The organism is Paenibacillus sp. FSL H8-0548 (genome assembly GCF_038630985.1).
GTDB lineage: Bacteria > Bacillota > Bacilli > Paenibacillales > Paenibacillaceae > Pristimantibacillus.
This window is the reverse complement of the sequence record NZ_CP152049.1, coordinates 6,277,501-6,392,843: the sequence shown is the minus strand read 5'-3', so window position 1 is coordinate 6,392,843 and position 115,343 is coordinate 6,277,501. Positions and strand designations below refer to the sequence as shown.

At 46.1% G+C, this 115,343-nt stretch carries 90 protein-coding genes and 1 pseudogene (2 of these 91 only partly in view); 74 read left to right on the top strand and 17 right to left on the bottom strand.

Annotated elements, in window-relative coordinates:
• The 7 genes from MHI37_RS27115 to MHI37_RS27085 all read left to right on the top strand — a co-directional run.
• Window positions 1-2,693, top strand: the 3' portion of a protein-coding gene (locus MHI37_RS27115; RefSeq protein ID WP_076337575.1) for a pullulanase-associated domain-containing protein. The gene continues 595 nt to the left of window position 1, outside the view; the window shows 2,693 of its 3,288 coding nt (coding positions 596-3,288); its start codon lies off the left edge, out of view; its stop codon occupies window positions 2,691-2,693.
• 110 nt (window positions 2,694-2,803) lie between these two features.
• Window positions 2,804-4,540 carry a histidine kinase gene (locus MHI37_RS27110; RefSeq protein ID WP_076337576.1) on the top strand — a complete coding sequence of 579 codons (1,737 nt, stop codon included), beginning with the start codon at window positions 2,804-2,806 and terminating at the stop codon, window positions 4,538-4,540.
• Window positions 4,537-5,901 (top strand): response regulator, encoded by a 1,365-nt coding sequence (locus tag MHI37_RS27105; RefSeq protein WP_076337577.1) that lies wholly within the window; start codon window positions 4,537-4,539, stop codon window positions 5,899-5,901. Before MHI37_RS27110 ends, MHI37_RS27105 begins: the two co-directional genes overlap by 4 nt.
• 188 nt (window positions 5,902-6,089) lie before the next feature.
• Window positions 6,090-7,778, top strand: coding sequence for an extracellular solute-binding protein (locus MHI37_RS27100; RefSeq protein WP_076337578.1), 1,689 nt, complete (start codon window positions 6,090-6,092; stop codon window positions 7,776-7,778).
• Between the two features lie 66 nt (window positions 7,779-7,844).
• On the top strand, window positions 7,845-8,735 hold the full coding sequence (locus tag MHI37_RS27095) for an ABC transporter permease subunit (protein WP_076337579.1): 891 nt from the start codon (window positions 7,845-7,847) through the stop codon (window positions 8,733-8,735).
• An 18-nt stretch (window positions 8,736-8,753) separates the two neighbouring features.
• Entirely contained in the window at window positions 8,754-9,638 is an 885-nt protein-coding gene (locus tag MHI37_RS27090) for a carbohydrate ABC transporter permease (protein ID WP_076337580.1), read from the top strand.
• 24 nt (window positions 9,639-9,662) lie between these two features.
• Window positions 9,663-12,113 (top strand): glycoside hydrolase family 31 protein, encoded by a 2,451-nt coding sequence (locus MHI37_RS27085; protein WP_076337581.1) that lies wholly within the window; start codon window positions 9,663-9,665, stop codon window positions 12,111-12,113.
• 164 nt (window positions 12,114-12,277) lie between these two features.
• Here MHI37_RS27085 and MHI37_RS27080 read toward each other — a convergent pair whose 3' ends face one another.
• Entirely contained in the window at window positions 12,278-12,628 is a 351-nt protein-coding gene (locus tag MHI37_RS27080; RefSeq protein WP_076337582.1) for a winged helix-turn-helix transcriptional regulator, read from the bottom strand.
• Between the two features lie 148 nt (window positions 12,629-12,776).
• The gene (locus MHI37_RS27075; RefSeq protein WP_076340185.1) at window positions 12,777-14,129 is read right to left on the bottom strand and encodes an IS5/IS1182 family transposase; all 1,353 of its coding nucleotides are present in this window, start codon (window positions 14,127-14,129) and stop codon (window positions 12,777-12,779) included.
• A gap of 177 nt (window positions 14,130-14,306) precedes the next feature.
• Between MHI37_RS27075 and MHI37_RS27070 the strand changes: the two genes are divergently transcribed.
• Window positions 14,307-14,933, top strand: a complete 627-nt coding sequence (locus tag MHI37_RS27070) for a nitroreductase family protein (RefSeq protein ID WP_076339269.1) — start codon at window positions 14,307-14,309, stop codon at window positions 14,931-14,933.
• A 17-nt stretch (window positions 14,934-14,950) separates the two neighbouring features.
• On the opposite strand, the gene MHI37_RS27065 is transcribed toward MHI37_RS27070, so the two are convergent.
• A complete protein-coding gene (locus tag MHI37_RS27065; RefSeq protein WP_144023785.1) occupies window positions 14,951-15,166 on the bottom strand; it encodes a hypothetical protein in 216 nt (71 codons plus the stop codon).
• A 190-nt stretch (window positions 15,167-15,356) separates the two neighbouring features.
• Window positions 15,357-16,529, bottom strand: coding sequence for an ROK family transcriptional regulator (locus MHI37_RS27060; protein WP_076339235.1), 1,173 nt, complete (start codon window positions 16,527-16,529; stop codon window positions 15,357-15,359).
• A gap of 378 nt (window positions 16,530-16,907) precedes the next feature.
• On the opposite strand from MHI37_RS27060, the gene MHI37_RS27055 reads away from it, so the two are divergent.
• The 8 genes from MHI37_RS27055 (at window position 16,908) to MHI37_RS27020 (ending at window position 26,889) form a co-directional block, all read left to right on the top strand.
• Entirely contained in the window at window positions 16,908-17,264 is a 357-nt protein-coding gene (locus tag MHI37_RS27055; protein ID WP_076339236.1) for a DUF805 domain-containing protein, read from the top strand.
• A 141-nt stretch (window positions 17,265-17,405) separates the two neighbouring features.
• Complete coding sequence (locus tag MHI37_RS27050) at window positions 17,406-18,962, top strand: ABC-F family ATP-binding cassette domain-containing protein (RefSeq protein WP_076339237.1); 1,557 nt, start codon at window positions 17,406-17,408, stop codon at window positions 18,960-18,962.
• A gap of 908 nt (window positions 18,963-19,870) precedes the next feature.
• Window positions 19,871-20,761, top strand: a complete 891-nt coding sequence (locus MHI37_RS27045) for an ABC transporter permease subunit (RefSeq protein WP_144023787.1) — start codon at window positions 19,871-19,873, stop codon at window positions 20,759-20,761.
• Between the two features lie 37 nt (window positions 20,762-20,798).
• Window positions 20,799-21,680, top strand: a complete 882-nt coding sequence (locus tag MHI37_RS27040; RefSeq protein ID WP_076339239.1) for a carbohydrate ABC transporter permease — start codon at window positions 20,799-20,801, stop codon at window positions 21,678-21,680.
• A 136-nt stretch (window positions 21,681-21,816) separates the two neighbouring features.
• Complete coding sequence (locus MHI37_RS27035) at window positions 21,817-23,406, top strand: extracellular solute-binding protein (protein ID WP_076339240.1); 1,590 nt, start codon at window positions 21,817-21,819, stop codon at window positions 23,404-23,406.
• Between the two features lie 327 nt (window positions 23,407-23,733).
• The gene (locus tag MHI37_RS27030) at window positions 23,734-24,708 is read left to right on the top strand and encodes a LacI family DNA-binding transcriptional regulator (protein ID WP_076339241.1); all 975 of its coding nucleotides are present in this window, start codon (window positions 23,734-23,736) and stop codon (window positions 24,706-24,708) included.
• Window positions 24,709-24,734: 26 nt separating this feature from the next.
• The gene (locus MHI37_RS27025; RefSeq protein ID WP_076339242.1) at window positions 24,735-25,859 is read left to right on the top strand and encodes a glycoside hydrolase family 88 protein; all 1,125 of its coding nucleotides are present in this window, start codon (window positions 24,735-24,737) and stop codon (window positions 25,857-25,859) included.
• 52 nt (window positions 25,860-25,911) lie between these two features.
• Entirely contained in the window at window positions 25,912-26,889 is a 978-nt protein-coding gene (locus MHI37_RS27020) for a pectinesterase family protein (RefSeq protein ID WP_076339243.1), read from the top strand.
• A gap of 68 nt (window positions 26,890-26,957) precedes the next feature.
• On the opposite strand, the gene MHI37_RS27015 is transcribed toward MHI37_RS27020, so the two are convergent.
• Both MHI37_RS27015 and MHI37_RS27010 read right to left on the bottom strand, forming a co-directional pair.
• The gene (locus MHI37_RS27015) at window positions 26,958-27,704 is read right to left on the bottom strand and encodes an ABC transporter permease (protein WP_076339244.1); all 747 of its coding nucleotides are present in this window, start codon (window positions 27,702-27,704) and stop codon (window positions 26,958-26,960) included.
• Entirely contained in the window at window positions 27,701-28,624 is a 924-nt protein-coding gene (locus MHI37_RS27010; protein ID WP_076339245.1) for an ABC transporter ATP-binding protein, read from the bottom strand. Before MHI37_RS27010 ends, MHI37_RS27015 begins: the two co-directional genes overlap by 4 nt.
• Window positions 28,625-28,878: 254 nt before the next feature.
• On the opposite strand from MHI37_RS27010, the gene MHI37_RS27005 reads away from it, so the two are divergent.
• The gene (locus MHI37_RS27005; protein WP_076339246.1) at window positions 28,879-30,423 is read left to right on the top strand and encodes an SAM-dependent methyltransferase; all 1,545 of its coding nucleotides are present in this window, start codon (window positions 28,879-28,881) and stop codon (window positions 30,421-30,423) included.
• A 98-nt stretch (window positions 30,424-30,521) separates the two neighbouring features.
• On the opposite strand, the gene MHI37_RS27000 is transcribed toward MHI37_RS27005, so the two are convergent.
• Entirely contained in the window at window positions 30,522-31,406 is an 885-nt protein-coding gene (locus MHI37_RS27000) for an alpha/beta hydrolase (RefSeq protein WP_076339247.1), read from the bottom strand.
• 155 nt (window positions 31,407-31,561) lie between these two features.
• Between MHI37_RS27000 and MHI37_RS26995 the strand changes: the two genes are divergently transcribed.
• The 4 genes from MHI37_RS26995 to MHI37_RS26980 all read left to right on the top strand — a co-directional run bounded on the left by MHI37_RS26995 (window position 31,562) and on the right by MHI37_RS26980 (window position 35,196).
• On the top strand, window positions 31,562-32,257 hold the full coding sequence (locus MHI37_RS26995) for a MerR family transcriptional regulator (RefSeq protein ID WP_076339248.1): 696 nt from the start codon (window positions 31,562-31,564) through the stop codon (window positions 32,255-32,257).
• A 57-nt stretch (window positions 32,258-32,314) separates the two neighbouring features.
• A complete protein-coding gene (locus MHI37_RS26990) occupies window positions 32,315-33,328 on the top strand; it encodes an AraC family transcriptional regulator (RefSeq protein WP_076339249.1) in 1,014 nt (337 codons plus the stop codon).
• A 129-nt stretch (window positions 33,329-33,457) separates the two neighbouring features.
• Entirely contained in the window at window positions 33,458-34,252 is a 795-nt protein-coding gene (locus MHI37_RS26985) for an SDR family oxidoreductase (protein ID WP_076339250.1), read from the top strand.
• A 146-nt stretch (window positions 34,253-34,398) separates the two neighbouring features.
• The gene (locus tag MHI37_RS26980) at window positions 34,399-35,196 is read left to right on the top strand and encodes a lipid II flippase Amj family protein (RefSeq protein WP_083676507.1); all 798 of its coding nucleotides are present in this window, start codon (window positions 34,399-34,401) and stop codon (window positions 35,194-35,196) included.
• Between the two features lie 16 nt (window positions 35,197-35,212).
• Here the strand turns inward: MHI37_RS26980 and MHI37_RS26975 are convergent, their stop codons facing one another.
• Window positions 35,213-36,076, bottom strand: coding sequence for an AraC family transcriptional regulator (locus tag MHI37_RS26975; protein ID WP_076339252.1), 864 nt, complete (start codon window positions 36,074-36,076; stop codon window positions 35,213-35,215).
• A 229-nt stretch (window positions 36,077-36,305) separates the two neighbouring features.
• Here MHI37_RS26975 and MHI37_RS26970 point away from each other — a divergent pair, with 229 nt between their 5' ends.
• The 23 genes from MHI37_RS26970 to MHI37_RS26860 all read left to right on the top strand — a co-directional run bounded on the left by MHI37_RS26970 (window position 36,306) and on the right by MHI37_RS26860 (window position 66,932).
• A complete protein-coding gene (locus MHI37_RS26970) occupies window positions 36,306-37,085 on the top strand; it encodes an SDR family oxidoreductase (RefSeq protein ID WP_256710679.1) in 780 nt (259 codons plus the stop codon).
• Window positions 37,086-37,109: 24 nt separating this feature from the next.
• The gene (locus MHI37_RS26965; RefSeq protein WP_076339254.1) at window positions 37,110-38,207 is read left to right on the top strand and encodes a mandelate racemase/muconate lactonizing enzyme family protein; all 1,098 of its coding nucleotides are present in this window, start codon (window positions 37,110-37,112) and stop codon (window positions 38,205-38,207) included.
• Window positions 38,208-38,231: 24 nt separating this feature from the next.
• Window positions 38,232-39,005 carry an SDR family NAD(P)-dependent oxidoreductase gene (locus tag MHI37_RS26960; RefSeq protein WP_076339255.1) on the top strand — a complete coding sequence of 258 codons (774 nt, stop codon included), beginning with the start codon at window positions 38,232-38,234 and terminating at the stop codon, window positions 39,003-39,005.
• 29 nt (window positions 39,006-39,034) lie between these two features.
• Window positions 39,035-39,949 (top strand): fumarylacetoacetate hydrolase family protein, encoded by a 915-nt coding sequence (locus MHI37_RS26955; protein WP_076339256.1) that lies wholly within the window; start codon window positions 39,035-39,037, stop codon window positions 39,947-39,949.
• Between the two features lie 21 nt (window positions 39,950-39,970).
• The gene (locus MHI37_RS26950) at window positions 39,971-42,301 is read left to right on the top strand and encodes a glycoside hydrolase family 95 protein (RefSeq protein WP_076339257.1); all 2,331 of its coding nucleotides are present in this window, start codon (window positions 39,971-39,973) and stop codon (window positions 42,299-42,301) included.
• A 152-nt stretch (window positions 42,302-42,453) separates the two neighbouring features.
• The gene (locus MHI37_RS26945) at window positions 42,454-44,754 is read left to right on the top strand and encodes an AraC family transcriptional regulator (RefSeq protein ID WP_076339258.1); all 2,301 of its coding nucleotides are present in this window, start codon (window positions 42,454-42,456) and stop codon (window positions 44,752-44,754) included.
• Window positions 44,755-44,789: 35 nt separating this feature from the next.
• Window positions 44,790-46,448 (top strand): extracellular solute-binding protein, encoded by a 1,659-nt coding sequence (locus tag MHI37_RS26940; RefSeq protein ID WP_076339259.1) that lies wholly within the window; start codon window positions 44,790-44,792, stop codon window positions 46,446-46,448.
• A 389-nt stretch (window positions 46,449-46,837) separates the two neighbouring features.
• Entirely contained in the window at window positions 46,838-47,728 is an 891-nt protein-coding gene (locus MHI37_RS26935; protein WP_256710680.1) for an ABC transporter permease subunit, read from the top strand.
• A 15-nt stretch (window positions 47,729-47,743) separates the two neighbouring features.
• On the top strand, window positions 47,744-48,664 hold the full coding sequence (locus tag MHI37_RS26930; protein WP_076339260.1) for a carbohydrate ABC transporter permease: 921 nt from the start codon (window positions 47,744-47,746) through the stop codon (window positions 48,662-48,664).
• A gap of 152 nt (window positions 48,665-48,816) precedes the next feature.
• Window positions 48,817-50,442, top strand: a complete 1,626-nt coding sequence (locus MHI37_RS26925; protein WP_144023789.1) for an extracellular solute-binding protein — start codon at window positions 48,817-48,819, stop codon at window positions 50,440-50,442.
• A 77-nt stretch (window positions 50,443-50,519) separates the two neighbouring features.
• Entirely contained in the window at window positions 50,520-50,759 is a 240-nt protein-coding gene (locus MHI37_RS26920; RefSeq protein ID WP_076339262.1) for a hypothetical protein, read from the top strand.
• 496 nt (window positions 50,760-51,255) lie between these two features.
• Entirely contained in the window at window positions 51,256-52,446 is a 1,191-nt protein-coding gene (locus tag MHI37_RS26915; RefSeq protein WP_076339263.1) for an SGNH/GDSL hydrolase family protein, read from the top strand.
• Between the two features lie 163 nt (window positions 52,447-52,609).
• Window positions 52,610-53,833, top strand: a complete 1,224-nt coding sequence (locus tag MHI37_RS26910; protein WP_076339264.1) for an MFS transporter — start codon at window positions 52,610-52,612, stop codon at window positions 53,831-53,833.
• Between the two features lie 93 nt (window positions 53,834-53,926).
• Window positions 53,927-54,982 carry a LacI family DNA-binding transcriptional regulator gene (locus MHI37_RS26905; RefSeq protein ID WP_076339265.1) on the top strand — a complete coding sequence of 352 codons (1,056 nt, stop codon included), beginning with the start codon at window positions 53,927-53,929 and terminating at the stop codon, window positions 54,980-54,982.
• 296 nt (window positions 54,983-55,278) lie between these two features.
• The gene (locus MHI37_RS26900; RefSeq protein WP_076339266.1) at window positions 55,279-58,089 is read left to right on the top strand and encodes a beta-galactosidase; all 2,811 of its coding nucleotides are present in this window, start codon (window positions 55,279-55,281) and stop codon (window positions 58,087-58,089) included.
• 25 nt (window positions 58,090-58,114) lie between these two features.
• Entirely contained in the window at window positions 58,115-59,083 is a 969-nt protein-coding gene (locus tag MHI37_RS26895; protein ID WP_083676508.1) for an ABC transporter permease subunit, read from the top strand.
• A 12-nt stretch (window positions 59,084-59,095) separates the two neighbouring features.
• The gene (locus tag MHI37_RS26890) at window positions 59,096-60,007 is read left to right on the top strand and encodes a carbohydrate ABC transporter permease (protein WP_076339267.1); all 912 of its coding nucleotides are present in this window, start codon (window positions 59,096-59,098) and stop codon (window positions 60,005-60,007) included.
• A gap of 76 nt (window positions 60,008-60,083) precedes the next feature.
• Window positions 60,084-61,694 (top strand): ABC transporter substrate-binding protein, encoded by a 1,611-nt coding sequence (locus MHI37_RS26885; RefSeq protein WP_076339268.1) that lies wholly within the window; start codon window positions 60,084-60,086, stop codon window positions 61,692-61,694.
• A 230-nt stretch (window positions 61,695-61,924) separates the two neighbouring features.
• On the top strand, window positions 61,925-62,686 hold the full coding sequence (locus MHI37_RS26880) for a sugar phosphate isomerase/epimerase (RefSeq protein WP_076339272.1): 762 nt from the start codon (window positions 61,925-61,927) through the stop codon (window positions 62,684-62,686).
• Window positions 62,687-62,851: 165 nt separating this feature from the next.
• Window positions 62,852-64,123 carry a transposase gene (locus tag MHI37_RS26875; RefSeq protein WP_076334764.1) on the top strand — a complete coding sequence of 424 codons (1,272 nt, stop codon included), beginning with the start codon at window positions 62,852-62,854 and terminating at the stop codon, window positions 64,121-64,123.
• Window positions 64,092-64,340 (top strand): hypothetical protein, encoded by a 249-nt coding sequence (locus MHI37_RS26870; protein WP_076334765.1) that lies wholly within the window; start codon window positions 64,092-64,094, stop codon window positions 64,338-64,340. The genes MHI37_RS26875 and MHI37_RS26870 overlap by 32 nt, the downstream gene beginning before the upstream one ends.
• An 837-nt stretch (window positions 64,341-65,177) precedes the next feature.
• Window positions 65,178-65,819, top strand: coding sequence for a ThuA domain-containing protein (locus MHI37_RS26865; protein WP_076340111.1), 642 nt, complete (start codon window positions 65,178-65,180; stop codon window positions 65,817-65,819).
• A gap of 123 nt (window positions 65,820-65,942) precedes the next feature.
• A complete protein-coding gene (locus tag MHI37_RS26860) occupies window positions 65,943-66,932 on the top strand; it encodes a Gfo/Idh/MocA family oxidoreductase (protein WP_076340110.1) in 990 nt (329 codons plus the stop codon).
• A 143-nt stretch (window positions 66,933-67,075) separates the two neighbouring features.
• Here the strand turns inward: MHI37_RS26860 and MHI37_RS26855 are convergent, their stop codons facing one another.
• A complete protein-coding gene (locus tag MHI37_RS26855) occupies window positions 67,076-67,702 on the bottom strand; it encodes an SGNH/GDSL hydrolase family protein (protein WP_076340109.1) in 627 nt (208 codons plus the stop codon).
• Window positions 67,703-67,958: 256 nt separating this feature from the next.
• Here MHI37_RS26855 and MHI37_RS26850 point away from each other — a divergent pair, with 256 nt between their 5' ends.
• The 10 genes and pseudogenes from MHI37_RS26850 (at window position 67,959) to MHI37_RS26805 (ending at window position 78,817) form a co-directional block, all read left to right on the top strand.
• Entirely contained in the window at window positions 67,959-68,153 is a 195-nt protein-coding gene (locus MHI37_RS26850) for a hypothetical protein (protein ID WP_076340108.1), read from the top strand.
• Between the two features lie 279 nt (window positions 68,154-68,432).
• The gene (locus tag MHI37_RS26845; RefSeq protein WP_076340107.1) at window positions 68,433-69,485 is read left to right on the top strand and encodes an LLM class flavin-dependent oxidoreductase; all 1,053 of its coding nucleotides are present in this window, start codon (window positions 68,433-68,435) and stop codon (window positions 69,483-69,485) included.
• A 147-nt stretch (window positions 69,486-69,632) separates the two neighbouring features.
• Window positions 69,633-69,722: pseudogene (locus MHI37_RS26840) on the top strand (DUF3934 domain-containing protein); the annotation flags it as partial.
• A gap of 364 nt (window positions 69,723-70,086) precedes the next feature.
• Window positions 70,087-71,046, top strand: coding sequence for an acetylxylan esterase (locus MHI37_RS26835; protein WP_342556518.1), 960 nt, complete (start codon window positions 70,087-70,089; stop codon window positions 71,044-71,046).
• Window positions 71,047-72,651: 1,605 nt separating this feature from the next.
• The gene (locus MHI37_RS26830; protein WP_076339348.1) at window positions 72,652-73,788 is read left to right on the top strand and encodes a GGDEF domain-containing protein; all 1,137 of its coding nucleotides are present in this window, start codon (window positions 72,652-72,654) and stop codon (window positions 73,786-73,788) included.
• A complete protein-coding gene (locus tag MHI37_RS26825) occupies window positions 73,760-74,851 on the top strand; it encodes a GGDEF domain-containing protein (protein WP_076339347.1) in 1,092 nt (363 codons plus the stop codon). Before MHI37_RS26830 ends, MHI37_RS26825 begins: the two co-directional genes overlap by 29 nt.
• A 49-nt stretch (window positions 74,852-74,900) precedes the next feature.
• Entirely contained in the window at window positions 74,901-77,270 is a 2,370-nt protein-coding gene (locus tag MHI37_RS26820) for an EAL domain-containing protein (RefSeq protein ID WP_083676514.1), read from the top strand.
• 37 nt (window positions 77,271-77,307) lie between these two features.
• Window positions 77,308-78,291 (top strand): bile acid:sodium symporter, encoded by a 984-nt coding sequence (locus MHI37_RS26815; RefSeq protein ID WP_076339346.1) that lies wholly within the window; start codon window positions 77,308-77,310, stop codon window positions 78,289-78,291.
• 99 nt (window positions 78,292-78,390) lie between these two features.
• Window positions 78,391-78,531: a hypothetical protein gene (locus tag MHI37_RS26810; protein ID WP_179090310.1), complete on the top strand. Its 141-nt coding sequence runs from the start codon at window positions 78,391-78,393 to the stop codon at window positions 78,529-78,531.
• A 76-nt stretch (window positions 78,532-78,607) separates the two neighbouring features.
• Window positions 78,608-78,817 (top strand): hypothetical protein, encoded by a 210-nt coding sequence (locus tag MHI37_RS26805; RefSeq protein ID WP_076339345.1) that lies wholly within the window; start codon window positions 78,608-78,610, stop codon window positions 78,815-78,817.
• Between the two features lie 106 nt (window positions 78,818-78,923).
• Here the strand turns inward: MHI37_RS26805 and MHI37_RS26800 are convergent, their stop codons facing one another.
• Window positions 78,924-79,916: a lipoate--protein ligase gene (locus MHI37_RS26800; protein ID WP_076339344.1), complete on the bottom strand. Its 993-nt coding sequence runs from the start codon at window positions 79,914-79,916 to the stop codon at window positions 78,924-78,926.
• Window positions 79,917-80,084: 168 nt separating this feature from the next.
• Here MHI37_RS26800 and MHI37_RS26795 point away from each other — a divergent pair, with 168 nt between their 5' ends.
• Together MHI37_RS26795 and MHI37_RS26790 are read left to right on the top strand one after the other, a co-directional pair.
• Window positions 80,085-80,624, top strand: a complete 540-nt coding sequence (locus tag MHI37_RS26795; RefSeq protein ID WP_256710684.1) for an NUDIX domain-containing protein — start codon at window positions 80,085-80,087, stop codon at window positions 80,622-80,624.
• Between the two features lie 59 nt (window positions 80,625-80,683).
• Window positions 80,684-81,418 (top strand): class I SAM-dependent methyltransferase, encoded by a 735-nt coding sequence (locus MHI37_RS26790; protein WP_076339343.1) that lies wholly within the window; start codon window positions 80,684-80,686, stop codon window positions 81,416-81,418.
• 33 nt (window positions 81,419-81,451) lie between these two features.
• Here MHI37_RS26790 and MHI37_RS26785 read toward each other — a convergent pair whose 3' ends face one another.
• The gene (locus tag MHI37_RS26785) at window positions 81,452-84,790 is read right to left on the bottom strand and encodes a DEAD/DEAH box helicase (RefSeq protein ID WP_076339342.1); all 3,339 of its coding nucleotides are present in this window, start codon (window positions 84,788-84,790) and stop codon (window positions 81,452-81,454) included.
• Between the two features lie 149 nt (window positions 84,791-84,939).
• Between MHI37_RS26785 and MHI37_RS26780 the strand changes: the two genes are divergently transcribed.
• Window positions 84,940-85,914, top strand: a complete 975-nt coding sequence (locus MHI37_RS26780) for an aldo/keto reductase (protein ID WP_076339341.1) — start codon at window positions 84,940-84,942, stop codon at window positions 85,912-85,914.
• A 21-nt stretch (window positions 85,915-85,935) separates the two neighbouring features.
• Here the strand turns inward: MHI37_RS26780 and MHI37_RS26775 are convergent, their stop codons facing one another.
• On the bottom strand, window positions 85,936-86,901 hold the full coding sequence (locus tag MHI37_RS26775; protein ID WP_076339340.1) for a Gmad2 immunoglobulin-like domain-containing protein: 966 nt from the start codon (window positions 86,899-86,901) through the stop codon (window positions 85,936-85,938).
• A gap of 358 nt (window positions 86,902-87,259) precedes the next feature.
• A complete protein-coding gene (locus MHI37_RS26770) occupies window positions 87,260-89,044 on the bottom strand; it encodes an ABC transporter substrate-binding protein (RefSeq protein ID WP_076339339.1) in 1,785 nt (594 codons plus the stop codon).
• 126 nt (window positions 89,045-89,170) lie between these two features.
• Between MHI37_RS26770 and MHI37_RS26765 the strand changes: the two genes are divergently transcribed.
• The 10 genes from MHI37_RS26765 to MHI37_RS26720 all read left to right on the top strand — a co-directional run bounded on the left by MHI37_RS26765 (window position 89,171) and on the right by MHI37_RS26720 (window position 102,362).
• The gene (locus MHI37_RS26765) at window positions 89,171-90,673 is read left to right on the top strand and encodes a DUF4173 domain-containing protein (RefSeq protein ID WP_076339338.1); all 1,503 of its coding nucleotides are present in this window, start codon (window positions 89,171-89,173) and stop codon (window positions 90,671-90,673) included.
• 40 nt (window positions 90,674-90,713) lie between these two features.
• The gene (locus MHI37_RS26760; RefSeq protein WP_076339337.1) at window positions 90,714-91,574 is read left to right on the top strand and encodes a metallophosphoesterase; all 861 of its coding nucleotides are present in this window, start codon (window positions 90,714-90,716) and stop codon (window positions 91,572-91,574) included.
• Between the two features lie 315 nt (window positions 91,575-91,889).
• Window positions 91,890-93,038, top strand: a complete 1,149-nt coding sequence (locus tag MHI37_RS26755) for a type III polyketide synthase (RefSeq protein WP_076339336.1) — start codon at window positions 91,890-91,892, stop codon at window positions 93,036-93,038.
• On the top strand, window positions 93,031-93,765 hold the full coding sequence (locus MHI37_RS26750; protein ID WP_076339352.1) for a methyltransferase domain-containing protein: 735 nt from the start codon (window positions 93,031-93,033) through the stop codon (window positions 93,763-93,765). Before MHI37_RS26755 ends, MHI37_RS26750 begins: the two co-directional genes overlap by 8 nt.
• Before the next feature lie 10 nt (window positions 93,766-93,775).
• Window positions 93,776-94,915, top strand: coding sequence for an NAD(P)/FAD-dependent oxidoreductase (locus MHI37_RS26745; RefSeq protein ID WP_076339351.1), 1,140 nt, complete (start codon window positions 93,776-93,778; stop codon window positions 94,913-94,915).
• Window positions 94,916-94,949: 34 nt separating this feature from the next.
• On the top strand, window positions 94,950-97,118 hold the full coding sequence (locus MHI37_RS26740; protein ID WP_083676512.1) for an MMPL family transporter: 2,169 nt from the start codon (window positions 94,950-94,952) through the stop codon (window positions 97,116-97,118).
• Between the two features lie 193 nt (window positions 97,119-97,311).
• Entirely contained in the window at window positions 97,312-98,001 is a 690-nt protein-coding gene (locus MHI37_RS26735; RefSeq protein WP_076339335.1) for a response regulator transcription factor, read from the top strand.
• A 1-nt stretch (window position 98,002) separates the two neighbouring features.
• Window positions 98,003-99,004, top strand: coding sequence for a HAMP domain-containing sensor histidine kinase (locus MHI37_RS26730; RefSeq protein ID WP_076339334.1), 1,002 nt, complete (start codon window positions 98,003-98,005; stop codon window positions 99,002-99,004).
• Window positions 99,005-99,096: 92 nt separating this feature from the next.
• Window positions 99,097-99,780: an ABC transporter ATP-binding protein gene (locus MHI37_RS26725; protein WP_076339333.1), complete on the top strand. Its 684-nt coding sequence runs from the start codon at window positions 99,097-99,099 to the stop codon at window positions 99,778-99,780.
• On the top strand, window positions 99,777-102,362 hold the full coding sequence (locus MHI37_RS26720) for an FtsX-like permease family protein (protein ID WP_076339332.1): 2,586 nt from the start codon (window positions 99,777-99,779) through the stop codon (window positions 102,360-102,362). The genes MHI37_RS26725 and MHI37_RS26720 overlap by 4 nt, the downstream gene beginning before the upstream one ends.
• Before the next feature lie 82 nt (window positions 102,363-102,444).
• Here the strand turns inward: MHI37_RS26720 and MHI37_RS26715 are convergent, their stop codons facing one another.
• Window positions 102,445-103,482 (bottom strand): ParB/RepB/Spo0J family partition protein, encoded by a 1,038-nt coding sequence (locus MHI37_RS26715; RefSeq protein ID WP_076339331.1) that lies wholly within the window; start codon window positions 103,480-103,482, stop codon window positions 102,445-102,447.
• A gap of 152 nt (window positions 103,483-103,634) precedes the next feature.
• On the opposite strand from MHI37_RS26715, the gene MHI37_RS26710 reads away from it, so the two are divergent.
• The 3 genes from MHI37_RS26710 (at window position 103,635) to MHI37_RS26700 (ending at window position 107,080) form a co-directional block, all read left to right on the top strand.
• Window positions 103,635-104,330, top strand: coding sequence for a hypothetical protein (locus tag MHI37_RS26710; protein ID WP_076339330.1), 696 nt, complete (start codon window positions 103,635-103,637; stop codon window positions 104,328-104,330).
• 13 nt (window positions 104,331-104,343) lie between these two features.
• Window positions 104,344-105,150, top strand: a complete 807-nt coding sequence (locus MHI37_RS26705) for an AAC(3) family N-acetyltransferase (protein WP_076339329.1) — start codon at window positions 104,344-104,346, stop codon at window positions 105,148-105,150.
• Between the two features lie 172 nt (window positions 105,151-105,322).
• A complete protein-coding gene (locus MHI37_RS26700; RefSeq protein ID WP_076339328.1) occupies window positions 105,323-107,080 on the top strand; it encodes a methyl-accepting chemotaxis protein in 1,758 nt (585 codons plus the stop codon).
• Window positions 107,081-107,183: 103 nt separating this feature from the next.
• On the opposite strand, the gene MHI37_RS26695 is transcribed toward MHI37_RS26700, so the two are convergent.
• Entirely contained in the window at window positions 107,184-107,849 is a 666-nt protein-coding gene (locus MHI37_RS26695; RefSeq protein ID WP_076339327.1) for a hypothetical protein, read from the bottom strand.
• Between the two features lie 292 nt (window positions 107,850-108,141).
• Here MHI37_RS26695 and MHI37_RS26690 point away from each other — a divergent pair, with 292 nt between their 5' ends.
• On the top strand, window positions 108,142-109,020 hold the full coding sequence (locus tag MHI37_RS26690) for a copper amine oxidase N-terminal domain-containing protein (protein ID WP_076339326.1): 879 nt from the start codon (window positions 108,142-108,144) through the stop codon (window positions 109,018-109,020).
• Window positions 109,021-109,075: 55 nt separating this feature from the next.
• Window positions 109,076-109,798: a fused MFS/spermidine synthase gene (locus MHI37_RS26685; protein WP_076339349.1), complete on the top strand. Its 723-nt coding sequence runs from the start codon at window positions 109,076-109,078 to the stop codon at window positions 109,796-109,798.
• A 41-nt stretch (window positions 109,799-109,839) separates the two neighbouring features.
• Here MHI37_RS26685 and MHI37_RS26680 read toward each other — a convergent pair whose 3' ends face one another.
• Complete coding sequence (locus MHI37_RS26680; RefSeq protein WP_076339325.1) at window positions 109,840-110,757, bottom strand: AraC family transcriptional regulator; 918 nt, start codon at window positions 110,755-110,757, stop codon at window positions 109,840-109,842.
• 147 nt (window positions 110,758-110,904) lie between these two features.
• Here MHI37_RS26680 and MHI37_RS26675 point away from each other — a divergent pair, with 147 nt between their 5' ends.
• Entirely contained in the window at window positions 110,905-113,826 is a 2,922-nt protein-coding gene (locus MHI37_RS26675; protein WP_076339324.1) for a family 78 glycoside hydrolase catalytic domain, read from the top strand.
• Window positions 113,827-114,603: 777 nt separating this feature from the next.
• On the opposite strand, the gene MHI37_RS26670 is transcribed toward MHI37_RS26675, so the two are convergent.
• Window positions 114,604-115,089, bottom strand: coding sequence for a DinB family protein (locus MHI37_RS26670; RefSeq protein WP_076339323.1), 486 nt, complete (start codon window positions 115,087-115,089; stop codon window positions 114,604-114,606).
• A 116-nt stretch (window positions 115,090-115,205) separates the two neighbouring features.
• Here MHI37_RS26670 and MHI37_RS26665 point away from each other — a divergent pair, with 116 nt between their 5' ends.
• Window positions 115,206-115,343, top strand: the 5' end (the start) of a protein-coding gene (locus tag MHI37_RS26665) for a YafY family protein (RefSeq protein ID WP_076339322.1). It continues 810 nt past the right edge of the window; 138 of the gene's 948 nt are visible here — the first part of the coding sequence; the start codon lies at window positions 115,206-115,208; the stop codon falls past the right edge of the window.

Below are 115,343 nucleotides of genomic sequence, written 5' to 3'. Positions count from 1 at the left end.
GTGCCAGTGCTTTTTCAAACAGTCAGGTAGATCGAAATGGTGCTTATGTTGATATAACATTAAAAGAAAATGCCGAGAAAATCAGCTTTCTCGTCATCAACCGTACCGATGGTACAAAGGACGGCGCAGAGAGATCCTTTGCAATGCTGGACAATTATAATCAATTGTTCATTAAAGAAGGGAGTCCCGCTGTTTACACATCGCCGTATGTCGTAGAGACAGCGGAAAGCAAAGTGAATCATCCTGAATGGTCGAAAGATTCAACCATTTACGAAGTAAACGTGAGACAATATACATCTGAGGGAACCTTTAAAGCATTTGAATCCCACCTTCCCAGGTTAAAGGAATTGGGTGTAGAGATATTGTGGTTTATGCCCATCCATCCTATATCTGAGGAGAAACGTATCGAAACTTTGGGCTCTTATTACGCCGTCGCTGATTTTAAAGCGGTAAATCCTGAATTCGGTACATTGGAGGATTTTAAGGATTTGGTTCAGAAAGCTCACAATATGGGCTTTAAGGTCGTATTGGACTGGGTAGCGAACCATACTGGCTGGGATAACGAGTGGATTAATAATCCAGGCTGGTACAATACAGACGATGAAGGGAATATTGTATCACCGAATGGCTGGTTGGATACCGCAGACTTGAACTATAAGAATGCGGATATGCGAGCTGCGATGCTAGATGCTATGAAATTCTGGGTTACGGAGGCAGATATTGATGGATATCGCGCCGATTACGCAGCTGGAGTACCACAGGATTTTTGGGATACTGCAAGAAAAGAACTTGATGCGATAAAGCCGATGTATATGCTAGCTGAAGATGATACTCAATTCAACTTATTAATGGAAGCGTTTAACTCAAACTACGGCTGGGACCTTTTTTATAACATTATGATTGGTATACCTAGCGGTGATAAAGGAGTTAAAGATATCCAAGCTTATATCGATCGAATGAAGCAATTATACCCAAAAGGCTCTTATGCGATGAATTTCATAACCAATCACGATACGAATTCGTGGGAAGGCACTACTAAAGAAATGTTCGGTGAGTCTGAAAAGGCAATGGCAGCACTTATGTTTACCTTGCCGGGAATGCCATTAATCTATTCAGGACAAGAAGCGGGACTTGATAAGAGACTTCTATTTTTTGAGAAGGATCAAATTGATTGGAATGACCAATCATTGAAGCCATTATACGAGCAATTCATTCGTATGAAGAAAGAGAATCAAGCGCTTTGGAATGGCAGCTTCGGTGGCGAGGTTAAATTTCTTAACTCAACTGATCCGCGTATCTTGGCGTTCGAGAGAGAAATGAACGGCAACAAAGTGATAAGTGTTATAAATTTATCAGCAGAAAATGTAGAAACCGTTATAAATGCGGACGGATCGGCAGGAAGCTTCCACTCCTATTTAGCAAATGCTTCATTTGAGTTTAATCAAGAACAAACCTTTAATCTCGCACCATGGGAATTTAATATTTTTTCCAATGCTGCCATTGAGAACGAAGGCCCTACACCAAGTCCTACACCAGACCCTTCACCTGGTAATACGGGCAATATTTCTGTACCAGGCTTGGGAGAAACAGAGGGTGTTCATACCTTTAATGAAGATGATCTAAAAAAACTAAGCGGCGATAATGTACTAATTGTCAAAAAGGATGCCAAGCAAATTCTGCTTCCAATTCAAGCGGTTGATCTGACAGGAGATAAACCGATTCGTATCCAGTTTAATAAGGTTTCTGTTGAACTCCCTGCTGAAATATTAAAAGCAGCACAAGCAAGTGCCTCGGGGCAGCCAGCAGACAAAACTAAAATTTCATTAAAGGTCGTTCCAGTGGAGCAATCCGAGGCGGAGAACTTGCTAAAGAGCGATAATCTGACCAACACTTCCATTAAAATGAACGGCGTTATGTACGATATTACTTTGTCCATCATGATAGATAATAAAGAAGTGAACCAATTGACCACATTTACAAAGCCCGTTACACTTACGTTTACAGTGGAGGGTCAAGTAAATCGTGATTTATCGGGTGTCTTCTTTATCGAAAATTCTAATCATATCCGATATGTAGGCGGTAATTGGAACAATAGCATGATTTCTGCAAACGTTATGCATTTCAGTAGATATGCAGTCCTTGAAATCGATCAGACCTTTAGCGACGTGAGTGCTGCCAATTGGGCATCACCGGCCATTAAATCTCTCGCTGCCAAACAAATCGTAAATGGGACAACAAAAACGCGGTTTGAGCCCGATAGATCGGTATCGCGTGCAGAGTTTACCGCGATGCTGGTGCGTTCGCTGGGCATTGCTTCGACTGGTTCCCACACATTTAAGGATGTAGGGAAAAACGATTGGTTTGCAGAGGCCGTTACGGCTGCTGCTGAAGCGGGAATCATCACCGGAAGAGGTGAAGGTTCTTTTGAACCGAATAAACCGATAACTAGACAGGAAATGGCCGTCACGCTGATGCGCGCTTATACGTTCCGAAGTGGGGATTCTCAGCAATCTCCTGCAGCAGACCACCAATTCGCAGATCAGGAAAGCATAAGCGTTTGGGCTCAGGATGCTGTGAAGCAGGGAAGTGCTGTAGGGCTTTTTAAAGGGAAAAACGCTAATAAATTCGAACCGCAATCGCTCCTGATACGATCGGAAGCAGCACAAGTCATTTACACGCTTTTGAATAATTAGTGGTTGAAACAATAATCCCATTACCGTAAGGTTAATGGGGTTATTGTTTTTCTATTATTATATATACACAATCCATGATAAAATTTCTAGTGATTAGGGGGAGGGATTGGATGAAGTTAAACTTCGTTTTAGACCGCTATAGACAGTTCACGTTTAAGAATAGAATCATTACTATTTTTACCCTCAGTATCCTCATTCCTTTTGTTTGTCTGGGATTGGTATCTCTCTTTGCGATTAATTCGATACTTGCCAATCAAGTACAAGGCTCCATCCAAAGTAGTTTAAGGCAAGAAATATTAGCGCTGGAGAATACATTAAACAACCTAAACCATGTTTCCCAGCAGCTTGTTTTTGGGAGCACGAACAGATTGCTTGAACAGCTGCAGCATGAGAGCGATCCTTTCGAGCGGCTAAGACTTCGAAACCAGCTGAAGAGTGAACTGAATGTAATCACCTTTTCGAACCCTAATATAGGGTTAACTCTATATTACTTTGAGAATACAAAGGAGTATGATTTTGAAAACTTTTTCGTAAGGGAGCAATTTAACCCGGAACAGCTGCCAGTTATGGAAATCTATCCAGAGGTTGTTTATTTCGGTCCGCATAAAAGCAATAACAGATCCGTTAATCAATTAGTTTTTAGCACAATGCGTAAGGTAGACTTGCCGGAACAAGATGTCTATGTATACATAGAGACAGGCTTTAATGCTGTAAAAAAACTATTTGATACCGAGAGTCCGGAAAATAAATCACGTCGGCTGCTCATTCTCGATAATGAAGGGAAAATAAAATTCAGCCAAGAACAGAATAATTTCCCTTTAGATAGCTTATTCCCATTGAAAGACTCAGTAGAAATGTCTGGCGTATACGGACAATATGTATGGAATAAAGAAACAAGTAATCAAGGCTGGAGCATTGTATCGATATTGCCCAAAGAGGAGTTGAATCGGGAGAAGAACCAATGGTTCTTTCGAATAACGATTTATTTCTTGTTTTTTGAATTGGCTGCAATATTCATTGCTTTATTATTATCGAGGATGGTATACAAGCCGCTCGAGAGATTCAATATGGAAATTAAATCTTTGGTGCAATCCAATTCTAAGGATAATACCGATTTAACCAATATACCCGAATTTGATTATCTGCTTTATAAAATTCGAAAAATGAAGATCAAAATTTGGGATCTGTATGGTGAAATTGAACGGAAAGAAAAGAGGAGAGCGGATTTAGAGGTTGAGAAGCTGTTGTATCAAATTAATCCTCATTTTCTTATGAATACGTTGGACACCGTTCACTGGCTGGCGATGATGAATGGGCAGGAAGAAATCGACAAGCTGGCACTCTCTTTAAATAAACTGCTGCAATATAATCTTGGCAAAATGGGCGAAGAAACGACCATTCGCGGAGAAATAGAAGCGTTAAAAGAATATTTACAGCTTCAGAAAATCAGATATGATTTCCAATTTGATGTGGATATTGATGTGGATGACGACGCGATGCTGCTGCCGATTCCGCGATTTATTCTTCAGCCTTTAGTAGAGAACGCACTTTATCATGGGGTTAGTGATGATGGCTATATTCATGTCGATATACGCTTGAATGATGAGCTTCAAATTACGATTCAAGACAATGGGTCGGGAATGCTGCCGGAGAAAATCGATCAATTGCTGAATGATGACTCCATGGATAGCCAAAAAGTAGGGATGGGAATCGGGATGAAATATGTTAAACGTATATTGGAAGCGAACTATGGGAATCAAGCAACATTTCATATTAAGAGCGAGATTGGAAATGGGACTATTATTTCCTTAAGCTTGCCTGTCTTAAGAGGTGAACAAAAATCATGATCAAAGTGTTGATTGTAGATGATGAAAAAATCGTTCGAAAGGGTTTGGTCAGCTTCATGCCCTGGCAGCAGTTTGGAATGGTTGTGGTAGGAGAGGCCAATAATGGAGAGAACGCCCTGCAATTTATGAAAACCAACAAGGTAGATTTATTGCTTACAGACCTGTCTATGCCAGTCATGTCCGGAATTGAATTAATGAGGGAAGTCAGCAAGAGATATCCGCATATCCAAATCGTTGTGCTGACTCTACATCAGGATTTCGAATATGTACAGGAGGCGCTCCGGCTTGGAGCTATTGATTATATTGCCAAGACGCAATTGGAGAAGGAGCAATTTGAAGACGTATTAAGTAGAATCTCTTCGTTATTCGATAAGAAAAAATCAAAAGAACTCGTGAACCATCGGAATGAAATCAGCCAAGTGGATGAACTGTTTGTTATGTATACCTTGAGCCAACAAAGCGACGACCCCAAATGGGATATTTCCTTGCCCAAGGGGGCCGTTGAAGTTGACATTGGAGTATGGTATTGGACATATCTGCCGCCGGAAGCCTTTACGCCCGGGCCCAACTATGCCCTCATTTGCTTTCGTGATCTTAAGGGGCTGGACCACGAAGCGGTTGTGCAGCTTATCAGGGTCTATCGAAGGAATGGTTTCTTTTATGATTATGATCCTGCGCAGCCGCTTCAGACTATTCATAAAGGAGCGATTAATAAAGTAGGAAAAGAAGACGGCTATGACTTGAATGAGATAAAGCAAAAGTGGCTTTCACCAGATTGGATTTACGAGGATCAGATATTTGACCAGATGCATCAAGAGCTGAAAGCAGTCAAGCTTCCACCGATTCGATTAACAAGACTGTTTTTTTCCTTAACGGATGAATGGAACAGGCTGTATGGAAAAATACTAGAGGATTCTATCGTAATAGAGGATTCGTTCGCCTATTATTCTCAATTTGAAGCATGGATAAGAAGTGCGAGGGATGCCATCCGGCAAGCTAATATTAAGCCGCAATATTCCATAGAAATTCAGAATAGCATTGCTAAGGCGACGAATATGGCTCAGCAAATGCTGAACCAGTCTCTGACAGCAGGGGAAATGGCAATGATGGTCAATATGAGCAGCAGCTATTTCAGCCAATGCTTCAAACAGATTGTAGGCAAAACCTATACGGATTATTTAAGGGATATACGTATGGACAGGGCCAAGGATTATTTGATAAACACTACCAAGACCATCCAATGGATTGCTGAACAAGTCGGTTATAACGATGAAAAATATTTTAGCCGTTTATTTAGGGAGCATGTAGGTATTTTACCAAGTGACTATAGACAAACGAATATTCAAGATAGGCCCAAATAATACAAGGCTGTATGCAAGGTAGGGAATCGTCCGAAAACAGGGTAGATAGTTTTCGGGCGTTTTTTTTATTTTCATCGTATTTTCCACCTCATTCCCTTTTATCCTCTAACACGGTCGAGACGAATGAGGAGCTATAATTTAGGTGTAGGCAAGTTCAGTTTTTTAAATAAGCATTAGGGGGAACGACAATGAAAAAGAATTTCAAGACCTTGGCGATCGGCCTGGTTGTTGCTTTAAGCTTAAGTGCATGTGGAAGCAACAACTCGGAGAATGCTCCGAGCAACAGCCCGAGTAATAACCCAGGCAACAACGTAGGCGCAGATGTATCCTATGATCCATTAGCGAAATTTCCAGAGCCGGTAGAAGTGACCTTAGGCAGAGGAATTGATCCCACCTATAAGTATGAAGGCAACGATTCAGCGGAGGACAACCTGTACACTCGCTGGCTGAAAGATTCCTATAATATTGTGGTCAAACACGATTGGGAAGCTTCAAACACGGATTACGGCCAAAAAGTAAGTTTAGCTATTGGAAGCAATGATCTGCCAGATGCAATGCTGGTTAATGAAACCCAGCTAAGACAAATGGTTAAAGCCGATCAGTTGGCGGATTTGACGGAAGTATACAATAAGTTCGGAGCAGATAGACTGAAGCAGATCTATGATTCGAACCCAGGGCTGCTTGAGGGTGTAACCTTTGACGGCAAATTGTATGCTCTACCTGAAACGACACTGCCTTCCGCGCCGATGACCTGGATTCGCAAGGATTGGCTTGATAAGCTCGGCCTGGAAGCTCCAAAATCGTTGCAGGATCTCGAGAACATAGCGAAAGCCTTTGTTGACAACAAAATGGGCGGAGAAAAGACATTAGGCATAGTAGGTACTCAGCAAGGCGGATCACTTTATTCTAATTTCCTTGCTTCTGGCGACCATTATCTGAACTTCTCGTCAGTGTTCTTCTCGAACAAAGCGTATCCAGGCATCTGGGTGACAGATGAAAGCGGGAACGCAGTATACGGCTCCACGACACCTGAGACCAAGAAAACATTGGCTACGCTGCGGGATTGGTACGCCAATGGTATTTTGGATAAAGAGATCGGCTTGAGGAAAAGCACTCAAGAGGTCATAACAAGCGGGCAAGCAGGTATTTTCTTCGGACCGTGGTGGACTCCGTATAATCTGACGGATTCAATCAAAAGCGATCCGAACGCCAACTGGAGACCGTATATCGCGCCATTGGACGAGTCGGGGGCATTCAATTCCAACCAAACTACAGGCAGCAATTATATCGTTGTGAAGAAGAACTACAAAAATCCAGAAGCGGTCATCAAGATGCTCAATATTCATGTCAGCGAGAAACAGGAAAGTTATAAAACAGCTGTAGGCAAAGAATTAACATCTCAGGAAATTCCGTTGTTCCTAATTATGGGCCTTGGCGATCAATTGCAATATGCCGTAAAAACAACACAAAAGGTTCTTAATGGTGAAATGAAGCTGGAGGACGTGGATAAACTCAATTACGGTTTTACCTATGAGCTTGCTTCGCATGTTAATAATGTGAAGACAGAACCTTTTGATAACTATGACATCCAGTATTGGGACCAACAAAAAGATCCGGACTTCTTCTCGCACATTTACTCCCATTTGAACGGCGGCTCAACCTTTGTGGATGCCGAAATTAATTGGGTGAAGAGTCTGGCAACCGCACAAACGAAAACAATGCAAACCAAATGGACGAATTTGAAGAAAATAGAAGATGAAACGTTCCTGAAAATCATTATGGGCAGCGCTCCATTAGATGAATTCGACACATTCGTGAAGAAGTGGCAGGAGCAAGGTGGAGATCAAATTACTAAAGAAGTAAATGAATTGAAATAAAGTAGAATGGTCAAGGCGGGTGGAGGGTTCACTCGTCTTGACTATCCTTTTTAAGGGGAAATTAAAATGCTTAACCGAAGCGCTTATAAACATTACTATTTGATGCTCCTACCCGGATTATTGTGGCTGTTTTTTTTTAATTTACTTCCTATGTATGGGATTCTGATGGCATTCAAAGATTTTAACCCGGGCTTAGGCATATTTAAGTCAGAGTGGATCGGCCTGGATAACTTTACGTATATGTTTGAGCTTGATGACAGCAAACAAGTATTTAAGAACACTGTTTTTATCGCCTTGTTAAAAATGATTGGCAATTTGATCTTCCCTCTGGTATTTGCACTCATGTTGAATGAAGTGAGGAACAGATTGTTTACAAGGTCCGTTCAAACGATTGTGTATTTGCCGCATTTTTTATCTTGGGTTATTGTTGCCGGTATTATGCTTGATATCCTGTCGTATTCAGGACCGGTCAACCAGATTTTTTCTGTATTTGGCGTTGAGCCGACTCTGTTTTTTGCTAATGCCAATCTGTTTCCTTGGCTGGTTGTGTTAAGTGATGTTTGGAAAGAGTTTGGTTTTGCGGCCATCATTTATTTTGCAGCGTTAACCTCTATTAACCCTGAAATGTACGAAGCAGCAGCCATTGACGGAGCTTCCCAATTTAAAAGATTGATAAGTATCACCCTTCCTAGTATTTTGCCGGTTGTGGTTTTACTTGGAACATTAAGTTTGGGCAATATTTTGAATGCTGGATTCGATCAAATATTCAATCTTTACAATCCATCGGTATATTCAACAGGCGATATTATTGATACCTGGGTCTACAGAGCGGGCTTGCTGGATATGCAGTACGGGCTTGCGACAGCCGTTGGGCTGCTTAAATCGGTTATTGGTTTGTTCCTGATCTCAGTCTCATACGGACTGGCCTATCGCTTTGCGAATTACAGAATTTTTTAGCAGAAAGATGTGATGATAATGGTAGAAGAACGTTCGGTTCTATCAAAGCTGTTTAATGGTTTCAATATATTCTTGCTCGTAGTGATCACGCTTCTTTGCATATTGCCCGTTTGGTATACGCTGGTTGTTTCATTAAGTGATAGATCGGCAGTTGCCGCCGGCCAGGTTTTTATTTGGCCTCAAGGCTTTACGTTTGGCTCTTATGAAACCATCATTGATGACGGTCAGTTTTTTAGGTCATTTTTCATTTCAGTGCAGCGTGTATTCTATAGTGCCATCATTACTTTTTTCATCGTGTTGTTAATGTCGTATCCGCTCTCCAAGACATCTAAAGAATTTAAGCCCAGAAACATTTTCATGTGGCTTCTCATTTTTTGTATGTTGTTCGGCGGCGGGTTGGTTCCATGGTACATGACGATGAAATCTCTCGGTTTGATCAACACCATTTGGGGACTTGTGCTTGGAGGCGGCCTGCCTGTTTTTAATGTCATACTGGTCATGAATTTCTTTCGGAATTTACCGAAGGAGATGGAAGAATCCGCACTGATCGACGGAGCAGGACCATGGCGCATTCTGTTTGGAATTTTCTTGCCATTATCTACACCGGTGCTGGCAACTATACTGGTGTTTACGATCGTAGGACATTGGAATGAATTTTTCCAGGCTCTCGTGTTAATGACGAAAAATGAAAATTATCCTTTGCAATCCTATATTCGTCAAGTGACGATTGTTATCGATCCCTCCAAAGTGGACGCGGAATCGGCTAAACGGCTTACAAGCCTGTCCAATCAGACGTTAAATGCAGCGAAAATTTTCATTTCCATGCTTCCTCTTTTAGTTATTTATCCATTTTTCCAAAAGTATTTTGTTAAAGGAATAACGCTTGGTTCTGTGAAGGGCTGATATGAATAGATTGGAGAAATTGAAATGCAAACTAGCGAAACGATCCATCCAGACAAAAGTGACTTAGTTCCTGTTATAGGAAATGATTGGCGAATAGGTTCAATTCAATCGGTTCATAGTGAAAAAGATAACGTTTATTTATTCCGTGGTGAGAACGCGACTCTCCTGCTTCAGCCGGTCAATGAGTATATCGTTCGTGTGAAGCTGCTGTTGGATCATGTACTTGATTTGAGTTCTACAGTCGCTGTTCAAGACGATGCTTTCAACCAGGTTGAAGTTCAATTGGAAGAAACTCCTCAGCAGTATAAGCTAATACTGCCGGCTCTTACGGTGGTCTTGGAAAAGTCGGATGCCCGATTGGATTTCTACAATGCCGATGGCGAACTGATCTCTAAGGAAGAAGAGCTCTTCAAGGCAGGTCGAGGTGAGTATGGTTGTAGAAAACAGATGGAACCGGACTCTCATATTTATGGATTAGGGGAAAAAACAAGCTTTTTGGATAAAAAGGGTGAAAAGTATAACATGTGGAATTCGGATGTTTATGATCCCCATGTACCCGAAATTGATTGCCTATATGTATCCATTCCGTTTCTAATTCATTTTCGCTACGATAAGCCTACGTACGGTATTTTTCTGGATAATCCGGGCCGTTCTTCGTTTGATATGCGCACGAGCGAAAATTCATACACGTTTCAAATCCACTCAGGCACGATTGATTATTATTTCGTTTACGGGCCTGATCTGAAGGATGTAGTAAAAAACTACAGCGGCTTGACGGGGCGGATGGATCTCCCGCCCGCTTGGGCAATCGGCTATCATCAATCCCGTTATAGCTATATGAATCAGGAAGAGGTCATGACACTAGCCAGAAACTTCCGCGACAAAAATATCCCTTGTGATGTTATTCACTTGGATATTCACTACATGGATGAGTATCGTGTGTTTACTTTTGATCCGGTAAGGTTCCCGAACCCTAAAGAGATGATTAATGAGCTAAAGGAAATGGGCATCAGAATTGTTCCAATCGTGGATCCTGGTGTCAAGAAAGACGCTGAATATCTTCCGTATCAAGAAGGCATAAAAAACGATTATTTCTGCCGCAAGCTCGAAGGCGAATTGTTTATCGGTAATGTTTGGCCGGGAGCGAGCGCATTTCCTGATTTTACGGAAGAGGAAGTACGCAGTTGGTGGGGGGAACAGCATAAGTACTATACAGATCTCGGAATCCATGGGATTTGGAATGACATGAATGAGCCTGCCGTGTTCAACGCTACAAAAACAATGGATCTTGATGTGGTACACGGAAACGACGGAACCCCAAAAACTCACCGCGAGATTCATAATCTTTATGGAATGCTAATGTCGATGGCAACGCAGCAAGGATTAAAGAAACAGTTGAATGGAGAGCGTCCGTTTGTATTGACACGTGCAGGTTATGCGGGCGTACAGAAGTATGCAGCCACTTGGACGGGAGATAATCGCAGCTTTTGGGAACATCTTGCCATGGCTATTCCGATGGTGCTCAATCTAGGCTTATCCGGCCAGCCATTTTCCGGTCCTGATATTGGTGGTTTTGCCCACGATGCTACTCCGGAATTACTGGCTCGTTGGACACAAGCAGGAGTGTTTTTTCCCTATTGCCGCAATCATAGTGTTCTTGAATCCGTGCGCCAAGAGCCTTGGGTATTCGGGCCGCAAGTTGAAGAGATCTGCCGTAAATATATTCGCTTGCGTTATCGTCTGCTGCCTTATTTGTATACACAGTTTTATGAAGCGAATCAAACAGGGCTGCCAATTATGCGTCCGCTCATTCTCGAATATCCGAATGATCGCAACGTCTATAATTTATGCGATCAATTCTTAGTGGGCAACGGCTTGCTTGTAGCCCCTATTCTTCGTCCAAGCACGGAGTACCGTGCGGTTTATTTGCCGGAAGGAGAATGGATCGATTATTGGACGGGCGAACGTCATATAGGAGGAGGTCAAATATTGGCGCATGCGCCTGTTGATGTGCTGCCGCTTTATGTCAAGGCAGGAACCATGCTTCCGGAGCTTTCCGATGATCACTGGAAACCAGAAATGAACGAGCAGGCAAACATCACACTTATGATTTATACTGGCGCAGCGGGCAGCGAATCATATGGTCAATGGTATGAGGATGATGCCCGGACTTATGATTACGAGAACGGTGCTTACAATCTATTAGGGACATCTGCGGCATTTAAGCAAGATTCTATGACGCTGAGGCTTAAGTATCAACTAAAAGGATTGTCAGATGAACGTAAGATGTTGGATTTAAATGTGAAATCGTTGAATTTTGTTCCAAATAATATCGAAATCGTCACATCTAATGGAAGCATTAGTCTTGAGGAATTCGGCGGTACCTGGTCATACGATGCCGAGATTCAGGAACTTAAGCTAAAGGTGCCTAATACATTCGATGATATGGAGTTAGTCGTACAAATATTAAAGTAAGATAGACACAGTAATAGCCTAATCCCTGTCATCGCGCAGAAGGGATTAGGCTATTTTCGTGTTTATTAAGCATATCTGGAAAATGTTGTTTACCTGCTAAATAAGTTATTTTTAATAACTGTCTATGAAATTATAAGAGGGGGAGCATTAGATGGAATTTAGGGTTAATTATGATCACAATAAATTTGTTGATCTTTATCTATACCTTTTATAATTCCATACTTATTACCCCAGTCACACATTGTGTTTAATACTGGTACAAATGATCTTCCTAGATCAGTTAAGCTGTATTCTACTTTTGGAGGTATCTCATTAAATACTTCTCTTTGTACAAGTCCATCTCTTTCTAACTGTTTCAATTGATCTGTCAAGACTTTTTGGGTAATTCCAGGTATTAATTCGTAAAACTCTTTTGTTCTTACTGATTTTTGACTCAAGAAGAATAGGATTAAACATTTCCATTTTCCACCTGCAATATTCATGAAAATATTGATTCCAGTATTATACTTAACCATGTTCCTGTTCCTCCTGAATAGGTACCTAAAAGTGGCTATACCACATTTTTGTGCGTTATTTTCTTATTAATTATTACTTGAATCAATTTCATAATGCATAGTTAAAGAATCGTAGACTAACCGAATGTGAGCATTTTCGTTTTTTAAATTATGCTGCTACTTCTTGTAATTGGCGACTTAGACGATCGCATGCTAACTTTGTGCAATTATAAACCAGCGTTACCAAGTTAAAATGTGCTTTCGCTTTTTGACCTGTTCGATGTCTTACATTGTTCAACTGGAAGAATTCCTTTAGGTAAGCATTCACTCTTTCGACTGCAGATCGTTTTTTAGCGATTTCTTTCCAAAGTTTCGAGCCTCGAGCCGGAGCACTATACTTTCTAAGATCAATTGTGATCTTCATCTTGTAAACCTTCTGGCAAAGTGAATCATGCGTTAATGGACAGCTCTCACATTCTTTCGGTCGTACGTATTTGAGCGTTTCATATTTCGAGTCGTAGCTGTCGTAACGATACGAATGCTCTCTCACACAGGTAGGGGCGAAGTGTTCGTCAAACCCGACAAGTTCGGGTTCTCGCCGACGGTTATAAGCGATAACGGCATGAGCCTTCGCTTCTCGCACTTGCTTATATATGGGCTCATAATCGTAACCTGCATCCATCGCTGCATAGTTGAAATGGAAATTTGGATGCTGCAAAGCAATCCCTTTTAGGAGCGGAATCGCGGCTTTACCATCATTCAAGTTCCCAGAAGAGAGCATGGCTCCAAGGATATATTGACTCTTGGTTCCGACTGCAAGATGACCTTTATAGCCATACCAAAAGACGTTTTTCCCATCACTATTTTTCTTGATTCCCCACTGCGGGTGAAGAGGCATTTCATCCCTTAGAACATGGAACGTCTCGCTGAGTTGTGCAGCGATTTCTTTCTCGAAGATTGGCTTTTGTTTCTCTTCTTCTTGTTTTTGTTCGAGCCAAGCTTCACGTTCGGCTTTTGATTTTCGACCACGCTTTTTAGGTTTGGGTTTTTCCTTTTCTTGCTTTGCAGGCGCTTGATCCCGAGCCTCGATATGAGTTGCATCTATGGCAACGGTATCGTCCGTAATGAATGATTCTGCCATGGCTTGCTTTAACAACTGGTCTTGCATTTCTTCTAGCGCATAGCTTTGGCTCATCTTGCGCACCAGCCTGGAATAGGAAGATGCAGAAGGAATGGCTTCTGAAAGCATAAAGCCACAATCCAAGCGGAATAGGATGTCATGCTGAAGACGCTTTATTAAATCTTTGATCGTAGGAATACGTTCAACGATTCTAACGATTAAGGAATAGACCATCGCCCTGTAATTCACTTCAACGGGAGCGCCATAAAGAGATGTTTTTCTGACCAAGCGCAAGATAGGCGTAATATCGATGGTAGAGAAAATCTCAAGGAAACGATCTTTTTGTTCCATTTCATAAAGCTCTTGCAGGGTAAATAAGCTCTCGTGTCGTATATATGGCATAGGGAGTTCTCCTCGTCTCTTTCGGTATGGTGTGGTTACTTTACCTATTCGAGATTTGGGGAGGTACTCCTTTTTCTATGCCTTAAGAAGCTAGTCCTAGCAAGGCTTTATTATTATGAAATTGATTCACTTACTATAATAAAAGAAGCAATAAATAATGATTTCGGAGTTGATAAAATGAGTGTGAAAAATATTTTGGAAAAAAGACGTTCAGTTAGACATTATGATTCAAGTTATAAAATAAGTTCAGAAATTCTAACTTCATTAATTGAAGGTGCAAGTAAGTCGCCCAATGGAAATAATATTCAAGCAACTCGATACTTAATTATTGATGATCCAGACTTAAGAAGTTTATTGTTACCTATAGCTTTTAATCAACAACAAGTGGTAGAAGCTTCAGCTTTAATTGTTATGCTTGGTGATTATCAAGCATTTGAAAAAGATAATATCATTAAGATACATGAAGAAGGATTTCAAGCAGGTTTTTTTGATGAAGCGCTAAGGGATTATCTAGCGAATGCTGCAGTGAAATATTATGAAAATAAATCAAATGAAGATCTAAAGCTAGAATTAATTAGAGATGTAAGTCTTGCTTCAATGTCATTAATTTTGTTAGCAAATGAAGCAGGCTTTGAAACAATTACTATGTCAGGCTATGATTCTAAGAAATTAAAAGCAATCTTAAATATTTCTGAAAGGTATTTAGATGTTATGCTTATAGCTATTGGTAAAGGTACTAAAGCCGGTCATAATACCGTAAGGCATAATGTAAATAAGGTAATGCATAGAAATATAATAATTTAGTATTCTTAAAAATGCCATTATATTAACTCGATTTGTATAAAGTACGCATAATCCTTTAATCTGATATAACGACATAAAATCAAGCTAATTTCTGCACTGCCAAAGAAGTTGACCGCAAATCCCGGCATTTCTTCGTCAGTGAATTCTTTGTTCTTCTTCATAAGAGGAGGTATGGGGCGATCCATCTTTTTCAATAGCTTTGGCAAAATAGTTCCTGCACCATAAGACTGCAAAGTCGAACACTCCGTTTCTTCAGAACGATCTGCTCGCTTCGCTAAAACTTCATTTTTTATGTTCAAGTTATATAGTTTGAAATATATGATAAAAGCGGCATCATATTTATGTGCTTGAAGTAACGATACGTACAACAGAAATAACGAAGACCGCTGCTTTGAGCGGTCTTCGTTATTTCTGTTGTACGCTTTAAACCAGCGTTCTATGATTGGGTAAAATAAGGGATTTAACATCAAGAAAATAGGTGATAGCGAGTGCGCATGCACCCATAACGCAGGAATTTCTTCCGAGTGAGGATATAGCAAGCTTGCGATAATGACTAATTTTAGAGTTGAGATTTTGTTTGATTTTGTTCAAGGCATCGGGATACATTCGCAATAGCTCGCTATCTAATACAACGACATCGGGATTGTACATATTGATCATGTTATTCAGACCGATGGAGAGGTAATAAATAGTTTTCTGCAATAGCTCCTCTACCTCTGAATCGCCTTCAGCAAGCCACTGTTCTATTTGCTGATAGGATACGTCTTTCATTCCTCTTTTTTGAGATAAATATTCAAAGACACTTGATTCGGACGCATATTTCTCAAAGCAGCCTTTATTGCCGCAATTGCAAGGATGACCTTCCGGTACAACAATCATATGGCCAATTTCTCCGGCAAATCCATCATGACCACGGAAAAATTTATCGTTCATAATCATACCTAAGCCAATGCCTTTATAGAAAGTAGCACATAGTAGATTGTCAGTTTCATGATGGATAAAAACTCTTTCGGCTAGTGCGCTTAAATTAGCATTATTTTCGATGAAAATTTTATTGCTCACAGTTTTCTCTAGATCACTCTTCAAATCAATATGGTTCCAGTGAAAACGAGGCGCATAATGGATAACCTCATCGCTTGCAACAAGACCATGCACCGCAATAACAATACCTACAATGCCGTAACGACTGCCCTGAAATTGTTCATTGTACATGGCAATATAATTAATTAACAGGGAGAGTATTTCTTTATAGTCGGTACTAGGCGTTTTAATGGAGGCAGAAGCTATTGGTCTGCCGAGTAGGTCGGAAAGGATGAACTTAATTTCATCGTAGGCGAGATCGATGCCAAGGGCATAGCCTGCTTCTGCATTCAAAGAGAGCATGATTGGCTTACGACCGACAACGTTATGCTCTAGCTGCGTCTCCACGACTAAGTCTTCTTCTAATAGATCAGCTACTTGTGATGAGATTGTTGCTCTGGTTAAAGCAGTAACCTTGGATAACTCTGCTCGTGAGATCATGCCTTCTTTTAAAATCCCTTTAAGAATTGAAGCGCGATTCATCTTTTTTATGTAGGCCGCATCACCGATAATCATGTTTTCCCCCATATCAAGCAAGCAAGTGTAGTATGTCTATTATATCAGTTTATCCGTTGCTAGAGGTCATAATACGGTTATTGTTGCAGAAGTTTGTAGATAGTAGAGGAAGAGTTGCCTTTATGGGCAGATAAAGCAGTTGCAAGCGTAATGGTTCCATGTACCATACTCTTGTTTTATTGTCAGAGGTAAATCACAGGTTCTTGCCGCAACTGATTTTTTTGTAGGAAGGCTCGTACGTGGAGGAATGTTTCTAATAAATTTTCAATAGAATGTATGGTGAGTCTAAAATTTGTCAGTCGTTTTGCCGACAAATAGTATACATAAGTAAATTGACAACTAAGGGCAAGACTAATTTAGTGGGGTGGATGATCAGAGATGGAATGGTATTTAAAGGTGTTAAAAAATTATGTAGGTTTCTCAGGGAGAGCGCGGCGCACAGAATATTGGATGTTTGTTCTCTTTAATTTCATTGCAGCAGTTGTACTTGGTATACTGCAATCAATCATCGGTATTGATCCATTTTTAACATCGATCTATTCTTTATTTGTTCTTTTACCGTCGTTAGCTGTTGCAGTTCGCAGACTGCATGATACGGGAAGAAGTGGCTTGTGGCTGTTAATTGCTCTTATTCCACTGATTGGTGCTATCATTCTGATTGTCTTTTATTGCCAAGACAGCCAAGATAACAATCAATATGGACAGAATCCAAAAGTGTTTGGCGAGAAGGTTTAAGAACAGAATAAAAACAAGGAGAGGCCTAATTTAGGCTTCTCCTTGTTTTTATTTATGTATCGGCGATAATCCTGCATTGAGTTGGAGCCCCTTTAACGTTTATAATAAAACGAGAAAATTACAAAAGAAAAGGTGTCATTCATGAGCATATTAAATGTAGAACGACTAAGTCACGGCTTTGGAGATCGCGCGATTTTCAACGACGTATCTTTTCGCTTGCTGAAAGGCGAGCATATTGGGCTGATCGGCGCTAACGGCGAAGGCAAGTCCACTTTTATGAATATCATTACAGGCAAGCTCCAGCCCGATGACGGCAAGGTTGAATGGTCGAAGCGCATGCGCGTAGGCTATCTCGATCAGCATGCCGTGCTTAGCAAAGGGTTAACCATGCGCGATGTATTGAAGGGTGCCTTTCAGTATTTGTTCGACATGGAGCAATCGATGAATGATATGTATCTGAAAATGGGAGAGGTATCCCCTGAGGAGCTCGAGCAGCTGCTTGAGGAAGTTGGAACGATTCAGGATACGCTGACCAATCAGGATTTTTATTTGATTGATGCGAAGATCGATGAAACGGCAAGGGGCCTTGGGCTAACTGATATTGGTTTGGATAAGGACGTTAATGATTTAAGCGGGGGACAGCGGACGAAGGTACTGCTTGCGAAACTATTGCTTGAGAAGCCGGATATTTTGCTCCTGGATGAGCCTACGAACTATCTCGATGAGCAGCATATTGAATGGTTGAGGCGTTACCTGCAGGAGTATGAGAATGCGTTTATTCTTATTTCGCATGACATCCCATTCCTCAACAGCGTCATTAACCTGATTTATCATATGGAAAACCAAGAGCTTAACCGCTATGTCGGCGATTATGACTATTTCCAACAGGTTCACGAAATGAAAAAGCAGCAATTGGAATCGGCCTACAAGCGCCAGCAGCAGGAAATGGCTGAGCTCAAGGATTTTGTAGCCCGCAACAAAGCGAGTGTTGCTACACGCAACATGGCGATGTCTCGCCAGAAGAAGCTCGATAAGATGGATGTCATTGAGATTGCGAAGGAGAAGCCTAAGCCGCAATTTAACTTTAAGGACGGCAGAACCTCCGGCAAGCTCATCTTTGAGACGAAGGAGCTTGTCATCGGTTATGACAGCCCATTGTCCCGTCCGCTTGATCTGCGTATGGAGCGCGGTCAGAAAATCGCACTTGTAGGCGCCAATGGCATCGGTAAAACGACGCTGCTGCGCAGTATTTTGGGAGAGATTCCAGCGATTTCAGGTACAGTGCAGCGTGGCGAGCACCAGCAAGTAGGTTATTTCCAGCAGGAAATGAAGGAAACGAATTACAATACTTGTATCGAGGATGTATGGAAAGAGTTTCCTTCCTATTCGCAATTTGAGGTGCGTGCAGCTCTGGCTAAATGCGGACTTACGACCAAACATATTGAGAGCAAGGTTGCCGTGCTTAGCGGTGGCGAGAAAGCGAAGGTCCGTCTTTGCAAGCTGATCAATAATGAAACAAATCTACTCGTGCTGGATGAGCCGACCAACCACTTGGACGTGGATGCGAAGGACGAGCTTAAGCGCGCCCTGCAGGCCTATAAAGGCAGCATTCTGCTCATTTCCCACGAACCGGAATTTTACCGCGATGTCGTTACAGAAACGTGGAACTGCGAATCCTGGACCACGAAAGTATTTTAGAGGACAAAGCAGCATAATTAGGGCTGTGGCCGATCTAATCGATTTTGATTAGATGGGCCTTTTTGCCGTAAGGGATGCAGTTGGAAGAGCATCGAAGCTGCGGGAGATGTATTTGCTCAGAGCACGAATTCCCATTTACGCCGCACGCAGGCTATCCTGCACATTAGCATTAACTTCGCTCTTTTTAGCCTCGCCGAGCTGCTTATCCTGCACATTTGCATTAAAATGGCTCAAATTCAGCCCGTGTGGCACCTGCAAGGCTGTCTATAATGCAGGGGTGCAACATAGACAAGCGGTGGCATGAAAAACCCGCTGCTATCCTGCAACAGTGCAGGATAGCAACGGGGCGGGGTTAGTTGTAACAAAGCAAATGGAGCCGATTAAAGAGAGAGCGAGTGCTCTTGTTACTTGTCGAGCTTGAATGCCTATGCGGCATCAATAGCAAGCACCTTTAGCAATTGCGCACCCGTATCCGTGAAGAGGGCGGTTTCAGCCTCTACGTAGCCTAAATAGCGAAGGGAAAATAAGGCATACTCATATTCATTTCCGAAAAAACTTCCCCAGCATATTTAAAAGCTTGATCGCATAGCATCAGTCTCTAAATTTCCTGATTGCATTCTTTTTCCAAATCTGCTAACATGTAAATTAATTAGTGGAAGCGCATACATAAATGCAAAATTTACAACGTTGTAAAAATAATAAGGAGAGTGATAGATAATAAGTGTAATCCTTAATTAATGAGGAATATCTCATTTCTGATGAGAAAAATATTTTGTATAAGAACTAAAGTATAATCAATTTTTCAAACGTTGTAAATTTGATTTTAGAACGGTTTGTTTAAAGCTTTCAGCCCAGTTTATTGGAGAAGGATGTGTGCATTCGTGAAGAGTAAATTCTCGAATTTGCTAATGCTGATCAGAAGGGATAAGTATCTGCTGATCATGTTTCTACCCATCTTTTTGTATTATTTTATTTTTATGTACCTGCCTATGCCCGGAATTCTAATTGCCTTCCAAGACTATATTCCCGGAAAAGGGATTTTCGGCAGCGATTGGGTGGGGTTCAGATGGTTTATCCAGTTCGCGGAGTCAAAATATTTTTGGAGACTGCTGCGCAATACGTTTCTGCTCGCATTTTACCCGCTGTTGTTTGGTTTTTCTATTCCGATTTTGTTCGCCATTTGCGTCGTTGAAATAAAAAATCGCACTTTCAAGCGATTCGCACAGACGATCACCTATCTCCCGCATTTTATATCTACGGTCGTCATTGCCGGTATGATCATTAACTTCCTCTCACCTACAGATGGCATTATCAACACACTAATCACAAAGCTTGGCATGGACAAAATCAATTTTATGATGGAGCCCGGATGGTTTAGGGCGATCTTTACAGGTTCAGACATCTGGCAAAGCTTCGGATTCAGCTCCATCATTTATATCGCCGCTATCATGAGCATTGACCCGGAGTTGTACGATTCAGGGAAAATAGACGGTGTTAACAAATTTCAAGAGCTTTGGCATCTTACGCTTCCGAGCATAAAGCCTACGATTGTCATTTTGCTTCTATTATCGCTTGGCGGTGTGATGAGCGTCGGATTCGAGAAGGTTTATCTGCTATATAACGGAGCTACCTATGAAACGGCAGATGTTTTGTCTACTTATGTATACCGAATGGGGATCGAAGGGCAGAACTTTGGGTTCGCCACAGCCATCGGCTTATTTAATTCCATTATTACTTTCGTGCTCGTCTTTTCTGCGAACTGGTTGTCCCGTCGGGCAACGAATATGTCGCTTTGGTAACGCCTACTTACTCCATTAAATGTTAAGGAGCCTAATCATGAGAAAATCAATGACCGATCGGACGTATTACGGACTGGTCTATTTCATCACGATCTTGGCGGTTGTCGTGACCCTATATCCGTTTGTCTATGTCATCAGTATTTCTCTTAGCTCGGTCAGCGCGATCGACAAGCAGCTGGTGACGCTGCTGCCAGTAGATTTTACTTTAGAAGGTTACAAAATGGTGCTGCAGTATCCGGAGATATGGACCTCTTACTACAATACGATCTGGTACACCGTAGTCGGAACGATACTCAACATTTTCGCTACCTGTCTAGCCGCATTTCCGCTGTCACGCGCTAAGTTTTTTCTAAGGAGAAAATTAAATTTTTTCATTGCTTTCACCATGTATTTCTCAGGGGGACTCATTCCGGTCTATATGCTTATTACAACGCTTGGACTTTACAACTCTAGATGGGTAATGGTGCTTCCTGTACTCGTTATTACATTCAATGTGATGATCTGTCGCTCGGCCTTCGAGGGTATTCCGAATGAAATATTTGAGAGTGCGAGTATCGATGGCGCGAACGATCTGACGATGCTGTTTCGCATCGCCGTGCCCATTGTGAAGCCAACGCTTGCGGTGCTTACGCTGTATTACGCCGTATTTCACTGGAACAACTTTTTCTCCGCGCTGCTCTATTTAGGCAAGCAGGATTTGCAGCCGCTGCAAATTTTTCTAAGGCGGGTTCTGATTATGGCCTCACCGGAGATCATGCAGAAGATGGGCGGAGGAACAGCTACGAGTGCGCTTGCTGTCTCGACGCTGCAGGTTAGATATGTATCTATCGTGGTCAGTATTATACCGATAATAACAATTTATCCGTTTATACAGCGTTATTTTGTCAAAGGAATCACACTTGGGGCTGTGAAGGGATAAGTCGTATTCGGGAGCTGAAGCTTGGCTATAAAGGGGGTGATTCGCAGTAAGTAACCATTCATATCGATCATTTCGCTGTTGCATCAGGGGGAAACTGCATCACGGCTATGCTCATTTCATGAGGAGGGAAAGTCTAATGTCCAATAGGTTAAAAGGGGTCAAATCATTAATCGTTGTCGGCACATTGGCAGCACTTGTCGCAGGCTGCAGCAATTCGGGAGGCAATGTAGACAAGGCAACGAACGCGGAGAACGAAACAAGCTTCACTTACACGGGAGCGGGACCGATAACGGATAAGCCTGTTACGTTGTCGATACTGGGTACGAATGCATGGTCGACGAACGTTGATCTTGCGAAAGCAGATATTGTGAATGAAATCGTTAAGCGTGCAGGGATTGAGGTCAATTGGGAGCTGATTCCGCCTCAAAACTATGCGGATGCCGTAAGTCCGAGACTAGCTGCGGGCATCGACCTTCCAGATATCGTGTATATGCCGGATCAGGACCAGCTAATGAAATATATCAAGAGCGGATTGGTCATTCCCATTAATGAGCTGTATGAAAAATACGCAGTTAATTTGAAAAGCATCTATGAGAAATCGCCGGATATAAAAGCGAGCCTTACGACACCAGACGGAAAAATGTATTACGTCCCTCAGCAGGTGCTGACTAAAAACTATATGCCGCTATTTATGGTCAATATGAGATGGCTGGATGCTTTAGGCTTGAAAGAGCCGACGACGCTGGACGAATTCACTGAAATGCTTCGGAAATTCAAAAATGATGATCCGAACCAGAACGGTGAGCAGGATGAGGTTCCTTTTACATCCGATCCGAAATTTATACCGATGGCGTTCGGCCCTGTATTTGGCATGGACTTATCGAATCAGTTTTATACCGATGACAGCAATAAGGTTCATTTCGGCTATTATGAGCCCGTGTACAAAGACTATTTGACTTATTTGAACGGATTATATAAGGAAGGTTTGCTTAGCATGGATTTTGCGAGTACAACGGGAGATCAGGTCACTGCCAGATTTTCGCAAAATACAGCAGGGGCGACCTTCAACTTTAGCTGGTACACGTCTATGGTTTACAGTCCGTTGTTTGCCGATTATGACCCAAGCACGCCGATCATTAAAGGGATTCTGCCTCTGAAGGGGCCGGGCGGCGATCAGTTCTATGTAGGTAGAACGCCGGTCAGCGGAATTTTCGGCATATCCAAAAACAGCAAAAATCCAGATGCGGCATTTAAATTTTTAGACATGGCTGTGAGCGATGAGGCTAAGGACAACTATACTTGGGGGCTCGAAGGTATAACCTATGAGGTAGTTGACGGCAAGAAGCAGTTCACAGAACAAGGGAAAAATAATGATTTTATTCAGAAGCTTGGCATAGGTCCGGTTAACCTGCCGAATATGCAGTCAACGGATTCAACGGATGTACTGGTCGCGCCTTGGCATGCGGAAATGGACAAAAAAATTGAGCCGTTTATTAAAGCTCCTTTTCCATTCGTATATGCTCTGCCAGAGGAAGCTAGCATAGAGAACCAATACATGGCCGACATTACCACCTACGTGGATGAGATGAACTTGAAGTTTATTACAGGCAAAGAAAACTTGGATAAGTTCGACGCGTACTTAAGCAGCCTGAAGGGTATGGGCATTGAAGAGGTACTTGAAGGCAAGCAAGCGCAATACGACCGGTACATCGCTGCTGTTAAATAATATAGTTAGGCTGGTACTATATAAGTTGAACTTGGAAATTGAAGTTTAAGCGAAGCGAGAAGATCGTTCTGGAGAAACGAAGTGTTCGCCTTTGCAGCCGGATTCTTACCTTTAAATGTCTTAGGAAATCAAAGAATCTGGCTGCAACAGCGATTGTAAGAATAATCTTCTCGCGCAGCGCCCAAAACGTAAATGTTTAGTTCAGCTTATATAGCATCTTAAAGTGAGTTTCGCTCTCTGATGCTAGTACGGTACTACTAAACATAGCCCTAAATCGTTTATGATGAGAGGTAAAGAGCGACAGGTTGAAAGAGGTGTCAATAAGACGTGATTACGATTAAAGACTTAGCAAAGCTGGCAGGAGTAAGCTACAGCACGGTGTCCAAAGCATTAAACGGAGATCCGCTTATTAAGCCTGCCACTAGGCAGAAGGTGCTGGCAATTGCCGAGAAGCACAACTACCGTAAAAACATTATGGCGACACAGCTATCCTCCGGGAAAAGCAATATTATCGGTTTCGTATTGGACGAGCTTAGTAATCCATTATTCTCTAATATCTCGAAGAAGCTGCATCAGGAGCTAAAGGATCGCGGGTATCAAATGATTTTGGTCGTACCGACCGATGGACTTGAAATTTTCAGTCAGCTAAGGGTAGATGGTTGTATCTTCTGGGACTATATGCCGGATCATAGAGAGCAGTTTTTGAAGGAATTTTCTAATATTCAAATTCCCTGCTTCCTGCTAGGTTCCGAGGACAGCCCGAATTCTCCATATATCAAAATAGATCGAAAAGAAGGGATCTTCAAAGCCGTCGAGCATTTGAAGTCATTTGGCCATGAACGGATCGGGTTTATCGGCGATTCGCAGGACATAAAAATTCGCGGCTTTAAAGAGGCTCTCCAGCGGACTGGACTAGCTTATTCGGCCGATTCCATACTGCCAGCCATCTCCTCCTGGGAGGATGGTTACCTAGCTATACGCAATTATACCTTCGGGGATTCCTCTCCGACCGCCTTTATCGGGCTAAATAATATGGTAACCAGAGGCGCGCTGCGCGGCTTGCTGGAGAGGGGCTTCAACGTTCCTCAGGATATTTCATTGATCGGATATGATGACACCCCCGATATGCAGTATGCAGAGGTGGCTATTACGACGATCGGTCCGCCGCTTGATGAATTAGCGTCGATGGCAGCGGAGTTAATTGTTGCACTCATTAAGAAAGAGAATGTCGAATACCCAGTAGTTATACAACCGCAGCTGTACCCGCGTCATTCTGTTATGCGCTGCAAGGGATCGAAGTAGCAGGATGAACTAAAGGAGGCTCTTATATGAAAACGGAATCAAAGCTGGCTTGGTCACAAAAAATAGCGGAGACCATTACTCAGCAGACAGACGCAAACGGTTACCACGAGTTCCCGTCGGGACGCTGGGCTTATGTAGAGGGAATGCTGCTTATGGCGATGTCTCGGGTCGGTATTCACTATGGCAATGAAAACGATATCTCGTTTATGAAGAGGCATATGGACTTATTTGTTAACGAGGATGGCTCAATTAAGAGCTATTCGTTAGAGGAATATAATCTTGACCAGATCAATCAAGGTAAAAATTTGTTCCTGCTTCTTGAGATGACTGGCGATAGCCGCTACGAGAAAGCAGCTCATCTCCTCGCTGCTCAGCTGCTAGGTCAGCCAAGAACGTCAGAAGGAGGCTTTTGGCATAAAAAGGTTTATCCTTATCAAATGTGGCTGGACGGCTTGTACATGTCCTCGCCGTTTCTTGCCCAGTATGCGAAAACCTTCAACAAGCCGGCGTTGTTCGACGAGGTTGCTCATCAACTGCTGCTGATCGAGAGCAAAACGCGAGACAAGGCAAGCGGTCTGCTCTATCATGGGTGGGATGAATCAAAGGAACAGGTATGGGCAGATGCAGTTACCGGCTGCTCGCCTCACTTTTGGAGCAGAGCGATGGGCTGGTATGCGATGGCGATTGTAGATAGTCTGGAGCACTTTCCAATTGACCATCCGAAGCGGGGAACGATTGTTGGCCTATTCGAGAGAATGTGCCGGGCACTCGGACGGGTGCAGGAAGCAGATAGCGGGCTATGGTTTCAAGTACTCGATCAGGGCTTCCGTAAAGGCAATTATTTGGAGGCATCGGGCTCATGCATGTTCGTCTATGCGATGGCAAAGGGACTGCGCTTGCGTTATCTGGAGAGGGATCTGTACGAGACCGCAGCCAAAGGCTTCAATGGCATTATTACACACTTAATAGAAGAGGATGATAACAATATCCATCTTCATTCTATTTGTCATGGAGCAGGACTTAGCTTAGATCGCGACGGCTCCTATGGTTATTATATCGGGGAGCAGGTCGTATCGGATTCCTTCATGGGTGTAGCGCCGTTTCTGCTTGCCGCGCTTGAAGCGGAGAAGCTGGGGCTAGGGGAAGGCTAATACGGAATAGGCATATAAACAATGGCAACCTGCAAATAGGAGGGATACAAACATGATTGTCGCAAAGGACGGAAGCGGGGATTTTACAACCGTTCAGGAGGCGGTTAATGCCGTACCTCCTAATTCGGCAGAACAGGTAATCATTACGATTAAGAATGGCATTTATAAAGAAAAGCTGCATATCGAGAAACCGATGATTACACTTCTTGGAGAAAGTGCAGAGCATACGATCATTACCTACGATGATTATGCCTTAAAGGCTTTTCCGGACGGAGAGCTCTACCATACGTTTCATTCCTATACACTCTTTGTCGGGGATGATGATTTCAGCGCGGAGCAAATCTCATTCGTTAATTCTGCTGGAAAAGGCGAAGAGGTCGGGCAGGCGCTTGCAGCTTATGTTGATGGCGATAGGGCAATGTTTAGAAAGTGTCGATTCATCGGCTGGCAGGATACGCTCTTTACAGGACCGCTGCCGCCATACCCGGTTGATCGCAGCACCTTCGGCGGACCGAGAGAGGGTCTGCCGAGAAAAAACGTACGCCAATATTATGAGGATTGTTATATTGAAGGCGATGTTGATTATATATTCGGCTCAGCAACGGCAGTATTTAATCGATGCGAGATTTTCACAAAAAACAGGCTCGAGGGGCAGAGCGGAGTCAATGGATGGATTACGGCGGCATCTACTCCGGTTGAATTGGCGTTTGGTTATGTGTTTCTTCATTGCCGGCTGACGAGCAATGCACCGGCACAAACTGTTTATTTGGGCAGGCCCTGGCGGGAGCATGCAAAGGCGGCTTTTATCCAGTGCTGGCTTGGAGAGCATATTATTGCTGAGGGCTGGCATAATTGGAACAAGCCGGCGAGTGAGCAAACGACGTTTTTTTCAGAGTATAGCAGCAGCGGACCGGGAGCTCATTCAAGCGGACGAGCAAGCTGGTCGCATATGCTGAACGATGAAGAAGCAGGTGTATTTAATATGGTTCATATTTTAGCAGGTGAAGATGGTTGGACTCCTGTTTCATAAACATGAAAAAGCCCGGAAGGCCAGCAACTGCTGACCTTTCGGGCTTTATTACTATAAAGTGCCTATTGTTATTTTTCCCATTTAAAAAGAAAAAACGCCAATGCCCAGCAAACGATTGCAAACCCAATCATGACCGCAAGCTCAGTGCCAAACGAGGAAATGGGTTCGCCCAGCCACACTCCACGCGCAAGATCTACGAAATAAGTCATAGGCAGCCACTGGCTCAGCTTTTGCATGAATGCTGGCAGGATGTCTAGCGGCATGGAAATGCCGGATAGAAACAGCGATGGGAAAAACACAATCATAGCAAGGCCGCTGGCTGCTGCTGGTGTCTTGGCAAGACCTGACAAGGCGAAGCCTAGGCAGAAGAAGCTCAGACAGCCAAACAATAAACAGGCAAACAGAAGCAGCATCGAGGATACGGAAAAATGAATATCCCATAAGAGACTGGCCACAATGATGATTTCAACGGCTCCAGCCAAGACGAGAAAGATGCCCTGAATGGAGTGTGAGAGCAGGACAGCTGCCGAACGAATAGGGCTGACCCGGTATCTTCTCAAAATACCACTCTCACGCTGCGTAATCATGTTAATGCTTAATGTAAAAACAGATACCGTTATGACATTCATGGCGCATAATGCTGGAATATAGGAATCAATATATCGAGTGCCTTCCAGCTCGCCAGGCTGATTGCCGAACATGGAGCCGAATATGACAAGCATCAATACAGGATAAATGAGCATCCAAAATATCGTCAGCCAATCCCGGAGATAGAGACGGAAATCAAAGGCAATAAGCCGAACTAAAGCGTTCATCCTGCAATCCCCTTCCCGTTAGCGGTCATTTCAGTAAATACGTCGTTCATGGACGCATCCTCAATTCGGAGCCCGCTAACCATCCAATCCTCTGCTGCTGCCAAATGGAATAATGCCTGCAGTGTCTCATCAATAAGGCTCGATTGCAGCCTTATCGTATCCGCTCCCCATTCCACATCAACGACATGCGGCAGCTTGGCGAAGCTGTCTTGCTCGGATTTTCCATTGTTCTTAAAGCTGATGCGCTTCGTGCCGCCGAGCATTGCAATTAGCTTCTGCGGAGTGTCCAAAGCGACGAGCTTCCCGCGGTTGATGACTGCGATCCGGTCACATAAGTGTTCGGCCTCTTCCATATAATGCGTGGTCACGACAATCGTTCGTCCATCCTGCTTCAGACGGTGAATCATTTCCCACATTTCATTACGCGCGTTCGGATCGAGTCCCATGCTGGGCTCATCGAGAAACAAAATCTCAGGATCATTAATTAGCGCAAGGGCCAGAGATACGCGCTGCTTCCAACCGCCAGAGAGCGATTTAATGTAGGCATTTTGCTTATCCTCAAGACCGAGGAAGGTAGAGATTTCTTTTGGGTCAGCCGTTTTCTTATATAAGGAGCCGAACAAGCTCAGCACCTCATGTACTTTAGCTTTTTCCGGCATGGAGGTTGCTTGGAGCAGAACGCCGATGCGCTGCTTGATCTCCTGCGCCTGCTTGCGAATGTCGAGACCTAGAACCGTTGCTTCGCCACTGTCTACCGAACGCAAGCCCTCGATAATTTCAATTAAGGTCGTTTTTCCAGCACCATTGGGTCCTACGATGCCAAATACCTCGCCCTTGTTCACCTGCATCGACATATGATCGACTGCAACGGTGCTGCCATATCGTTTGCATATTTTATCCAGCTGAATGACGGTTTGCATTGCGAGCTTCCTCCTCATATTCGTAGATCTACAGCAAGTTATGTTATTTATTGTAGGTTGAGCTTTGATCATTAGTCAATGAATTCCACGCTCTGTTTTGCTGGTTCAGTTGTATAGGCGAGTGCAATATAAGATATGCTGACTGTAGACAACAAAGCTTGCAGATGCTAGCTTTAAGATTGCGAACGAGAATTGATGCAGCCATAGGCTGCTGGTTGATAGACTTTTATACTATTAAGAAAAGCGGTGACAGAATGAGCAGCAGCGAAAATCCGATTTATCGTTTTAGTGAAGCGCCCATTTGGGAGCTGCAGCGCTCTTACTTTGAAGAGCAAGGCATTAAGGCTTGGGAGAGCGATGAGGTGCCGCAATACATTACGAGCAATCCTGTAATCGGTACTGCTTACGCAGAAATTATATTCAGCTTTCTTCAGGATCGAGCGCAGCTGGGTGAGTCAGCTGAGCCTGTCACGATTGTTGAGCTTGGAGCGGGCTCAGGGCGCTTAGCCTTTCACGCGCTGAAGGCGCTGACGGCGCTGGTGGATGAAGCAGAGCTAAAGCTGCCTCCCTTTCGTTATGTCATGAGTGATCTGCCGCTCAAAAATATAACCTATTGGCAGCAGCATGAAAGCTTACGCTCTTTTACTGAGCAAGGGCTGTTGGATTTTGCTAAGTTTGACGCTGTGCGGGATACGGAGCTGCATTTGACGCAGGCTGGAATCACTTTGCGAGCAGGTGATTTGAGACAGCCATTGCTGATCATCGCGAATTATTTTTTTGACAGCATCCCTCAAGAGTTAATTTATGTGGATGAAAGTAAAATTTATGAATGCAGAGTTTCGTATGAACCCGCTGGTGAGACTGAAGCGCTCACTGCGGCAGGCAGGCTGGAGCAGATGGTGCCCGAATATCACTATCATAGAGCGGCCGAATACGAGGAACAGTCGTATCCTTACCGCGAGGTTATTGAGCTGTATAAGCAGCGGCTTGAGGATGCTCATATTCTTTTTCCGACCATCGGTTTGTCTTGCTTGGAGAGGCTTGGGCAATTATCGCCGGAGGGCTTTTTATTGCTGACAGCTGATAAAGGCGACCATCGCTTGGAAAACTGGGAGTTCGCAGAGCCGCCGAAGCTGATTCATCATGGCAGCTTTTCCTTGACGGCAAATTATCATGCGATCCAGCATACGTTTGAGTGTAGGGGAGCTTTGTCTTATTTCACGAAGCATCATTATAAAAATTTGAATGTCGGCTGCATGCTCATGCTGAACACTCCCTCAAGTTATGCCCATACGCGGCTGGCCTATCGACGATTTGTTGACCGGTTTGGACCGGATGACTTTTTTAGCCTAAAGCTGTGGTTTGACGAGCATTTGGGTTTGCTGGACCTTACCCAAATGATTGCCTTCTGGCGTTTGAGCCGTTATGACTCGCAATTGTTTCTTCAGTGCAAGGATCGTTTGCAGGAGCTGCTTCCGGATGCGAGCGAGGAAGAAGCAGGTGATCTGTACGCTGGCATTTCTGTGATGTGGGCTAGCTATTATCCTATGAATGAGCCGCATAATTTAGCATTGGCATGCGCGAATTTGCTTTATCAGCTGGAGCTGTACGAGGCTGCGCGCGAGTTTTTTGAGCGGTCGTTGAAGGCCTATGAAGCAAGCGGTGAGCTGCTGTACAATCTAGCTATTTGCTGCTATGAGATAGAAGATGAGGCAGCGGCCTTAAGTTATGCACAGCAGGCGCTGGCTCTTGAGCCGGGGCATGAGGGGACCGCAGAGCTTATTGCATCATTCGAATAAGGATAAGGAATAGCGAATTAGAAGAATGTTCTGGTTCGTTATTTTCTCAGCGGGCTGAAAGGTTCTGCCAACGGAAACTATCCTTCAGAATTTCCGCACTACCCCTGATGATCACGTAAAAGCTTTTTCATTAGCCATGGTTTAATTAAGGGCAAAACCGTTGCTGGTTGCATGGCTTTCGTATGATCCATGTCGTTTCCCTTCAGAATTTCAACATCCCAATCGAGTTCAGTTAGCAGCTTCTCATTTCTCTCCAATATACCGACGATATCGACCGTTACATTTCCAAAGTTCTCGCCATACACAATGTTATCCTTCTCTCCAGCAAAGGCCAGCTTCGGAAGCAGCAGCCTGTCTTGTATGCTTCGATCATCAAAATTCATTAAATTTTGATACAGGCTCATAAATTGTTTCGCAACCCGGGGATCAATCTTCACGGGGATGTTGTCCCAATCAATCTCTTCCGGTTTTCCCGATGGCTGGGGGGAAGCAACGGTTTTGTGTTCCTTTTGCAGTGCTTGCTCGTAGGCTTTGTTAGTCACCGTCATCATTTCCAAATAGGGTCCTTGATATGGCGGGTACCCTCCCATAATTAAGCTCTCCAGTCGATCGGTTCGGATGGCCAGCTGCAATCCCGCCAAAGCCAGCCAGGAATAGCCATAGTAGCTGAAGGATCGAATCTTCATCTCATCAGCGATCCACAACAAATCCTGTACGATCTGCTCCGGCGTTAGGTGATCCGGGTTCGGATAAGCAAATAAATGTCCTTCATAATCGAAATAAAGAACCTGAAAGGTATCTGCAAGCCCTTCGACAAAATGGTCACCTAGTTCCGGATCTACTCCCCACATATTCAAGTTTTCGGCTTCTTCGCCATAGACAGTTTTTTTAGCAATTGGCAGCATGATTGTCTTGCTATCGGGATTTCCAGCCAATCGCACCTCAATTTCAGAACCATTCATCAGCTTCACCATTTTTATCAATCTGATCACTCCCAAATTGGATTTATATAATAATCATATAACATTCATGCAAGATTCCGGATTGGCCTAACTTTCAGCTTGATATGGCGTACAATAAGTGTATATATCTTGTTGTAGCAGTTGAAGGTTTCACTTTAAACAATGGAGTGATTATAATGGAAGTTGCCTATACGCCAAAACTTATAGCGAAGAAACTAAATGTCAGTACGACCACCTTGCGAAGGTATGAAGAACAAGGCTTGATACCGGAAGTACCAAGAACAGGCAGCAACCGCAGATGCTATACTTCTACTCATCTGCAAGCTTTTGTTACCATTCGAGCAATGTTGAAAGGACATGATATTCCTGTCGTCTACGAGGCGATGAGAAAAATAAAGCATGGGCAGATAGTAGAATCCCTCTGGCTAATCAATGCTCAACAACATAACATTCAAATGGAAAAACAGCGAGTGGAAGAAGTACTGACAATGATCAAACAAACCGACTTCTCTGGATTTAGAAATATGAAGGTAAGTGATGCAATGACGATCGGTGAGGTTTCAGCCATTGCCGGTGTCAATCCCTCCGCCATAAGACATTGGGAAAAAGAAGGGCTGATACGTTCGAGGAGAAATGAAGAAAATGGGTACAGAGTGTTCACATCGCATGAATTAAGAAAAATTATTGTGATCAGTTCCTTAAGAAAAACGGTCTACTTCATAGAGAGCATGAAACAGTTGCTTGATGACTTAGAGTCGCAAACGATGGCTTCCATAGAAAGATCCTTTCAGCTAGCTCTGAAAAAACTGAATGATCAGCTATTCCTGCAATATCAAGGAGTCGCCGAATTGATGAGCTATATAAAAAAATGAAAGCAGCATAAAACCAATACGAATGAACATATATGCAGCTAAAGGAGGACCATATGCATGAAGTCTCAAACCTCTGACTGTATTAAAATCCCGCCAGGATTTTGGGCAGGATTACATCAACTAGGGATTGACGCATACGACCTAGCTCGGAAAGCTCGTTTGCCGCTCACCATAAGTTCAGAACCAATAGTCACATCGGCCCAATACTTCGCGATCTGGCAGGCTTATTCCGATCTCATTGGCGAGACTGCTAAAGGAATCATCAAGCTTGCTACCGTCTTTGAAACCGCGAAGTACCCGCCGACCGTCTTAGCGACTTACCACGCTCGCGACTACCGTGATGCCCTCAACCGAATGGCTCGGTACAAACAGCTATGCCCCCCTGAAGTCTTGCGTATCACTGAGGCTGGTGAGCTTTGTACAATCGAACTGGAATGGCTCCATATCGAGGAACCCGGTCCGCCGATGCTGATTGGTATCACGCTGGCATGTCTTCTGGAGCTTGGGCGCCGAGGTACAGGTCAACCTTTGACGGCGCGATCGGTCGAATTTTCGCACGCAATGGGCGACGTACAGGTACTTGAAGCTTACTTCGGCTGCCCCATCCGGATTGGCGGAAAATATAATCGGTTGACGCTTGATCGAAGAGATCTGGACCGGCCCTTTGTCTCGTATAACGAAGAACTGCTGGAGATCCTAACTCCTGCACTGAACCGATCGTTGGATGACCAGCAGCGCAGCCGCTCAACTGCCGAGATGGTCAAATGGATTTTGAAACGCAGCCTATCAGGAGGGCGTCTCGACATTCATGCTGTCGCGATGGAGCTCAGTATGAGCGATCGGACCTTGCAGCGCCGGCTTACTGACGAAAACACGAGCTTCAAGCATCTGTTGACACAAGCTCGACATGAGCAGGCACGAGAGTACTTGGCAGACCCTACGATCGATATTAAAGAAGTGGCTTTCTTGATCGGATATGAAGATCAGAACTCGTTTTACCGTGCCTTCCGTCTTTGGGAAGGTGATACTCCATCAAATTGGCGTACTGAGCATGCAGGTACAAACTGCTGAGTTTTATGATTTGGCGTGTTGAACAAGAATTTTGGCGCAGTAGGCTAGTTACCGAACAATCCAGACAAGGTAATATAATCACTATCCGGAGAACATACTTGATAAGTTAATGAATAGGAGAACTATATTATGGATATGGGATTATATAATAAAACAGCTTTAGTTACTGGATCAACGAAAGGTATAGGTAAAGCAATAGCCATTGAACTTGCCAAAGAAGGTGTACATGTACTTATTAATGGACGAAATGAGGAAGAGGTAGAACGAACTGTAAATGAAATAAAGTCCAATTTTCCGGATACCTCTCCTAAAAATGCAACAGCCGATATTGTGGATATTGGGCAAAGAGAAGCTTTATTCGAAAAGTACCCCCATATTGATATTTTAGTTAACAATATGGGAATCTATGAAATTATGAAATATGAGGACGTTGACGATGAAATATGGGAAAAGTACTTCCGTACTAATGTTCTTGCTGCAAATGGGTTATCTAAATTCTATTTACCTAAAATGTTGAAAAATGACTATGGCCGTATTATCTTTATTGCGAGCGAAGAAGCAATTATGCCTTCAGGACAAATGCCCCAGTATTGTATGACAAAATCGATGCTATTATCATTGTCAAAAAGCCTCTCTAAATTAACAATAGGGACAGAAGTTACAGTCAATACGATCTTGCCAGGACCCACACTCTCTGAAAATGTACATCAAATCATTGAAGGCATATACCCTATTGAAGATATGACCTTTTCAGAAAAAGAGAAGCAGTTTATGACGACAAACCTGCCTCAATCTGAAATACAGCGATTCATCAAGCCTATTGAAATAGGCAGACTAGCTGCATTTGTATGTAGTCCTTACGCCTCCGCATTTAAAGGTTCTCCCATCCGCATGGATGGTGGAATGGTTCCGACAATATATTAAATCGTTCTACATGAACCTTGAATTTTATTTCAAGGTTTTTATTTTTGTATTCGTACATAGAACCATTGAGGTATCGAAAACTACGGAGCTTATGGTATTATCTGTAATAATAGTTGCTTTTACAAGAGCGAATGAGGTGGGAGCAGTTGCTGAACCAAGTGTTGCTTGTTGCGTTGTTTACGTTCGTTATTCATCTTTCAGAGACACTTACCTACGCGCTTCGTTCAGCGGGTGTTCGTCTGGGGAAGCTGGCGGTTGCTTTATCTTTATCCGGAATTATTCTTCTGGTTTCTAGAACGGCCAATATGGTTCAGGCTCCGCTCACAGGGAAAATTATCGATTATGCTAAGAGCCATGCCGATTATAATGTGCTAGATCAGCTGCGAATTATTATTGGCGCCTCGACGCTTGGAACTCTAGCAGCCTTGTTACTCTTCCCGTCAGCTGTTTTCCTATCTTCTAGAATCATTTCCCACTTTGAAGTGGCGGGCTCGATTCCTCAAATGGTTCGGTCTTCAGTATCCTTTCAAAAGCTGCATAATGCTCGTCATCATTTGCGTGCTCCGAAATTATCAATGCTGTCACGACTGAGAATCGGCGGTATTCCCAAAAGGCTGGTTATCCTTAACGCCGTGGTAACGGCGATTTATACGATTGGAGTATTGGCCGCACTATTGGCATCCACCCTTACTATTGAAAACCAGACTGCTGCGCTGCAATCCTCTGGTTTAATTAACGGGATTGCAACCATTTTGCTGACGATCCTGATCGATCCGCAAATCGGCTTGGTTACGGATAAGGTGCTGCGGGGAGAAAAAGAGGTCGCTGCTCTGAATAAAGTATTTGGTTTGCTGATGATTTCCAGATTAATAGGAACGTTGCTCGCCCAGCTACTGCTTGTTCCGGCGGCCTATTGGATTACATGGATGGCATCGATAATCTAGTATTGAATTTATGTGGTCAGCTTCTCAATTGCGGCTGCAGGCGGTATTGCTTGGGACTGACGCCGTAGAAGGCGCTGAAATGGCGCGTAAACGGGTGGATTGACGTATAGCCGAGTCGCTCTGCGATTGCCGTTACGCTCAATTCGCTCTCCAGCAGGAGGTTGGAGGCCCGTCTCATCACCAGCTTGTGATGGTAAGCCTTCGGAGTGAAGCCGGTCTCGCGTAAAAACAGCGCATGAAAATAGGTTCGCTTCAAGCCGCAGAAGCGCCACCATGTCTCCACGGATTCGCGCTGCTCCGGCTGCGCATTCAAATGTGCAAGCAAGCGGACGATCCGGTAATCGGTGGGCTGGTGCGTATGGATCGTGTTGTACCACTGAAGAATCCACGCATAGAGCAGGCTGTTCATCATTTCCGCCCGGTAAAACAGTGAATCGTTGTAGAGCTTGGCGAGCATAACGAAGGAGTCGTAAAGCTCGGGATAAGGCTGCAGCGAAAAAACGCTCGGCAGGCTGTTCAGCTCATCACAGTCAAGGGAAGCCGCTACTGTACCCAGCTCGAAAGGCTCGGGAGCATAAATAAACGTTCGATTGAGAGAGACGGGATGCTGTTGTTCCCATAAATCACAATACAAATTATGCGATGACAGTGGATGACCAGAAGAAATATGGAAGGCATGAGGCTCCGCTGGGCGTAGAAAAATGAGGGTGCGGTTGTCGATCGGATAATGTTTTCCGTTAATCTCCATCTCCCCCGGGCCGTCCGTAAACAGATGAAAGGCATAGACGCTGCAGACACGCAGCTTCTCGTTAGAGCTCCCGTCATACAGGTAATACATAGAGTCCCCGACATAAGGCGCAATCTCGTTTAGCTTCTTCAAGCGCAATCCCTCATTTATGTTTGATTACTTCTCATTTCTAAAATTAGCGGATGAATCGTCAACTTAATGGATGTCTAAGCAAATACGAGTTCCTATATAGATGATACAATAGCTTAACTATTAGGGAAAGCTTCTTTGCTGTTTTTTACGGATCAATTAACAACATCAATCCTTAATGCTGGCAGGCTATTAAACGAGTTAAGGGTCAGGTGAAGAAGGAGGAATGCCTTTGCGGTTTCAAGAGCAGGTAGTGGTGGTAACGGGCGGCGGCTCGGGCATCGGGGAAGTAAGCGCGAGACTGTTCGCAGCAGAAGGCGCGCGTGTGGTCATTGCCGATTGGAACGAGGCTGAAGGTCAGCGGGTTGCCCAAGCGATTAATGATCACTACCCACTTGTGAAAGGGCTTCCAACTGCTGCCGCATTTCAAACGGATGTTTCGCAGGAGAAGGCGGTCGTTTCGCTTATGGAGCAAACGCAGCGAGCCTTCGGCCGTCTCGACGTGCTGTTTAATAATGCCGCGGTGATTCATCCGAAGCCGCTGGAGGAAATAGAAGAGCAAGTCTTCGACCGCTTGCTCGCCGTTAACGTGAAGGGCGTATATCTCATGATCAAGCACGCTTTGCCGCTGCTTCGCCAAACGAGCGGTGCTATCGTGAATATGGCTTCGCTCAACGGGCTGGTCGGCCAGCGCCACAATCCGGTCTATTCCGCCTCCAAAGGAGCGGTCATTGCCATGACCAAGGCGCTGGCGCTGGACTATGCCGCGGAGGGCATACGGGTCAACTGCGTATGTCCGGCAGGCGTAAGCACGCCGCTGCTGGAGTCGTGGACGCAGCAGCAAGAGGACCCCGCAGCCACGCTGCAGGCCTTAAAAGCTATGCATCCGCTTGGGCGTCCGGCGACCTCGGAGGAAGTGGGGCAGGCGGTATTGTACTTGGCATCGAAGCAGGCTTCATTCATTACCGGCATCGCCTTGCCTGTCGAAGGCGGCGCATCGCTCGGCTACTAAACCAAATCATAGGGAGAGCTAACGATGAAAATTACAAAAGTAGAAACGTTTGTGCTGCATGTGCCAATTGATCCGCCGATAACCGATGCCATTAACGTTGCGACGCATTGGGGACTGTCGGGCGTTCGTATTTTTACGGATGAGGGGTATGTCGGCTATGGCTATACCGGAACCTGCGCGCATGGCGACGATATGATTGTCGATACGATTGACCGTTATTATGCCCCTGAGCTGATCGGCAAGGACCCATTTATGGTTAAGGAAATATGGGATACGCTGCGTTATGGAAAAATGCATTGGATTGGACGGGCCGGCATTACGCATATGGCGCTTGCCGCAGTTGATATCGCGCTGTGGGACATTATGGCGAAGGCTTCAAATAAACCGCTATGGCAGTATCTCGGCGGCCATAAATCGAAGGGCATCAAAGCTTATAACACGAACGGCGGCTGGCTTAACTGGTCGAAGGAGCGCTTGCTGAAGGATGTCACGGACATTGTTGAGCAAGGCTTTACCGGCGTGAAAATCAAGGTAGGCAAGTCCGATCCGCATGAGGATTATGACCGGGTGAAGGCGGTCCGCAAAGCCATCGGCGACAAAACGATCTTTATGATCGACGTCAACCAGCAGTGGAATATCAATACGGCGATGACCTGGGGCAAGAAGCTGGAGGAGTTTGACCTTTTTTGGCTGGAGGAGCCGCTGAACCCGGACGATATTATGGGCCATAAGAAGCTGGCCGATGCGCTGAATGTTCCGATTGCACTTGGCGAGCATGTGTATTCGAAATATGCGTTCCGAGATTATATCCATCAAGGCGCCATCGAATATTGCCAGGTTGACGTTACGCGGGTTGCGGGCATAACCGAATGGCTTCAGGTGGCGGGACTGGCTGCTTCGTATGACATTCCAATTTGTCCGCATGTCGGCGATATGGGACAAATTCATCAGCATTTGGTAGCTGCTACACAAGGCGCGATCATGCTGGAGTACATTCCGTGGATCAGGTCGATTTTCGTTGAGCCGGCAACGGTTAAGAACGGGCATTACGTGCTGCCGGAGCTGCCGGGAGCATCCACTGAAATTATTCCTCGCTATTTTGAAGAATACCGCATTCGCTAGCCATAGGCAGAGAGGAGCTTGCTGATGAGACTTCAGGGTAAAATCGCTCTTATTACCGGGGGCGGATCAGGCATTGGGAAAACAACGGGCGAGCTGTTCGCCAGAGAAGGCGCGACTGTCATTATAAACGACATTGATGCGGCCAAAGGGCGGGAGACGGAGCAAAGCATCCAAGCGGAGGGCGGAAGCGCGCTGTTCCTGCATGCAGACGTAACCGATTCGGAATCCGTTCGCTTAATGGTCGAGGCGGCAATTCAGGCGTACGGCCGTATTGATATTTTGTTCAATAATGCCGGTATTAGCGGTGTTGGGGCCATTCACGAGATTGAGCCGGAAGCGTGGGACCGGGTCATTCAGGTTAATCTGCGCGGCGTATTCCTGCCGTCGAAGCATGTAATCCCTTATATGATGGAGAGGAAAGTCGGAAACATTATCAATATGTCTTCGTGCATCGCCGAGATTGGCCTTGCGCGCAGAGCCTCCTATTCTGCTACCAAGGGCGCGGTGCTCGCCTTAACGAAATCCATGCAGGTCGACTATGCCAAATATAATATTAGAGTCAATGCGGTGCTGCCGGGAACGATCATGACGCCGTTCGTAGAACAATATTTGCACAGCTCTTACGAGGACCCGGAGCTTGCGATTGCAGCCATTAAGACAAGGCAGCTGAGTGGCGAGCTGGGCAGACCAGTGGACGTGGCGAACGCGGTACTGTTCCTTGCTTCCGATGAATCCTCTTTTATGATGGGCTCGCCGTTATATATCGATGGAGGCGTTGTGTTCGGCAAGGATGCTTAACAGAACAAATGAAGGGATGGTAGGAATAGATGAAGCTTGTAACGATAGAACAAGGCGGTCAATTCAAACTAGGAGTCAAGGTTAATGAAGGCATTATCGATATAGAATCGGCGCTGGAGCGTCTGCCTAACGCGGATGTGCCTGTAGACGTGATGGCTTTAATCGAAGGCGGAAAGAAGAGCCTCGACGACTTGGCGGCGTACGTGGATCAGGTGCTGGGATCGGCGGAGCTCTCAGAGGCTGCGCTTCTGGATGAAGCGACCGTACAGTTCGGGCCATGCGTGACGAGGCCCAACAAAATCATTTGCGTAGGCTTGAATTATAGGAAGCATGCGGTTGAGACGAACGCGCCCATCCCGCAATATCCCATCTTGTTCAATAAATTCAACAACACGCTGACAGGTCATGGGAAAGAGATTTCGCTGCCAGAGAGGGTCACCTCACAAGTGGATTACGAGGCCGAGCTTGTTATCGTAATGGGGCAAAAGGCCAAGTATGTAAGCAAGGAAGCTGCACTAAGCCATGTATTCGGCTATTGCAATGTAAATGATTTGTCGGCGCGTGATCTTCAGATGAGGACCCAGCAGTGGCTGCTTGGCAAAAGCTGCGACGATTTCAGCCCGCTTGGCCCTTATTTGGTTACGGCGGACGAGGTTGGCAACCCGAATGAGCTGGAAATTAAATGTATCGTGAACGGAGAGGTGCGCCAGCATTCGAATACCTCCGATATGATTTTTGCATGCAATGAGGTGGTCAGCTATATTTCGCAGCATATGACGCTTGAGCCAGGCGATATTATTTTGACAGGCACCCCTGAGGGCGTTGTGCTTGGTTATCCGGAAGAGAAGCAGGTTTATTTGAAAGACGGAGATATCGTCACAATCGAAATTGAGAAGCTGGGCAGCCTGACGAATCGACTTGTCAGCGAGGCATACACAATCTAATAGTTGGGGGATGGACACGGCATGAATCGTTCAAGGCTTTGGTATTCGGGTCCTGCGGAGAGCTGGAAGCAAGGGCTGCCGATCGGGAATGGCAGAATTGGCGCTGTTATTCATGGGGGAATTGAGCAAGAAACATGGAGCATGACGGAAATTACGTATTGGTCAGGGAAAACAGAGCGTATTCAGGGAATTGGCGGCGGCAAAGCGGATTTGGAACGGATGCGGGAGTCGTTTTTTCAAGGGGATTTCAACGAGGGTGACAGGCTTGCCAAGCTAGCTCTGCAGCCCAAAAAGGGCAACTTCGGTACAAATCTCTCCGTATGCGACGTCATTCTGCGCTTTGATCAGCCGGGTGAGCAGCTCGTGCGCGAGCTGAGTTTAGAGGAGGCGCTCGCCCAGGTATCCTATCAGACAGCTGGTGGACAAATGAGGCGTGAAACGTTCGCTACGCATGCGGAAGGCGTCGTTGTATCGCGTATCAGCGGCAGCGAAGCGGGCTCCGTTTCGTTTGCGCTAAGCGTGACGGGACGAACGAACTCGTTCACATCCGCAGCATTGGACGGCGATACGGTTGTTTTTCAAGGACAGGCGACGGAGGATATTCATAGTGACGGAACTTGCGGCGTATTTTGCGAGGGCAGAATTATGATCGTCGCCAAGGGCGGCAGTGTGCAAAGCACGGCTGACGGAATTGAGGTATCCCATGCGGATGAGGCAGTCATTTATTTTACCGTGAATACGGATTATGGCCAAGTCGATAGCCATTGGAGGACCGCAGGCGATAGTCAGATCAAGGCAGCAGCAGATAAAGGTTATGAGATCCTCAAGCAAGAGCATATTGCGGACTATCGTGAACTCTACGGCAGGGCATCCATACAGTTGGATGATTCGGATAGCGACACCATCCCGACGAATGAGAGAATCAAGCGGCTGCGGTCGGGACAGCAGGAGGATCCCGGCTTGATCGTTTTATTTTTCCAATATGGACGTTATTTAACGATTGCAGGCACACGCGAGGACTCGCCGCTGCCGCTGCATTTGCAAGGCTTATGGAATGATGGAGAAGCGAATCGGATGGCATGGAGCTGCGATTACCATCTAGACATTAACACGCAAATGAATTATTATCCGGTCGAGATTTCCAATTTGGCAGAATGCCATGTTCCGTTGATGAATTACATCGAACGCTTGTCCGTGGCGGGCAGGCTGGCAGCGCAGGACTTCTACGGCTGCGAAGGCTGGGTAGCGCATGTGTTCTCCAACGCATGGGGCTTTGCCGCTCCGGGATGGGAAACGGGCTGGGGGCTTAATGTGACAGGGGGATTGTGGATTGCCACTCACTTGAAGGAGCATTATGAATATGGTCTTGACCGTTCATTTCTGACGAAGCAGGCATATCCCGTACTGAAGGAGGCGGCAGCGTTTTTCCTGGATTATATGATCGTGCATCCAAGTTTAGGCTGGCTTGTCACGGGCCCGTCCAACTCGCCGGAGAACAGCTTCTATTCGGGGAAACAGGAGGAAGGTGCTCAGCAGCTCTCAATGGGTCCGACAATGGATCAACAGCTGGTAAGGGATTTGTTCACATTCTGCCTTGAGGCAGCCGAGCTGCTGCAGACCGATTTGGAGCTTCAGAAGAAGCTGAAGCACGCGATAGCGCTGCTTCCGCCGCTCATGATCGGCAAGCGCGGCCAACTGCAGGAATGGCTGGAGGATTATGAGGAGGCGCAGCCAGAGCATCGTCATTTGGCGCATACGTACGCATTGTATCCGAGCAGCCAGATTACACCGCTGGCGACGCCGGAACTAAGTGCTGCGGTGAAGCAGACGCTGCTCGGCCGGATGCAAACCGACGAGCTGGAGGATATTGAATTTACGGCGGTGCTGTTCGCTACGGGCTTCTCAAGGCTGTACGAGGGAGATCGCGCGCTTAAGCATATTAACCACTTAATCGGGGAGCTGTGCTTCGATAACCTGCTGACTTACTCCAAGGCCGGCGTTGCGGGCGCCGAGACGAATATCTTTGTCATTGATGGCAATTATGGCGGAACCGCTGCGGTTGCCGACCTGCTTCTGCAGAGCAGCGCAGGAGAAATAAACCTGCTCCCTGCGCTCCCGAGCACCTGGCCCACAGGCTCGTTCCAAGGCTTGCGTGCCAAAGGCAATGCAGAGGTCGATGTTCGGTGGGAGAATGGGGCATTGGTGGAAGCGACCATAAGAGCATTCTCTGAAGGAAATACGATTATAAGGCGGGGAGACCAATCGGTAGCGATCACGCTGTCCCCGGGGCAGGTGTACACGCTGGACCGGCAATTGAATGTGGTACAGGGGCAAGTGGAAGCCAGATCTTAAGCGATTGAAACGGAATGGACAACTACTCATTTAGAATAGTAGTTGTCTTTTCGCGTGAGTAGGGTATTATGAATGAGCGAAGTTTTTTTAGAGGAAAGTATAGGCTATCAATCTAATGTAAGCGCTATTATTTAGAGAAAGGTGGGTTGACCGTGCCAAAATACTCGACTATATTTCGCAAATTTCTTATTTCTTATCTAATCATTTTGATTATACCCAGCATTGCGGGCTTCGTTTCCTATCGTACCTCCATCTCGGTAACGGAATCCATCTCGATTGAGAATAGCGTGACGCAGCTGCAGAGAAGCCAGGAAATTTTGGAGAGACGGATGGACGAGGTTGAGGGATTTACAAGGCAGCTGGCGCTGAATCCTGACTTAAATAAATTAATGAACGAGAAGAAAATTGACGATTTAGTCAACGTGTACGGAATCTGGAGCTTGGTCAGGCAGGTAACGCCGTTTAGCCAGACGAATGACTTTTTACAGAACTATTTTATCTACTTAAATAATTACGATGTTATCTTTACGCAGGGGTCCGCTTATTTCCGGCCTGAGCACTATTATCAGAATTTCCGCTACAATGACCTGACGCTGGAGCAGTGGAAGAGCACGATACTGGACCAAACACATCGCAGTGAAATTAAGCCCTTAACCCCGTTTATGAGCAATGCAAGGCAGACTTCTGTAGTCACGTATATGCAGTCGCTTCCGCTCGACAGTTTTAGCGGCTCATCACCGGCTACCGTTGTTGTTATGATAGATGAAGAGAACATTTCCAGTCTGCTCGCCGGACTCGAGGATCGTTATGGCGGATGGGCTCATATCAGCGACGCGAATGGAAATACCGTTGGGCTGCGCGGGATTAATGAAGAGGATGCCCGCAAGCTGACCTCGGATTCCCGCCTGCTGCCAGATAAGGTCAGCCAGTTCTATAATGACGATCTAGTCATTACGATCCATTCCAAAAAAAATGGCTGGATTTATCGTGCGGGTATTCCTAAGCTGGTGCTGATGGAAAATGCAAATCAAATTAAGCATATTACTTGGTTCGTTACAGGTGCAGCGTTGCTGCTTGGCTTGCTGGTCGGACTGCTTCTCTCCTATCGGAACAGCGCACCAATCAACCGCCTACTCTCCGTCATGAAGGAGCAGTTCGGCAAGGATGGCGTTGCCGTTCGCAATGAATATGATTTCCTGCAAGGTAATTTTTCCAATATTATAACGAGCAACCGCCTTCTCGAAAATGAATTAAAGAGGCAGCTGCCGCTGGTCAGGGATGGATTTCTGAAGCGGCTCATAGCCGGGGAATTCCAGACCGTAGATGAAATTACAGCCGCCGCCGTACAAGCGGATACGAGGTTTGATTCAAGTGAGGGTTTTGTTGGCATTTTGCAAATTAACGGGTATTCCGGCATGGATAGCGTGGAAATCCTGAATGAGCTGTATGCGGCAAGGCTAATTTTGAAGCAGAACCTCTCTGAACTCGATGGCCAGCTGCATATGACAGATTTGGGTTCGGATCGGATTGTCATTATTCTTACCGCTCTAACGGAGGAGCAAGGTTGCGAGTCGGCGAAAGAACGCATGAATGATACGCTCGAGAAGCTTTCTGATATGGTATACAGCGAGTACAAAATTTCAATTACGGCCGCATTCGGCGGTTCCTTCTTTGCGATGATCGATGTCAGCCACTCTTATGAGCAGGCGAAGCAGACGATGGAATATGCCGAATATAACAGCAAAAAAAGCATCATATGGTTCAACGGTTCGAGGCTTGAAACGGCAACGTATTATTATCCGATGGATATCGAGCAGCGCCTGATCAGTACGATCCGTGCCGGTGATCCGGAAGAAGCAAGACGGATGGTCTTGTCGGTCATGGAGAAAAATATGGAAAACCACCAGCTCTCCGCCGAGATGAAGCAGCAGCTGGTGGGCGAGCTTAAGGGCACGCTTCTCAAGCTGCTCGACCAGAAGGCCTTTATGGAATCAGAGCTGCTGCATGCGTTGAAAAATCAAATTATTAGTATTCAGGCCTCCAATGCGATCTCTGTCATTCAGGATGAGATCTTGGCAATCGTGGATGCGCTATGCGGTGTCATCAATAGCAAGAAAAATCATGCCCATATTCAAATGGTCGAGGAGATCAAGCAATTCATAGCCGAAGCCTATAGCGATTCGGAGCTGACTCTTTACCGCATTGCCGAGAAGGTAGAAAGGCCGGAGAAATATATTTCTCAATTGTTCAAGGAAGTAACGGACACGAACGTATCCGATTATTTGGAGATGATTCGCATTGAGAAGGCTTCCGACCTGTTAAAGAGCAATGCCTGTACGGTCGACGAAATCGCGGCTCGTGTCGGGTACAACAGCTCTCACTCCTTCCGCCGGGCATTCAAACGGGTGATGGGAGTCGCACCAAGCTCATATCGGCAATCGATCAAAATATAGGCTATCGTTTTTTAACGCGTAAGGAGAGGATCGGGTTGAAGAGAGCAAAGGTTGGCCTAGTGGCGCTTGTCACGCTCTTCGGCTTGCTGTTATCCGCATGCTCGCAGAGTAACGGAGCGACAGAAACCGAAGTGGCCCAAGGGACAGGCAAAGCGCCGGCCTCTTTGGATAAGCCGGTGGAGATCAGCGTTTTTGCCCAACAGGATTTGGGCATTGATTTAAAAACAAATGATTTCAGCAGATTTCTTGAGGCGAAATTTAACGTTGCCTTCGACTGGGACGTTGTTTCCATGGATGGGGCCAGAGAGAAGCGGCAAATTTCACTGGCTAGCGGAGATTTTCCGGATGCTTATATTTTAACGTCGTATATTGATCAATTCTCGCAGTCCGATGTGCTGAAATATGGTAAGCAGGGCGTATTTCTGCCGCTAAACGAGCTTATTGAGCAATATGCGCCCAACATTAAGGCTGCGATGGAGAAGGAACCTGCCCTGAAGGCTTTCAATACGGCGCCTGACGGCAATATCTATGGTCTCGTCGCATACAGTGAATGCTTTCATTGCTCCTATCCGAACAAGATGTGGGTCAATACGAGCTGGCTGGAGAAATTAGGGCTTGAGATGCCCCGTACGACAGAGGAGTTCAAAGCGATGCTCGAAGCCTTTAAGCAAAAGGATCCCAATGGCAATGGACTTCCGGACGAGGTTCCGCTTACCGGTTCCATTGAGGATTTTGGCGTCCATATTATTCCTTACCTAATGAACGGTTTTATTTATGATGACGACCGCCAATATTTGTTCATGTCCAATGGCAAAGTGGATACCGTGGCCGATAAGCCGCAGTGGAAGGAAGGCATCGCCTACATTAAAACGCTTTATGATGAGGGATTAATTGATCCGGGGGCATTCATTCAAAACGCAGAGGCGCTCAAAAGAATTGGGGACAATTCGGATGAGGTTATCCTTGGGGCTGCCGCCGCTATGCATCCGGCTATTTTTGTAAGCGAGCGGACTAGGGACTATGCACCGCTGCCGCCGTTGACCGGCCCCTATGCTTCTTATGCTACTTTCGAGAGCTCAGGCATACAGCCGGGTGCGAAGTTTGTTATTACGAATAGAGCGAGCGCTGAAGCGCAAATCGCTTTAATTCGGATGGTGGATTATATGTATACGCCTGAAGGCCAAACGATGGCGCAAGCCGGACTTGAGGGAGTTGGGTGGAGGAAGCCGCAGGCTGGAGAAAAAGCGCTGGATGAAAGTCTTGAGCCTAGGTTCTCAAACCTTATCCCGATAGAAAACGCGAAGCCGACCAATTCCGGTTGGAGCGGGATGGCGCATTTCTATATGCCAAGGGACTATCGCGAGAGCTGGGTGGCTAGTCCAGACATCTACGATGCTGACGGCTATGAGCGCCGCCTTCGCGATGCCACGCTGCTGTATGAAGGGCATGAGCCGAAGGAGCTTTATCCGATGTGGAAGGTGTGGATGGACCCGGAAGAGGCAGATGAGGCGGGCATACTCCAGACGAATCTTGCCAATTACATTGACCAAAGCATGATCCAATTCATCACCGGCAATTTGGAGCTGGATAAGGATTGGGATAATTACGTGCTCGGGCTCCGCGGCATGCAGGTGGAGCGTTACGTTGAAATCATGCAAGCCGTTTACGATCAATCGTTGGGCACGGATAAATAAAACGATAAACGTTAACCATACCCTTACCAAGAAGATAGCGAACAATCATCTTTTTAATCAAACAGAGGTTATTCCAACAAGCAGCTTATGGCTTGCGGGAATAACCTCTGTTTTTTTTTGCGCGTGTTCGCCCAGCAGCATCCCGCGAAAACGGGAAATGTACGGCAGAACGGCGAGTTGCCCCCCTGAAACCGCCGATTTTGTACGTTAAAATACCCAAATGTACCTGTTGGGAAGTGGTCTTTTTCTACTATGATCAGTCGTATAGAAAGCGCTACCATACATCTGGGGCCAGCTACTTAGGGGGGATTGTTCTGGGAAAAGAAATTGTACTGAATAACAAGACGTTAAACAAAAAGGGCAAACGGAGCCTTGCAGACGAAGCGGTAATCAGCTTCAAGAAGCATTGGCAGCTGTACCTGATTGTCATACCGCCTGTGCTGTTTTTTCTAATCTTTAAATATTATCCGATGCTGAACGCGGTTCTTGCATTTAAGGATTACAACGTGATTAAAGGCATCTGGGGAAGTCCTTGGGTCGGCTTTAAGAACTTTCAGCTGTTCTTCGATAATCCGATGTTCTGGACGCTTGCCAAAAATACGATATTAGTGAGCGGATATTTGCTGCTGGCAGGGTTCCCGATTCCGATCCTGCTCGCTTTGATGCTTAATGAGATAAGTAACGGGCGCTTCAAGCGGCTTGTCCAGCTCGTTACCTTCGCGCCTTATTTCATATCCACGGTCGTTATGGTGTCGATTATTATGCTGTTCCTCGCACCAAGACTTGGATTTGCCAATGTAGCGCTCAATTATTTCGGCTTCGATTCGGTTAATTTCCTTGGTGAGGCCAGCATGTTCCGATCCATCTACGTGTGGTCGGATATCTGGCAGACAGCAGGCTACTCTGCAGTCATTTATTTGGCCGCTCTATCGGGCATTGATCCGACGCTTTACGAGGCTGCGAAGGTGGATGGGGCATCGCGCTTTCAAAAGATTGTCCACGTCGATTTGCCTGGCATTTTGCCAACGATCACGATCATCTTGATTCTCAATGTAGGCAGTGTCATGGCGATTGGCTTCGAGAAAATTTATTTGCTGCAAAATCAGCTTAACATCGTCAATTCCGAAATTATCGCGACGTATGTGTACAAAATAGGGCTTCTAAACGCGAATTACAGCTTCGCAACGGCGGTTGGCTTGTTCAACTCATTAATTAATCTCGTGTTATTGTTTACGGTCAACGGCTTGGCCAAACGAATCACGAAATCAAGCATTTGGTAAAAGGGGAGTGCGCCTATGGCATCGGCAAAAATAGCAATGCAGACACCAAAGAGACAGACCATCAAAGATTCGATGGGCGATCGGATATTTATGATCGTTATTTATACCATTCTAACGCTGGTTCTGATCGCGGTCGTTTATCCGCTCATTTACATTCTTAGCAGCTCGATCAGCAGCCCGTCTGCGGTTACGTCAGGCCGCGTCTGGCTGTGGCCCGTCGATATTTCCTTCAAGGGCTTCAAGGTTTTGTTCGATACGCCGCAGATTATGCAGGGTTACGGCAATTCCTTGTTCTACACGGTGGCAGGAACGATGATCAGCGTCGTGCTTACCGTCATGATTGCGTATCCGATGTCGAGGAAATCGTTTTTTGGCCGGACCGTCATCATGATGCTCATTACCTTCACTATGCTCTTTAGCGGCGGCTTAATTCCGACGTATATGGTCGTCAAGGAGTTTGGCATGATCGATTCGCGGTGGGCGCTGCTCATTCCGAATGCCGTATGGGTATGGCAGGTCATTATTGCAAGGTCCTTCTTCCAGAACTCGATTCCGGATGAGCTGTTTGAAGCAAGCGAGATCGATGGCTGCAGTGACATCCGGTTTATGCAAAGTGTTGTCCTACCGTTATCCAAGCCCATTCTCGCCGTGCTCTTCCTGATGTATGGCGTCGGTCAATGGAATGCCTACTTTGATGCCCTTATTTATTTGAAGTCGTCTAATCTGTTCCCGCTTCAGCTTGTATTGCGCAGCATCATCATTATGAACAACAGCGCAAGCGTAACCGATGCGCTTAAGCAGGTGGAGAGGCAGCAGCTGTCAGAGCTGTTGAAATACTCGCTGATCGTTGTAGCTACGCTGCCTGTTCTAATTATGTACCCTTTCGTACAGCGTTACTTCGTACAAGGGATGCTGGTTGGTTCCGTCAAAGGCTAATGAGCCGCAGGGAGCGAAACAGCAAAGCAGCTAAGAGAGGAGGTGGTAGGTATGTAGCGTAAGCGATAGACCAGTTAAGGTTGACCCATCATAAATCGAAAAGGGAGCGAAAACATTTGAAAAAGAGACTAGTAAGCTTGTTGGCGGTCGTTATGATGACCAGCATGGTACTCGGCGCTTGCTCGACAGATAACAAGCCTTCCAATGCTGCAACAAACAAACCTCAAACGGAAGAGACGGGAGCAACCGCACCGGTTGAGATTAGCCTTTTTGCCGTACAGGAGACGAACATTGACCTGCCTACGAACAAATTCACCAAATTTGTTGAAGAGAAATTCAACATCAAGCTGAAGTTTGAATCGACGCCACCGGATGGCGCGAAGGAAAAACGCCAGATCTCACTCGCAAGCGGCGATTATCCGGATGCCTACATGCTGCCGGGTTATATCGATCAGTTTACGCAAGCTGATGTTGTGAAGTACGGCAAGCAAGGGGTGTTGGTGCCTCTGAATGATCTTATTGAGAAGTATGCTCCCAACATCAAAGCGGCCATGGAAAAAGACTCCGATTTGAAAGCGTTTAATACAGCGCCGGACGGCAATATTTATGGTCTTGTGGCTTACAGCCAGTGCTTCCACTGTTCCTATCCGAACAAAATGTGGATCAATACGAAGTGGCTGGATAAGCTGCAGCTGGAAATGCCAAAAACACCGGAAGAATTCAAAGCGGTTCTGAAAGCATTCAAAACGCAAGATCCTAATGGCAACGGCATTGCGGACGAAGTGCCGCTAAGTGGTTCGACGGAGGATTTTGGCGTACGCGTCATTCCATTCCTCATGAACGGCTTCGTCTATGACGACGACCGCAACTACTTGAACCTGACAAATGGCAAGGTTGAGTCGGCAGCGCTTAAGCCGGAATGGAAAGAGGGCCTAACTTATATCAAATCGCTGTATGACGAGGGCTTGATTGATCCAGGTGCATTCGCACAAAACGCGGAAGCATTCAAAAAAATCGGTGAAAACGGCGACGCTCAAATTCTAGGCGCCGGAGCCGGCATGCACCCTGCTATTTTCGTTAATATCGATGTAGGCAACACAAACTCTGCAGATTACAACCCGGTACCACCGCTTACAGGACCGCATGGCTCGTTTGCTACGCATGACGGCGGCGGCGTTGCTCCTGGAGCGAAATTCGTCATCACGAACAAAGCTTCGGAAGAACAACAAATTGCTCTTATTAAATTGGTTGATTACATGTTCACAGAAGAAGGACAAACGAACAGTGCTTCCGGCATGGAAGGCATTGACTGGAGAAAGCCGAAGGAAGGCGAAGTTGCGCTTGGAGAAGGCGTAGAGCCGAAGGTTGCAACGATTCCTTCGGTTGAAGGCGATGCGCCTCGTAATGCAGGCTGGAGCGGAACGGCTCATTTCTACATGCCGAGAGAATACCGAGACAGTTGGGTTCAAGGTACAGATATTTATGATTCTGCGAACTATGAGCGCAGATTGTACCAAGCGACACTGCAGTATCAAGGCCACGAGCCGAAGGAGCTGTTCCCGCTTTGGGCGATCTGGATCGATAACGCTGAGGTTGACGAGGCGAGCATTCTGCAAACGAACATCAAATCGTACATCGAGCAAAATGCGCTTCAATTCATTACAGGCAACAAAAGCCTTGAGAAGGATTGGGACAATTACTTAAAAGGATTGCAAGATCTGAAAATCAATCGTTACTTGGAGATTTTGCAAAAAGCATACGACCAATCGTTTAAATAAGGACAATTTCAAAGGATCAGGTTATTTATTGCGAGATAAAAACCTGATCCTATTTTACAACAAAAAGGAGATAAATAATGACGCAAATGGTGAAGAAATCACGATTGTGGCTGCTTGTCATCGTTTTGTTGACGGCCCAGCTGGGCATTGTGCTGCCAAAGGCAAATGTAGCAGAGGCGGCTAACAACGGCTTGGCCGCAAAGCCATACATGGGCTGGAGCAGCTACAGCCTCCAGGTGTTTACCGGAAATGGACAGTGGATTACCGCAGAGAATATTAAGGCGCAATCGGATATTTTAGCAGCATCGGTGGAGTAGTACGAGCAAGAGAGCCTTCCTGCAGTTGGGAGGGCTCTCTTCCATTTTTATCAAAGTGATTGAGTGGAGCGGAGTATACCACTAGTATGCATATTGATAAAAAGCAGTCTCAACTAAGCGTTCAGGCGAATAATTCCAGTGAGAATTCTTAGTAAACCGTTTAGGTGAGTAGTGAAAGTAAGTGGATTTAGTAAAAAGTTCTAGCCCGTAGCCCCGCCAAGCAGCTATCTTGTATTTTTGCAACGTAGAGGACCAAATAGTGTGTTAACTGGTGTGTATCTTGTACTTTGTACAATATAGATGCTTGCTTTTACGCCGAAATAGCCCCGAACGGGCAAAGTTAATGCAATGATACAACATAGATGTGTTTAAAGGACGAATTAGTCCGAAGTTAGTGTAAATGTGCAGGATAGAGCTATCACGCGGCGGGTCAGAATTAGGGAAGGCAATAGGAAAGAGAACAACCCGATTACTTTAAAGGTGAAGGAGCATTGCAATGATGCAGGACAAACAACAATTCAAGAGTTATTTTCAAATACGGCGAGGATTGCCGAATGTAACTCGTAAGCTGGTCGGCACTGACCCTATCGTTGTCGCTTTTATAGGCGGCTCTATTACTGAAGGGTATGGGGCTTCTGAGCCAGATGAGACAAGCTGGCGGGCGTTGACTGGAAGCTACTTGAAGGGAAAATACCTGCAAGGAACGGTGTGCTGTATAAATGCGGGGGTAGGAGGCACGACTTCTACCTTTGGTGCACATCGTATGACGGAGCATGTTTTGGCGAATGGCGAAATTGATTTGTTATTTGTGGAATTCAGTGTCAATGACGGGGAAGACCGCGAAGAGTCGATTAGAGGGATGGAGGGGATTGTCCGGCAGTGCAGACGTTTATCACCTCAGGCTGATATCTGTTTTGTTTACACAGCCGCAGCCAAAAACCTGTCAGTCGATATTCCTTTTAACATAGCGGTTCATGAGGAGGTCGCCTCTCATTATGAGGTTCCTTCCATTAACATGGCAGCAGGCATCCGTCAGTTGATTGAGGAGGGGGAAGTCCAATGGGAGGCGCTTGCTCCAGATTTAGTACATCCGAATGATGCCGGTTACGCGCAGTATGCCGTGTACGTGAAGGCTTTCTTGGAAGAGGTGCTCTCAGATCGCGTCACGGATACCATTTCGCCATTGACGATGCCGGCTCCTTTGACCATCGGAAATTATGAGTTTGGAGTGATGTTGGATGTAGGCCAGGTGGAGCAGCAGAACGGTTTTGAATTAACGAATGAGAAGCCGGAGTCATTGATCAACTGGCGGTATGACTTGGAGCATTTGTATTCAGACAACCCGAGTGCGGAATTTTCGTTCATCGCTGCGGGAAGAAGCACAGGGCTGCTGCTCTTGTGCGGCCCGGATACCGGCATATTCGAATACTCCTTAGACGGAGTAACCTTTCATGCGGTAAATTTGTTTGATGAATGGTGTCTGGGTGCATACCGGCCAATCATTGCGGTGTTTCAACTTCAAGCGGACGTTGCAAGCACGAGAGTCACTATCCGCAACACATCGCAAAAAGATGAACGAAGCACGGGGAATGGTTTGCGAGTGTTAAAGCTGCTGAGTAGAATACCGGAAGCAATATCAGGTGTTTCGATAGGCCTCGGAGTGAAATTCGGCATAGAACGATTTTAAACGCAAAAAACGCCGTTAGGCTACATTAGGGGCAATCAATAGCGGTTTTTCTTGTGTTTGCTCTTCAATGTGTTTTTGAACAATTGGTAAAGGTGGCGTATAGTGGATAATAGTGAATATGCATCGGAATTTGTTTAATGTTGCAGACAAGGGGGAACCAACCATGCAATCATGGAAGCGTACAATGTGGATCTTATGGTTCGGCGTTCTTCTTTGCAGCTCAAGCTACACGATGTCGGTTCCCTTCCTGCCGCTATTTCTCTTTGATCTTGGTGTCAAAGAGAGCTCCGTGAATCTATGGGCGGGAATTGTTCATTCCTCAGCATTTCTCGTAGGCGCGGTGATGGCTCCTTTGTGGGGTATGCTAGCCGATAAATACGGGAAGCGAAAAATGGTGATTAGAGCCGGTCTTAGCCTAGCCATCATTTATGCGCTGATCTCTTTCGTACAGACGCCGTGGCAGCTTGTAGGTGTTCGTATGCTGCATGGCTTTGTTGGCGGCTTCGTTCCTGCATCCATGTCCATTGTCGCCTCAGTTGCACCGAAGGAGAAGCTGGGCTGGAGCCTCGGAATGATGCAAGCGGGTACGATGACTGGCGGTATTCTCGGCCCATTGTTTGGCGGTCTGCTTGCTGAAGCCTTCGGACTGCGCCGCTCTTTCGTCGTGGCGGGCATCATCATAGCAGCAGCTACGATTGCGGTTATGATTTGGGTGAAGGAAGGAAAAGCAGAGCAGGCAGATGGGGCCACTACAGGCAAGAAGCAAGCAGAACCAGTTACTTACCGAATGGCCTTTCGCAATCGTGCACTCCTGAGCATGCTTCTTCTGCTTGCAACCTTCCAGCTTTCGGTCAATATGATTCAGCCGCTGATCACTTTGCATATCGCTAAGCTGCAAGGCGGATTGCAAGGGGCCGAGCTGTCGGCTGGCTTCGTACTCTCGCTTATCGGCATAGCGGGCATTTTAGCTTCCCCAATCTGGGGGAGACTAGGTGAGCGAAAGGGTTATTATCGTATACTCGTCTTTTGCCTGCTATCGGCAGGGCTGGTCGTCAGCATGCAGTTTTTTGTCCAAGGCTTATGGCTGTTCGCGATCGTACAATTCATATTTGGCTTGTTTATGGCAGGTATTGCTCCTAGTGTCAATACGCTTGTCGTGCAGAGCACGGATGAGCAGTTTAGAGGAAGATCCTTTGGCCTTACGACAAGCGCCAACCAGTTTGGGTCTATGCTTGGTCCGCTTATAGGCGGTCTGCTTGGGTTGGCTGTTGGGATTCATTGGATTTTTGTAGCGACCGGAATGATCATGTTTGCTGCCGGCATCAGTGTATGGCTGATGCGAAAACGCGAGCTTGGACAAGCAAAGACAGGACTAAGAGGCTTATAAGCTGAAAATGATAGAATGCACTCGTTCCTATTTGTCCTAAATTCTGTTATTCTAACGAAGAATAACAGAATTTAGGATGGAGGGTGAGGGGCTATCAAGTCGGTTACTGTTTATGATATTGCTAGGGAAGCTAACGTTTCAGTAGCCACTGTGTCACGTGTTATCAATAACACGGCTCCAGTGAAAAAGTCGACTAGAGATCGTGTTATGGAGCTGATTACGAAGCATCAATTCCAGCCTAATGCACTTGCTAGAAGCCTGTTTAAGAAAGAAACAGGGATGATTGGCGTCATTTTGCCCGATATTACGAATCCTTTTTTTCCTGAGGTACTCTCTGGTTTGGATCGGGAGGCTCGCAGCAAGGGGTATACGTTTTTTTTATGCGATACGGTCTCAACAAATGGAGATTCAGCAGAGCAGTATGTGAGAGAATCGCAATATTTGAACATTTTGATGGAGAAGCAGGTAGACGGCATTGTGATGATCGGCGGTCGAATTAATTTGACTAGACCAAGCAAGGAGCTGGTCAGCGAGGTTGTCGAGGCTAGCAAGCGTGTACCGCTGCTCCTTATTAATGGCAATCTTCCGGGCAAAGGGCTGAACCGCATCTATGCTGATGAGCGAGAAGGAGCACAGCTGGCGACCCAGCATTTAATTGATCTTGGCCATCGGGACATTGCGTTCGTTGGCGGCTACAGCAATATGTCCAATACGTCGGATCGCATCCAAGGCTTCATGAAAACAATGGAGTCAAATGGTCTGTCGATTCGCGAGGAATGGATACGCAATGGAGGCTTTTCCGTTGATAGCGGAAAGGTGTCCTTGAATGAGCTGCTTACGTTTGCGGATCGTCCAACTGCTATTTTTTGTGCAAATGATTTGGTTGCCATCGGTGTGATGAAGGCAGCTCATAAAGCGGGTTTATCGGTGCCGCACGATCTGTCGCTCATTGGGTTTGACGATATTCCGTATGCTTCTAACAGTATCCCAGAGCTGACCACAATATCGTTAAAATGTTATGAGGTTGGGCGAAGTGCAGCAGAGCTGCTGCACCAGATGATTACTAAAAAGAAAGTAAGCAAAAGCACCAAGTTAAGACCAGAGCTGATTGTGAGGGAATCAACCGCTCCGCCTCGCGGGTCGAAATAGCTCTTATGAAAATCGGTTTAAAAAAATACTATTGACAACGCTTTCATTGTTGCATAAAATCAAGATGAAAAAAGTTATTAAGTTTTCGCCAGTGGAAATGTAACCCGTTACATGAAAGCCGGAGGATTACCTTCAAAGCAAGTATCACGTAAATACACATCAGTGAACCGTACAGAAATTGTCTTCTGTTTATGCCGGTCATGGAGTGTATTTATTTTTAAGCATTTATGAAACGGGTTACATGAAACGGGTTACATATTTCGAGCACATTAGTCTATTTCTTTGGGGGTAGAGACATGTTCATGGAAACCAGTGCAGGAGCTGCCGTGCAATTCGACACGGAAGCGGTGAAAATTGAGGGCGTTCCTCAAATTTTGCTATGCGCCTCGTTGTTTTACTTTCGTATTCCGAGAGCGCTTTGGCAGGAGCGGATGGAGCAGCTCAAAGCATTCGGCTATAACAGCATCGATGTTTATTTTCCTTGGAACTACCATGAGACAGCTGAAGGAAATTGGGATTTCAGCGGGGAGAAGGATGCTGCTGCTTTCCTTGCAGCCGCGGCAGAGACAGGCTTGTATGTAGTGGCGAGGCCGGGACCTTATATTTGCTCTGAGTGGGACGGAGGAGCATTGCCTGCTTATCTGCTGACGAAGGGATTGAAGCTTCGGGATAATGATGCTGACTACTTAGGTTATGTTTCCAAATGGTTTGATCGCATTCTGCCTTTGCTGAAGGCAAGCCAATTGGGAGAAGGGGGGACAGTGATCGGTGTTCAGCTCGATAATGAGCTTGATTTCTATGATTGTCAGGACCCCAAAGGATATATAAGCGCACTGCGCGATATGGCTTTAAAGCATGGCATTACGGTTCCGCTCTTCGCCTGTGCAGGCCAAGGCGGCTTGCTGCAAGCCTCTGGACTTGCGGACAGCGTCGTACCGACATGCAATTTTTATCCGGATAATCGTGAGGATCAATTTGAGCAGAAGGTGCTTCATTACAAGGGAATTGTAGAGGAGCTGGGTTATCCGCTGCTAGTGACGGAAACGAACCGATCACATTATCTGCTGCGCAGACTGCTCTCTTGCGGGACTAAGCTTCTTGGACCGTATCTTCAAGTGTCAGGCACAGATTTTGGCTTTACGAATGCGACGAACAACTGGGGCAAGCCGCTCGCATTTATGACTTCGGATTATGATTTCGGAGGCATGATTTCTCCGGAGGGGCATATCCGTGGGGAAGCGTATGAGGGAAGACTGCTTGGTCGGCTGATCGCAGCCTATGGCGCTCCACTTGCGCAGGCTGCGTCCGAGAAAGATGTATCGGCGGAATGGGCTATTGCTGGAGACAGTGAAAGGGTAGCTGGACCCTATGCCTTGCAGCTAAATGGCGGAGGCACCCTGCTGTTCGTTACAAATTTGGATGAGCGGGATAAAGAGGTGTCGATCGTTAGCAGAGACGCTCCCAAGGCGACAGCTGCAGCTGCTTTTACGCTTAAAGGAGGACGTTCTCTAGCGCTCCCTTATCAAGTGCCTCTTGCCATATGGGGCAGCACGGGCATACTGGAGAGCGCCACTGTAGAGCTGTTTCTAGTGAAGCAAACCAGCGCGGGAGCAAGTCTTGTCTTTCATAGTGAGGGTGACGGGAAAATTAGTTTAGCGCTCGGAGAGCCGCTTGATGTGCAGGTTAATAATGCGGTAGCGGTGGCAGGCGAAGGAAAGCTTACTATCAGCTTCGATGGCGTGGAGGATAGCTGTATCACCATCATTACGCCCGATGCACGCAAGCTTAAGCTATTCATTACTAGCAGATTGAAAGCGCTTTATATTGATGGCGTAGATGAAGATAACGATCTGCTGCAGCACGGGGAGCCGTTGCAATACGAGGAAGGTATAGAGGAGGCAGCAAGCGATTGGCGTCTGAGCGTCTTTGCTGCTGCGGAAGCAATGACGGGGCAGTCACCTTCTGGGACCGAGCGATTGACAGCAGAAGAAGCGGATTATTTGGAGCAGGCAGGCATTTACCGAGGATTCGCATGGTATGAAGCAAAGGTACAGCTGCCGGAGGACAATAGGGTAGATGGACTGCTGATAAGGCAGGGCAGTGATGTCGTTTCACTCTACGGCGCTGGCCGCTATGTCGGTACCGTTGCTCCAGGGGGAGGGAGCTCCTTCCTAAAGCTGGATAGCGATTTAGCAAGCGGGGACATCCTAGCACGAGTAGAGATTTGGGGGCATTCAAATTTTGATGATGCCAGGCTCCCGGGACTGCGATTGCACGCGATGAAGGGGCTGACAGGAATTTCAGCTATAACGGAGCGCCACAATCTGAGCCGCAATTGGAGCGTCTACCGGGCTTCGGATCGAGTGCTGCGTAAGGAGCTTGTTGAAAGGCCTGATTGCCGTATGTGGCCGATCGTCAGCTTTGGAGGCTGGATGTCGCCGGATCATCCGGCATTCGAGTATTACCGCAAAAGCTTCCATGCATCAGAAACGGCCAGCTCCTGGACGCTGCATTTCGAGGGCATTCAGTCACTGGCGACACTGTTTGTCAATGGCAAGAAAATTGGAGCCGTACATCCGCTTGATCCTTATGTTGATATTTCGGAGCATGTGTCTGCTGGGGAAACGGTAGAGCTTACCGTATTTGTCGAACGCGTGCTCGCTCTGCCCTCAGGGCAGGTGTATCTGTATGAAGGCAATAAGGCTGGTGATTGGTCCATTACCAGTGCAGAGGAGAATGAGCTTCTCGCGCATGCGGTATCACAGCGTGCACATACACAATCGATAGAGCTGCCGGTTTCATTGGAGCCAGGAGAAGTCGCATGGCTGTATGCTTCAACGCGGAATTCGGAAGCGGGAGCAGGCTGGCGAGCGCGGGTAGTGGGCTCCGGTCTTAAGCTGACCGTATTTTTGGAGGGGCAAATTGTAGGGCGCCTATGGCTTCTGAGTGATTCGAATCGGCCGGTGCTTACAGGCGGAAGTCCCGATTCCTTCTATTTGCCGGGAGCTTGGTTTGAGGGCGAAAAGGGCGAATTGTCTATTCTACTGGAGGCCGTTGACCGGGAGAAGCAAGGACGCTTGGAGGCTATACAATTCATATCCGTCTAGCTTGTGACTACGAGGGGGATTTAGGATGGAAACGACCATGGTCGAAAGGGAGCCACAGAAAAAACTTCAGCGAATGGATGGCGGCAAGCTTAGACGATTTTGGAACAATAAAACACTGCTTCTCATGTGCGTGCCCGCCATTGTCTCTTTTTTCATTTTTGCCTATCTTCCAATGCCGGGCTTGTATCTTGCGTTTATTAACTACAATTATTCCGATGGCATCTTCAAAAGCCCGTTTGTCGCCTTTGAAAACTTTCGCTTTCTTGTCATTAATGGTGATCTATGGCGCCTCTCATTCAATACCGTTGCCTATAATTTGGTATTTATCGTACTCGGAAATGTGCTGCAAATCTTTGTAGCTATTCTGCTTAACGAAATTCGCCGGAAATGGTTCAAAAAAATAACACAAACGTTAATGTTCCTCCCGCATTTTATATCCGCCGTTCTGATTGGACTGATTGCCTACAATATTTTAAGCTACGATTACGGCTTGCTGAACGGTATTTTGCAATCGTTTGGCATGGAGCCTGTCAAGACGTACTCCGATCCGAAAATATGGCCGTTTATTATCGTACTGACCTACCTTTGGCAGTCGACAGGTTATGGCTCCATCATCTATTTTGCAGCGATTATGGGCCTTGATAATGAGATTATTGAAGCTTCAGAAATCGATGGTGCCAATGCGTTTCAACGCATTTTGTATATCGTGCTTCCGTGGCTTAAGCCAACCTTCATCATCCTGATGCTGTTTTCGCTAGGCGGTATTCTGAAAGGGAACTTTGGGTTGTTTTTCAACTTGGTAGGCGCTAATAATACGGCCTTGTACCCGACGACGGATATTATTGAAACGTATGTATTCCGCGCTCTCATGACGAATTTCAACTTTTCAATCGGCAGTGCTGTAAGTCTTTATCAATCCGTATTTGGTTTCTTTGTGGTATTAAGCGCCAACTGGCTCGTAAAGAAGACCTCACCCGAAAACTCGTTATTTTAGGAGGTGTCAACGATGGAAAAAACAGAAGAATCACGCAGTATTCGAACTGATGTCAGCGGTATGATCGTCAAGGGCTTTGGCTATCTCTTCATATCACTTTTTGCTTTATGCTGCTTATTGCCCTTCCTGCTTGTCCTTGGCACCTCGTTCACCTCAGAGAGCTCGATAAAGAAGCATGGTTTTAACATTTGGCCGCGTGAATTCAGCACCTTTGCCTACAAAATTGTATTTGAGAATCCCGATCTCATCATCGGCTCTTATATCGTAACATTAGGAATTACAATCGTTGGAACAGTCGTTGGACTCTTCATCGTTGCGATGACTGGTTATGCGCTACAGCGTCCTGACTTTGGCTATCGCAACAGCATATCGTTTTTCATTTATTTCACGACATTATTTTCCGGCGGGCTTGTTCCGTTCTATCTGCTTATGACGCAGTACTTAAGCCTGAGGGATAATTATTTGGCTGTGCTGCTCCCGGGATTGCTTAGTCCATTCTTGATTATTATGATGAAGAGCTTTGTGCGTTCGATCCCTCATGCCATTACCGAATCTGCTAAAATTGATGGAGCAGGCGACTTCACGATTTTTCTAAAGCTGATTCTCCCGATGACGACACCTGCTTTAGCGACCATTGGTTTGTTTATTGCCCTAGGCTATTGGAATGAATGGTATAACTCCATGCTGTTCCTATCCCCCGATATGAAGTATCGTCCGCTCCAGCTGTTCTTGTACAAAGTGGTGACATCTGCTGAATATGTTCGTAATTCAGCTGCAGCCTCTAATGTTGAGCTTCGGGATGTACCGCTGGAATCGATGAAGATGGCAACTGCCGTAGTTGCCACCGGACCTGTTATTTTTTTCTACCCATTCGTTCAGCGTTATTTCATTAAAGGGATTACAGTTGGTGCTGTAAAAGGCTGATGTGCCGGGGGCCGATAACCGGTCTCTTCACATAACGGGCGATGCCCGATTTATGAAAACAAAGGGGAGAATTGCGATGTCTAATTTCAAGAAGGTTTCCGCTTTGCTAATTGCAATCATGATGATCATAAGTCTTGCTGCTTGTTCAGGGAGCAACAACGGGGCAAACAAAGGCACTAAAAATGAGGGAGGTAAAAACGAGGGGAAGGGAAGCACGAATCAGGCCACCGACAATAAAGGAGCCGATACGTCCAAGTTCGTTAAGATTAGTCACGTCGTTCTCGGCGATAAGCCGACAAACGGCCAATTCGAGAAGGTACTCGCAGAGGTTAACAAAATTATGAAGGAAAAGATTAATGCGGAGCTGGAATGGAAATGGGTCGAGTGGGCGGATTGGCAAACGAAATACAACCTGCTGCTCGCATCCGGGGAACCCATTGATTTGATTAACATTGGTACGGACTGGCTCGATACATGGGGCAACGCGCAGCGCGGCGCATTCATGAATCTGAATGATTTGCTGCCGGAGTACGCGCCGCAAACGTGGAATTCGATTCCGGAAGAGGATTGGGCGGAGAGCAGATATAATGGGGATATCGTCCTGATTCCAGAAAATGATTATACGCAGTGGGTCAACCACGGCTTCTTCTACCGCGGAGACTGGGCGAAGGAAGCGGGTATAACCGCACCAATCCAAGATTGGGAAGGCATTGGTAAATATCTGCAGTATGTGAAGGATAATAAAGAAGGCGTCGTACCATGGGATGCGGTTGCATCAACAAGCATTTGGGGCGGCTATGCGTCATCCTATACCGATGAGTTGGAGCTTCCGATCTCGACTGGTTATTTGCCGGTCTATACGACCAAATCGTTTGATGAGAAGTTTACGGTTGTCAGTCCAATATTCGAGGATACGTTTCTGAGATTTGCTAACCAAATGAAAGAATGGGCGGATAAAGGCTACTGGCGCGAGGATGTCCTGAACAACAAAAATGATAACCGTGCCTCACTGCGCGCTGGATTATCCGGTATGGATCAGCATCATACCCAAACCTTCGGCGGACTTCGCGTACAGATGGATAAGGATCAGCCAGGCTCAGAGCTGCAAATGTTCCCATTCGCACGGACGGGCGGCAACAACCTGACGGAGCTGTCGATTACACATGGCGGTACATCAGTTGGCGCACATAGTAAAAACCCAGAGCGGGCACTGATGGCGTACGATTTGATTCGCAATGATAAACAAATTTATCAGCTCATCAGCTATGGTTTAGAAGGGGTACAATATGAAATTAAAGACGGCAAGCGCGTACAGCCTGCAGGCTATGACGAAGTGAAGGATTCCTTCTCTGCTAACTTCTGGGGCGGACGTGTCGATAAATTCGAAATTCCGAGCATAACGACTTGGGATCAGCTCGAGGAGACGCTTTATGCAGAATACGATAAAATTAAAAAACCGTATCCTTATGGTCAATTCGTATTTGATAAAACGCCGGTTGAAGCAGAGCTTACGGCTATTACACAGGTTACGGGCGAGCTAGGGCCTGCGATTACGTACGGAAAAGTAAGCGACCCAGCTAAAGCCGTCGAGCAATTCCGCAGCAAGCTGAAAACGGCTGGCTATGATAAGGTACTGGCAGAGCTTCAACGTCAAATGGATGCTTATAAGAAGCTGATCGAGGGCTAACAGAGGCTCAAGGAATGAAGCGCAAGAGGAGATGCCTGCACGAGGGTGCAGCATGCTCGCTTGCGCTTTTTCCATTTCATTGAGCTTAAATTCTCATTTTGGACAATCACAATCAAATCACAGCCTAGCTTAGCTAATCTCAGTAAAGTGGCGTTTTCATCCTTAGTGCTACAATGGAGCTAACGTTTCTGAAAGCGGATTCACACTTTATAAAAAAAGGCGGAGAATATATGAATTTATCTACGATTGCTGTTCAGCTGTATACGCTAAGAGATTTTTGCAAGACCGAGGCGGATTTGGAGCAGACGCTGCTGAAGGTAAAGGAAATAGGCTATGAAGCAGTCCAAGTCTCGGGCATAGGTCCAATTGCACCAGAAAGAGTAAAGGAGCTAGCTGATGCTGCAGGGCTTCGTATTTGTGCAACGCATGTGGGCTTTGATTCGTTGCTGAATGATTTTGAGCAAAATGTGGAGAAGCATAAGCTTTGGAACTGCTCTTATGTAGGCATTGGAGGCTTACCGGAGGAATATCGGAGCAGCGGTGAAGGCTATGCAGAATTCGCTAAGAAGGCTTCTGAGGTTGGCAAAAGACTGAAGGAGCATGATTTGCAGTTCATTTATCATAACCATCAATTTGAGTTCCAAAAATATGATGGGAAAACAGGTATGGATATTTTGAGGGAAGAGAGCGATCCATCTGCCTTTGGCTTTGAGCTCGATACCTATTGGGTGCATGTCGGTGGAGTTAATCCAGTTGAAGCTATTCATCAGGTGAAAGGGCGTATGGGCGTTGTTCATCTAAAGGACTTGGAAATTATCGATCATCAGCAAGTATTCGCTGAGATTGGCGAAGGCAATCTCAACTTTAAGGTAATTATTGAAGCTTGCCGTGAAACAGGCGTGGAATGGTACGTGGTCGAGCAGGACGTATGCAGACGCGATCCGTTTGAAAGCTTAGCGATTAGCCTTCGGAACTTAAAACAATATATCTAAGTTGAACTAAACATTTATGTTTTGGTCGCTGCGCGAGAAAATGGTTTCAGCAAGCGACGAAAATCAGCTGCAGCTCTGCAGCTGGTTTTTTCATTGTTTAGGAAATTATGCGATGCTAAAAAATGTGGATAATCGAGTCGAAAAAATAAATAGGGGGGGATCGTTATGGAGAAGCGAGAAACATGGAAGAAACGAGGGATCGTGAAACAGATCTTGAAGGATCATTTTCATGGGTTTTGGGAACTTCATGCGAATCTATTCCCGGAAGAACTGCAGAAAGCGATACCGGAAGCCGTAAACAAGGCAACGCGATGCGGCACGAAGGATATGGGTTACGCGAGATATGAATGTATGGGTTGTACGGAGGGAAAACCGGAACCGGTCATTATCTGTTTTACTTGTAAGAGTCGGTTTTGTCATGGATGCGGAAAGAAATACACCGATGACTGGGCAGAAAAGCAACAGGAGCGAATCCTGAATGTCCCCCATCGTCATACCGTGTTTACGGTACCAAAAGAGTTGAGGAAATACTTCTTTGAGGATCGGAGTCGTTTGAACGAGCTTAGTAAAGAAGTGGCGAAGGTCATCCAATATTACTATCGGCGTAAAAATAAGAGCAAACAGTATGACGTGGGCGTCATTACGGTCATTCATACGTTTGGAAGGGATCTAAAGTTTAATCCGCATATTCATGCCCTGGTTACGGAAGGTGCGTTAGATTGCCATAAGCAGTGGAAGAGTGTGGAGTATATTTCTTTTACCTACTTGAGAAAGTCATGGCAGAAGCTACTTATGGATTTAATGTTGAAGTGGCATCCTGGCGATGCGAAGGTAAAAACGTTGGTAAACCAACTGTACAGTCGGTACAAGCATGGATTTTATGTCAACGCAGAACAACGAATGAAGGATGCCCGTGGAGCGGCCAAGTATATTGGACGTTATCTGGCTCGTCCGGCAATCGCAGAGTATCGCATTATAAAGTATGACTACCATACGGTACATTACTGGTACGAAGATCATCAGACAGGAAAGAGGATCGATGTCGTAGCCCCTGTCATGAAATTCATTTATGCCCTGGTGCAGCATATCCCGCCGAAGCATTTTCGAATGGTAGGCAGGTATGGCCTGTACAGCAGAAGTAAGAATAAGGAGTCGCAAAAGATCATTAACTTATGGCGGTACATGGTCCATAAACAGATTGAAATGACGTTCCCGCCGAAGGAAAAGAGAAGAAAGACGTACCGTCAGCGGATGTTGGAGACTTATGAACGGGATCCGATCGCCTGTCCCTGCTGCAAACAAACCATGTTGCTTGTGGTTATTTGGCATGCAGACTATGGGCGAATTTATTATTATGATGAGGAAAGTGAACGAGCGTATAAGAAGAAATGGGGGGTTCGGGCTAATGAACGAAAGGAAAGGCAAGAAACAGGATAGCGAAAAGGAAGAAGCTGTTGAACTATTTTCCTTTGATGATGAGGAGGAAGAAGTCTTTATCGATTATGTTTGCGTAGATTGCGGATGTTTAGATCCTGTGCCTGATTTCATCGTAGGAGAGTGTTCTTATGAATTAGGACCTGAGGAGAGTCCTGTGTTCGTATGCCCGGAGTGTAACGGAGACTTGGTGAGGAAGAAAGAGCCGGCGGAGAAGTAACCGTCGGCTAGTACGTAAATTCACCGTAGGTGATTTTGTTCTTATGTAGGAAACTATGCATTCTCCGAACCTGTTGATAATGATGCTGCGGCAGCAGCACGAGCTTTGCTGTGGCAGTCAATAATAAGAATGAGTAGTAGCAGGCTATCCTGCACAATTGCAGGGTAGCCTACTCTATTTAATGGATTAGCGCAGCTATCCTGTACGTAAGCAGGATAGCTGCCAACAATGGAGATCAGATGGCTGTAGATGAGCTGAAACGATGAGCTATCATGCGTGAGTGCAGGATAGGTTAGTTAGAGCGTCCCAAAAGCACGAAGTTACTGCAAAAGTGCAGGATAGCTTTAGCGCTTGGAGTAGGAGAAGGGAGGATTGGAGGAGGGCAGCAAGAGCTCTGCCCGTGACAGCCAATAAAGTAGACTTTCCTGCGCATTTGCAGCATAGTTGCCAACAATGGAGACAAGACGGCTGGAAATGAGCTGAAACGGCGAGCTATAATGCGTGAGTACAAGATTGGTTTGCTAGCACGAGTACGAGCTGGTTAGTTACACACCTCAAGAAAAAATGAATACCTGAATTTTACAATTATCACGGGGGCTTAGCTCAGCTGGGGGACCTCTTGCATGGCATGCAAGAGGTCAGGAGGGGCAGTCCGTGCGGACGGAGCGAATGCGGAGGAGCACGGCGTCTGAATCTAACGCTAAAATTCATCGACGAATACGCTTCGTCAGCCATTTCATCCGAAGTGTTATTTTTCATTATGAAAGCGTTATACAGCTGAAACGTTTATAATGAAATAGATGAAGCATTACAAACAGCAGCTAGGAGATGAACAATATGAAGATTGGAGTAATATGTGATGACTATTGGCATCCAGGAAAGAACATTATAGAGGGTCTGAAGCATTTAACTAGGCAAGGCTTTCAATTGGATTATAATCAGCATGCTTCGGAGTGGTCTCCGTCATGGATGGAGCAGCAGGATGTTATTATTTTGGCAAAATCGAATCAAATCTCAGCGACTGACCAAACGCCATGGCTTACGGAAGAGATCCAGCACTATTTTCAAAGCTATGTTGAGCAAGGAAATGGGCTTCTTGTTCTACATTCTGGTACGGTAGGATACCGCAATGAGCCTATCTTCTACGAGCTTATTGGCGGAGTGTTCGAGCATCACCCAGAGGCTTGTCCCGTTGCGATTGCTTATACCGATCAGTCGGCGCTTGGCGGTGCTGCTGTACAGGGCTTTACTGTTCATGACGAGCATTATTTTGTGGAGACGCTTGAAGAGCGTATTCAGGTTTTTATGACCTCTCATTCTGAGTATGGCATTCAGCCTGCCGGCTGGCTAAGAGAGAAGGGCGAGGGCCGTGTTTGTGTGCTTACACCGGGACATTTTTTACACGTACTGCAGCTGCCGGAATACGAGATTGCCATTGAAAATGCGCTAAACTGGTGCGGCGGAAGCCGAAGCAATTAAGGACAAGCTGCCGCTTGCCATTCGTTTTCAGTTATCCTTTATTAGCTTTTCAATTGTAAATGCTTGTATAATTATGGTTGAGCACTATTTTTTATTATTTTATTTGAGGGAGTGAATGAATTCATGTCAGTTAAAACAATTAAGTGGGGAATATTGGGGCCGGGTTGGATTTCCTCAAAGTTCGCAGCTGATTTGGCCTATGCTGAAGGCGCAGAGCTGACTGCTGTTGGAGGAAGAAGTCTAGAGAAGGCGGAGAACTTCGCAAAGCAGTTTAATATTCCGCGAGCTTATGGCAGTGTGGAAGAGCTGGCTCATGATTCTGATGTCGACATCGTGTATGTTGGAACACTGCATCCGATACATAAGGAGAATGTGCTCGAATTGTTGCGTGCGGGTAAAGCGGTACTTTGCGAGAAGCCATTTACGATGAATGCGGCAGAAGCAAAGGAAATCATAGATTTGGCAAGAGAGAAACAAGTATTTCTAATGGAAGCGATGTGGACGCGGTTCTTGCCTCCAATTCGTAAAGTAATGGAGTGGCTGGCAGATGATAAAATAGGTGAGGTTCGTTTGTTGAAGGCTGATTTTGGCTTTGATATCGGATGGGCGCCTGAGAGCCGTTTGCTAGATCCCGCATTAGGTGGAGGAGCTCTTCTTGATGCAGGGATTTATCCAGTATCCTTCGCATCCTTAATTTATGGCGCGGCGCCTACAAAAATTATGAGCACTGCTCGTATTGGCAAGACCGGCGTGGATGAGCAGTTTTCGCTATTGTTCGAATATGAGGGCGGTCGTACAGCAGCATTGAATGGAGCTGTTCAGCTCGGTATGGTTAGTGATGCTTATATTTATGGAACAAAAGGGTATATTCATGTGCCGAATTTCTTGTTTGGTAAGTCGGCTTCGCTTCATGTGAAGGATGCAGAGGCTGAGTCCTTCGTTGATGACCGCAAAGCTGAGGGGTATGCATTCGAAGCAGAGGAAGCAATGAAGGCGCTGCGTGAGGGCAGAACCGAGAGTTCTGTTATCCCGCTGAGTGAGACGCTGGATATCATGAGCACACTCGATACGATTAGAAAGCAATGGGGCTTGCGTTACCCGGCAGATCAATAAAGCAGAAGTAAACAAACGAAGGAGCTGTCCTTCAGGCGGGGATGTATTTGCCTGGAGGACAGCTCCTTTTGGTTATCTTTTTAAAATATAGGAAAGATCATTTCGCCATACTATCTCTATATTAATAGATGGTCTTATTAAGATTAAGCCTTAACTGCCTGCAGCCATGCCTCTGCAATGAGAGCAGCGCCGGCAGGGGACGGATGAACACCATCAGGTGCCCAGTAAGCAGAGCCCGTCTGCGCGGCAGCCTGAGCGAATAAGCCATCAAGCGGAACGTAAAGTGTTCTGAATTCTCCTGCAAGCTCGCGAAGGGCTTGAATCTTCGGATCAAGATCTTCACGCCATTGCTTCTGACTATCATTCACAGGCAGTACGAACGGCTCGACTAAAATAAGGTTAGCGTTCAACTGCTCCTTAGCCTGATGAAGCAGGCGACGATAGGTTGTATAGTACTCTTCGGTGCTGAGTGGATTATTGCTATCATAACGGCGCCAAGTGTCATTAATGCCAACATAGATGGACAGCCAAGTCGGCTTTAGGTCAAGACAATCCTGTTCCCATCTCCGTTCCAGATCTACGACACGATCACCGGATATCCCCCTATTGAGGAAAGTAGTTTGCTTCTGTGGATACTTACTCGTAAACAAGGCCGTAACAAGGTTCGCATAGCCCGATCCTAGGTTAGCACCGTCATCCCGATTACGCCCTGCATCTGTTATACTGTCCCCTTGAAATAAAACAATTGAATTCTTATCGATAATTGTCATAGGTATTCCTCCAATAGAAAGAAATGATAGCAGTTTCATAATACCTACCAATCGAATATATGGTCAAGTAGAGGATTCGGCCACGGTAAAAATAGGAAACAATAAAATATGAAGTTTCTATTTTAATTTAGACAATTTTCCTATTTAATAGTATTAAGAGGTTGAAAAAGAGTAGAATGAGATTAGCTGGATTTTATGTTATTTTCATAAAAGATTAATGTATTTGTTTTATGATCGAAATAAGGGAGTGATGCGAATGACCTCTTCTTACTTCAATGAATGGCTGGATGAATACAATGATTATATGCGATTGTACTTGTTGTTTGGCGATGAGGGCTATCGAGTGCAAGCAGAGGAAGCGCTGTCAACGTTAAAGGAAATGGCTGCAACAGCCGCGCGCCATAGAAGCATCGTCTGGAGAGTGATGAGTGATACGATTCATGCCTATTAATATGACACAAGCAATGACAACGAATGATAGTACGGGACCTTAAACGGCATTAAAACTAAGGATCATTTAGTTTTAATGCCGTTCAGGGTCTTTTTTGTTTATTTTCCTAGTATTGAATTTTTTTATATACATATAGAATAGTATGATAATCGGAATAGTGTGATAATTATTGTTCGTAGGATTCCCCTATGCTACTATAATTTCAATTCATAAAAGCAGTGTAATGCAAATATGGAAATTGAGCTTTGCTTATTGAGCAGCATAAGGAGGAGGCATACGATGAAGTTTGCTTTATTTAGTTTGGTGATGAATATACCTAACGCCGTGACAGGAGAAGTGTTAACAGCACAGCAAAAATTTCAGAATATACTAAAGCAGGCGATACTAGCGGAAGAGCTTGGATTCGATGCCTATGGAATTGGTGAGCGGCATGGCGCTCCATTTCTTTCTTCCTCGCCGCCGGTGCTTTTGACAGCCATTGCTGCTAGAACCTCACGTATTCGTTTATTAACAACAGTGACGGTATTAAGTGTGCTTGATCCGGTACGAGCAGCAGAGGACTATGCAACACTGGATCATTTGTCTGAAGGCAGGCTGGAGCTCATTATTGGTAAGGGGAACGATCCGCGGCATTATCCATTGTTCGGTATAACTGAGGAGGAGCAGTGGGAGTCGCTTTCGGAGCGGTATTTACTGCTTAAGCGATTATGGAGTGAAGAGGATGTCACCTGGGAAGGACGCTACCGTCCGTCGCTTCATCAAGTAACGACGCAGCCAAGACCCTATCAGTCCGCCATCCCTATTTGGCATGGCAGCGCATCGAGCAAGCTCTCAACTGAGCTCGCGGCAAAGCATGGCGAGCCGATCTTCTCCTCCAACAGCTTTCATCCGCAGGCCAAGTATAAGGAGCTTATTGATCACTACCGCGAGCGGCTTGCCTTTTATGGTCATGATCCGAGGCAAGCCGTTGTAGGAGCGGGAGCCGGGAGCTTATATTTGGCTAATACCTCCGAAGAAGCGATTAAACGCTATCGTCCTTATTATGATGCGTTTCAGGCAACGAGCGCAGCACAGCATAATAATTCTCCCTTTAAAGATCTTGAGGATACGATTAAGAATGGGCCCTCGCTGGTTGGCAGCGCAGACGCTGTTATAGAGAAAATATTAGACTACCATAGCGCATTCGGAAATCAGGTGCTTAGTATTAGTGTAGACGGATTAACCGAGGCAGAGCAGCGGGAGCAGGTCCAGCGTTTTACTTCAGAGGTTGTCCCCGTGCTGCGCAGAGAAATTCCAAATTCGGTCTGGGATAATTCAAGGAACTCAAATTAATGTGAAGCAGTAAGAATCCAAGGGCAGGATTAATGGTATACTATAAAGTAATGATAACGAGGAACCAGGTTAGTATAGATGCTGCAGCTGCATTTTACGAAATATATAACAGTTAACTCGGTATTGAAGAAATTATGGAGTGATGATATGAGCGGTGCAAAGAGCAAGGGCGGTACAGGCAGAGGAACGGACAAGAAGGGCTGGAATCGCTGGCAAGCAGGGGAAAAGAAAAAGCTGGCGAAAAAAGTATTTGGCAGAAACCAGGGTGCTAAAAGCGCGGATGGCGAAAAAGGCGCAGCCGGAGAAAAAAATACGGCTGGAGACAAGAATGCTTCGAATGCCAAGAGCGCTAATATGCCTAAGGGGAGTACAGCCTTTAAAGGCGGGAATTCCGTTAAAGGTAGAAATACGTCGAAGTAATAAGCAGAAGCGTTATGCAATTAATGAGTAAGGAAGCAGACTGTGGTCACACGACAATGTGGGGCTATAGTCTTTTTTTTATGGTTTGCTATTTCAATTTTTTTCTAATCTATTAAAATAGGGATAACGCTTTCAATGAGAGCCGTGAATTTAGCTATTCAAATTAGTAGGAGGTACTAGAATGCCATTAGTAGATATGCCTTTAGAGAAGTTAAAGGAATATGAAGGAAGCAGTCCTCGCCCCGCCGATTTTGACGAGTATTGGGACAGGGCACTTGCTGAAATGAGAGCGGTAGACCCTCAGGTCGAGCTAGTGCCGAGCAGTTTTCAGGTTCCTTATGCGGAGTGCTTCGATTTATATTTTACAGGTGTACGCGGCGCACGCATTCATGCGAAATATATTAGGCCGAAAAACGTGCCAGAGCCGCATCCAGCGATTCTGCAATTCCACGGCTACACCGGACATTCTGGTAACTGGCAGGACAAGCTCGGTTATGCGGCGCTTGGCTACTCGTTCTTTTCACTCGATTGCCGTGGACAGGGCGGCTACTCGGAGGACACTGGCGGAGTCAAGGGGACGACACAAAACGGCCATATTATTCGCGGTCTGAACGATCATCCAGATCAGCTGTTGTTCCGCCATATCTATTTAGATACCGCACAGCTTGCAGGTATAGCGATGCAAATGCCAGAGGTAGATCCCGAGTGCGTTATGGCCATGGGTGGCTCGCAAGGCGGAGGGTTAACGATTGCTTGCGCAGCGCTTGAGCCGCGGATCAGCAAGCTCGCGCCAGTCTTCCCATTTCTAAGCGACTATAAGCGTGTATGGCAAATGGATTTGGCTAAGGATGCCTATGCGGAGCTGCGCACCTTTTTCCGCAACTTCGACCCGCAGCATAAGCGAGAGGATGAGATTTTTGATAAGCTTGGCTATATCGACATTCAGTTTTTAGCCTCGCGTATTCGTGGAGAGGTTTTATTCGGTATAGGGCTAATGGATACGGTTTGCCCACCATCCACGCAATTCGCTGTTTATAATAAAATAACTGCATCGAAGAGTATGGAAATTTACCCGGACTTTGGGCATGAGGATCTTCCTGCTTTTTCAGATATGACCATGCAGTTTTTTTTGAAACAGTAATAAAGAGTGCAGCTGATATGGACGAATGAACAAGAGCAGGAAGAGCGGCTGTGTGATAAGCACATATATGCGCTTATGAGATGGAATAAGTGGCGGTTGATGATCAACTCGTGCGGATAAGAACACATAGGTGCTTATGGCGACAAAGTGGCACGCATTGTTGGGCGATAAGCACATATATGCGCTTATGAGGTGGAATAAGTGGCGGTTGACGATCAAATCGTCCGGATAAGAACACATAGGTGCTTATGGGCACGAAGCGGCACGCATTGTAGTGCGATAAGCACATATATGCGCTTATGAGATGGAATTAGCGGCGGTTGACGATCAACTCGTGCGGTTAAGAACACATAGGTGCTTATGGCGACAAAGCGGCACGCATTGCTGTGCGATAAGCACATATATGCGCTTATGAGGTGGAATAAGTGGCGGTTGATGATCAAATCGTGCGGATAAGAACACATAGGTGCTTATGGGCACGAAGCGGCACGCATTGTAGTGCGATAAGCACATATATGCGCTTATGAGATGGAATAAGTGGCGGTTGATGATCAACTCGTGCGGATAAGAACACATAGGTGCTTATGGGCACGAAGTGGCACGCATTGCTGTGCGATAAGCACATATATGCGCTTATGAGGTGGAATTAGCTGCGGTTGACGATCCAATCGTGCGGATAAGAACACATAGGTGCTTATGGGCACGAAGCGGCACGCATTGTTGGGCGATAAGCACATATATGCGCTTATGAGATGGAATTAGTGGCGGTTGACGATCAAATCGTGCGGATAAGAACACATAGGTGCCTATGGACACGAAGTGACACATATTCTTGTGCGATAAGCACATATACGTGCTTATGAGATGGAATTAGCTGCGGGAAATGGTCAAATCGTGCGGATAAGAACACATAGGTGCTTATGGGCACGAAGTGACACATATTCTTGGGCGATAAGCACATATATGCGCTTATGAGATGGAATTAGTGGCGGTTGACGATCAAATCGTGCGGATAAGAACACATAGGTGCTTATGGACACGAAGTGACACATATTCTTGTGCGATAAGCACATATATGCGCTTATGAGATGGACTTAGTGGCGGTTGACGATCAAATCGTACGGATAAGAACACATAGGTGCTTATGGGCGCGAAGTGGCACAAATTCTTGGGCGATAAGCACATATACGTGCTTATGAGATGGAATTAGTGGCGGTTGACGATCCAATCGTGCGGATAAGAACACCTATAGACTCGGTGGTATGTCCTTGTCATAAGCTATACTAACAAAAAGAAATCAAGCCTTGGTAAAATGGAAGCGGATAGCAGCCATATTACTAAAGGCGAGGTTTCTTTTTGTTTTTCTATGTTTAGTCGAATGAAACGCGTAGCGCCGCCAAAGGATGGCGGCAGCCGTTTCACCTTATGCCGCTAAAAATGGTTCATTGGAGAAAAGTCGTATTTTGTAGAAATGTCGATGGTTTGTTAGAAGCAAATGCCGAAAGTTATTAGAATTTAGATTGTTCTGTCGATATTTAAGCTTTATAATAGGTATTTGTGCTGGATAATTTTGTGAAAATTGAAAATGTAAAGTGGTGATTAACGTTGACGCTTGCCCGTCATAATAATAGTCTGTCTTGGAATCGTTGGGTTCTTTACTTTTATTGGGTACTCTCTGCTGTCGTGCTGGTACTTACGGAAAGCATTCATTTATTTGGATTGTATAGTAAGGGATGGTTTGCAGGGCCATGGTTTCCTGCCGGTTATGGAAGCGCTAGCTTTCTCATGATATTTGCTTTGCTGCTCGCTGAAGCTTTATTTCGGTATTTGAAGCTGTATTTTGATTTTATATTAATTGCTATGGGCTTAGTGTATGCGCTTATTGTCATGCTTACCTTCGGCCTTGAAATTCAAGGGCTGTATATCGGACTGAATTTACCCGTCATCGTATCATTGTTTTATTTTAGCCATAGTCGCTTATGGTTTGCTGCTGTACTCTCGCTTGTCAGTTATTTTACACTGCTTGCCTTTGTAGAGAGACTTCAGAATTATGTGAATGTACTCGATTCGATAGCGGTGGTTGGCATGATTACAGGAACAAGCCTTGTCGGGCTTTTCATTTTAAAAAGAGGAAATGAGCTGCAGCAATCGCTTGAGCGTGCGGTCCACTCAGAGATTGAGGCATTCGCTGATGCTGTAGCTACTCAGAATGCATCAAAATATGATCAATTAACGGGTCTCTATAACCATATTACCTATCAGGAGTATTTAACGGCTTTGATTCAGCAGCACGAGGCCTATCATCTCCCATTGCAGCTGGCGGTCATCGATATCGATAATTTTAAAAAGATCAATGACAACTTTGGACATCATGCCGGCGATATTGTTTTAGGGGAGATGGGCTTGCTGCTCACTTCCTCAATATCCACGGAGGATGTTGCAGCAAGGTATGGAGGAGAAGAGTTTGTGCTGCTGTTAACGGGAAAGACGCTCGAGCAGAGTCATCAATTACTGGAGCAAATACGGCAAAAGCTCGCTTTAACCGATTTTGCTGCTATTGAGCATCAAAGGGTTACGATAAGCATTGGATTAATGGAGTATCAATCCGAACTCGGGAAGGATGACCTATTTAAGCTTGCAGATGCGTTTCTATATGAGGCCAAGCGCTCTGGTAAAAATAAGGTCGTATCGCCGCTCAGAGGGAGACAAGAAGATGTATCGCAAAATTCTCAATGCTCCTGAGCATCTATCCAGCTGGAACAATAAAATTAGAATCTCCTATTGGATGTTTAGTGTTATGACATTTTTGGCAGTATTAGGGGCTCTAAGCGTAGTTGCGATCTACGAGCCGAACAGACTCGAGCTGTTTGTTCAGAAACAGGTCATTCTAAGAAATGTTTTAGTTTTTGCCACACTGTTGGCCGCGGAAACAGTATATCGGCTAAAAAGCAGGCTGCAGAGCTATATCATTATCACATTAGGCTCCTGTTTCGCAGCGATTACGCTTGCTTTATCCTCTCCAGATGTTCACGGCGTACATATCGTTATGATATTACCTATTCTTGTTGCGATTTTATATTTTGATTATTGGAAGATAGCCTTCGCCTGTATAAATGCGATAACGAGCTATATGCTCGTCATATTATTTGTGCCGGTGTACCGTTTTCAAGTTGATTTTTATCAGAAGGCTGTCGGCTTCTCCTTCGTGATCATTGTTACACTGGCCGCTCTTGGCATTGTAAATCGGGGACTGAGAATAATAAGAGATGAGAAGGAAGCTCTAACAAATGAGAATAAGCACCGGCTAGAAGAGCTTGCGATTCAAGAAGCGAGCCGGGTCGATGCGCTAACAGGCTTAGACAATCACAATGCGTTTCAGAGTCGGTTTAGAGCGGTGCTTGCTGATGAGAGCGTTCATTCGGTTTACTTAGCCATCGTTGATATTGATAATTTCAAACGGGTAAATGATACGTATGGCCATTCAGTAGGCAACATGGTGCTGCGCAAAATAGGCAAGCTGCTCAAAGAATGCTCAGAGGAGAACATTTCACCCTCACGCTACGGTGGGGAGGAATTTACGATTATATTCAGTAATGTGACGAACAAGCAGGTTTCAGACTGTCTCGAGCATTTACGGGCAGGTGCAGAGCAAATGTCATTTCCTGAGCTGGAGGGACGAGTAGTCACCATTAGCATAGGCTGTCATAGACTTGAATCGGGTGAAGATCGAGATACATTATTTCGATTAGCAGATGAGGCACTATATTTGGCAAAGCGTAGTGGGAAAAATAGAGTTTCCTGGTGAACCGTCGCATATCTCTTTTCAATCATACTAAGCGAGGAGGCATCAAGCTGTGAGTGCTTATGCATCGGTACTGCTTCTATTATTGTTTATGCTTCCAGTTATCTATATGATCGATACGTCTTTAGTCATTCTGAGACGCAATCCTCAGCATATTGAGAATCGCCTTGCATCCCTTACAACGGCTCTACTGGGGATTATGATTTTTCTTCAGTATATTCAGCTGCTCATCTTAGAGGAGCACAGGCTTATTTACACGACTTTTCTGTTGTATCCTGTCGCCCTTGCTGCCGCGGGCATGAGCGTATTGCTACATCTTAAGGTGACGAGCAGCTATCACGAGATTTCTAATCGAAGGAGCATGGGCCTTGCAGCCTCCCCCCTTATTTTTTATATTCTTTTTTTGTCTCTATTAGGAAAACAATTATTTTTCAATGGTGGATGGGTGAATGGAGCGTGGAGGCAAGCAGCCTTTTTGCCAGGCATGGTTATCGTTATGGTGCTTTTCTTTTTTGTTTCGGTCTTTAACATTACCATATGCTTAGCTGCAAGGAAGCGATCAACGAATATTTTTACACGGAATCGTTATACGGTTCTCTTTAAAGCGAATCTATACTATCACTGTGCGACATTTTTTGTACTCGTACTGTTTGCCATCTTTCCTCTTATAGAATACTCCAGCTATTCGTACGTTTGTATTATTACATTAATATGGAGCATTTCGCTGCGCCATTTTATGAAATACGACGTATTGCCCTCTGTCATAAAAAAATACGAGCTGCTCTATCATTTATCTCCAACCGCTATCCTTATGCTGGATCGGCAAATGCTTCTGAAGGAAGCAAACCCCGGCGCGGTACGCCTGCTGGGTTTTGAGAATGAGGCGGAGCTGAAAAATAAAGCCTTGTTTGATTTTCTCGTAGAGGCCGATCGCCAAAACATTCGGAAGGACTATGAAGCAAGCTTTCCGCGGCAGAATTGGAGAAATTACGAAATGACCATTGTAGATCGTGAGGAACAAAGACGAATTATACTTATGGATACCGAAATGATGACCGGGAGCGAGGAGGGCTTTATTCTTGCGATTATAAGGGATATTACACAGCAGAAGGAGGAGGAGCGGCTCGTTCATTTTCTGGCGCATCATGATGCGTTAACGAATCTGCCGAATCGTTATTATTTTAATAGAGAGCTCGAAGCCTCCTTGGAAGCTGTAAAAGAATCAAAGTCCTTGCTTGGCGTAATGCTCATCGACTTGGATCGTTTTAAGCTGATTAATGATACACTTGGACATCAGTATGGAGATGAGGCATTAGTTGAAGTAGCTAAGCGATTGCTTAATAGTGTCGACGAGAAGTATTTGCTTGCCCGCCTTGGCGGAGATGAGTTTATAATTCTCATTAGAAATGTAGCTGAATATGATGATATTGTCTCGCTCGCTGAGAAGATTCATCAGGATTTTCAATTGCCGATTACACTTCAAGAGCAGGATTTTTATTTGGGAGGAAGTATCGGTATCAGTATTCATCCGTTCGATGACAATACATCAGCTGGACTGATTAAGCGGGCAGATATTGCTATGTATAATGCGAAGCATAATGGTGGAAATCAGTATCGCCTATATACGAATGAGATGATCGCCGTCGTGCAGCGCAATGTCAAATTGGAGAAGCATTTGCGCAAGGCGCTTGAGCTTAAGGAATTTGTGCTGTACTATCAGCCCCAGATTGATTTGGCCAGCGGACGCCTAATTGGGGCCGAGGCGCTGATTCGCTGGAAATCGGCGGTGCTTGGCATGGTTCAGCCAGGAGAATTCATTTCGATTGCAGAGCAAACGGGATTAATCAATGAAATCGGACAGTGGGTCATACTGGAGGCCTGTCAGCAGGGGAGGATATGGCAAGAGCAGGGCTGGGGGAACTTTATTTTATCCGTCAACGTTTCATCAAGACAGTTCATGCAGCCGGATTTTGTAAGCAAGGTTCAGGACAATTTACGATTAAGCGGCTTGGTGCCCGAGCGGTTATGCTTAGAGATAACGGAGAGTATGGTCGTCAATAATCTGAACGTGGCGCGTGAAATGCTCGATGAGCTTGTAGCGCTGGGCATTCATATTGCCATTGATGATTTTGGTACAGGCTATTCGTCATTGAGTGTTTTAAGACAGCTTCCCATTGCGATCATTAAGATCGACCGTTCGTTTATTATGGACATGAATGCCTATGATGGCGGTTTATCGATTGTGAAAACGATCGTGTCTATGGGGCATGATTTGCAGAAGCAGGTCGTAGCAGAAGGGGTGGAAACGATCGATCAGCTGGAGCAGCTGAAGCAGCTTGGGTGTGACAAGGCGCAGGGGTACTATTATCATAGACCGCTTCCAATCGCTGAGTTTAATGAGCTGATCGTGGAAAAGCATTAAAGCGTACCGAATAGGAGAAGAAAGAGGAATAGCTGATTTGAAGATAAACAGAGAAGCATTAGAAAAGAATCAAATCATCGTGTACGTTGCGGCGCTTGTCCTAGGAGTTGTGCTTGGAGCACTATTTCCGCAGGGTAGCCCTTCGCTTAATGCTATGATTTCGCCACTACTAGCGGTATTGCTTTACAGCATGTTTGCGCAGCTGCCATTTTTGAAGCTGCGCAAGGCGCTGGTTAACCGTCGTTTTGTTGCGGCGATATTGACGACTAATTTTGTAATCGTTCCCGTTGTTGTATGGCTATTAAGCTATCTATTGCCGCAATCGACACCGGTTCTAATAGGAGTATGCCTCGTACTGCTCACGCCATGCATTGACTATGTTATTGTGTTTACGCAGCTTGGACGAGGCAACGAAAAGCTGATGCTTGCCGTTACGCCTATTTTATTCGTCGCTCAAATGCTCTTGCTTCCCCTATATTTAAAATTAATAATCGGCGAAGCAGCAGCAAATATCGTGAGTGCCGGGCCTTTTCTCGAATCGTTTCTTATTCTTATTGTTCTGCCCTTGCTTGTTGCCATAGCAGTCCAATTATGGGCGATGAACGGCAAGCATGGTGCGGCTGTACTAGCTGGCACTGCATGGCTGCCGGTACCGTTTATGGCTATAGTGCTGTTTGTTATCGTGGCTTCGCAAATTGGCAAAGTATATAGCGAGCTTGAGCTCATCCTAGCGGTTGTGCCTGTATATTTGCTTTATTTATTCATCATGCCGCTTATCTCTCGCGTAATGGCTCATTGGTTCCGTCTTGATGACGGGGCGGGACGTGCGTTATTGTTCAGCTCCGGGACACGCAATTCGTTAGTCGTGCTTCCTTTGGCCTTGTCCTTACCGGGTGATTGGGCAATGATCGCCTCGGCGGTCATCGTTACGCAAACCATTGTTGAGCTTGGCGCAGAGCTCGTATATATTCGCATAATTCCCGCGCTCCTCTATCGAGACTCCGAGAATACGAAGCGTTAGCTCATTATTTTTATGGACACAGCGGCATTCGCCCAAACCCATGAGTGCTCCTTGGCATAGGCTGTTATCATCCCAAGAAACTAAGGAGCTTAGATCAGAATGTCAAAAACTACAACTAAACCGGATGAAACCGAATTAACGGCTGATGATATTGCTTTGTGGTCTGCAGTTATCCTCGTGATTGGGGATTTAGTCGGATTGTTTGCAGTGCTGAAAGCAAGAACAGAAGATAAGGAATAAAAAAGTATTTAATCTCAGGCGGGAGAGGGTCTTCTTCTACTTGAATCAATCCTCTTGATAATAAAGGAGAATAGGGATGTCTGCAGATAAACAAATATCGTCGGATGATCTGCTGAAGCTAGCGGCTTCACTTACGCTGGTAGGAGATGCATTGGCACTGCTTGCAGTTGAGAAGGCAGTCGAGGAGAGTGCAGAAGGTTCGGGAAATAAGCAGTCTAAGGATAAGAAGCAAACGACAGCGGAGATAACAAAAAAATTCAGAAGATTTAACGGCAATATAAGTTGAACTGAAAAAATGAAGATTTAGCGAAGTAGAAGACCGTTCTGGAGAATTGAACTGTTCGCCTTTGCTGCCCCCATGCACCGTGCATAGGGGCTGTTCGCTATTTAGCTTATAACAGTAAGGTGAGCCATTCTTCCAACGTTACAGGGCCAAAATAGTAGGACAAATCAATGCCTGCAAGTACCTGCTTTAATGCGGAGGCTTCATAGCGGGTGCCGATGAGCTGAATGGCAACTTCGTTGCTGTCGCCGCGTCCGAAGAAATCACCAAATATCGCCGCATTTACAATCATTCCTTCTTCAACCTGCAAACGGATATCAAACGTTCCTGCTCCCTCGATGCGCTTCTTCTGCTGTACGTTAAAGGCAGGAGAGAGCCCGTAGTTCCATTCCCAGCTGCGGTAGCGCTCGTTGGCCAGCTTCTGTACATTATCCCAATCCTGCTCGGTGAGCTCATAGAAAGGAATTTGCCCGGATTGCTCGAAGATGGATTGAAGAAGGCTTTGCCGGAACTGCTCGATCGTTAGCGGCTCCTTCAAAAATTCAGTAATGTTAGCAACACGGCTGCGAATTGATTTCGTTGATTTCGATACATACTTCTCTGCACTTGGTTTTAGCGCAGATACGACATTTTCAATTTCGGAATCAAAAAGAAGCGTGCCATGGCTGAACATTTTACCCTTCGTGGAAAATTGCGCATTTCCGGAAATTTTCCGCTCCCCGACTTGAAGGTCATTGCGTCCCGTCATTTCTGCATTAACGCCTAGCTGCTGCAGCGCGCGGACAACCGGCTCGGTAAATTTCTTGAAATTATGAAAGGACTTTCCGTCGTCCTTCATAATGAAGCTGAAATTTAAATTGCCAAGATCATGATAGACTGCTCCGCCGCCAGAGAGTCTGCGAACGACATGTATGTGATTGCTTTCCACATATTCCGCATTAATTTCTTCTACGGTGTTCTGGTTTTTGCCAATGATAATCGATGGCTCGTTAATGTAGAAGAGCAAGTAATCGTCATTGTCAGGCAATGAACGCAATATGTATTCTTCTAATGCCAAATTCAGCGTTGGATCGGTGTTGCCATTATTGCTTACAAAACGCATTTTTTTCTCCTCCTATGCTTCGGTGCTTAAGGGTCATTATACTCGTAGGTAGAGACTATTTTCAAACGTTGTGAAAATAGAAGACTATGCAGTAACCGGAAAAATTCGTATAATCTGAGGAGACAAAAGTGGAAGACAGAGGTGAAGCAGGTGGAAGTGAGATATTGCATGTCATGCGGTTCTGAGCTGGAAACACGTGATGTTGATGGGACGATGAGAAGAGCTTGTACGAGCTGCAGCTTTGTCCATTGGGGCAATTACAGTATTGGTGTCGGAGCGCTGGTCGTTAAGGATGAGCGGATTTTGCTCGTTCGCCGGGCTCAGGAGCCTGGAAAAGGGAAATGGACGAATCCAGGCGGCTATATTGAGCAGCTGGAGGCGATTCAGGATACGATTCAAAGGGAAGTCATGGAGGAGGCAGGAATTGAGGCCATCGTCAAAAACGTTGTCGCCTTGCGAGACCAGCCGAGGAGCATACATAATCTCTATGTCGCATTTGAGCTGGAATATGTAAGCGGGGAGCCTACTCCGGATAATGTGGAGGTTGACGCTGCCGGCTTCTTCACCTTACAGGAGCTCGAAGCTATGGATGTCGCCAGCTTCACGAAATGGCTTGTCGATGTTGCGTTTCATGGTCGCTCTGAGGGCTTGATGCTGGATACGAATCCTGTCATTCCACTCAGCGGCTACGGACTCTTCCGAATATAAAGCAAGATCATTGTTTAGGGTTTAGGAAACGATATAAGTGAGATAGGAGCTGTGCAGCGATGAAACAAAATAAATACGACGATATGCCATTTTTCGAGAAATACAGCCAAATGCCCCGTTCAGTCGGTGGTTTAAATGCTGCCGGCGAATGGCAAGCATTCCGTGCGCTGCTTCCGAATCTAGAGGGTAAAAGGGTGCTTGATCTCGGCTGCGGCTTCGGCTGGCATTGCCGATATGCGCGGGAACAACAGGCTGGGTCGGTTGTTGGAGTAGATCTCTCAGCGAATATGCTTGAGCGTGCTAAGGCAATGACCCAAGACTCAGCCATTGACTACCGCCAGCTAGCCATAGAAGACATCGAGTTTCAACCAGAACAATTTGACGTTGTGATAAGCTCTCTCGCTCTCCACTATGTAGAGAAATTCGATGTCCTCTGCCAGAAAATTAACGGCTATCTCGTACCTGGTGGAACCTTTGTGCTCTCGGTGGAGCACCCCATCTTTACGGCACTCGCCAAGCAGGACTGGCATTATGGCCCGGAAGGCGAGAAGCTGCATTGGCCTGTCGATGATTATTATAGCGAAGGTCCAAGGCAGGCCAGATTTCTAGAAGATGATGTGATTAAGTATCATCGAACGGTCGCTGCCCATATGAATATACTCATTGAATCCGGCTTTCGCATTATGAAGCTCTCCGAGCCGCAGCCGACCGAAGATATGCTGGCGAGTATTCCGGAAATGCGTGACGAAATGCGCCGGCCTATGTTTCTTATGATCGCAGCTCAAAAAATATAGCAGCAGGAGCTCTTCTGCTGCTATATACGAAGTTTAACCAATCATTAGAATATCGCGGATTTCCTGCTCGCTCAAGGACGACAGCGCCTCCTGGCCTGGCTGAATGACCTCGTCGATCAGATTTTTCTTCTTTTGCTGGAGCGCGTACATTTTATCCTCCACCGTTCCTTGCGTGACGAGCCGTATAACTTGTACTACGTTTTTTTGTCCAATGCGGTGCGCACGGTCAGCAGCTTGCTGCTCGACGGCGGGATTCCACCACAGATCGTATAGAATAACGGTATCAGCGCCAGTAAGGTTAAGTCCAGTACCGCCCGCCTTTAAGGACAGGAGGAAGAGCTCACGCTCTCCTTCATTAAATCGATTGCAGAGCTCAACACGCTCCTGCGCTGGCGTCTGACCATCCAAATAGAAAAACGGGATACCGCGGTAGCCAAGCTCCCGCCCTATTAGACCGAGCATTTCGGTAAATTGCGAGAAGATGAGCAGCCGCTTGCCGGCGCTCCGGCATTCCTCGATAATTTCGAGCAGCTGCTCAAACTTAGCAGAGCTCCCCTCATAGCCCTCAACGAACAGCGCGGGATGGCAGCAGAGCTGCCGAAGTCTCGTTATGCCTGCCAAAATCCGAATACGATTTTTTTGGAAGCCTTCCTCATTCAAATGCTTGACCGTTTCCTGTTGAAGCTTGGCAAGAAACCCTACATACAGCTGCTTCTGCTCCGGCAGCAGCTCAGAGGCTTGGATCGATTCGATTTTTTCCGGCAGCTCCTGAAGAACATCACTCTTTAGCCTGCGCAGCAGAAACGGACGAACCCGCTTAGCGACCGCTTCCCGAGTAAGCTCGTTAAAGGCTTGTCTGCTTGGAAACAGCTCAGGGAATACCGCTCCAAAAATAGACCAAAGCTCCTCCAACGTATTTTCAATAGGCGTACCCGTCAAGGCAAAGCGGTATGTGGCATCGATCGCTTTGACTGCCTGCGCGGTTTGCGTCGCATGATTTTTGAAATATTGCGCCTCATCCATGATTAACGTATGCCAGCTATTCTTCTTATATTGCACAATATCTTTACGCAGCAGAGGGTAGGAGGAAATGATGACATCTGCCTCTATATCTCCATTTAGTACGCGTGTGCGCTCGGCTTTACTTCCATCTGCGATGACTGCGCGAATGCCAGGGGCGAATTTCCCCAGCTCATTCAACCAATTGTATACGAGTGAAGCGGGAGAAATGATGAGTGCAGGCTGCTTGCGCTCCCGAATTTCAGGCAGCACGGAGAGAATAAAGGCGATTGCCTGTACCGTTTTTCCGAGTCCCATATCGTCTGCCAAAATTCCGCCGAAGCGGTAATGAGCGAGTGTCTTCATCCATTGATAGCCGTATTTCTGATAATCGCGAAGCACCAAGGAGAGCTCCTCGGGAACAGGGAAATCAAGATTGTCTGGATTCCGCATGTTTTCCAGCAGTCGGCGGAATGATTTGCCGAGCCTTACAGCCTTCCCGCTTTCTTGTGCATCGATGAGATGCAAGCCGCGGACGGTGGGAATGCGGAATTCTGAGCCTTGAATCTCCCCTTTGCGTAAGCCGACTTCATTCAAGAAGCGAATGATTTCCTGAAACTCCGCACCCTCCAGCGGCAATAGTGAACCGTTTGGCAATCGATGATATTTGCGTTTAACCTCAAGCGACTGTAAGAGATTGCGAATTTCCGAGTCTGGAATGCCGTCCATATTGAATTTAAATTCAAGCCAATCGGTACGTTCATCCACATTTACGGTTACCTTTGGAGCTGCATGCTTAGTTACGACCCGCACCTTCACAGCAGAAGTGGCATATACAGCAAGCAGCTTCTCAAGCTGCGGGACGACGTTGTACAAAAACTCGAATTCGGAATCCTCGTCTTCCATAATATAGCCGCTTTCGGTTTTGGCGAAGGGAACGAGCTCCATAAGCTCTAATATGCGCCGCTCTTGTTCCCCGTCTCGCAGCAGGATACGATCGCTGCCGCGCTTCTTGTCGCTTCCCTCCAGCGGATTAATAACAATGTCGCCATATTGGAATTCCAGTCCTGCCAGCAGCCGATCTCTTACCCGGTCCAAATAGAGCTTCGCTTTGAGCTGTATTTGCAGGATGCGGTCAGAGATGTTCTCCGCAATTGCGACGCTGCCGAGCTTCATCAAGCCAGGGATTACCCTCTCCATAAATGGCTCCATTTGCTCCGGCGCAATATGAATTTTCGGCTTGCGAGAGGTATCCAGCAGCTGTTTGAGCTCTACGAGTCGTCTACAGGCATCGGGCTGCAGCTTCAGCAGCTTGCCCTCGCTAACCGCGAGCCCGTAATCCTCCATAATGATCATTTGCTCTAAACCCTCGATATGAAGCTGATAGCCATCGCTAGCTGCTTGATCGAAGGCAAAGGAAAGTGGAAGTGCCTCGTCGCTAATGGTTATGCCAGTAAAGGTGTGATTCTCGTAGGAGAGCTGCACAGATGGCGCTGCGATCAGCAGTGGGAGCAGCGTATCCCAAGAAAACGGGGGTACAAGCAGCAGTCGTTCACCGCTAGCCGGAGCATCTCCAACGTAAAACCGATTCGAGGTTTGGCGGTATAACGATTCATTACGAAAAATCTGATGAAGCTGCCTAATAACGGCATCATTCTCTGGCTGAAAGCTGTGCAGGCTCGGATCATATGTAAAATGCTTCGAAAAAACGAAAGGCTCCCGCCGTTCGACCTTCTCGAGAAATTCTCTGATTCGCTGGACAATGTAGAGTCGTTTGGGACCTACCTTAAGCTCAATGCCGAACATTTGCTTGCGATAGCCATAAGGATACAGCTTGCACGTGATTTCCACCTCGAGAAGCGTTCGCGTGTCGAAGAGTGAGCGGCGGCCGCTGGAGAGCGGCGGACGGCTGCTGAATAGCTCCAGCATGCTGCTGGCTAATTGGGGGTCTGATGCTTCCAGCCCCGCATGTCTTGCAAAACGCGTGGAGAGATGAGCTGCATCGCTGTCCTCTGCCTCATCATCGTAAGGCTGATCCTCTGGGTGCAGCAGCGAAGGGAATTTGCGGGCTGGTTGAATAGCCTCATTCTGAAGATCATGGATGCTCAGAAGCGCCGCAGCTACATGCTGGCAGTAGCTGTCGTAAGTGCTGAAAGCAAGACAGGAGCACTCGGCATCAACGTCTCCGTTCTTATCAATCGCAATCTCGACCTCACAGCGATGATTACCGAGGACAGTTGCTGTAAAGCTGGACAGCTCTGCATTCGAGCTATCGATCGTTACTTTGCCATCTTTATAGTAAGCTTGCCCTCTCGCGTAGAAGGCATCGCCGCATAGTAATTTAATAATTCGGTGAGACAAGTGAACGCTCATAGCTAGATTCCTCTCCGGCAACGGAAACATTTGTTCCGATTGATAAGTTAGTTCCTATCATATCAGAATTCAAGTGCGAGTTCATAATCGAATATAGGCTATAATAAAAAAATAGAGTGTCCTTATTAATGGAAAAGGAGTGGAGTATTATGCAATTTCGTCGTCTTGGCCATAGCGGCCTTAAAGTGTCTGTACTTGGTTTAGGCACTAACGCCTTCGGAAAGCGGGCTGATTTCGAGGCCTCCAAGCAAATCATTCATAGCGCGCTCGACAAAGGTATTAATTTTATTGATACTGCCAACATTTATGCAGGCACGGAATCGGAGAGAATTATCGGAGAGGTGCTGGAAGGGACGCGGCATGACGTTATCTTAGCGACGAAGGCAGGATTGCCCCGAGGTGCTGGCGTAAATGAACGAGGCTCATCGAGGCATCATTTGCAGGCAGAGCTGGAGAGCAGTCTGAAACGATTGAAAACCGACTATGTTGACCTCTATCAAATTCATACGTTCGATCCTGAAACGCCGCTGGAGGAAACGCTGCGAGCACTTGAGGATATGGTCCGCTCGGGCAAGGTTCGTTATATAGGAGCATCTAATTATTTCGCTTGGGAGCTAATGAAGGCGCTTGGCATAAGCGCTCGGCTAGGATTGAACCGATTCGTGTCGACACAGACAAGCTATTCTCTTGCCGACAGAACACCAGAGAGCGAGCTGGTTCCGATGTGCCTGGATCAGGGCGTTGGCATTATTCCTTATTTCCCGCTGGCGGGTGGTATCTTGACAGGTAAATACAGCTCAAGCGAGCAGGTGCCGGATGGTTCAAGAGCTCAGACAGATCCTAACTTCAAAAGATTTTTGCAAAACAAAACGATCACACTAGGGGAGAGAGTAGGCGAGCTTGCCCGTCAACTGGAATGCAGCCCGGCTGTGCTGTCGCTTTCCTGGCTCATGCATCAGCCGGTCGTTTCTACCGTTATCGTAGGGGCCACTAAGGCAGAGCAGCTTGAGGAAAATATGAAGAGCGTGTCAATGCAGCTATCCGCGGCATCCCTGCAGGAGCTGGATGCCGCCAGCAGCAGCTTCCGTCATGGCGAGCCATTCGCGTTTTATCGATTGCCGTAACGGAGCATAACTTGTGCAAGCCTATTGATCAGCAGAATATTTGATCTGCTCTTCAGGCACTTTCAATGGGATGACCAGTTGCTTCTCTGAACTGCCATCCTTTGCACTTTTTACATAAATAAATAAACTCAGGTTTGGTTGCGAAGCAGACTCAAAGCTTACCTCGAATAGGAATCTTCCCCACTCGGGCGCACCCTCTTCTGCCATGACCTGACCCTCAGCCAAAATGTTATGACCGTCTTCCAAATGCCAATTAAATGCACCTTCGAAGACGCGAGCCTCGCCTTCCACTGCGAAGACGGAACCTACCTCTTCGTCTGGCTGAGGTGTATATACACGGAATGTATCGTTCTCCGCTGCAGGCACTGAAACGATCTCTCCAGTTTTAGCGTTCAAACGTACGGTTACCGGTTGATCGACATAATTGAAATGTACGAGCACTACGTACCAAAATTCATTTTGAGAATCGAGAGCGGCCTGTTTTACTGCCCATGCACCTGCAAGCTCGGTTTGCGCTTCCAGCACAATTTTTATCGCCTCTGTGCGGTCACGGGCAACGTCTGAACGTTCCTCCTCCTCAAGGAGAATGATTTTTGCAGCGTTTGTTTGTACAGGGTAAGATTCCATTAATTTACCATCATGCCATGCTGTTACTTGTGCTCCAATTTTGAAATTTTCGACGGGAACTGCTTCTCCCTTACTATTTAGAAGTTCTGTTTGGTCATTATGGCTGAACCAATACGCGTCTACATAAGACTCTTCACCTTTATCGATATAAGCCGTAATTAACCAACGATCTTTTTCTTTTTGTACGATTTCGCCTCTCTCAATAGCCATTCCTGGCGTAGACTCGTTCTGAGCTGGTGTGGGATTGTCATTGCCTGCTGTGTTGGGGGGATTGCCGCCAGAGCTTCCACTAGAGCAAGCGGATAACAAAACAATTATGCACAATATGAAAAGAGAAATTCCGTTTTTCTTAATTGTCATTTGTATCAACTCCTTATTTCTATAGACGATAAAATAAAGAGTATTGTTTCAGACTATGTCTCCGCTAGCAGTTTAGACTGCACTTAGTACAATAGAAACCTCACATGGGAGCTGTTTCAAACGGCTACGTTGTAATTATGCAGTAGAATTAGCTCCAAACCAACGAATACTGCCCTATAATAGGCAATCTATTGCACAAACTACAGTGTAAGTGCCCTAGTCAGGCTAGTAACGTCGATTACGTTGTACAAACTGCAGTGTAGCTTCGTCCTATAGTGCTATGGGCAGCTTATCGTCGCGTGGCGACAAAGCGGCGGGGTTGTGTTCACGCAGCAAACGGACGAAGAGGCAGCAGCGTTTAAGTAAACCAAATATCCCGAAACCGTACCCAGCCCAGCGATTCGAGTGAGATGCCTCGCACGGACGGATGGAATGCGGTTTTCAGATGCTTGCGATAGAGGAACAGCAGACTGTTCCTCTCTTTAAGCTGGGCTTCAATGGATAAAAATATAGTGGACCGGCGTTCGTGGTCCGGCTCATTTAACAGCATTCGGATGCAGCGCTCCAGCTTGTCGTGAATTTCTGGCACGGCATGCTGCTGCATGCTCTTGTACAAATCGATTAGTCTGAGCTCCCGGTGCTCGTCCAGCATAATAGCAAAGAGCAGCAGATCCGCGGACATGCGTGCGGACCCTTTAAACTGCTCGGCAGGAATAAGACTGATTTGCAGCGGAATATCTGATCTGGCGTACACCTGACGTATTATTTCTGCATCGGCTGCATACTGCGGAATTGTAGCCAGCACCAGTGTCTCTCCGTTATAGCCTGCAGCTGCCAGCTCCTGTTTAATGGCTGCCCAATCAGCGGCTTCCGCAGTATGCTGCTGTACTTCTTGTTCAGGCCAAAAGCTGTCTACCGTTTCAATAACATCTCCTGAGAGCAGCTTTAGGAGCTCTGAACGAACGATAGCTTTGCCGATGGCTGCGCGTATGGCAGGATTCGTCAGCAAGCCCTCCTTCTGCTCGTTTACCGTTATAAATTTGCAGGTCATCCCTGACTGCCGTACCTGCTGCCAATGCTCCGCAGCCATATCGGACAGTCTTGCATTGTGCATGACCTGAAACGATTGGTGCTCTGCATTGTTCTCCTGAGAAGCCTCGTCAGAAAGAGTCCATACTTCAACCCGATCGAGAAAAGCCCGTCCCTGAAAATAAGCGGCAAAGGCCTCTAATATCCAAACGCCTTGTTCATTTCCCGCGAAGCGAAAAGGGCCTGTGCCAATCGGTCGATCGCCGAACAGCTTACCTGCCGCATCGCAGGCATCCTGCGGAACAATGGAGGCGCGATTGGTCGTTAAGAAGGGGAGAAAGGCTTCGTTAGGCTCGGATAATACGATACGGATGGTCGTGTCATCCGGTGTGTCCATCGAGACGATATCGGAGTAGACCCAGCTGTACAACCCTTGCGGAGCCAGATGCCCCAGTCGATCAAGCGAATATTTGACGTCAGAGGAATCAAGCTCCCGCCCGTGATGAAACAGAACCCCTTTGCGCAAATAAAAGGTCCACTTTGTTCGAGTCTCATCCACCTCCCAAGCATGAGCAAGCTGAGGCAATATTTGCTCCCCTTTCGGATCAATCCGAACGAGTCCGTCAAAAATCTGGTTAACAAGATGCGACTCGCCCGTATAATGAATAGCTGCCGGATCCAGTGAAAAAATCGTTTGCGGTAGCGGGAAGCGCAAAATATCGGTGCGGCGTTTTCCCTGTACCTCGGAATGGAATCCGAATTGACCAGAGAGCCACTCCTGAAATTGATCGCGGAGCAGAGGGGATTCCTCTACCTGCTGCAGCAGCGCAAGCGCGGAATGAAGATCCTGCTTGTGCATCATTTCCTGTGCTTCCTGCAGCGCGATTTGCTCCTTGCTGATAAGGAAGGAGAGTGCGGAGCGGTTGCCCCGTCCCCTCTTTGGCACCCAGGAAAGCCAGCCCTCCTGCTGCATTCGCTTCAGAAGAAGTACCATATTTCGATGTGTGCAATCCAGCAAATCAGCAAGCTCCTGCGTGGTGACCTCAAAGGGAACATGCTCTGCGATACTTGAATAAGAACGTCTTAGCGTCAAATAATGCCGTCGTATTTTCATGCAAAAAGTCTCCTGCCCTAAAATATGAAATTTACCAGTTATAACTTACACTTTTTGTTCTTGTTTTATAGGTTACAATAAAAGGAGGAAATTAACAAATTGAGTATGAAGATGGAGTGAACTAGAATGGGAGATCTGGCACCATGGCAAAAAAGGTACGAGAAAATGCTTGTCCTTGCCCTCTTGTTTGGTCTAATGAGTCAATATTTGTTTGTCGGTGCGCCTGCCGGCATTTCGGTTATGGTGTTTATTCTGGGATTTTACGGACTGTTCTTCTATTCCATCAAAGGAAGAATGGGTGGCTTTGAGAAATGGCAGGGTCAAGCGAGCGCAGGCTGGCTGCTGCTCATTCCTATTTTTCTGCTCGCCTTAACGTATGTGCTCTACGCTAATAGTTTATTTAGGCAGTTAAACCTGTTTGCATTATTTGGACTAATTACTGCACAAACGGTGCTGATGACCAGGAGCAGCACGAAGCCCTGGTATCGCGGCATCTTTTATATAGAGCTTTTCTTTTTGGCGCTTGTGAAGCCCTTCGCGTTCATTGCGGTACCCTTCACACTGGTAAATGACCGCTGGAGAGGGAAAGAGAGCGGAAGCGAAACAAGAAGCAAGCTTGGCAAAATAGCGCTGGGCCTTGTAATCTCGGTGCCGATTCTCATCGTCGTGCTTTCTTTGCTGGCATCGGCTGACGATATCTTTTTATCGTGGCTGGCAGAAATTCCTCATTTGTTTGGCGATTTTTCTTATGGAGATGGGATTTGGCGGATCGTTGTAGCGGTGTTTTTTGCATTTTATGCTTTTTGCTATATATGGGGCCTGCTGTTCAATAAAACGATGGATAAGTCGAGCGGCTTAGCCGCCGATCCTCAGGCAGCTGCTTTGAACTCCAGCATGCGAATACAGTTTGATCCCATTACAGCAGGCACACTGCTCATCACGATTAATCTTGTTTACGTGCTGTTTGTAGTCATTCAGTTCTCCTATTTATTTGGAGCGGCAAATGGCTTGCTGCCAGAGGGTGCGGCGTACGCTGAATATGCGCGCAAAGGCTTCTCGGAATTGGTTATGGTCGCGCTGATCAACGTGGTTCTGCTTATGTGCGGCCTGCATCTGATTCGACGTACAAGTGCGGCGGCTGATTGGGTTCGCAAGCTGTCGCTAACGGTATTAATTGGCTGTACAATCGTCATGCTCGTATCGGCATACAGCCGGTTGTCGTTATACGAGGAGGCGTATGGCTTCTCCCAGACGAGATTATTGGTGCACGGCTGTATGCTGTACCTCGGCGTGCTGCTCGTTATTGCCATGCTCCGTATTTGGAAGGAGCAGTTCTCTATGGGCAAAGCCTACATTTGCGTGTCCATTATCGCTTTCGTTATTATGAATTATGCGAATCTGGATGCACGAATTGCTGCCAAAAACAGCGAGCGCTATGAGCGAACCGGAAACATCGATATTTCGTACCTCAAAACATTATCGACGGATGCGGCGCCGGAGCTGATGAGGCTGAGGGATAAGCACCCGGAGCTGAATGGGCTAAACGACGTCATTCATAAGCTTCAGCAGGAGGCTCAGCAGCATAGCAAGTGGCAGTCGTGGAATTTGTCGAAGCAGAGGGTGAAATAAAATAATGGAAACATGGAATGAAAAGTAAGGAGATAATGAGATGCGAATGACAAAAAAACGTTGGTTAGTTATCATTCCGTTGGCTGTTATCGCTATAATCGCCTTTCTCTACTATGAGAATAACGCGATTGGCATTACAAAATACGAGCTGAGTTCCGCTAAGCTGCCTGAGGGCTTCGATTCCTACCGAATCGTTCATCTAACGGATTTGCACAGCAAGTCCTTCGGCAAGGATCAGAATACCATTACCCGCAAGGTGAAACAGCTTAAACCCGATCTTATCGTCATGACAGGCGACCTTGTAGACAGCAGAAAGTACAATGCGGAAACTAGTCTTGCGCTGATGCGTCGAATGACCGAGCTGGCACCTGTTTATTACGTGACAGGCAATCATGAATGGGGCTCCAGATTTCCCTCATTAGCGAAAGGGCTTAGGGAGCTTGGCGTCCATGTTATGCGTAACGAAAGTGAGCTGGTTAAGCTGGGCGAGGGAGAAATACGAATTGCTGGCATAGACGATCCAACCTTTAACTACGAGGCGGATGGTGATGTTGCTAAGCTGAACGAGCATATGGCTACTGCTCTACAAGAGGTTGATCCCTCCGAGGATGCGTATACGATCCTGTTATCCCATCGCCCCGAGCTTTTTTCCGTATACGTCCAAAATAAAATCGATATCACTTTCTCAGGTCATGCTCACGGTGGACAGTTTCGAGTTCCATTCGTCGGCGGCTTGTTCGCTCCAGGACAAGGCTTCCTGCCAAAGTATGACGGCGGAAAATATGTAGAGGATAATTCAACACTAATTGTCAGCCGAGGCCTCGGCAATAGTGTCATACCACAGCGTCTGTTTAATCGTCCGGAGGTTGTGCTTGTAGAGCTGACTCGTACAGAACAATAATATAAAGAATAGCCTATAGAACACAAAAAGAGACCCACAGCATTCGGTGCTGTGGGTCTTCACTATATATATTACAAAAGGGGGTTGTTTTTATTATATGCGGCTTTCATTAAAGCAAGATGAAAATTAGATTTCAAGTTGATTACAAATAGATGGAAAAAACTGTAGTAATGATGTACATATCGGGAAGAAGCGTCGAATACACTTTTTTAAAGCGGAAAACTTGTCCGTTCATCGGAATGAGAAACGTTCATTGGCCGTTCAAGAACGGAGCAATTCGTTTATGTATATTCAGAGAGGATGGGATTTAACGCGATGATACAAACCAATTCGAGTATTGCAATCGTAGGAATTGGCACAGCTGTGCCGCCGCATAAGCTGGATCAAGCAGATACGGCGCGGAGGCTCGTCCAAGCACTTAGCGGCAAGCCGGATGCAGCACGCTGGGGGAGAAGAATCTTTAAGCAATGCGGAGTGGAAAGCCGCTATACCTGCGAGCCTAATCTGCTTATGGAAGCTGATGAATGCCGCTACTTGCCAAGCGACTCAGCGGAGACTGCTCCAACTACTGCGGAGCGCATGGCCATATATAAGCGAGAGTCGATACCGCTAGCATTACAGGCCGCAAGATTAGCACTAACCGATGGTGATGTAGAGCCTGCGGCAGTTACACATCTCATCACAGTGAGCTGCACGGGGCAATTTCTGCCTGGCATGGATGCGGCTCTTATACAGCAACTAGGACTTGCTCCTACGGTTACTCGTATTCCACTTAACTTTCTCGGCTGTGCTGCCGGCTTGAAAGCGATAGGATTAGGCCGGCAAATCGTAGCTGTCAACAAGGAAGCACATGTATTAGTCGTATGCGTTGAGCTTTGCACACTCCATATTCAACCATCGGGAGATAAGGAATCGCTATTTGCAGCCTCGTTCTTCGGTGATGGAGCATCGGCCTGCGTCATTGGTGCGAGCAAGCCCCACCATAAGCCGATATTCCAGCTGGGACAAGAGCATTCTGTTCTGCTGCCTGATTGCGCCGAGGAGATGGTGTGGGAGGTAGGCAATCATGGCTTTGATCTCTACCTCTCCCCGCATATTCCGAAGCTGATCGGAGAATTTATTCCGGCAGAGGTAGAGCGGCTATGCGGTGATGAAAGGCTGGACCTATGGGCGATTCATCCTGGCGGGAAAGGAATTATCGACATCCTGCAGAGCAAATTCAAACTATCTGACGAGCAAGCAGCACATAGTCTCGGGGTGCTGCGTGACTATGGCAATGTCTCCTCTGCAACGATCCTATTTGTACTGAGCGCGATGAGAAGCCATCTACAGGAGACTAAGTCGGATACGGTCAGCGGCATTGCACTCGCATTTGGCCCTGGCCTGACAGCAGAAATGATTAAGATTGCTTATGTGCCGGCGCTGATTGCTGAGGAGCAGCTGGTCGATGAGACGTATGCCTAATCGTTTGCGCTACCGGGCAGAGGCTGCCGAATTGATGGATGATTTCTCGGTTGGAGGCGACGAGCTCCGTGAAGCGCTGCGGCAGCTCCGCATTTTGAACCGAATTTTTGCGCTGCCTGGCCCGACGCTGTATGGGGTTAAGCGCCTTTGGGAGCATGCGAATAAGCCAACAAGCTTATCGATCTTGGACATTGGGGCAGGCTCCGGCGAAGTGAATCGGAAGCTGCTGGATTGGGCGGACAAGCAGGGAATTTCTCTTACCGTTATGCTCGTTGACGTTACGAAGGAAGCTTGCGAGGAAGCTAGGCTCGTTTTCCAGCAGGAGCCAAGAATACAAATTAAGCAGGGGAATTTGTTTGCGCTGTCGGAAGGATGCGCTGATATTGTGACAGGAACGCAATTTTTGCATCATTTTTCTGATGAGGAGCTGCCGGATGCGGTTGCAAGCATGCTGAGGACAGCGAGACTAGGCATTGTTATTAATGATATTCATCGGCACTGGATGGCTTGGTCGGCTGTGTGGCTGGTGACCCGGATCATCTCTACGAATCGGTATATATTGAATGACGGACCGCTCTCGGTAGCGAAGGGCTTTCGTGCGGAGGATTGGGAGCGTCTTGGTGAAAGGCTTGGACTGAAGGCGATGCGCTGCAAGTGGCGGCCTTTATTCCGCTATGCCGTTGTCATTGATAAGGAGAACAATAGTCTGGAGCAGGGAGCTGAGTAAGGTGGATGCTATGGTTGATGTGGCCGTACTGGGCGCTGGTCTGGCTGGCAGCAGCGCAGCCAAAGCACTTGCAGACAAGGGCTGGGAAACGCTGCTTCTGGATCGACAGTCTTTTCCAAGACATAAAGTATGCGGGGAGTTCCTGTCGCCGGAAGCACAGAGCACGCTGCAAGCACTGGGCCTAGGCGATTCTATAGCAGAGCTTGGGCATAGCGAGCTTGAGCGGGTCAGGTTAATTTTTGAAAATGGGGCTGAGGTAGATATGGCTCTGCCAGGCAAGGCATGGGGGATCAGCCGCTATTCGCTTGATGCTGCTCTTCATCAGGCCGCTGCGCAGGCGGGTGCAGCGCTCCAAACAGGCCGGACGGTAACGTCTGTCCGTGCGACAGATCGCGGCTTTCTCATTCAGACCAAACAAGGCCGCGAGGTCGGCTCGCTTGAAGCAAGAGCTGTTATCGCGGCGTGGGGGGCGAGCCAGCGTACGGAGCTGGCAGGCTACCTGGGTCAGCCCGCTAGAAAGCCTTCCTACATAGGAGTGAAATCACATTTTCGAGGCATTGCGATGGAGCCGGTTGTGGAGCTTTATTTTTTTCGCGGCGGCTATTTAGGTTTATGTCCTGTTGAAGACGGGCTCGTTAATGCTTCTGCGCTGCTGGAGCGAGGGGCAGTAGCTAATACAGGAAAGACGATTCTTACTATACTGGGCGGTGCTGCTCAGCGAAACAAAAGGTTATTTGAGAAGCTTAAGCATGCTGAGCCTGTACTGGGCTCTCAGGCGGCTGTTGCTCCTGTCTATTTAAATCGAAAGCTGTTCCCCTGGGATCAGCAACTGCCTCTTCTTGGCGATACGTCTGGAATGATACCTCCGCTTTGTGGGGACGGCATGTCAATGGCGCTGCGCTCGGCAGCCTTATGTGTTCCGCTCGCTGATCGTTATTTGCGTGGGCAGTTATCTATGGCTGAGTGGGAGCTCGCTTATACGCGGTCGATTAATCGTGAATTCAAAGGCCCGCTGCGCTGGGGCGCTTTTCTGCAATGGCTGTTTGGCATGACAGCAGTGACTGATTGGCTGCCGCATGGGGCAAGGCTTGCCCCAGGTATAGTACAAGGGCTTTGGCAGGCGACAAGACTTAAACCTTTCCAGCTATAAGCGGACGTAATTTTTTGCGAGGAGGAGCATAGATATGGGATTGCAAAGGGTGGCACGTCTGTCCTTTCGGTATCCGCGGCTGATACTCACCTTATGTCTGATTGCTTTCCTCCTTGCAGGCTCTTATGCGCTCAAGCTGGATTCCGTCCTACAGGACCATGGCTTATATCCACAGCATGGCCAATACGCGAAGGTGCAGCAACTGCTCGCTTCCGATTTTAATATCGCTGACAAGCCCGTGATGCTGCTGTTTGAGAAAACAGACGAGGTTGCCGAGCGGCGATTTTCTTGGTTTATCGAGCAGACATTGCTTCGAATAAACGATATGGACGGTTTGAACTCGGTCATTTCCCCGCTGGAGCGGCAGGGGATGCAAAGCGGCAATTATGCCTATGCGCTCTTATCGTTCCGCTATCCTCCATATCAGATGGCTGCTGTGCTTGAGAAGCTGGCAGAACGATTGCCCTCGTATAACGGCATTTCGATCAAGGTAACGGGAGATTCAGTTGTCCAAGCGGATGTGAACGAAGCGAGCTATCATGATTTGGCCCTTGCAGAGCTGATCGGCATCCCCTTTGCTTTTCTTCTTTTATGGGTCTTATTCCGCAAGCTGATCGCTGCGCTGCTTCCCATTGCAATCGGTGTTATGGGTGTTACGATTGCGATGGGCCTCATGTACGGAATAGGGACAAGGCTTTCGCTCTCCAATTTTATTTTGAACGTCATTCCGATGGTAGGGCTGGCACTAAGCATTGATTTCGCTCTTGTGCTGGTCAGCCGATTCCGCGAGGAGCTAAGCAAGGGCCTACTGCCAGTGGAGGCACTAGGTGTCACGATGAAGACAGCTGGCAGAGCTGTTTTTGTATCTGCAGCCACTGTATTTTTGGGCTTGCTAAGCATCGTTTGGATTCCGCTGCCAATGTTTTCCTCCATTGCGCTTGGAGCGATGACCGTAGTTGTGGTTACTCTAGTGCTGACCTATACGCTGCTGCCTGCACTCCTTGCAATCTGCTTGCCGGCGTTATATGAGAAGAGAGGCTCCCCTAGAATCATCCACAGAGCCTCGGTATGGGAGAGACTAGCTCGTGTTGTCATGCGTCGGCCGATTAGTCTTGGTTTAATCGGGGGGAGCTTACTAATCTTATGCTTGCTGCCCCTAGCCAGCATGAGGATTGCCATGCCAGATGAGACATCGCTGCCGCAAAGCTACGCTTCCCGTATAGCGGCAGACACTTATGCGGCTTCGTTTGAACCGCCCTCCACATCCAAGGTTTGGGTTATTGTGGAGGGCAATACAAATTTCCAAAGGCTGTCGGATTGGACAGAGGCTTTGAATATAGCCAAGCGGCTGGAGCATGATCCAGCCGTTGTCCGCGTCGACTCTGTGTTTTCTGCGCTCCATTTATCACCCGAACAAATGCTGAGAATAGCGAAAAGACCCCTTCAAATGAAAAAATATGAGTCTGTGCTGCAGCCGCTGTTAAAGGACAATCGCATGCTGCTTCAGGTGACGCTGGCAGGTGCTCCTTCATCCAGCACGACTATGGACTGGCTTAGAGCATGGGAGAAAAAAGGAGATGGGTCGCCGATCTCCATCTCGCTTGGCGGGGAGGCTAAATATCAGCAGGAGGTATTCGATCAGGTTTTTGGGAGTATCGGCTACGTGCTGCTGTTTCTAGTCATCTCTAATTTCATTGTGCTCGTTGCCGCTTTTCGCTCTATTCTGATTGCGGTAAAAACGATTCTGCTGAATCTGCTTTGTATAAGTGCTTCGTATGGTATTTTAACTTGGATTTTTGTAGAAGGAAGGCTTGGGATGGAGCCAAGCAGCATTGCGATCATGATTCCGGTCTTTATTTTTGGCCTCGTATTTGGCATCAGCATGGATTATAGCGTTTTTCTCGTATCGCGAATTTATGAGGAGTATCGCAGAACCGGCAGCAACGAGCAAGCAGTTGCTGGGGGACTAGCAGCTGCCAGCAAAATCATTACGTCGGCCGCTGCCATTATGATTGCAGTAACTGCGCCGTTCGCATTTGCAGAGGTAGCAGGGGTGAAGCAGCTGGGCATCGGCATAGCGGCGGCTATATTTATCGACGCAACGATTATCAGAATGGTGCTGGTCCCCTCGTTAATGAGCCTGTTTGGCAAATGGAACTGGTGGGCGCCGAGGTGGCTGAAGCGGCTAATTCATACAGAATAGGAGAAGGCAGCCGCTAACAACGGCTGCCTTCTTTACGTCAACAGGCGGATACGCGCGGCGGGAGCAGCCTCGACCCGGTCTGCGCCTTTGTTTTGCAACATAACTGGATATATGATGTAATTAGTCGTCATGCTATGTTTAAACGATTCAGACCGTACAGTATAAAGTAAAACAAAGTTAGGATGATCAGCTGATGAAAATATTGCTTGTGGAAGATGATAAAACGATAGCATCTGGATTAGAATATTCGCTCCAGCAGGATCACTATACGACCGTTCTTTGCCACGATGCCGCATCCGCGAAAAAGGTGCTTGCAGAAGAGCTGAATCAATTTGATTTATGCTTGTTCGATTTATCGCTGCCAGACGGCAGCGGCTATGATTTGTGCAGCATCGTGAAGGAGCGGAGCGATATTCCAGTCATATTTTTAACGGCGATTGATGATGAGGTCAACGTTGTGATGGGGCTGGATATGGGAGCTGATGATTATATTACGAAGCCCTTTCGAATTCGTGAGCTGCTGTCGCGGATCAAATCGGTTTTGCGCCGTTACCAAAATCAAAGCCAGACACAGACCAAAGCGATCATTGAAATTGAAAATATTCGGATCAATACGCTCGAAGGTAAGGTTCTGAAGCACGGCGTTGAAATAACCTTAACCGCTTTGGAGTATCGCTTATTGCTTATCTTCGCCAATCATATCGGGCAAATTCTTTCAAGAAGCCAGCTATTAGAGCGTATTTGGGATGTGGCGGGAGATTTCGTGAATGACAATACATTAACCGTGTACATAAAAAGGCTGAGGGAAAAGCTGGAGGATGATCCTCAAAATCCAACGATTATAAAAACCGTGCGCGGACTCGGCTATAAGGTCGGTGAATAGCATGCTGCGCAACAGGGAGGTTCAAACTTTACTGCTGGCGATGGGTGCGATAAGCCTTGCGGCGATCGTTGCGGCTGCGTATGTATCGTTGTTAGCTGCGATTATCATGTTCATCACATCCACTCTATTAATCGGCTGCTGTCTAAGGTTTACAAGCTGGAGATATCGCGAAATAGCAAAGCTCTCGGACTATTTGCGTCAAATTAATAGCGGTGATTACTCGCTTGATGTCCGTGACAATCAGGAGGGCGAGCTTAGTATTCTAAAAAATGACATCTATAAAGTAACGCTGATGCTGTCAGAGCACGGCTCGCGCTTGCAGCAGGACAAAATGCAGCTTACAGACGCGATAGCTGACATCTCCCATCAGCTCAAAACCCCGATTACCTCCATGATGGTAATGGCAGACTTGTTAAGCGATGCGCGGCTGCCAGCCGCGAAAAGAACGGAATTTACTCGCAATATTCGTATTCAGCTCGAACGTATCGAATGGCTCGTATCTTCCTTGCTCAAGCTCTCGAAAATCGATGCAGGAACGGCCCAATTTAAAAAGGATCGAATACCAGTGAGCAGGCTTATACAAAAAGCATTGGAGCCTGTCCTGATTCCGATGGACATTAAAGAACAGTCCATTTCGATTAAAGGGGAAGACGAGACTTCTTTTGTAGGTGATTTAAATTGGACGACGGAGGCATTTATTAATATTTTGAAAAATAGTGTCGAGCATACGGGTGAGGGCGGAGAAATCACCATTTCTTATGATGAGAATACATTGTTTACCGAAATTCTCATTACTGATAACGGGAAAGGCATCGCCAAAGAAGATCTGCCTTATATTTTCAAACGGTTCTATAAAGGGAAAAACGCAAGTGAAGGCAGCATTGGCATAGGCCTTGCTATGGCTCACAGCATTATCGTCAGTCAAAACGGACATATTGAGGTTAAGAGCGAAAGAGAGCAAGGCACACAATTTCGGATTAAGTTTTACAAGCAGATCATTTAAGCGCAAGTGACTAGATTGTCATTTTGCAGTCACTGGAAAGTCATTTTAGACAGCTATACTAACTCTATCAGCAACTTATGGAGGTTATTAATTTGGAGATTTTGAAGATAGAGCATCTGTCTAAAGTGTATGGTAAAGGTGAAATGGCGGTTAAGGCGCTTGATGATATTTCGTTCTCGGTAAAGCAGGGCGAGTTTGTAGCGATTATCGGTCCGTCAGGCTCGGGAAAATCAACATTGCTGCATATGCTGGGCGGTGTTGATCGACCGACAAGCGGCAAAGTCATCGTGGATAACACAGACATTTATAATTTAAATGAAACACAGCTGGCGATCTTTAGACGCAGACAAATTGGGCTCATCTATCAGTTTTATAATCTTATTCCGGTGCTGACGGTTGAAGAAAATATTACGCTGCCCTTGCTGCTGGATGAGCATAAGGTGAATAAGCAGCAATTCGATACGATCGTGAAAACGTTAAATCTTCAAAGCCGCTTAAATCATTTGCCTAATCAGCTCTCCGGCGGGCAGCAGCAAAGGGTATCGATCGGCAGAGCGCTAATTAGCAATCCCGCGATCATGCTGGCTGATGAGCCGACTGGGAATCTCGATAGCAAAAATAGCGGTGAAATTATTGATTTGCTTAAAATGTTTAATAAAACCTATAATCAGACGCTAATTATGATTACCCATGACGAGAGAATTGCGCTGCAAGCAGATCGAATTATTGCCATTGAAGATGGAAGGATTGCTAAGGACGAGGTGGTTCGTCCATGAATATTGTAAACAAGCTTACGTTAAGACAATTAAAGCAAAATAAAAGAAGAACACTCGTTACGATCATCGGAGTCATTATTTCCGTGGCTATGATTACGGCGGTTGCCACGATTGCTGTATCCTTTATGGGATTATTTCAAAGGCAAACGATCGCAGACGAAGGCGAATGGCATGTGCTCTACAAGGATGTAAATAAAGGGCAGCTTGAAGCGGTTAAAAACGATGAGGCAACCAAAACCGTTGTCATCTCCAGGGATTTTGGTTATGCGCCTCTCGAAGGCAGTCAAAATGATAACAAACCGTACTTGTTTATTAAAGAGTATAGTGCTTCAGGCTTTGAGCAGTTTCCGATTGAGCTCAGCCAGGGTCGGCTGCCGCAGGCTGCAGATGAGGTCATTATTTCGGATCATATTTTATCAAATGCCAAGGTGGACTATGAGATCGGCGATACATTAACGCTTGATGTCGGAGACCGCGTCTCAGAAGATGGAAGTCAATTATTGACTCAAGTAGATCGGTTGCGCACGCAGGATGAGGATACCGAAACCTTTACGGTTAAACAAACGGCAAGCTATACCATTGTAGGCATGATCAAACGTCCTGTATGGGAACCGACATGGGCGCCAGGCTATACGGTCGTTACCTATATAGACGAAAGCTTGCTAGAGGCAGACGATAAGGTCAACGCAGCGGTCGTATTAAAAAAAGTGAAAAGCTCCTTATTTGAGCATGGGGAAGCTTTGGCGAAGGCAAACGGTATAGAGAGCATTAGCTTTAATAATAATTTATTACGCTATTATGGAGTAACGGGCAACGACGGCTTACGCAGCACTTTGTATTCATTATCAGCGATTATTATGACAATAATCATCGTTGGCTCTGTTTCATTAATCTATAATGCCTTTGCGATTTCAGTGTCGGAGCGCTCCCGTCATTTAGGGATGCTATCGAGTGTAGGCGCTACGAATAGGCAGAAAAAAAACTCGGTGTTTTTTGAAGGAATGATCATTGGGTTGATCAGTATTCCACTCGGCATCGTATGCGGTCTAATCGGGATCGGCATCACTTTCTGGTTCATTAATGCTGCTATTCAAGGCGCGCTAGGCATCTCGGAAAAGCTGCTGCTGACGGTCACGCCCTATTCAATCGTCGTAGCCTGTGCGGTGTCGATGCTGACAATTTTTATTTCAACCTATCTCCCAGCGAGAAAAGCTTCTAAAATCTCAGCGATTGATGCGATCAGGCAAACTACCGATATTAAGCTTACGGGCAAAGCGGTGAAAACGTCAAAGCTCATTCGCAAGCTATTCGGAATTGAAGCGGAAATTGGCTTGAAGAACTTGAAGAGAAACAAGCGCAGATACCAAGCAACGGTATTTTCACTTGTCATTAGTATCGTGCTTTTTCTAGCTGTATCCTATTTCACCGACAGTTTAAAGAAATCTTTAGAGCTGTCGCAGGATGGTGTGAATTATGATATTCAAGTATCGATAGGCAGTGAGGCTAGTCAAGCAGAAGAACAGCTGATGAGCTCGATTGCATCCCTTAATGATGTTACGGAATTTAGTCTGATGAAAGAAATGGCTATGAGCTCATGGATAAACGAAGCGGCGATTGCGGATGAATTGCATGAAAGGGCAAAGCAAGAAATAGATTTGCTAAAGAACGGAAAACTTCTTTACTATATCGGTATCCATGCATTGGATGAGAAGAGCCTGCGAACCTATGCAGAAGCAGTAGGTACGGATTATAAGCAGCTAATGAATCCAGACAATCTGGCTGCCATCGTTATTGATACGATTCCTTATGAAGATATGGAAGCAGAAAAGTATGTAGAAACGAAAGCTATTCATGCAAAGGTTGGCCAAAGCCTCGACGTACACTATAACAATGAGGAAACAGGCGAAGAAACAGCCGCAAGCAAAGTGAAAATCGCCGCATTGACAGATCAATTTCCTATGGGGGTATATGCCGCTGGAATTGGTGGTTTGAATATCATTGTCTCGGAGGCTGTATTAGATCAATTGCTTAACGATGATGGTAGCTATAGAACGAACTATTTTCTGAAAAGCACGAATCCGTTAGCAACGCAGCAGGAAATTGAAGAAATGAAATTAAGCAATTTTTATATTAGCAACTTGTATCAATATCGAAAACAAGAAGAACAGATGATTATGTTAATGTCCGTATTTACGTATGGCTTTATTTTGTTAATTACGGCGATCTCCATTGCCAATATTTTTAATACGATTTCAACAAGTATTACTCTGCGAAAACGCGAATTTGCGATGCTCAAGTCTGTCGGGATGACGCCAAAAGGTTTTAATAAGATGATTAACTATGAGAGTGTGTTTTACGGCATCAAGTCGTTAATGTATGGACTGCCAATCAGCATCGTGGTTATGTATTTGATTCACAAATCATTGATGAACAGCTTTAGATATTCGTTCGTGCTTCCTTGGGAAAGCCTTATCTATGTTATCGTTGCTGTATTTATTATGGTTAGTTCAGCAATGCTGTATGCCAGCTCAAAAGTGAAAAAGGAAAATATTATAGATGCTTTAAAGCAGGAAAGTATATAAAACCGAAGAAAAAGTAAAAAGAAAAGGCTGTAGGTTGATTAGACCTTCAGCCTTTTCGGCGATTCGATGTTGAAAATAGTCATTAATCTACGGAGGCGACCGTTTGCAATTTGTCGCTGGCTAGCTTTTGAACCATTTTCCAATCGGACAAATTTTGCTCGAGCTGTTCGACCAGCTCGTTGACAGCTTGAATGAAAGGTACCTGCCCGCTTGATCGGATGGATTCAATAGATTGCAGCATCTCCTCTGACAAGGGACTATGAGCGGGAAGAACCGAAGCGAGCTGCTGAAGGGCAAGCTCGATGGTGGTAGCTGATACCGTCGACTGCGCGCCGACTGTATCTTGTTTTGTTTGTTTCTCAACTTTTGGAGGGGCAGCTTTTGGTTCAGCTGGCGGCTTGGCGCGTTCTGCCTTGTTCTGCTCGTGGGTCGACCAGGTTTCAATAAGGCCGCTTCCTGTTTTGAATAACAGCTTGTCTTTCGTGCTGTCCGAAATGGTCTTATCCTTAAAGAGCTTGGCGATCTTCTTCACATCGCTTACCGGAAGCTCGTCTCTAGCTGCGATAAGCGCCAGCGGATCACGATGCTCCATCGGCAAGTCCTTCAGAGGCAGAAGCTGGTCTTCTGTCAGCTTATCCTTCTTAATTTCGGTGCCGCTCACGATGAGTCTCTTCACCGCATTGCTGAATTTGAGCAGCTCGCATTTGTTTTTAATATAGGCTTCGGGCTTTCCGAGCTTGCCTGACAGAAACTTAGTAGAGCTTCTAAACTTAGAATCGTTCAGCAGCTTATGGAATGCCTCAGCTTCTTCAATGGGAGAGAAGCCTTCACGCGTAAGATTTTCGGCGATTTGCTCCAAATAGATTTCCATTTCGTCCGTAACGGTCGAGACGATACATGGAATCGTAGGTCGTCCGAGCATTTTGCTTGCCTTATAGCGGCGATTGCCATATATGATTTTGTAGCGGCCATTAGCAGTCGTTCTTACTTTGATCGGTGAAAGCAGACCAATCTCATCAATGCTCTTCATTAGCTCCTGCAGCGCGTCCCCGTCAAACTGATACCGCGGCTGATCCGTATCCTCATCAATCAAATCCATAACAATTTCAATAATGTCCATATGATATCTCCTTCGGTCTTGGCTCATTCTATTATATAGCATGGGAGTAAATGAGGGAACGATTGGGCGTCTCGTCGATGCTCGGATCATTTGGAAAAAAATGAAACTTATATTCAGCGCTGCTCGTTAGTATTGAAAAAGGGGGGAAGATCATGAGAAGATTGGGGAAAAGTGGTGCTTTACTCTTTTTAACTATAGTCATATTACTTGCAGGCTGTAGTAATAAGCCTTATGGGGAATACAAGGATAATGAGATGATTGGTTTTGTAAGCAGCTATAACGATGAGCTGAAGTCCATTGATTTTGATATAAGCGAATGGGCGAAACGAGATGAAATAGGACCAGGTATAGATGACTGGGGTGCATCCTATAAAGCGTTTGTGCTTTCGAGCACAATCATAACGAATGAAGCAGGAGAGCGTTTAAGCTGGGAGGATCTGAAGCTAGGGCAAAAGGTGCAGATTAATCCTCCGCAGACGAAAAAAGTTACGGATACGCCGGATGAGCTTATTATTTTGACGATGACAAACGAGCAATTATTTAAACGGATGGGCTTGATGGCTAGCAAAAAAGGCAGCTACCGAACGACAGTTGTATACGATAGCGGTCAGGAGTCTCCTTTTCAAATCGAAGAGATTGAGAAGAATGCAAACAGCATCCTTCAAGGCGGGTATAGTGCGCGAGAGTATGATCCGAATTATGTGCTGGATGTGAAGACGGCTTTTGAAATAGAGACGTTTCCGGTTATTCTAGTGTTTGATAAGGAAAAGCTTGTGCTGAAGACGAATGAGCTAGAGGCTGCTGCGTCATTTATTAGCTCGCAGCATCATAAAACTGAAAAAAAATAAAGGTGTGAATCCTATGGAAGAAATACAAGGCGAGCTGCTGACAAAGGAACGTTTGAAATCTGATTTTACTAAGCTTGGAGTAACCCGTGAGATGACGGTGATTATGCATTCCTCGATGAAAGCGATTGGCGGCTTCGTCGTTGGAGGAGCTGCTGCTGTCGTTTTAGCGATAGAAGAATGTATAGGCAATCAAGGAACACTTGTCATGCCAACACATACGAGTGATCTTTCAGATCCGGCGAACTGGAGATATCCCCCTGTTAATAAATCGTGGTGGGACCCGATTAGAGCGGCGATGCCCGCATTTGCTGCTGATCTTACTCCTTGCAATAATATGAGTGTCATCAATGAATGCTTTAGAAAACAAAACGGAGTTGTGCGAAGCAACCATCCTCAGGTTTCTTTTGCCGCATGGGGTTCTAGAAAAGATACGATAACCGCTGATCATAGTCTCGCCGCTTGCCTCGGTGAGCGCTCGCCGCTTGCTCGGATTTATGAAGCAGATGGCTGGGTGCTTCTGTTAGGCGTTGACCACAATAAAAACACGTCGCTGCATTTGGCAGAGTACCGTGCAGAGTATAAGACGAAAGCAGAGTTGACTAACGGAGCGCCGATATTGATAGATGGAGAGCGTCAGTGGGTCAATTTTCAAGATATCGATTTTGAATCGGATGATTTTAATGAGCTTGGCGAAGCTTTTGAACAGGAGACAGCGCTTGTTCGCAGAGGTAAAGTGGGCGGTGCGGATGCGATGCTTATGCCGATGAAGGAGTTAGTTGATTTTGCAGTTAAATGGATGGAAGCGAATAGAGGCAGCTAACGATGAATAGATATGTCTTGGGAACTATTTGAACTGGGTATAAAGATGTAAAAAATTACCCTAATGTCGAATAATGGTGGTATGATGATGAATATTGTTATTCGAAAATCATCAGCCCGAATTGTCAGAAGCGACAGCTCGAATGGAAGGGCACAAAGGGAGAAGCCGACCAATGGTAGCATTATTAAGAAAGCATTTGATTGTCCGTATTTTATGTGCGATGACGGTAGTTATGATCTTGATTGCTGGAGGCTATATTGCTACTCAGGTGGCTCAAACCAAATCAGCCGTTGAAGAAGCAATTAACAGCTATAATATCCGAATCGCTGAAAGCTATGCGGCAACGCTGCAGACGGATCGATATGTGGAATTTTTAAAGCAGCCGCAGGAGACGGAGCTCTACTGGACCCTCCGTGAGGAGCTTGATCAATTTCGCTCGCAAATAGGGGCTCGTTACGTGTACTTTGTTCGTTTTGATGAACAGCGGCAGCCCCTTATTATGATTGATGGATTGCCGAAGGACGATGCGTCGGCTTCTCCTATTAATGAAGTAACGGATATGCCGGCTGCTGCTGCGGACAAGGTTTATACAGGTAAAAACGCAAGCTCGCCGCTTATTGAGAATCCCCTTTACGGCTCTTATTTATCTGCTTACGTTCCTTTGAAGGCTGCGGGAGGAGAGGTTGTTGGTGCACTTGGCATCGATACGGATGCGGCTGTCTTCCAGCAGCTGGCAGCGGATGTAATATGGGAAAGCATGCCTCTTTATATCTTGATGCTCGTGGTCACCATTTTACTGATTGGAGCGATCGTATGGTTTGTGAGGCGCTCCATGCAGCCCTTGCAGACGGTAACCGCCAGCGCGGAGAAGATGGCAATCGGAGATTTAGCGGGGGCCAATATGATTTTGCGGGCGAATCCGGTACGGTCAATCGATGAAATTGGTACGGTGTATCAAGCCATGCTTACGATGTCGGAGCATCTGAACGAGAGGGTGCGAGCTGTGGTTCAAAATGTTGAGAATACTTCGGACCAACTCGTAGCTTCTTCACAATCGTTCGCCAGCCATACCGATCAAATGCTGCAAATGGGTGAAACGATGAATGGCTCAGTGCAGCATATTTATGAAGGGGCGCATACTCAGAAAAAAAGTGCTGATGACAGTGCTCTAGCCATGGAGGAAATCGCGCTCGGCATTGTGAAAATTGCAGAATCCTCTTCAACCGTGTCGGATGCAGCAGTGCAATCATTGGAAATTGCACAGTCGGGGGAAGCTGGCATGAAGCAATTAAATGCTCAAATTAGAAGCATTTCAATGTCCGCAGCACAGACGCTGGATATTGCAAGGCAGCTGAAGGGCTATACCGGCGAAATCGAGCATGTTATCGGTTCCGTACGTGAATTTGCCGATCAGACGAAGCTTCTTGCCTTGAATGCTTCGATTGAAGCGGCAAGAGCAGGGGAGCATGGCTTAGGATTTATGGTCGTAGCGAAAGAGGTGCGCAAACTGGCAGATGCATCGGCCTCGTCGGTGCAGCAAATCTCGACACTGCTTGGCAACATCGAAGTGGAGTCTGGAAAAATCAGCGATGAGATGGAGAAGGCTTCGACGGAAATTGAAGAGGGTGTTGCGTTATCGGGTCAGGCGGCGGACTCTTTCTTGCATGCAGTGGAGTCATTCCGCCTTGTAAGCGAGCAAATCATGGAGGTTTCGGCAGCAACCGAGCAGCTCACTGCTGGCTCCGAGGAAGTTGCGGCTACTGTGGTCGCTATCGCCGATATCGCAAGCGGTATATCCGAGCAGAGTGAGCAAATTCAACAGTTAACGTCGGATCAGCTAGACATGATGAAGCAGATTTATGAGGCTTCTGTCGTAGTGAGTGCGAACACGAAGGATATGAGACAGGCGATTAAGCAGGTTAATGTTTAATACATATATTTCTGCTATGCTGCGAAGAAGAGGGATAGCCATGCAAGAGGTGTTGCGATGCGCTTGTTTAGAAGCATTGCAGCACCTCTTTTTCCAGCAGCTATCAGCTTAGCAGCAGCTTTTTATCTAAATATTTCAAAGCTTTTGCAGAGCAAAGCTCGCTTAGCTCCGTTTTAACGACCGCTCGCACTTCTGCTAAATCCTCTTTGGACTCCAATTCTTTCCCAAGCGCAACCTGCAGCCAATGCTCAGAGCTTTCGAAGCACATGCTGCTCCAGCCTCCATCGAAGTCCGTTTCCTGTGCTCCAGTAATGACGATGTCTGCAAAGTTCTGCAGGTCGATGAGCGCACGATCATAATCCTTCTTTTGCTCTTTTGCCGTAAGCCCGCTCTCCTTGCGGAGGTTGCGAGAGTCGATATTTCCAGCTTCTTTGACGAGTTGATAAATATTTCTCGCATTTTGCGACATAAGACCGCTGCTGTAGCGCTCTTCTACGCTTTTGCCCTGCGTAAGCAGCAGCTGTACCTTTGGGAACAGATCTACGGAGATGAAGCAGCCTTTTGTGCCGAAAAATTTTCCATATGCCGCATGCTCATCCTTTACAATTTTGACGCGCCATGGCCAAGGGTCAAACTCAGTTTCTGTATGCCAGCTGTCACTCGGGACGACGGAGGTTAGTGAAGGATATTCGGGAATGAAATCAGAGAATGGAAAAATCTTATATTGCTGAACTAAAGCTACAAACTCAGAATAGGTGGAGATGTTCATTCGTTCACTCCTCTAATAGAATACTAGAATATTCTAGTTGTATCCTAGAATATCCTTCCTTACACCTTCGTAGGAAATAGACAGCGGTGCAAAAGCAGTATGAAATTTGAATAATCATACATAAACTGTAACATTTCCTTAATTCAGGCGTCTATAAATACGAATTCGTGTTACTGATCACTGTATATAATTTAAAATGAACGTCAGAATTGTGATGGGATGATGGTTCATTTTTAATAGGCAATGGGACAGAAGCACAATAAGCTTAACGATTTTACAGGAGGTTAGGCGAATGAAAAAGTGGATGAAAACGGCAGCTGCTGCATTAACAGTAGCAGGAGTGTTAAGTGTGGGATCTGCTGCAATGGCTGCTTCTGCACCACAGTCTGTTAAAATGTTTATAAATGGCGTATATCAACAGGATGTCTTGAATGTGAACGGCAGAACGATGGTTCAATTGAGGGCGTTTAATGATCCTGCCAAGATCAGCTATACCTATGAGTCCGCTACTAAAACGATCATAATAAATAATACTGCGCAGAAAAAGACGATTCGCCTTAAAGATGGCTTGAAAACGGCAGATGTAAATGGCAAAAGCATAGCCTTAGATGCACCAGTAACCGTCCAGAAAGGACGTACCTATGTTCCTGCTCGATTTGTAACCGAGACCTTGGGCGGAACAGTTGCTTATAATAGCACGACAAAGCAAGTTATTGTGCGGACGCCAACGGGAGTAGAGCAGTTTGAAACGTTAAAAAGCGGTGATCTTGCGAAAGCGCGCGAGCTCGCACTTAATTTGACCAGATTGAATAATGGTATAGATGTTCGTCCTTATGGAGAAGGCTTCACAACGGTATACACCTTCCCTAAAGGGGAAGCACTTCGCTTTTTTTGGGAGTACAAGGGTTTGCTGAATTATATTGAAATCAACGTGGACGGTCTCGCTGAGATGAAGTGGCAGAAGGATACCTTAGGTGTAAATGGTGAAGCGGGCAAGGAGCCAATGCCATTCGGGGAGTCTGTTTATTTCAGTGATCATTTTATGGCAGACTTATTGAGCTACGGAACGATTGATAGCGAGGGAAATCGCACGGAAATAGATGCTATCACAGGCTATTCAAAGGGGATTATTGTACCAATAGAAGGAGAAGTACGGACGGATACTAAATAACAAGATTACTCATGAGTAGAAGGTGAACATTCATTTGTTTTTATTAGCTAAAGAAATGAGCGGTTTGCAAGAGATTGCCGTTTACGATTCGAACCAGTTGTATGGGCAAGTAGGGAAATACCGGTTTCTCCAGTTCTCGAATGAGGCCATCCAAGGTGCAATTGATTTAAAGAACCCGGGTCGTATTGTGATGGAGTATCCGAGAGCGATTATTCATTTGATGGAGTGGAATGATCGGTCGTTTGAAAATGTGTTTATGATTGGGCATGGCATTGGAACCATCGCAGGTCATTATTCGGATAAACGATTTACCATTGCAGAAATTAACGAGAAGGTCGTGGAGCTTAGCAAAGCTTATTTTCATTATCGCAGCGATGATACGGTTATTGGAGATGGACGCCAAATTCTATGTGATCAAGCGCCCGCTGCCTTTGACTATATCGTGGTGGATGCTTTCACGAAGGAAGGTACTCCCTATCATTTTACAACGTTAGAGTTTTTTCAATTAACGAGAGAAAAGCTTACTGCAAGCGGAGCTGTTATTATGAATCTAATGGGTAAAATAAAGAATGATAAATTAATAAATGCGATTTATACGACATTTAGAGAAGTGTATCCTTATACGAAGGCTTTCTCGCTGCCAGCAGAGGATGCGGCCGACATTCGAAATATTATAGTTATGGGCAGTAGCAAGGCGATTGATTATGAATCGCGTGTTATGGCAGGCTTCTTCGAGATCGAATTAGCGGAAGGCCATAGGATGTTGGACAAAGAATGAACCGGCAACTATCTTCCATTTCATAAAATACGACGCCCTCTCTATCCTTTATTTGTGGAATGCTGTTCGGGCCGTGCTTGATGCTCCTGGACCATCCGCCGATACTCACGCGGCGTCATGCCGACAATTCTTTTGAAGTGAATGAGGAAAGCGTCGATATTTTTGTAGCCTGCCTCTTCTGCTAGAGTGCTGATTTTAAGCTGGGATCTCCTTAGGAGCTCGCAGCTTTTTTTGATGCGCAGATGCTGCAAGTAATGAAGGAAGGTTTGTCCGGTGCGCTGCTTGAATACGCGGCTGAAATGTCTCTCACTCCATTGGCATTGCTTCGCAAGCTGCGCCAGCGTTATGTTTTCTTGGGCATGCTGCTCGATATAGTGCAATATATGATGAAAATGAGCAGAAGCATTTCCTTCTATGGAAGCATTGGATTTGTTTTGCTGTAATCGATAGATCGATAAAAACAGCTGAACGAGCAGTGTCTGCAAATAAGGATAAGAACCGCTCTGCGGAAGCTCGTATTCACGAAGGAGATTTCGGAATAGCCCCTCGATGACATGATCAGAATCAAAGAGAGTTTGAAAGGCCGCTGGCTCCGTGAAACGGTACTCTAGATCATCAATAATCGCCCGATCTCCAATCCATATGCCAAGCTGCTGAAGGAGTGACGGCAAGAAAACACAATTGTATACGATTAATGGCGGGTTGATAAGAGAAGGCGTAGAGGGCCGGAAAACATGGGATATACCCGGCGGCAATAGAAATAATAAGCCTTTGTAGACGGGGATGACCTCATCGCCAATATGATGGAAGCCCTTTCCTTCAGCTACATAAGCCAGCTCAACAAAATCATGATTATGCAGCGGCAAATGAAAGTTCTCCTCGGCTCGGTTCACATAGATGAATCCATTTCTATGGAGAAATTGCTCTCCTTTGTATAATTGCGAATGCTTGCTCGTCATTAGCTATTCGATCCTTTCATTCAATGTCCTTTTCAAGGGATTAAATGTCCGAAATGGGGGTAATTGATTCCTTTGATTTTACTATAATTATAGTTGTAATGCACGAGCATGCCTATTGAGAAATGGATATAAGAGGAGCGGAATAGCATGATAGATCAAGGTTGGAATGCGAATTGGATTTGGGGCGGTGAGGTGGAGAGTCCGCGCAATGAATGGCGCTGCTTCAGAAGGAGCTTTAAAGCTGAACAGATGGCGGGTGCACCTGTTGGTGAAACTCAAACGACACTACGTATTAGTGCGGATTCTCGCTATGTTCTTTATATTAACGGTGAACAGGTAGGCAGAGGGCCTGTGCGTTCATGGACCGTTGAGCAATTTTATGATGTATACGATGTTGGTCATTTGCTTATACCTGGCGAGACGAATACGATTGCGGTGCTCGTCCTTCATTTTGGCGTATCCACCTTTTATTATGAACGAGGCCGCGGCGGTTTGCTTGTACAGCTGGACAGAAACAGTGAAGCAGGTATGGAAACACTGCTAACAACAGATCAAAGCTGGCGAAGCTCCATTCATGAAGGCTATCACACACGCTCCTCACGTATGTCCTGTCAGCAGGGCTTCTCAGAATATATAGATGCAGCCATGTGGGCGGAGGATTGGTCAAACCGCTCCTATAATGACGAAGGCTGGGAACAAGCACAGCTCATTGGGCAGGTTGGTACAGGGCCATGGAAGAGAGTGCAGGAGCGGGATATTCCATTGCTTGCGGAGGTTCCTGTCTATCCTTCACGAGTATTGACCATGAACAGCGTAAAAAGCTTTACCTTCTCTACAGCGATCGATATACGGAATCAGATGCTGGTGGGAAGTGAGAATCATGCTAATCACATCAGTTATACGGGATATGCAGCAACGGTGCTTTCGGTACAGGAGGAAACGGATATCGTACTCGGATTTCCTAGTGCTGGAGAGTGTGTAAGAGCGGTCTCGTTAAATGGTACCACATTAGATGAAGCTGAATTTACAGGCGTGCTTCCTGAGCGATATGCCTCCATTACTCTTCGTAAAGGAGATAACCTGCTAATTATCGATGTAAGTGGACAGAAAATTCATACCGGCAAGCTGCACATGGGTATTTATAGCGAAACGGCTGTAGAGCTTCGCTCACCACTTGTTGACGAACAGTGTACGGAGGATGCCTCTGCTTTTATAACGATAGGCCCATTCGACAGCACCGTTTATTTGGATCATCAAGAAAGCAGAGAGATTGATTTCGAGGATGAACAGTATAAGCAAGTGATCCATAACGTTTTTGATGTAAAAGATTTGGAAGCGTATTCCTCCTATATTCGTTCTATTCCTGAAAGCTTAGTGAGCGAGGCAGATGTCTTTGGTTTATCCGTCTGGAAGAAAGAAAGCACTCCGCGCAATATTCCAGCAGCGCTGCAGAACATCGTGATTCCGAATGCGTCGTTTGGGGTGATACCGGCCTACTCGGGGCTCGATACGGAGCTAATCATCGACTTCGGCAAGGAGCTTACTGGTTATCTAACCTTTGAGGTCGAGGCAGGAGAGGGCACTATTTTAGACTTTTATGGATTTGAGTATAGGACAGCGGATTACCTTCAGCATACGTTTGGTCTAGATAACACGCTTCGTTATGTCTGCAAAAAAGGCAGACAGCGCTATTCATCACCAGTACGAAGAGGAATGCGTTACTTAATGCTTACTGTCCGCCAGGCGAATCAACCTGTAAAACTGTTCAATGTTCACTATTTATCGAATCATTATCCAGTAGCAGAGATCGGTAAATTCCAATCGTCTGATCCGATGCTGAACGATATTTGGGAAATTAGCCGCCATACAACGAAGCTTTGTATGGAGGACACCTTTGTGGATTGTCCGGCCTATGAACAGGTTTTCTGGGTAGGAGACAGTCGTAATGAAGCTTTAGTAAGCAATTATTTGTTCGGTGTGAATGAGATCGTGAAGCGCTGCTTGCGTCTTGTGCCCGGCTCCAAGGATCAAACACCTTTATACGCGAATCAGGTGCCAAGCGGTTGGAGCAGCGTCATTCCGAACTGGACGTTCTTCTGGGCGATTGCATGCCGAGAATATGTGGAACAGACGGCTGATTTGGATTTTGCTAAGGAAATGTACCCGCATATCCGATTTACGCTAGAGCATTATTTGAAGGAAATCGATGATGATGGCCTGCTGGCGATAAAGGGCTGGAATTTACTCGATTGGTCACCCATTGATCAGCCGAACGAAGGAATTGTCACACATCAGAACTGCTTCCTAGTAAAAACCTTGCGAGTAGCTTCTGAGATGGCATATCTATCAGGTGATTTGGAGGGTGAAGGAAAGTTTGCTGATGCAGCAGAAAAGCTGCAGGCAGCGATCAACCAGCATCTTTGGTCGGAGGAGCAGTCCGCTTATTTGGATTGTATTCATGTAGACGGCCGCAAATCAGATATATTTTCTGTTCAAACACAGGTTGTTGCCTATTTGACAGGAGTCGCGCAAGCTGAACGCCGCGGCGTGATGGAACGTTATTTGACCGAGGCTCCTTCCCATTTTGTACAAATTGGCAGTCCGTTTATGTCCTTCTTCTATTATGAAGCATTGTCTGAGGCGGGGCGCTACTCCAATATCGTTGATGACATTCGCAGAAATTTCGGACAAATGATCGAGCATGATGCTACAACTTGCTGGGAAATGTACCCTAATTTCACGGAGAACCGTGCTAACCCCAATATGCTGACCAGAAGTCATTGTCATGCTTGGTCGGCAGCGCCAGCTTATTTCCTTGGACGCGAGGTGCTTGGTGTTCGCAGCAAGGCTATGGGCTGGACAGAAGTTGATATTATGCCAAACCCATGCGATTTAACTTGGGCAAGAGGCACTGTTCCACTATCTGAAGAGGGTCAAATCGATGTTTCGTGGAAGCTGATCGCAGAGCATGTAATAGAAATCTCTGTTGCGTACCCAGCGTCGGTGAAGGTCAATATCAAGGTGCCTGATGGGTATGAGGGAATTATCAGGGAGAAAAAGATTTTTTAACATCATATATGAAGATGAACGTTAACGAGCGATTTAAAAACTTTCCTTATTTCAGCAGCAGTAGTTACTGTGAAGGCTGCTATACAGAGCGCCAATAGGTGACTTTGGTCATCTACTAAAAAACAGCTATATTAAGCTATCCTGCAAATCTGCAGGATAGGTGCCAACATCAACGAAACGGACGCATTTAATATGGCGAAAACTTTCAAATAAGTAAAGAGGTTGTCCCATAACACGATAGACTACGGCGGAGTAGTTCATTATTAAGCGGAATTAGTGGCAGATGATCGTCACAGCGAGCGGATAAGAACACATAGGTGCTTATGGCGGTGAACCTGCGAGTATTCTTGGGTGATAAGCGCATATATGCGCTTATGATGTGGAATTAGTGGCGGATGATGGTCACAGCGAGCGGATAAGAACACATAGGTGCTTATGGTGGTGAAGCTGCGGTTATTTTTGAGTGATAAGCGCATATATGTGCTTATGATGTGAAATTAGTGGGGGATGATGGTCACAGCGAGCGGATAAGAACATATAGGCTCTTAAAGTTCTTAATCTGCTAAAGCAAGCAGAAGTGAATAAACAAAGGAAAATGGCGGTTCAGGAATAGACACCTGCACCGCCATTTTTTTGAAATTTTAAGTTTTCCCACTAATAGCGAGCATACCACTTTTGGGACGGTCTTTTATTTAGATTGCATTTTCAGTGTTCGCTCAACAAGCTGGAGGAGCTTTTTTATGAACTTGCAACAACAAAATGCAGCTTAGCTGTTTCCTAGTACAAATCAAACATATTGACTTCATAGCCTTGTATTTTCAAATAGGTAAATAGCTGTGCGCGGTGATGCTGTGCGTGAGTCGTAATCTCAATGAGCCATTTCGCCTGTACGGAGCTATGCTCCAAATAAAAGGGTTTTGTTGCTTTGTGCAGAAAATCCTCATCCGAAAGGTTTTCCATATAAGCTCTCACTTCAAGCAGGCCGGAGGTCATCCACTTAACTATGCTCTCGGCATCACGATCCTCGGCAATATCAGCTTCCAGCTTACGGATTGCGGCTTCGCTGCTTTCCTGAAGAATCAACAGATCAGTTGAGGGAACGGATACGAGATGGTGAACGAGCTCAAGCAGCGATCTCATATTGCTTTGCGGTCTGTAATCCCAGTGCTCGGAGGATATTTTACGTATTAAATTGGAGGATGTCTTAACGATAAGCTCTAATTCTTCTAATAGTAATGCTTTGATTTCTTGAACGGCTGGCATGAGTCACGCTCCATTTTTCATATTTGATTGAGTCCATCATAAGTGGGCTTGATTCTGATTGTAGCTTATAATAGTGACAACAGTTGTCATAATTATAAAAATAATGGGGTAGAGCTATGTCTAAATCGAAACGACTTATAGAGTTGATGATGACCGTAAATAGAAAGCGCAAATTTACCGTCAAAGAGCTTGCTACGGAATTCGAAGTATCGACGAGAACGATATTAAGGGATTTGCAAGAGCTGAGCGAGCTA

Coding starts and splice junctions, on each gene's coding strand:
- MHI37_RS27110 (WP_076337576.1), top strand. CDS start 2,804: ATGAAGTTAAACTTCGTTTTAGACCGCTATAGACAGTTCACGTTTAAG.
- MHI37_RS27105 (WP_076337577.1), top strand. CDS start 4,537: ATGATCAAAGTGTTGATTGTAGATGATGAAAAAATCGTTCGAAAGGGT.
- MHI37_RS27100 (WP_076337578.1), top strand. CDS start 6,090: ATGAAAAAGAATTTCAAGACCTTGGCGATCGGCCTGGTTGTTGCTTTA.
- MHI37_RS27095 (WP_076337579.1), top strand. CDS start 7,845: ATGCTTAACCGAAGCGCTTATAAACATTACTATTTGATGCTCCTACCC.
- MHI37_RS27090 (WP_076337580.1), top strand. CDS start 8,754: ATGGTAGAAGAACGTTCGGTTCTATCAAAGCTGTTTAATGGTTTCAAT.
- MHI37_RS27085 (WP_076337581.1), top strand. CDS start 9,663: ATGCAAACTAGCGAAACGATCCATCCAGACAAAAGTGACTTAGTTCCT.
- MHI37_RS27080 (WP_076337582.1), bottom strand. CDS start 12,628: ATGGTTAAGTATAATACTGGAATCAATATTTTCATGAATATTGCAGGT.
- MHI37_RS27075 (WP_076340185.1), bottom strand. CDS start 14,129: ATGCCATATATACGACACGAGAGCTTATTTACCCTGCAAGAGCTTTAT.
- MHI37_RS27070 (WP_076339269.1), top strand. CDS start 14,307: ATGAGTGTGAAAAATATTTTGGAAAAAAGACGTTCAGTTAGACATTAT.
- MHI37_RS27060 (WP_076339235.1), bottom strand. CDS start 16,529: ATGATTATCGGTGATGCGGCCTACATAAAAAAGATGAATCGCGCTTCA.
- MHI37_RS27055 (WP_076339236.1), top strand. CDS start 16,908: ATGGAATGGTATTTAAAGGTGTTAAAAAATTATGTAGGTTTCTCAGGG.
- MHI37_RS27050 (WP_076339237.1), top strand. CDS start 17,406: ATGAGCATATTAAATGTAGAACGACTAAGTCACGGCTTTGGAGATCGC.
- MHI37_RS27045 (WP_144023787.1), top strand. CDS start 19,871: ATGCTGATCAGAAGGGATAAGTATCTGCTGATCATGTTTCTACCCATC.
- MHI37_RS27040 (WP_076339239.1), top strand. CDS start 20,799: ATGAGAAAATCAATGACCGATCGGACGTATTACGGACTGGTCTATTTC.
- MHI37_RS27035 (WP_076339240.1), top strand. CDS start 21,817: ATGTCCAATAGGTTAAAAGGGGTCAAATCATTAATCGTTGTCGGCACA.
- MHI37_RS27025 (WP_076339242.1), top strand. CDS start 24,735: ATGAAAACGGAATCAAAGCTGGCTTGGTCACAAAAAATAGCGGAGACC.
- MHI37_RS27020 (WP_076339243.1), top strand. CDS start 25,912: ATGATTGTCGCAAAGGACGGAAGCGGGGATTTTACAACCGTTCAGGAG.
- MHI37_RS27015 (WP_076339244.1), bottom strand. CDS start 27,704: ATGAACGCTTTAGTTCGGCTTATTGCCTTTGATTTCCGTCTCTATCTC.
- MHI37_RS27010 (WP_076339245.1), bottom strand. CDS start 28,624: ATGCAAACCGTCATTCAGCTGGATAAAATATGCAAACGATATGGCAGC.
- MHI37_RS27005 (WP_076339246.1), top strand. CDS start 28,879: ATGAGCAGCAGCGAAAATCCGATTTATCGTTTTAGTGAAGCGCCCATT.
- MHI37_RS26995 (WP_076339248.1), top strand. CDS start 31,562: ATGGAAGTTGCCTATACGCCAAAACTTATAGCGAAGAAACTAAATGTC.
- MHI37_RS26990 (WP_076339249.1), top strand. CDS start 32,315: ATGAAGTCTCAAACCTCTGACTGTATTAAAATCCCGCCAGGATTTTGG.
- MHI37_RS26985 (WP_076339250.1), top strand. CDS start 33,458: ATGGATATGGGATTATATAATAAAACAGCTTTAGTTACTGGATCAACG.
- MHI37_RS26965 (WP_076339254.1), top strand. CDS start 37,110: ATGAAAATTACAAAAGTAGAAACGTTTGTGCTGCATGTGCCAATTGAT.
- MHI37_RS26960 (WP_076339255.1), top strand. CDS start 38,232: ATGAGACTTCAGGGTAAAATCGCTCTTATTACCGGGGGCGGATCAGGC.
- MHI37_RS26955 (WP_076339256.1), top strand. CDS start 39,035: ATGAAGCTTGTAACGATAGAACAAGGCGGTCAATTCAAACTAGGAGTC.
- MHI37_RS26950 (WP_076339257.1), top strand. CDS start 39,971: ATGAATCGTTCAAGGCTTTGGTATTCGGGTCCTGCGGAGAGCTGGAAG.
- MHI37_RS26930 (WP_076339260.1), top strand. CDS start 47,744: ATGGCATCGGCAAAAATAGCAATGCAGACACCAAAGAGACAGACCATC.
- MHI37_RS26925 (WP_144023789.1), top strand. CDS start 48,817: ATGATGACCAGCATGGTACTCGGCGCTTGCTCGACAGATAACAAGCCT.
- MHI37_RS26920 (WP_076339262.1), top strand. CDS start 50,520: ATGACGCAAATGGTGAAGAAATCACGATTGTGGCTGCTTGTCATCGTT.
- MHI37_RS26915 (WP_076339263.1), top strand. CDS start 51,256: ATGATGCAGGACAAACAACAATTCAAGAGTTATTTTCAAATACGGCGA.
- MHI37_RS26910 (WP_076339264.1), top strand. CDS start 52,610: ATGCAATCATGGAAGCGTACAATGTGGATCTTATGGTTCGGCGTTCTT.
- MHI37_RS26900 (WP_076339266.1), top strand. CDS start 55,279: ATGTTCATGGAAACCAGTGCAGGAGCTGCCGTGCAATTCGACACGGAA.
- MHI37_RS26895 (WP_083676508.1), top strand. CDS start 58,115: ATGGAAACGACCATGGTCGAAAGGGAGCCACAGAAAAAACTTCAGCGA.
- MHI37_RS26890 (WP_076339267.1), top strand. CDS start 59,096: ATGGAAAAAACAGAAGAATCACGCAGTATTCGAACTGATGTCAGCGGT.
- MHI37_RS26885 (WP_076339268.1), top strand. CDS start 60,084: ATGTCTAATTTCAAGAAGGTTTCCGCTTTGCTAATTGCAATCATGATG.
- MHI37_RS26880 (WP_076339272.1), top strand. CDS start 61,925: ATGAATTTATCTACGATTGCTGTTCAGCTGTATACGCTAAGAGATTTT.
- MHI37_RS26875 (WP_076334764.1), top strand. CDS start 62,852: ATGGAGAAGCGAGAAACATGGAAGAAACGAGGGATCGTGAAACAGATC.
- MHI37_RS26870 (WP_076334765.1), top strand. CDS start 64,092: ATGAACGAAAGGAAAGGCAAGAAACAGGATAGCGAAAAGGAAGAAGCT.
- MHI37_RS26865 (WP_076340111.1), top strand. CDS start 65,178: ATGAAGATTGGAGTAATATGTGATGACTATTGGCATCCAGGAAAGAAC.
- MHI37_RS26860 (WP_076340110.1), top strand. CDS start 65,943: ATGTCAGTTAAAACAATTAAGTGGGGAATATTGGGGCCGGGTTGGATT.
- MHI37_RS26855 (WP_076340109.1), bottom strand. CDS start 67,702: ATGACAATTATCGATAAGAATTCAATTGTTTTATTTCAAGGGGACAGT.
- MHI37_RS26850 (WP_076340108.1), top strand. CDS start 67,959: ATGACCTCTTCTTACTTCAATGAATGGCTGGATGAATACAATGATTAT.
- MHI37_RS26845 (WP_076340107.1), top strand. CDS start 68,433: ATGAAGTTTGCTTTATTTAGTTTGGTGATGAATATACCTAACGCCGTG.
- MHI37_RS26835 (WP_342556518.1), top strand. CDS start 70,087: ATGCCATTAGTAGATATGCCTTTAGAGAAGTTAAAGGAATATGAAGGA.
- MHI37_RS26825 (WP_076339347.1), top strand. CDS start 73,760: ATGTATCGCAAAATTCTCAATGCTCCTGAGCATCTATCCAGCTGGAAC.
- MHI37_RS26810 (WP_179090310.1), top strand. CDS start 78,391: ATGTCAAAAACTACAACTAAACCGGATGAAACCGAATTAACGGCTGAT.
- MHI37_RS26805 (WP_076339345.1), top strand. CDS start 78,608: ATGTCTGCAGATAAACAAATATCGTCGGATGATCTGCTGAAGCTAGCG.
- MHI37_RS26800 (WP_076339344.1), bottom strand. CDS start 79,916: ATGCGTTTTGTAAGCAATAATGGCAACACCGATCCAACGCTGAATTTG.
- MHI37_RS26795 (WP_256710684.1), top strand. CDS start 80,085: ATGTCATGCGGTTCTGAGCTGGAAACACGTGATGTTGATGGGACGATG.
- MHI37_RS26790 (WP_076339343.1), top strand. CDS start 80,684: ATGAAACAAAATAAATACGACGATATGCCATTTTTCGAGAAATACAGC.
- MHI37_RS26785 (WP_076339342.1), bottom strand. CDS start 84,790: ATGAGCGTTCACTTGTCTCACCGAATTATTAAATTACTATGCGGCGAT.
- MHI37_RS26780 (WP_076339341.1), top strand. CDS start 84,940: ATGCAATTTCGTCGTCTTGGCCATAGCGGCCTTAAAGTGTCTGTACTT.
- MHI37_RS26775 (WP_076339340.1), bottom strand. CDS start 86,901: ATGACAATTAAGAAAAACGGAATTTCTCTTTTCATATTGTGCATAATT.
- MHI37_RS26770 (WP_076339339.1), bottom strand. CDS start 89,044: ATGAAAATACGACGGCATTATTTGACGCTAAGACGTTCTTATTCAAGT.
- MHI37_RS26765 (WP_076339338.1), top strand. CDS start 89,171: ATGGGAGATCTGGCACCATGGCAAAAAAGGTACGAGAAAATGCTTGTC.
- MHI37_RS26760 (WP_076339337.1), top strand. CDS start 90,714: ATGCGAATGACAAAAAAACGTTGGTTAGTTATCATTCCGTTGGCTGTT.
- MHI37_RS26755 (WP_076339336.1), top strand. CDS start 91,890: ATGATACAAACCAATTCGAGTATTGCAATCGTAGGAATTGGCACAGCT.
- MHI37_RS26750 (WP_076339352.1), top strand. CDS start 93,031: ATGCCTAATCGTTTGCGCTACCGGGCAGAGGCTGCCGAATTGATGGAT.
- MHI37_RS26745 (WP_076339351.1), top strand. CDS start 93,776: ATGGTTGATGTGGCCGTACTGGGCGCTGGTCTGGCTGGCAGCAGCGCA.
- MHI37_RS26740 (WP_083676512.1), top strand. CDS start 94,950: ATGGGATTGCAAAGGGTGGCACGTCTGTCCTTTCGGTATCCGCGGCTG.
- MHI37_RS26735 (WP_076339335.1), top strand. CDS start 97,312: ATGAAAATATTGCTTGTGGAAGATGATAAAACGATAGCATCTGGATTA.
- MHI37_RS26730 (WP_076339334.1), top strand. CDS start 98,003: ATGCTGCGCAACAGGGAGGTTCAAACTTTACTGCTGGCGATGGGTGCG.
- MHI37_RS26720 (WP_076339332.1), top strand. CDS start 99,777: ATGAATATTGTAAACAAGCTTACGTTAAGACAATTAAAGCAAAATAAA.
- MHI37_RS26715 (WP_076339331.1), bottom strand. CDS start 103,482: ATGGACATTATTGAAATTGTTATGGATTTGATTGATGAGGATACGGAT.
- MHI37_RS26710 (WP_076339330.1), top strand. CDS start 103,635: ATGAGAAGATTGGGGAAAAGTGGTGCTTTACTCTTTTTAACTATAGTC.
- MHI37_RS26705 (WP_076339329.1), top strand. CDS start 104,344: ATGGAAGAAATACAAGGCGAGCTGCTGACAAAGGAACGTTTGAAATCT.
- MHI37_RS26700 (WP_076339328.1), top strand. CDS start 105,323: ATGGTAGCATTATTAAGAAAGCATTTGATTGTCCGTATTTTATGTGCG.
- MHI37_RS26695 (WP_076339327.1), bottom strand. CDS start 107,849: ATGAACATCTCCACCTATTCTGAGTTTGTAGCTTTAGTTCAGCAATAT.
- MHI37_RS26690 (WP_076339326.1), top strand. CDS start 108,142: ATGAAAAAGTGGATGAAAACGGCAGCTGCTGCATTAACAGTAGCAGGA.
- MHI37_RS26685 (WP_076339349.1), top strand. CDS start 109,076: ATGAGCGGTTTGCAAGAGATTGCCGTTTACGATTCGAACCAGTTGTAT.
- MHI37_RS26680 (WP_076339325.1), bottom strand. CDS start 110,757: ATGACGAGCAAGCATTCGCAATTATACAAAGGAGAGCAATTTCTCCAT.
- MHI37_RS26675 (WP_076339324.1), top strand. CDS start 110,905: ATGATAGATCAAGGTTGGAATGCGAATTGGATTTGGGGCGGTGAGGTG.
- MHI37_RS26670 (WP_076339323.1), bottom strand. CDS start 115,089: ATGCCAGCCGTTCAAGAAATCAAAGCATTACTATTAGAAGAATTAGAG.